The sequence below is a fragment of the Lewinella sp. JB7 genome (assembly GCF_024297185.1).
Taxonomy (GTDB): Bacteria; Bacteroidota; Bacteroidia; order Chitinophagales; family Saprospiraceae; genus Neolewinella.
Window position 1 is genome coordinate 172,088 of the sequence record NZ_JANCTD010000003.1, and the last position, 115,343, is coordinate 287,430.

The 115,343-nt window shown below is 60.7% G+C and carries 100 protein-coding genes (2 of these 100 running past the window's edge); 61 read left to right on the plus strand and 39 right to left on the minus strand.

Annotated elements, in window-relative coordinates; all coding sequences use genetic code 11:
* The 3 genes from NMA52_RS06890 to NMA52_RS06900 form a co-directional block, all read left to right on the plus strand.
* On the plus strand, positions 1-1,031 hold the 3' portion of the coding sequence (locus tag NMA52_RS06890) for an acetyl-CoA C-acyltransferase (RefSeq protein ID WP_254826920.1). 181 nt of this gene lie to the left of the window's left edge; the window shows 1,031 of its 1,212 coding nt (coding positions 182-1,212); its start codon lies off the left edge, out of view; its stop codon occupies positions 1,029-1,031.
* The gene (locus tag NMA52_RS06895; RefSeq protein ID WP_254826921.1) at positions 1,028-3,166 is read left to right on the plus strand and encodes a 3-hydroxyacyl-CoA dehydrogenase NAD-binding domain-containing protein; all 2,139 of its coding nucleotides are present in this window, start codon (positions 1,028-1,030) and stop codon (positions 3,164-3,166) included. Before NMA52_RS06890 ends, NMA52_RS06895 begins: the two co-directional genes overlap by 4 nt.
* Before the next feature lie 133 nt (positions 3,167-3,299).
* On the plus strand, positions 3,300-5,102 hold the full coding sequence (locus tag NMA52_RS06900) for a sigma 54-interacting transcriptional regulator (RefSeq protein ID WP_254826922.1): 1,803 nt from the start codon (positions 3,300-3,302) through the stop codon (positions 5,100-5,102).
* Here NMA52_RS06900 and NMA52_RS06905 read toward each other — a convergent pair.
* From NMA52_RS06905 to NMA52_RS06915, 3 genes are all read right to left on the minus strand, one after another.
* Complete coding sequence (locus NMA52_RS06905; RefSeq protein WP_254826923.1) at positions 5,099-8,383, minus strand: chemotaxis protein CheB; 3,285 nt, start codon at positions 8,381-8,383, stop codon at positions 5,099-5,101. The genes NMA52_RS06900 and NMA52_RS06905 overlap by 4 nt on opposite strands.
* A 105-nt stretch (positions 8,384-8,488) precedes the next feature.
* Entirely contained in the window at positions 8,489-8,854 is a 366-nt protein-coding gene (locus NMA52_RS06910; RefSeq protein WP_254826924.1) for a hypothetical protein, read from the minus strand.
* Positions 8,855-9,034: 180 nt separating this feature from the next.
* Positions 9,035-10,096 carry a chemotaxis protein CheB gene (locus NMA52_RS06915; RefSeq protein ID WP_254826925.1) on the minus strand — a complete coding sequence of 354 codons (1,062 nt, stop codon included), beginning with the start codon at positions 10,094-10,096 and terminating at the stop codon, positions 9,035-9,037.
* A gap of 96 nt (positions 10,097-10,192) precedes the next feature.
* Here NMA52_RS06915 and NMA52_RS06920 point away from each other — a divergent pair, with 96 nt between their 5' ends.
* The 7 genes from NMA52_RS06920 to NMA52_RS06950 all read left to right on the plus strand — a co-directional run bounded on the left by NMA52_RS06920 (position 10,193) and on the right by NMA52_RS06950 (position 18,006).
* Positions 10,193-11,293: a dipeptide epimerase gene (locus tag NMA52_RS06920; RefSeq protein ID WP_254826926.1), complete on the plus strand. Its 1,101-nt coding sequence runs from the start codon at positions 10,193-10,195 to the stop codon at positions 11,291-11,293.
* Positions 11,290-12,672: a class II fumarate hydratase gene (gene fumC, locus NMA52_RS06925; RefSeq protein WP_254826927.1), complete on the plus strand. Its 1,383-nt coding sequence runs from the start codon at positions 11,290-11,292 to the stop codon at positions 12,670-12,672. The genes NMA52_RS06920 and fumC overlap by 4 nt, the downstream gene beginning before the upstream one ends.
* Before the next feature lie 28 nt (positions 12,673-12,700).
* Entirely contained in the window at positions 12,701-14,719 is a 2,019-nt protein-coding gene (locus NMA52_RS06930) for a BatA and WFA domain-containing protein (protein ID WP_254826928.1), read from the plus strand.
* A gap of 22 nt (positions 14,720-14,741) precedes the next feature.
* Positions 14,742-16,013 carry a dihydroorotase gene (locus tag NMA52_RS06935; protein ID WP_254826929.1) on the plus strand — a complete coding sequence of 424 codons (1,272 nt, stop codon included), beginning with the start codon at positions 14,742-14,744 and terminating at the stop codon, positions 16,011-16,013.
* Entirely contained in the window at positions 15,998-16,951 is a 954-nt protein-coding gene (locus NMA52_RS06940) for a glycosyltransferase family 2 protein (RefSeq protein ID WP_254826930.1), read from the plus strand. The genes NMA52_RS06935 and NMA52_RS06940 overlap by 16 nt, the downstream gene beginning before the upstream one ends.
* Positions 16,944-17,387, plus strand: a complete 444-nt coding sequence (locus NMA52_RS06945) for a nucleoside deaminase (RefSeq protein WP_254826931.1) — start codon at positions 16,944-16,946, stop codon at positions 17,385-17,387. The genes NMA52_RS06940 and NMA52_RS06945 overlap by 8 nt, the downstream gene beginning before the upstream one ends.
* Positions 17,388-17,466: 79 nt before the next feature.
* Positions 17,467-18,006, plus strand: coding sequence for a hypothetical protein (locus NMA52_RS06950; RefSeq protein WP_254826932.1), 540 nt, complete (start codon positions 17,467-17,469; stop codon positions 18,004-18,006).
* On the opposite strand, the gene gmk is transcribed toward NMA52_RS06950, so the two are convergent.
* Both gmk and NMA52_RS06960 read right to left on the minus strand, forming a co-directional pair.
* Positions 17,999-18,580: a guanylate kinase gene (gene gmk / locus NMA52_RS06955; protein ID WP_254826933.1), complete on the minus strand. Its 582-nt coding sequence runs from the start codon at positions 18,578-18,580 to the stop codon at positions 17,999-18,001. The genes NMA52_RS06950 and gmk overlap by 8 nt on opposite strands.
* Positions 18,570-19,451 carry a YicC family protein gene (locus NMA52_RS06960; RefSeq protein ID WP_254826934.1) on the minus strand — a complete coding sequence of 294 codons (882 nt, stop codon included), beginning with the start codon at positions 19,449-19,451 and terminating at the stop codon, positions 18,570-18,572. Before NMA52_RS06960 ends, gmk begins: the two co-directional genes overlap by 11 nt.
* A 214-nt stretch (positions 19,452-19,665) precedes the next feature.
* Here NMA52_RS06960 and NMA52_RS06965 point away from each other — a divergent pair, with 214 nt between their 5' ends.
* The 3 genes from NMA52_RS06965 to NMA52_RS06975 all read left to right on the plus strand — a co-directional run bounded on the left by NMA52_RS06965 (position 19,666) and on the right by NMA52_RS06975 (position 22,969).
* The gene (locus tag NMA52_RS06965) at positions 19,666-19,980 is read left to right on the plus strand and encodes an HU family DNA-binding protein (protein WP_254826935.1); all 315 of its coding nucleotides are present in this window, start codon (positions 19,666-19,668) and stop codon (positions 19,978-19,980) included.
* Complete coding sequence (locus NMA52_RS06970) at positions 19,980-20,765, plus strand: tetratricopeptide repeat protein (RefSeq protein WP_254826936.1); 786 nt, start codon at positions 19,980-19,982, stop codon at positions 20,763-20,765. Before NMA52_RS06965 ends, NMA52_RS06970 begins: the two co-directional genes overlap by 1 nt.
* Before the next feature lie 650 nt (positions 20,766-21,415).
* Positions 21,416-22,969, plus strand: coding sequence for an Rne/Rng family ribonuclease (locus NMA52_RS06975; protein ID WP_254826937.1), 1,554 nt, complete (start codon positions 21,416-21,418; stop codon positions 22,967-22,969).
* Between the two features lie 6 nt (positions 22,970-22,975).
* Here the strand turns inward: NMA52_RS06975 and NMA52_RS06980 are convergent, their stop codons facing one another.
* A complete protein-coding gene (locus NMA52_RS06980; RefSeq protein ID WP_254826938.1) occupies positions 22,976-23,407 on the minus strand; it encodes a DUF4293 domain-containing protein in 432 nt (143 codons plus the stop codon).
* Positions 23,408-23,452: 45 nt separating this feature from the next.
* Here NMA52_RS06980 and NMA52_RS06985 point away from each other — a divergent pair, with 45 nt between their 5' ends.
* From NMA52_RS06985 to NMA52_RS06995, 3 genes are read left to right on the plus strand one after another with little or no spacing between them, the layout of a single operon-like run.
* Entirely contained in the window at positions 23,453-25,453 is a 2,001-nt protein-coding gene (locus tag NMA52_RS06985; protein WP_254826939.1) for a peptidylprolyl isomerase, read from the plus strand.
* A gap of 1 nt (position 25,454) precedes the next feature.
* Positions 25,455-26,156, plus strand: a complete 702-nt coding sequence (gene nfi, locus NMA52_RS06990; protein WP_254826940.1) for a deoxyribonuclease V — start codon at positions 25,455-25,457, stop codon at positions 26,154-26,156.
* Positions 26,157-26,194: 38 nt separating this feature from the next.
* Positions 26,195-27,376, plus strand: a complete 1,182-nt coding sequence (locus NMA52_RS06995; protein ID WP_254826941.1) for a M20 family metallopeptidase — start codon at positions 26,195-26,197, stop codon at positions 27,374-27,376.
* A 67-nt stretch (positions 27,377-27,443) separates the two neighbouring features.
* Here the strand turns inward: NMA52_RS06995 and NMA52_RS07000 are convergent, their stop codons facing one another.
* The gene (locus NMA52_RS07000) at positions 27,444-31,046 is read right to left on the minus strand and encodes a M4 family metallopeptidase (RefSeq protein WP_254826942.1); all 3,603 of its coding nucleotides are present in this window, start codon (positions 31,044-31,046) and stop codon (positions 27,444-27,446) included.
* Between the two features lie 407 nt (positions 31,047-31,453).
* Between NMA52_RS07000 and rsmA the strand changes: the two genes are divergently transcribed.
* The 8 genes from rsmA (at position 31,454) to NMA52_RS07040 (ending at position 38,771) form a co-directional block, all read left to right on the plus strand.
* Positions 31,454-32,233 (plus strand): 16S rRNA (adenine(1518)-N(6)/adenine(1519)-N(6))-dimethyltransferase RsmA, encoded by a 780-nt coding sequence (rsmA, locus tag NMA52_RS07005; RefSeq protein ID WP_254826943.1) that lies wholly within the window; start codon positions 31,454-31,456, stop codon positions 32,231-32,233.
* A 287-nt stretch (positions 32,234-32,520) separates the two neighbouring features.
* A complete protein-coding gene (locus NMA52_RS07010) occupies positions 32,521-32,967 on the plus strand; it encodes a hypothetical protein (protein WP_254826944.1) in 447 nt (148 codons plus the stop codon).
* Positions 32,968-33,007: 40 nt separating this feature from the next.
* Positions 33,008-34,168: an HlyD family secretion protein gene (locus tag NMA52_RS07015; protein ID WP_254826945.1), complete on the plus strand. Its 1,161-nt coding sequence runs from the start codon at positions 33,008-33,010 to the stop codon at positions 34,166-34,168.
* A 6-nt stretch (positions 34,169-34,174) separates the two neighbouring features.
* Positions 34,175-36,352 carry a peptidase domain-containing ABC transporter gene (locus NMA52_RS07020; RefSeq protein ID WP_254826946.1) on the plus strand — a complete coding sequence of 726 codons (2,178 nt, stop codon included), beginning with the start codon at positions 34,175-34,177 and terminating at the stop codon, positions 36,350-36,352.
* Positions 36,353-36,452: 100 nt separating this feature from the next.
* The gene (locus NMA52_RS07025; protein WP_254826947.1) at positions 36,453-36,773 is read left to right on the plus strand and encodes a hypothetical protein; all 321 of its coding nucleotides are present in this window, start codon (positions 36,453-36,455) and stop codon (positions 36,771-36,773) included.
* Between the two features lie 282 nt (positions 36,774-37,055).
* Complete coding sequence (locus NMA52_RS07030; RefSeq protein WP_254826948.1) at positions 37,056-37,754, plus strand: CPBP family intramembrane glutamic endopeptidase; 699 nt, start codon at positions 37,056-37,058, stop codon at positions 37,752-37,754.
* 569 nt (positions 37,755-38,323) lie between these two features.
* On the plus strand, positions 38,324-38,497 hold the full coding sequence (locus tag NMA52_RS07035; RefSeq protein WP_254826949.1) for a hypothetical protein: 174 nt from the start codon (positions 38,324-38,326) through the stop codon (positions 38,495-38,497).
* A 94-nt stretch (positions 38,498-38,591) separates the two neighbouring features.
* Positions 38,592-38,771: a class IIb bacteriocin, lactobin A/cerein 7B family gene (locus NMA52_RS07040; protein ID WP_254826950.1), complete on the plus strand. Its 180-nt coding sequence runs from the start codon at positions 38,592-38,594 to the stop codon at positions 38,769-38,771.
* Positions 38,772-39,400: 629 nt separating this feature from the next.
* Here the strand turns inward: NMA52_RS07040 and NMA52_RS07045 are convergent.
* Entirely contained in the window at positions 39,401-41,179 is a 1,779-nt protein-coding gene (locus NMA52_RS07045; RefSeq protein WP_254826951.1) for a cellulase family glycosylhydrolase, read from the minus strand.
* Positions 41,180-41,771: 592 nt separating this feature from the next.
* Here NMA52_RS07045 and NMA52_RS07050 point away from each other — a divergent pair.
* Positions 41,772-42,596: a hypothetical protein gene (locus NMA52_RS07050; RefSeq protein ID WP_254826952.1), complete on the plus strand. Its 825-nt coding sequence runs from the start codon at positions 41,772-41,774 to the stop codon at positions 42,594-42,596.
* 276 nt (positions 42,597-42,872) lie between these two features.
* Positions 42,873-45,608 (plus strand): TonB-dependent receptor, encoded by a 2,736-nt coding sequence (locus NMA52_RS07055; RefSeq protein WP_254826953.1) that lies wholly within the window; start codon positions 42,873-42,875, stop codon positions 45,606-45,608.
* Here the strand turns inward: NMA52_RS07055 and NMA52_RS07060 are convergent.
* From NMA52_RS07060 to NMA52_RS07075, 4 genes are all read right to left on the minus strand, one after another.
* On the minus strand, positions 45,580-46,659 hold the full coding sequence (locus NMA52_RS07060; RefSeq protein ID WP_254826954.1) for an FAD-dependent oxidoreductase: 1,080 nt from the start codon (positions 46,657-46,659) through the stop codon (positions 45,580-45,582). The genes NMA52_RS07055 and NMA52_RS07060 overlap by 29 nt on opposite strands.
* Positions 46,660-46,699: 40 nt before the next feature.
* Positions 46,700-47,533, minus strand: coding sequence for a hypothetical protein (locus NMA52_RS07065; RefSeq protein ID WP_254826955.1), 834 nt, complete (start codon positions 47,531-47,533; stop codon positions 46,700-46,702).
* 90 nt (positions 47,534-47,623) lie between these two features.
* A complete protein-coding gene (locus NMA52_RS07070) occupies positions 47,624-48,298 on the minus strand; it encodes a chloramphenicol acetyltransferase (protein WP_254826956.1) in 675 nt (224 codons plus the stop codon).
* Positions 48,295-48,984 (minus strand): HAD family hydrolase, encoded by a 690-nt coding sequence (locus NMA52_RS07075; protein ID WP_254826957.1) that lies wholly within the window; start codon positions 48,982-48,984, stop codon positions 48,295-48,297. Before NMA52_RS07075 ends, NMA52_RS07070 begins: the two co-directional genes overlap by 4 nt.
* Before the next feature lie 112 nt (positions 48,985-49,096).
* Here NMA52_RS07075 and NMA52_RS07080 point away from each other — a divergent pair, with 112 nt between their 5' ends.
* On the plus strand, positions 49,097-51,208 hold the full coding sequence (locus tag NMA52_RS07080; RefSeq protein ID WP_254826958.1) for a serine hydrolase: 2,112 nt from the start codon (positions 49,097-49,099) through the stop codon (positions 51,206-51,208).
* Positions 51,209-51,285: 77 nt separating this feature from the next.
* On the plus strand, positions 51,286-52,395 hold the full coding sequence (gene cfa / locus NMA52_RS07085) for a cyclopropane fatty acyl phospholipid synthase (protein WP_254826959.1): 1,110 nt from the start codon (positions 51,286-51,288) through the stop codon (positions 52,393-52,395).
* Between the two features lie 10 nt (positions 52,396-52,405).
* On the opposite strand, the gene NMA52_RS07090 is transcribed toward cfa, so the two are convergent.
* A complete protein-coding gene (locus NMA52_RS07090) occupies positions 52,406-53,389 on the minus strand; it encodes a pyruvate dehydrogenase complex E1 component subunit beta (protein ID WP_254826960.1) in 984 nt (327 codons plus the stop codon).
* A gap of 55 nt (positions 53,390-53,444) precedes the next feature.
* Here NMA52_RS07090 and NMA52_RS07095 point away from each other — a divergent pair, with 55 nt between their 5' ends.
* The 3 genes from NMA52_RS07095 to mnmD are packed head-to-tail and all read left to right on the plus strand — an operon-like array spanning position 53,445 to position 54,641.
* Positions 53,445-53,585 carry a hypothetical protein gene (locus NMA52_RS07095; protein WP_254826961.1) on the plus strand — a complete coding sequence of 47 codons (141 nt, stop codon included), beginning with the start codon at positions 53,445-53,447 and terminating at the stop codon, positions 53,583-53,585.
* Between the two features lie 44 nt (positions 53,586-53,629).
* A complete protein-coding gene (gene ytxJ / locus NMA52_RS07100; RefSeq protein ID WP_254826962.1) occupies positions 53,630-53,962 on the plus strand; it encodes a bacillithiol system redox-active protein YtxJ in 333 nt (110 codons plus the stop codon).
* Between the two features lies 1 nt (position 53,963).
* Positions 53,964-54,641, plus strand: a complete 678-nt coding sequence (gene mnmD, locus NMA52_RS07105; RefSeq protein ID WP_254826963.1) for a tRNA (5-methylaminomethyl-2-thiouridine)(34)-methyltransferase MnmD — start codon at positions 53,964-53,966, stop codon at positions 54,639-54,641.
* Here mnmD and NMA52_RS07110 read toward each other — a convergent pair.
* Complete coding sequence (locus NMA52_RS07110; RefSeq protein WP_254826964.1) at positions 54,591-55,184, minus strand: hypothetical protein; 594 nt, start codon at positions 55,182-55,184, stop codon at positions 54,591-54,593. The two genes, mnmD and NMA52_RS07110, sit on opposite strands and share 51 nt — an antisense overlap.
* A gap of 175 nt (positions 55,185-55,359) precedes the next feature.
* On the opposite strand from NMA52_RS07110, the gene ribD reads away from it, so the two are divergent.
* Entirely contained in the window at positions 55,360-56,406 is a 1,047-nt protein-coding gene (gene ribD / locus NMA52_RS07115) for a bifunctional diaminohydroxyphosphoribosylaminopyrimidine deaminase/5-amino-6-(5-phosphoribosylamino)uracil reductase RibD (RefSeq protein WP_254826965.1), read from the plus strand.
* On the opposite strand, the gene rocD is transcribed toward ribD, so the two are convergent.
* Entirely contained in the window at positions 56,396-57,679 is a 1,284-nt protein-coding gene (rocD, locus tag NMA52_RS07120) for an ornithine--oxo-acid transaminase (RefSeq protein ID WP_254826966.1), read from the minus strand. The genes ribD and rocD overlap by 11 nt on opposite strands.
* 127 nt (positions 57,680-57,806) lie before the next feature.
* On the minus strand, positions 57,807-59,507 hold the full coding sequence (locus tag NMA52_RS07125; protein WP_254826967.1) for a DUF2207 domain-containing protein: 1,701 nt from the start codon (positions 59,505-59,507) through the stop codon (positions 57,807-57,809).
* A 112-nt stretch (positions 59,508-59,619) separates the two neighbouring features.
* Here NMA52_RS07125 and NMA52_RS07130 point away from each other — a divergent pair, with 112 nt between their 5' ends.
* Genes NMA52_RS07130 through NMA52_RS07140 form a run of 3 tightly spaced genes read left to right on the plus strand, consistent with a single transcriptional unit; the run spans position 59,620 to position 62,855 of the window.
* Positions 59,620-60,486 carry an alpha/beta hydrolase gene (locus NMA52_RS07130; protein ID WP_254826968.1) on the plus strand — a complete coding sequence of 289 codons (867 nt, stop codon included), beginning with the start codon at positions 59,620-59,622 and terminating at the stop codon, positions 60,484-60,486.
* Positions 60,487-60,517: 31 nt separating this feature from the next.
* On the plus strand, positions 60,518-62,371 hold the full coding sequence (locus NMA52_RS07135) for a DUF2157 domain-containing protein (protein WP_254826969.1): 1,854 nt from the start codon (positions 60,518-60,520) through the stop codon (positions 62,369-62,371).
* Positions 62,358-62,855 (plus strand): GDYXXLXY domain-containing protein, encoded by a 498-nt coding sequence (locus NMA52_RS07140; protein ID WP_254826970.1) that lies wholly within the window; start codon positions 62,358-62,360, stop codon positions 62,853-62,855. Before NMA52_RS07135 ends, NMA52_RS07140 begins: the two co-directional genes overlap by 14 nt.
* On the opposite strand, the gene NMA52_RS07145 is transcribed toward NMA52_RS07140, so the two are convergent.
* Positions 62,848-63,645: a queuosine precursor transporter gene (locus tag NMA52_RS07145; protein WP_254826971.1), complete on the minus strand. Its 798-nt coding sequence runs from the start codon at positions 63,643-63,645 to the stop codon at positions 62,848-62,850. The genes NMA52_RS07140 and NMA52_RS07145 overlap by 8 nt on opposite strands.
* Before the next feature lie 129 nt (positions 63,646-63,774).
* On the opposite strand from NMA52_RS07145, the gene NMA52_RS07150 reads away from it, so the two are divergent.
* Both NMA52_RS07150 and NMA52_RS07155 read left to right on the plus strand, forming a co-directional pair.
* A complete protein-coding gene (locus tag NMA52_RS07150; RefSeq protein WP_254826972.1) occupies positions 63,775-64,722 on the plus strand; it encodes an L-threonylcarbamoyladenylate synthase in 948 nt (315 codons plus the stop codon).
* 59 nt (positions 64,723-64,781) lie between these two features.
* A complete protein-coding gene (locus NMA52_RS07155) occupies positions 64,782-65,183 on the plus strand; it encodes a hypothetical protein (protein ID WP_254826973.1) in 402 nt (133 codons plus the stop codon).
* Here the strand turns inward: NMA52_RS07155 and NMA52_RS07160 are convergent.
* Complete coding sequence (locus tag NMA52_RS07160; RefSeq protein WP_254826974.1) at positions 65,180-65,431, minus strand: hypothetical protein; 252 nt, start codon at positions 65,429-65,431, stop codon at positions 65,180-65,182. The genes NMA52_RS07155 and NMA52_RS07160 overlap by 4 nt on opposite strands.
* 185 nt (positions 65,432-65,616) lie before the next feature.
* Here NMA52_RS07160 and NMA52_RS07165 point away from each other — a divergent pair, with 185 nt between their 5' ends.
* Positions 65,617-66,336, plus strand: a complete 720-nt coding sequence (locus NMA52_RS07165) for a TIGR00730 family Rossman fold protein (RefSeq protein WP_254826975.1) — start codon at positions 65,617-65,619, stop codon at positions 66,334-66,336.
* On the opposite strand, the gene NMA52_RS07170 is transcribed toward NMA52_RS07165, so the two are convergent.
* From NMA52_RS07170 to thyA, 3 genes are read right to left on the minus strand one after another with little or no spacing between them, the layout of a single operon-like run.
* On the minus strand, positions 66,320-67,693 hold the full coding sequence (locus NMA52_RS07170) for a DUF2254 domain-containing protein (protein WP_254826976.1): 1,374 nt from the start codon (positions 67,691-67,693) through the stop codon (positions 66,320-66,322). The two genes, NMA52_RS07165 and NMA52_RS07170, sit on opposite strands and share 17 nt — an antisense overlap.
* A gap of 5 nt (positions 67,694-67,698) precedes the next feature.
* On the minus strand, positions 67,699-68,178 hold the full coding sequence (locus NMA52_RS07175; protein ID WP_254826977.1) for a YkgJ family cysteine cluster protein: 480 nt from the start codon (positions 68,176-68,178) through the stop codon (positions 67,699-67,701).
* A 2-nt stretch (positions 68,179-68,180) separates the two neighbouring features.
* The gene (thyA, locus tag NMA52_RS07180) at positions 68,181-69,086 is read right to left on the minus strand and encodes a thymidylate synthase (RefSeq protein WP_254826978.1); all 906 of its coding nucleotides are present in this window, start codon (positions 69,084-69,086) and stop codon (positions 68,181-68,183) included.
* A 139-nt stretch (positions 69,087-69,225) separates the two neighbouring features.
* On the opposite strand from thyA, the gene NMA52_RS07185 reads away from it, so the two are divergent.
* Together NMA52_RS07185 and NMA52_RS07190 are read left to right on the plus strand one after the other, a co-directional pair.
* Positions 69,226-70,065, plus strand: a complete 840-nt coding sequence (locus NMA52_RS07185) for an SDR family NAD(P)-dependent oxidoreductase (RefSeq protein WP_254826979.1) — start codon at positions 69,226-69,228, stop codon at positions 70,063-70,065.
* Positions 70,066-70,138: 73 nt separating this feature from the next.
* Positions 70,139-70,783, plus strand: a complete 645-nt coding sequence (locus NMA52_RS07190; RefSeq protein ID WP_254826980.1) for a DUF2911 domain-containing protein — start codon at positions 70,139-70,141, stop codon at positions 70,781-70,783.
* 9 nt (positions 70,784-70,792) lie between these two features.
* Here NMA52_RS07190 and NMA52_RS07195 read toward each other — a convergent pair whose 3' ends face one another.
* Positions 70,793-71,746, minus strand: coding sequence for a hypothetical protein (locus NMA52_RS07195; protein ID WP_254826981.1), 954 nt, complete (start codon positions 71,744-71,746; stop codon positions 70,793-70,795).
* 73 nt (positions 71,747-71,819) lie between these two features.
* Here NMA52_RS07195 and NMA52_RS07200 point away from each other — a divergent pair, with 73 nt between their 5' ends.
* Complete coding sequence (locus tag NMA52_RS07200; protein WP_254826982.1) at positions 71,820-72,587, plus strand: SDR family NAD(P)-dependent oxidoreductase; 768 nt, start codon at positions 71,820-71,822, stop codon at positions 72,585-72,587.
* Positions 72,588-72,589: 2 nt separating this feature from the next.
* Complete coding sequence (locus NMA52_RS07205) at positions 72,590-73,012, plus strand: DUF1622 domain-containing protein (RefSeq protein ID WP_254826983.1); 423 nt, start codon at positions 72,590-72,592, stop codon at positions 73,010-73,012.
* Positions 73,013-73,021: 9 nt separating this feature from the next.
* Here the strand turns inward: NMA52_RS07205 and NMA52_RS07210 are convergent, their stop codons facing one another.
* Positions 73,022-74,143, minus strand: a complete 1,122-nt coding sequence (locus NMA52_RS07210) for a hypothetical protein (RefSeq protein WP_254826984.1) — start codon at positions 74,141-74,143, stop codon at positions 73,022-73,024.
* 74 nt (positions 74,144-74,217) lie between these two features.
* Between NMA52_RS07210 and NMA52_RS07215 the strand changes: the two genes are divergently transcribed.
* Both NMA52_RS07215 and NMA52_RS07220 read left to right on the plus strand, forming a co-directional pair.
* Positions 74,218-74,547, plus strand: coding sequence for a DUF3140 domain-containing protein (locus NMA52_RS07215; protein ID WP_254826985.1), 330 nt, complete (start codon positions 74,218-74,220; stop codon positions 74,545-74,547).
* A gap of 54 nt (positions 74,548-74,601) precedes the next feature.
* Entirely contained in the window at positions 74,602-76,032 is a 1,431-nt protein-coding gene (locus NMA52_RS07220; RefSeq protein ID WP_254826986.1) for an adenylate/guanylate cyclase domain-containing protein, read from the plus strand.
* Here NMA52_RS07220 and NMA52_RS07225 read toward each other — a convergent pair.
* The 3 genes from NMA52_RS07225 to NMA52_RS07235 form a co-directional block, all read right to left on the minus strand.
* Positions 75,990-77,195 carry an RsmB/NOP family class I SAM-dependent RNA methyltransferase gene (locus NMA52_RS07225; protein ID WP_254826987.1) on the minus strand — a complete coding sequence of 402 codons (1,206 nt, stop codon included), beginning with the start codon at positions 77,193-77,195 and terminating at the stop codon, positions 75,990-75,992. The genes NMA52_RS07220 and NMA52_RS07225 overlap by 43 nt on opposite strands.
* 124 nt (positions 77,196-77,319) lie before the next feature.
* Complete coding sequence (locus NMA52_RS07230) at positions 77,320-77,964, minus strand: hypothetical protein (RefSeq protein ID WP_254826988.1); 645 nt, start codon at positions 77,962-77,964, stop codon at positions 77,320-77,322.
* 56 nt (positions 77,965-78,020) lie between these two features.
* On the minus strand, positions 78,021-80,567 hold the full coding sequence (locus tag NMA52_RS07235; RefSeq protein ID WP_254826989.1) for a M14 metallopeptidase family protein: 2,547 nt from the start codon (positions 80,565-80,567) through the stop codon (positions 78,021-78,023).
* A gap of 126 nt (positions 80,568-80,693) precedes the next feature.
* On the opposite strand from NMA52_RS07235, the gene NMA52_RS07240 reads away from it, so the two are divergent.
* A complete protein-coding gene (locus NMA52_RS07240; RefSeq protein WP_254826990.1) occupies positions 80,694-82,364 on the plus strand; it encodes an AMP-binding protein in 1,671 nt (556 codons plus the stop codon).
* A 63-nt stretch (positions 82,365-82,427) separates the two neighbouring features.
* On the opposite strand, the gene NMA52_RS07245 is transcribed toward NMA52_RS07240, so the two are convergent.
* The 3 genes from NMA52_RS07245 to NMA52_RS07255 all read right to left on the minus strand — a co-directional run bounded on the left by NMA52_RS07245 (position 82,428) and on the right by NMA52_RS07255 (position 86,246).
* A complete protein-coding gene (locus tag NMA52_RS07245; RefSeq protein WP_254826991.1) occupies positions 82,428-83,639 on the minus strand; it encodes an acyl-CoA dehydrogenase family protein in 1,212 nt (403 codons plus the stop codon).
* An 18-nt stretch (positions 83,640-83,657) separates the two neighbouring features.
* Positions 83,658-84,572, minus strand: coding sequence for a sugar phosphate isomerase/epimerase (locus NMA52_RS07250; RefSeq protein WP_254826992.1), 915 nt, complete (start codon positions 84,570-84,572; stop codon positions 83,658-83,660).
* Between the two features lie 102 nt (positions 84,573-84,674).
* The gene (locus NMA52_RS07255; protein ID WP_254826993.1) at positions 84,675-86,246 is read right to left on the minus strand and encodes a carboxylesterase/lipase family protein; all 1,572 of its coding nucleotides are present in this window, start codon (positions 86,244-86,246) and stop codon (positions 84,675-84,677) included.
* A 228-nt stretch (positions 86,247-86,474) separates the two neighbouring features.
* On the opposite strand from NMA52_RS07255, the gene NMA52_RS07260 reads away from it, so the two are divergent.
* Genes NMA52_RS07260 through NMA52_RS07270 form a run of 3 tightly spaced genes read left to right on the plus strand, consistent with a single transcriptional unit; the run spans position 86,475 to position 91,330 of the window.
* Positions 86,475-87,191, plus strand: a complete 717-nt coding sequence (locus NMA52_RS07260) for an NUDIX domain-containing protein (RefSeq protein WP_254826994.1) — start codon at positions 86,475-86,477, stop codon at positions 87,189-87,191.
* Positions 87,192-87,225: 34 nt separating this feature from the next.
* Positions 87,226-89,850 carry a PSD1 and planctomycete cytochrome C domain-containing protein gene (locus tag NMA52_RS07265; protein WP_254826995.1) on the plus strand — a complete coding sequence of 875 codons (2,625 nt, stop codon included), beginning with the start codon at positions 87,226-87,228 and terminating at the stop codon, positions 89,848-89,850.
* Between the two features lie 4 nt (positions 89,851-89,854).
* Complete coding sequence (locus NMA52_RS07270; RefSeq protein ID WP_254826996.1) at positions 89,855-91,330, plus strand: DUF1501 domain-containing protein; 1,476 nt, start codon at positions 89,855-89,857, stop codon at positions 91,328-91,330.
* A 19-nt stretch (positions 91,331-91,349) separates the two neighbouring features.
* Here NMA52_RS07270 and NMA52_RS07275 read toward each other — a convergent pair whose 3' ends face one another.
* The gene (locus tag NMA52_RS07275) at positions 91,350-92,381 is read right to left on the minus strand and encodes a phosphotransferase family protein (protein ID WP_254826997.1); all 1,032 of its coding nucleotides are present in this window, start codon (positions 92,379-92,381) and stop codon (positions 91,350-91,352) included.
* Between the two features lie 122 nt (positions 92,382-92,503).
* Here NMA52_RS07275 and NMA52_RS07280 point away from each other — a divergent pair, with 122 nt between their 5' ends.
* From NMA52_RS07280 to NMA52_RS07295, 4 genes are all read left to right on the plus strand, one after another.
* Positions 92,504-93,001 carry a CIA30 family protein gene (locus NMA52_RS07280; protein WP_254826998.1) on the plus strand — a complete coding sequence of 166 codons (498 nt, stop codon included), beginning with the start codon at positions 92,504-92,506 and terminating at the stop codon, positions 92,999-93,001.
* Between the two features lie 89 nt (positions 93,002-93,090).
* Complete coding sequence (locus tag NMA52_RS07285; protein ID WP_254826999.1) at positions 93,091-95,241, plus strand: cation:proton antiporter; 2,151 nt, start codon at positions 93,091-93,093, stop codon at positions 95,239-95,241.
* Positions 95,242-95,300: 59 nt separating this feature from the next.
* Positions 95,301-96,791, plus strand: a complete 1,491-nt coding sequence (locus NMA52_RS07290) for an arylsulfatase (protein WP_254827000.1) — start codon at positions 95,301-95,303, stop codon at positions 96,789-96,791.
* 32 nt (positions 96,792-96,823) lie between these two features.
* The gene (locus NMA52_RS07295) at positions 96,824-97,555 is read left to right on the plus strand and encodes an SDR family NAD(P)-dependent oxidoreductase (RefSeq protein WP_254827001.1); all 732 of its coding nucleotides are present in this window, start codon (positions 96,824-96,826) and stop codon (positions 97,553-97,555) included.
* Positions 97,556-97,558: 3 nt separating this feature from the next.
* Here NMA52_RS07295 and NMA52_RS07300 read toward each other — a convergent pair whose 3' ends face one another.
* The 5 genes from NMA52_RS07300 to NMA52_RS07320 are packed head-to-tail and all read right to left on the minus strand — an operon-like array spanning position 97,559 to position 102,392.
* Positions 97,559-98,626 (minus strand): hypothetical protein, encoded by a 1,068-nt coding sequence (locus NMA52_RS07300; RefSeq protein WP_254827002.1) that lies wholly within the window; start codon positions 98,624-98,626, stop codon positions 97,559-97,561.
* A 58-nt stretch (positions 98,627-98,684) separates the two neighbouring features.
* Entirely contained in the window at positions 98,685-99,104 is a 420-nt protein-coding gene (locus tag NMA52_RS07305; RefSeq protein WP_254827003.1) for a thioesterase family protein, read from the minus strand.
* A 54-nt stretch (positions 99,105-99,158) separates the two neighbouring features.
* The gene (locus NMA52_RS07310; protein WP_254827004.1) at positions 99,159-100,019 is read right to left on the minus strand and encodes a flavin reductase family protein; all 861 of its coding nucleotides are present in this window, start codon (positions 100,017-100,019) and stop codon (positions 99,159-99,161) included.
* Between the two features lie 26 nt (positions 100,020-100,045).
* On the minus strand, positions 100,046-101,236 hold the full coding sequence (fahA, locus tag NMA52_RS07315; protein WP_254827005.1) for a fumarylacetoacetase: 1,191 nt from the start codon (positions 101,234-101,236) through the stop codon (positions 100,046-100,048).
* Complete coding sequence (locus NMA52_RS07320) at positions 101,229-102,392, minus strand: homogentisate 1,2-dioxygenase (RefSeq protein WP_254827006.1); 1,164 nt, start codon at positions 102,390-102,392, stop codon at positions 101,229-101,231. The genes fahA and NMA52_RS07320 overlap by 8 nt, the downstream gene beginning before the upstream one ends.
* Before the next feature lie 132 nt (positions 102,393-102,524).
* Between NMA52_RS07320 and NMA52_RS07325 the strand changes: the two genes are divergently transcribed.
* Positions 102,525-103,292 carry an enoyl-CoA hydratase/isomerase family protein gene (locus tag NMA52_RS07325; RefSeq protein ID WP_254827007.1) on the plus strand — a complete coding sequence of 256 codons (768 nt, stop codon included), beginning with the start codon at positions 102,525-102,527 and terminating at the stop codon, positions 103,290-103,292.
* Positions 103,293-103,300: 8 nt separating this feature from the next.
* On the opposite strand, the gene NMA52_RS07330 is transcribed toward NMA52_RS07325, so the two are convergent.
* Positions 103,301-103,717 (minus strand): DoxX family protein, encoded by a 417-nt coding sequence (locus NMA52_RS07330; RefSeq protein WP_254827008.1) that lies wholly within the window; start codon positions 103,715-103,717, stop codon positions 103,301-103,303.
* Positions 103,718-103,859: 142 nt separating this feature from the next.
* Here NMA52_RS07330 and NMA52_RS07335 point away from each other — a divergent pair, with 142 nt between their 5' ends.
* Positions 103,860-104,822: a TraB/GumN family protein gene (locus NMA52_RS07335; protein WP_254827009.1), complete on the plus strand. Its 963-nt coding sequence runs from the start codon at positions 103,860-103,862 to the stop codon at positions 104,820-104,822.
* An 11-nt stretch (positions 104,823-104,833) separates the two neighbouring features.
* Positions 104,834-105,601 carry an acetylglutamate kinase gene (argB, locus tag NMA52_RS07340; RefSeq protein WP_254827010.1) on the plus strand — a complete coding sequence of 256 codons (768 nt, stop codon included), beginning with the start codon at positions 104,834-104,836 and terminating at the stop codon, positions 105,599-105,601.
* Here the strand turns inward: argB and rfbD are convergent, their stop codons facing one another.
* Entirely contained in the window at positions 105,602-106,453 is an 852-nt protein-coding gene (rfbD, locus tag NMA52_RS07345) for a dTDP-4-dehydrorhamnose reductase (protein ID WP_254827011.1), read from the minus strand.
* Positions 106,454-106,538: 85 nt separating this feature from the next.
* Between rfbD and NMA52_RS07350 the strand changes: the two genes are divergently transcribed.
* From NMA52_RS07350 to NMA52_RS07370, 5 genes are all read left to right on the plus strand, one after another.
* The gene (locus NMA52_RS07350) at positions 106,539-106,823 is read left to right on the plus strand and encodes a hypothetical protein (protein ID WP_254827012.1); all 285 of its coding nucleotides are present in this window, start codon (positions 106,539-106,541) and stop codon (positions 106,821-106,823) included.
* A 15-nt stretch (positions 106,824-106,838) separates the two neighbouring features.
* Entirely contained in the window at positions 106,839-107,870 is a 1,032-nt protein-coding gene (gene lpxD / locus NMA52_RS07355) for a UDP-3-O-(3-hydroxymyristoyl)glucosamine N-acyltransferase (protein WP_254827013.1), read from the plus strand.
* Positions 107,867-108,406, plus strand: coding sequence for a cob(I)yrinic acid a,c-diamide adenosyltransferase (locus tag NMA52_RS07360; protein ID WP_254827014.1), 540 nt, complete (start codon positions 107,867-107,869; stop codon positions 108,404-108,406). The genes lpxD and NMA52_RS07360 overlap by 4 nt, the downstream gene beginning before the upstream one ends.
* 334 nt (positions 108,407-108,740) lie before the next feature.
* Positions 108,741-110,222 (plus strand): sigma 54-interacting transcriptional regulator, encoded by a 1,482-nt coding sequence (locus NMA52_RS07365; protein ID WP_254827015.1) that lies wholly within the window; start codon positions 108,741-108,743, stop codon positions 110,220-110,222.
* A 29-nt stretch (positions 110,223-110,251) separates the two neighbouring features.
* Positions 110,252-111,310, plus strand: a complete 1,059-nt coding sequence (locus NMA52_RS07370; RefSeq protein WP_254827016.1) for a beta-propeller fold lactonase family protein — start codon at positions 110,252-110,254, stop codon at positions 111,308-111,310.
* Here the strand turns inward: NMA52_RS07370 and NMA52_RS19105 are convergent, their stop codons facing one another.
* On the minus strand, positions 111,311-114,412 hold the full coding sequence (locus NMA52_RS19105; protein WP_254827017.1) for a triple tyrosine motif-containing protein: 3,102 nt from the start codon (positions 114,410-114,412) through the stop codon (positions 111,311-111,313). It abuts the gene before it with no gap.
* Positions 114,413-114,643: 231 nt separating this feature from the next.
* Complete coding sequence (locus NMA52_RS07380) at positions 114,644-115,225, minus strand: hypothetical protein (protein WP_254827018.1); 582 nt, start codon at positions 115,223-115,225, stop codon at positions 114,644-114,646.
* A 69-nt stretch (positions 115,226-115,294) separates the two neighbouring features.
* Here NMA52_RS07380 and NMA52_RS07385 point away from each other — a divergent pair, with 69 nt between their 5' ends.
* On the plus strand, positions 115,295-115,343 hold the 5' portion of the coding sequence (locus NMA52_RS07385) for a YheT family hydrolase (RefSeq protein WP_254827019.1). The gene runs 905 nt beyond the window's last position; only the first 49 of its 954 coding nucleotides appear in the window; it begins with the start codon at positions 115,295-115,297; its stop codon lies beyond the right edge, outside the window.

The following is a 115,343-nucleotide window of genomic DNA, read 5'->3' on the forward strand; positions in this document are numbered from 1 at the left end:
ATACCCCGGCCGGCGACCAGGGCTACAACATCGCCCGGGCGGCCCTGCTGTACGCGGGATGGGGCAAGGCGCGGGGCGGACTCCAGATCAACCGCTTCAACACCAGCGGACTGGAGGCCATCAACCTGGCCGCGGCGCGCATCACGGCCGGTTACGGGGAGACCATTATCGCCGGAGGGTTGGAGGTAATGTCGCGGGTGCCGACCTACCTCAACAGCGGGCCGATGATGAACGACCCCGCCACGGTGATCAACAGCCACTACATCCCCCAGGGAGTGGCCGCCGACCTGGTGGCCAGCACCCACGGCCTTACCCAGGCCGATCTGGATGCCTACGCCCTGCGCAGCCACGCGAAGGCCTCCGCGGCACGGGAGGCGGGCTACTTCCGCCCGAGTATGGAAGTGATCACCGACCAGAACGGCATCCCCATTCTCGAGGAGGATGCGCTTCCGAATCCGCAGCTGACCGCCGAATCCCTGGCCGCACTCGAGCCTCGTTTCGCCGAAATGGGCCTGGCCGGCTTCGATGAGATGGCCCTCCACCGCTTCCCCCTCGTCGACCACGTCGATCACCTGCACACCAACGGCAATACGAGTCCGGCCGCCGACGGTTGTGCCCTCTGTCTGCTCGGCAACCGGAAGGCCGGCGAGCGACTCGGACTTAAACCCCGGGCGCGCATCCGGGCCGTAGCGATGTCGGCCGTAGACGCTACCCTCCTCACCGGCGGCGTGAACGCCAGCGACCTGGCCCTGCAGCAGGCCGGATTACGGAAGGATGACATCGACCTGTGGGAGTTTAACGAATCCTTCGCCGCCCCCTCCATCCGTTTTCAGCAACGGTTGTCCATCGACGACGACCGGCTCAACGTACTGGGCGGCAGCATCGCCCTCGGCGAGCCCCTCGGCGCCGTCGGGGGCATGATGCTGTGCCAGATCCTGGATGAACTCGAGCGCCGCGATCTGACCCTGGGCAGCCTGACCATCGACGCGGGGGCGGGGCTGGCGGTTTCCACCATCATCGAACGACTATGATCCACTACCGGAAAGACACCGACCACATCGTCACGCTCATCCTCGATATGTCGGGCCGGTCGGGCAACCTGCTGAACCACCAGATCGTAGCCGCCTTCGCGCCGGTCATCGAGCACCTGAAAAAGGAGAAAGCGGCCGGTAAGCTCAACGGGGTGATCATCACCTCGGCCAAACAGGATTTTCTGGAGAGCGGCGACCTTGACTACCTCTACCGACTGGAAGAGCCGCTGCGGGCATTCGACGCCGCCCAGCAACTTAAAAAATTCTTGCGGGACCTGGAAGTACCGGGGGTACCCGTCGCCGCCGCCATCAACGGCGATGCACTCGGCACCGGCTTCGAACTTACGCTGGCCTGTCATTACCGGATCGCCATTGCGGACAACAAATTACGTATGGGGCATCCGGAGGTAAAGATCGGCCTGATCCCCAGTGGTGGAGCCATCATTCGGCTCATGTGGCAACTGGGAATCGAACGGGCGTACCCGCTGCTGCTAGAGGGTCGTAGGTATAGCCCCCAGGAAGCCCTCAAGGTGGGCATCATCGATGAATTAGCCGCCGATCGGGAAGAAATGTTGGCACGGGCCAAACGGTGGCTGCTCGAAAACCACGACGTTCGCCGCCCCTGGGACGACCCCAACGGCAGTATTCCCGGAGGAACGGCCGCCGACCCCAATCTGGGCCACCGCATTCGCCTCCTGACGGCCCGGCTTTCGGCTCACACCAACGACCTCTACCCCGCCAAACGCGCCATCATCGACCTGCTGGCCGAAGGAAGCAAACTGGACTTCGCGACCGCCTACCGGCTCGACAGCCGGTACTACGCCCGGGTAGCCACTAACCCCGTCACCAAGAATATGATCTCCACCTTCTGGTTCGACAAGCAGGCCGTGCGTCGGGGCGTGGGCCGACCCAAAGGGTACGGCAAGTTCCGGGCCCGGAAGGTAGGAATCATCGGGGCGGGCCAGATGGGTTCCGGTATCGCCTTCCTTTGTCTGCGCAACGGTTTGGAAGTGGTCCTGAAGGATGTAAGTCAACCCATTGCCGACCGGGGTAAGGAATTCGTCGGGGACAAAATTGACGAATACATCGAGCGGGGCACCTTCCAGCCGGAGGAGCGCGAACAACTTCTCGCAAGGATCACCACCACCAACCAGAGCACTTTGTTTGCGGATTGCGACATCGTAGTGGAGGCGGTTTTCGAAAATAAGTCGGTAAAAACCAAGGTGACCCGCGAGGCGGAGGAGCACCTGGACGAGTATTCGGTCTTCGCGACGAATACCCTCTCCATCCCGATCACCGAGTTGGGTAAGGAGAGCATGCGACCGGAGAACTACGTGGGCTTACACTTCTTTTCTCCCGCCGAAAAAACATCCGTCGTCGAAGTGGTGGTAGGTGACGCGACCAGCGACGAAACGGTGGCCCGCGCCTTTGATTTTGCCATCGGGATCCGCAAGCTTCCCGTCGTGGTCAAGGATAGCTGGGGCTTCTTTGCCGCACGGGTCCTGAATACCTACATCCTGGAGGGCATCACCATGCTGCGGGAGGGTTACCCCGCCGCCCTGATCGAAAACATGGGCCGTCAGGCCGGCATGAAGTCCGGCCCCCTGGCGCTGGCCGACGATCTCGGGCTCAAGCTGGTCCTGCGCTACGAGCAGCAGGCGGCCGAGCACTACGGACAGCGCTACCTGCAGCACCCGGCCGTTCCGGCACTCGAGCTGATGCGGGACGAACTGGAGCGCAGCGGAAAAAGCAAGCGGGTGGGCTTTTACGATTACGACCTCGGCGACAAGCCCCGCTTGTGGATGGGCCTGGCCCAGCACTTTCCCGTGACGAAAGAGGACTACGACCGCCCCCGGATGAAGGATCGTTTCCTCTTCGCCCAGGTGATCGAAGCGGGTTGGTGCCTGCAGGAGAACGTGATCGGGCACATCGAGGCCGCGAACCTGGCGAGCGTATACGGCTGGGGCTTTCCCGGGTATACCGGGGGCGTCATGCGCTATATTTATAGTTACGGGCACCAGGCGTTCATCGATCGCTGCGGGGAACTGAAGGAACGCTACGGCCAACGATTTACCGTACCCAAGTACCTCCGGAAGCTGGATGTTTCTACGTTGGCACCGGCCCAGCCCGAGTGATTTATTCCATATAAGAAATTTTCGGACCTCATTTCTGCTCCGCAACAAATGTTGTTAAATTTCAGTTGACACGTATTAGGTGCCCGCCAGAACCCTATTACACTAGAGCGGTTGCTTATTACCCTGTCGATGTATGCCGGAACTTGCTGAAGCCCTGGTAAAAATTCTGGAGACGGTTCCTTTTCCTGCTTTCGTCGCCCTCAGCGACGGCAGCATCGTCGTTGCCAACTCCTCGCTCACCGGCATCTCCGGGCAGCCCGACCTGGCCACTATGGACCGGACCCTTTACGGGCTAGGCATCTTCCACAATCCGGCGGAGTACCGGGGTTTCCTGCAGAGTTTCAAGCACGGTGGTGGGCCCCGGCGGCTCGTGCTGCCCGTCGGTCGGTTCGGCAGCGACCACCGCCCCCTCGTCCTTTTCGCCTCGCGGATCGAGTACGCGGGTGAGTCGGCCCTCTGTGGCATCATTACCCGGAACGCAAACGGTGGCGGCGCGGAAACCATTCGCGAGTACACCCCCTCCGGCAACGACGATCTCCTTGACAAACTTGGCTGCTTCACGATGCGCGTGGACGCGGAAGGCAAATTGCTTTACGTCAATTTTCCCATGCAACTCGAGCTGGGCATTCAGCGCAAAAAACAGTTGCCCCACCTGACCCGGATCGATGCGGAGAACGATTCGGCGGCGATCAAAAGATTGCTTGAGCTGGCCCGCAATCACGGTTCTACTACGTACGAGACCACTTACCAGCGCGAAAACGGCACCTTGATCCCGGTGGAGGCGCTGGTGAAGGCCATGCGTAAGCCCGAGTACGACGGTCAGTTTCTTATCACCGCCTTCGACATTACGGAGAAGCGACGTGCCCAGCGGGAACTCCAAACCCTGGAGATCGAAAATGAGAAATTACTCCTGCAACTGGAAAGCAGGGCGGCACAGGTGGATACCAAGCCCGCGTCCCAGGACAGCCAGCGCATCATCAGTGAAAGCCCGGCTTACGTTCGGGTACTCCGGCAGATCGAACAGGTAGCCTCCACCAACAGTACCGTACTGATCACCGGGGAGACGGGCACGGGTAAGGAACTCATCGCAAGGGCCATTCACGCGGCCAGCCGGCGGGCTGCCCGACCGCTCGTGATCCTGAACTGCGGCGCGCTGCCGGCCGAATTGATCGAGAGCGAATTATTCGGATACCGAAAGGGTGCCTTCACGGGCGCGCGTGGCGATCACCTGGGTCGGTTTGAACTGGCGGACGAGGGTACCCTTTTCCTCGACGAAATCGGAGAAATGCCGATGCTGTTGCAGACCCGACTGCTGCGCGTGCTCCAGGACGGTGAGTTTACCCCACTCGGCGCCCGGGAGAGCGTACACACGAACGTACGCATCATTGCGGCGACGAACCGTGATCTCCGGAAGCGGGTAGCCGAAGGAACGTTTCGGTCGGACCTGTACTTTCGACTCAACGTTTTTCCCATCCACAGCGTACCGTTGCGGGACCGGCCGGAAGATATTCCGGTACTGGTGGACCACTTTATCCGGAAGTATGCCCCACCCCACCGGGCGCGCCCCGTATTACGACCCCACGACCTGGCCCGGCTGGCCGACTATCCCTTCGACGGAAATGTCCGGGAGTTGGAGAACATCATTCAGCGTGCCCTGATCGTAAGCAGCGGAAAATACCTGGAGATCAACCTGGAGAGCTACATCACTGCTTCATCTTCTGCCACCGCCCCGGCAGCCGCGGTTCAGGTTCCCCTGCCCGGTCAGGTCCTCGACTTTACCGAAATGCAACGACAGCACATTCAATCCGTGCTCAACCTGACGGACGGCAAGGTGAGTGGCAAGGGAGGCGCGGCCGAGATACTGGGGCTTAATCCTCAGACGCTCTTCAGCAAGATGCGGAAGTTAGGGATCGACCGTCGGGGGGCTAAATCTTAGTCAGTCACCTCGAAACTTACGAGTTCCAGCTTATCCTTGAGGAATACCGGGCGGTACACCAGATTCAAATCCGTATCGTCCTGCAGCAGCTCCTGCACCGGATAGGTCACCTCGACCTGCAGCTCACCCTCCCGAATCCTCCGTACCGCTTCCCGGAAGCGGTTCATACCCGCCTCGGACAAAAACTCCGACATGGGCTGTTGCACGAAGCGGTCCCGGTTGCGATCAAAACGTTCGCTGTTGTTGACCATCACGAGGCGTTCTTCCTCTACGTTTATCAGGCCCGCGTTGACTTGCAGGTTCGACAGCATGCGTTCGTAGCGCTCAATCGTCTGGATCGACTCCTTGCGTTCTTTTTCGGCCGTTGTGATGTCGTGCAGAATCAGCATGGCTTCTTCCACCACGTCCGGGGTCCGGGTAATCTCCATGGACTTTACAATCGGGATGATCTCAACTTCAATACTTAGCGTCGTATCCGCCCGGGTCTTAATCGCCAGATTCACGATGTTTACCCGGCTTTTGTCGAAAGTATTGCGCAGACTTTCGCTGAAGCGGACCTTGTCCTGGGCCGTAGCCACCAGATCGATGAAGTAACACTTCAAAAGGTCCTCCCGGGTGTATCCGGGCAGCGGCCGGTTAATGTCCGCGATCCGGCTGTTTTCACTCACCACCGTAATCACCTCCTGGGTGTTGTGAAAGATGGCTTCATAGTGGGTAGCCATGCTGGTCAGCCGGTTGCGGGTCTGTACCAGATCGTTGATGTCTACGAAGGTGATGACCACGCCCTCCATTTCGTTGCGATCGGTGACGTAGGGATGCATACGTAACAAATAGAAATCGCCGCTGCGGTGTTGGATTTCTTCGTCCAGCCGCGTATTCCCCTCGAGTACCTGCCGGCAGAGATTATCAATGGACAGATTGATGAAGGGACTCGCGAAGGCCGTAATGGGGCGGCCCAGGTCGGAAGTATGCAGGTCGAACAGCCGGCCCACCCCCGGAGTGAATCTCCGGATCTTCAGTTCGTTATCCACGAATATGGTGCTGATCTGCGTACTCTTCAGCAGGTTGTTGATGTCATTATTGATGTCATTCAGTTCCTCGTTCTTGCGCTGGAACTCGCTGTTAACGGTGTACAACTCCTCGTTGACGGATTGCAGCTCTTCATTGGTGCTCTGCATTTCCTCGTTGGAGGCCAACAATTCGCGGTTGCTGGACTGGAGTTCCTCGTTCGTAGCCTCCAGTTCGTTGTACAGCTTGTGGGCCCGCTGCTCCGACCGGAGCAACTCCGTTTGCAGCTCCCGTATCTTCTCCTTCAGCCGGGTAGTTACGGAATAAACTTCCGCCCCGTCCCCGGGTCCGTTCTCCTCGGAAACTTCAGCGGGCAGAAACTCAAGAGCGGCCACGGACTGTCCGGCGCCGGGAAAGTCCTGCACCGAGAAGCGGACGCGCATCCAGCGCTCCGCCTGTCCTTCGCCGGCAACGTTAATGCGTTCGAAGACACCACTGCCGCGCGAGGTCAGAACCCGGTCGACGCCAAGCGTGAGGATAATCTGTACGTCGTCATTCACGACGGTGGTCAGCGAAAGGTGGGCGTCAAAACGGGGCATCTGCAGGATGCCGGTAAAATCTCCATTGAGGTACAGGATGTTATAGTCCTTATCGACGAAGAGGGTCGCGGGGGCATACCGTTCGGCTAGGTAGCGGGCGAAAATATCCATAGTAGGCTCGCCGGCACCGGCCGGCTGTTGTTTAGGACGATCCACGATCGGAATAGTGGCGGGTGTAGGGTGTGCAGTGGTTGTTCCCCGCGGCCTGATCCCCGGTCCGATGGGTTGAAAGACCGGTGCCACCGCCTTCCCCGTTACGGTCTTTGCCCCCAGACGCTTCCGGTAAATCTTCCACCGGTGATCGATGGGTTCGAAGGCTGATTTCAGGGAGGCCAGGTTTTCACTGGGACCCAGAAAGAGGTATCCGGAAGGATTCAGGCCGAAGTGAAAATTAGCCAGTACCCGTTGCTGGGTGTCGGAGTTGATGTAGATCAGAAAATTACGGCAGGAGAGTAGATCGATCCGGATGAACGGCGGATCATCCAGGAGATTCTGGATGGCAAAGAGAATGTTTTCCTTCAGCTCCGGCCGTATCCGGTATCCCTGGGTCCGGGGAATAAAGTACCGCTGCAAATAGGTTTCGGGCAAGTCGGCCGCGATGGTATTGTCGTACTCCCCCCGGGAGGCAAAAACGATGGAATTGCGGTCGACGTCGGAGCCGAAGATCTTGTAGGAACACGCTACCTGATGATTCTCCACGTATTCTTGCATCAGAATGGCGATGGAATAGGCCTCCTCGCCCGTAGAGCAGGACGGTACCCACACCCGCACCTCCTCATTTTCGGAACGGCCCGCAAACAATTGAGGAATGATGGTATCGCGTAGGATGTCGAAGGCCTCCCGGTCGCGGAAGAACCGGGTCACGCCGATCAGGAAACTTTGCCGGAGCTTCTGCAGTTCCTCCTCGTCGTCGAGGGTGGCTTTAATGTAGTCCGAGAGATTCTCGGACGGAGAGAGCAGCAAGCGTTTTTCGATCCGGCGCAGGATAGTCGCCTGACGGTAGTGACCAAAATCGATGCGGGAGGTCACGCGAATGCGGTCCAGCAACTTGCGCAACAATTCCGCCTCGTTCAGTTCGGCCAGTTGTTTCGTTTCCTGCTGTACGATCGGTGCCTTGCGCAACATCATGGCCAGGCGGCTGGCGAGCATGGCGGGGGGCAGCGTGACGTCGGCAATGTGCTGGCGCACCACGGCGTTCGGCATTCCGTTAAACTGGGCCGAGTCCGGATGCTGCACCAGGACCAGGCCACCGCGAGCCTTGATCTCCTTCATTCCGCGACTGCCGTCGGTTCCCATTCCGGACAGGACGATTCCGATTGCGTCTTCGCCGCGGGATTCGGCCAGGCTAAAGAAAAAGTCGTCGATGGGCAGGTAAAGACTGTCTCGCTGGGTCTCCCGGGGCCTCAGCCACAGCATGTCGCCCACACGAATATCTGAGTCGGGCTGCTTTACGTAGACGTGATCGGGCTCCGGAAGCGTATCCTCCGTAAGTGCGATGACGGGCATGCGCGACGATCGTTGCAGAATGTCGGCCATGGAACTTTTGTGATCCATCGACAGGTGTTGCACCACGACGAAAGCGACACCTACCCGGTCCGGCAGCTCGGCGAAGAACGACTCCAGTGCCTGCAGCCCGCCCGCCGAAGCCCCGATTCCCACAATTCTAACGGCCATACCTACTTTCTGTATACGGAGAAGCCTACTCCCGATTGGGTAGCCTGGCACATAGCAAAACACACCAACGCCGGACCTAACCGGACCAACAAATCCGTTACTCGGCTAATCCAGGTCAAAGTTACTCCAAATAGACTTCCACTCGTTAAGGTACTGTTGATCGGGACAAGTATCGGCAATCATCATCGCTCCCAATTTTACCTGATAGGAAATCACCTCCGGAAGTAGCGTGGCGTGCAGCACTTCCAGATCCTGCTGCAATTCCCCGTCGGAACGAGCCAACTCCCTACGGAAATAGGCCAGCTTCTGCCGGGTAATGCGCCAGGTCTGTTGGAGATGACTCTGCAGGGCGGGCGGAATGGGTAAGGTATCGATCATCGCAACCACACGCACGGACTGCCCATTAAGGCGGTCGATGTACGCGATTGTGCTGTTGCCAAAGCTCGAATTGGCGTCCTGAACGTTAGACATGAGAGTAGGGTGTAGGTGTAAGAGATGCCCCCTACCGTAGCAAACACTGTGCCACTATATACAACACGCTGACTATCAGTGTAAAGGTAAATTTTATCGCGTCTACAATATGAGAAAATTGGGGATTAGACACTATTTCATAATTGAGCTTATTAAACTTAATAAATTATTATATAAAGCTTAAGCTTCCGGCAGTATACTGTTGTGTTTAATCCCCATCGCGTGGTCCGATTGGTCACTCGACCTAATAAATCGCTGAACCTGCAGGGCCTGCTGTTCGTACTGCCGGGCACTTTTCCGGTATTCCGCGGCCGTGTTGTCGTTGCCCCCGTCGGGTAGTCGGTCGGCCATTCGTTCGAGCAACAGCCTGCTTTCTTCCAATCCACGCATCAGCTCCCACATAGTCTTTTCCACCTCATCCCGTAGACTGGTGATCAGCGACTCCGCGGTATGCGCGTGACCGGTGTGACAGCGGAACCGAATGAGCTTCCCCTCTACAAACTGGGTTAGTGCTCCATGGCATTCCGGGCAAGTAAGCGGAGAAGCACCCCCGTGGTCGAGAATGCCCATATTAAGTCCATTACGCCCCTTGGCGATCTCAATCTCGATCTGCAACAGTTCCCGGTCGCTCAGCGCGGCACTCTCCTTTGCCGGCACGATCTCCTGCCGGCAGAGTGTTCCCAGCAGTTCACCGATTCGGGCGGCGGGAAGGCAGTAGTCCACCTCACAGTACCGCATCACCCCCTCCGGCATATCGGCGAAGGCCGCCTCCGCGGGATCCTGTACGATAGCCACCCCACCCTGCCGCTTAATCGTCCACATGCCGGAGGTACCGTCGTTCAGCGCACCGCTGAGCACGATGCCCACGACGCGTTCGAAGTACGCATAAGCGGCCGCCCGGAAGAGGGTATCGACGGCGGGGCGGAACCGGTTTTCCCGGGGGCCCTTCGATATCACCAGGCGGTCGTTTTCCACTAACAGGTGACGGTCGGCCTGGGGTAAATAGATGGTCCCGGGCCGGATCTCTTCCCCATTCTCGCCCGTCTCGACCCGCAGGGCGGTGTGATCGCGCAGAATCGCGTCCAGCCTACTCACCCGGTACGGCGGCATATGCTGCACGATAAATATGGCGGCCGGCAGATCCGCCGGGAGGGGCCTTACCAGTTCAAGAATAGCCTCCAATCCACCGGCCGATGCTCCGACGACGACAATATTCCGGTAATTGGGGTGAAGTGTTTGCATACGGCAAAGGTACGGGGCGGCGGAGCGCAGGACCAGCGAATTTACGCAAAGGTGCGGAGAGCGGGTTATACCTTGGTCCCACCCTTCGACCTTAGCATGCACGTTCAAGATATAACGCTCTTCCCCCTACGCGTAGCGTTGACGAAGCCCTTCGTCATTTCCCTCGGACCGCTCACCCACGCCGAGAACCTCTTTGTACGCGTACGTACGCGTGGTGGGCTGGAGGGTTGGGGGGAGGCCAGTCCGTTCCCGACCATTCACGGCGAAACGCTGAACGGCGCGGTAGCCATCGGGCGTGAGCTGGCACCGCAGTTGATCGGACTTCGGGCGGACGATGCTCCTGCGTACACCGCCCGCCTGCAGCGTTTCATCCACGGCAACCACGCCCTGAAGTCGGCCTTCGACATAGCGCTGCACGACATTGCCGCCCAGGCCGCCGGACTGCCGCTCTACCAGTATCTCGGCGGCCGCTCGCTGCGCCCTCTGTTCACCGACTACACCGTAAGCCTCGGCACGCCCGCCCGCATGGCGGAGGATGCGCTGGACATCCGCCGTGCCGGGTTTCCGGTCATCAAGGTCAAACTGGGGGGAGACCCGGCGGAGGACATCGAACGTATTGCCGCCATTACCCAAGCCGTGGGCCGCGAAATCCCCCTGCGGCTGGATGCCAATCAGGGCTGGAGCTTCGACGGTGCCGTAACCGCCCTGCGTGGACTGGCGGCCTACCACGTGGAGCACTGTGAAGCTCCCATTAACCGCTACGAATGGACGCGGCTGCCCGAACTGCGCCGCCTGAGCCCCATACCGCTGATGGCCGACGAAAGTTGCTGGAACGAAGCGGATCTGCGCCGACTGACCACCATCGGTGCCGTAGACCGGATCAACATTAAACTGAGTAAGTCCGGCGGACTGTACGAAGCCCGGCGCATCGTCGAAGCCAGCGGGCTTCCCCTGCAGGTCGGCGGTTTCCTGGAATCCCGGCTCGGGTTCACGGCCGCGGCCCACCTGGCCATGAGCAGCGAGAAGGTGGTGTTTTGCGATTTTGACACGCCCCTCATGCAAATCGAGGACCCCGTGGCGGGCGGCATCACCTACGGGCCCGGGGGAAGCGTCCTGCTTCCGGACGCCAACGGCCTCGGGGCCCGCTTACGCCCGGAATATCAATTACCTTCGTCTCCCCAAATCACGATATCATGAATACCCGCCAGGAGAAAGACAGCATCGGAACCATTGACGTACCCGCCGACCGCTACTGGGGCGCCCAGACCCAACGCAGCTTCACTAATTTCGACATCGGTGGCCAGCGCATGCCCCCGGAAATCATCCGGGCATTCGCCGTGCTGAAGAAAGCCGCCGCCCGTACGAACGCTGAATTGGGAGTACTCGACCGGGATAAATCCGACCTCATCGGGCGCGTAGCGGACGAAATTCTGGCCGGCAAGCTGGACGACGAGTTCCCCCTGGTGGTCTGGCAGACCGGCTCCGGTACCCAGTCTAATATGAACGTCAACGAAGTGATCGCCAACCGCGGACACGTCCTCGACGGAGGTTCGCTCTCCGATGCCGCCAAGGTGCTGCACCCCAACGACGACGTAAACAAGAGCCAGTCGAGCAACGACACCTTTCCCACCGCCATGCACATCGCGGCTTACGGGATCCTGCTCGAGAACACGATCCCCGGCGTAGAACAGCTGCGGGAAACCCTCCACGCCAAGGCCACCGCCATGGCCGACGTCGTCAAGATCGGCCGGACGCACTTCATGGACGCCACCCCCCTCACGCTGGGGCAGGAATTCAGCGGTTACGTGAGCCAACTCGACCACGGACTGCGGGCGCTGCGCAATACCCTGGACCACCTCTCCGAACTCGCCCTCGGCGGTACGGCGGTCGGCACCGGCCTGAACGCCCCGGAGGGCTATGCGGACCGCGTGGCCCAAGAGATCGCCGAACTGAGCGGTCACCCCTTCCGGAGCGCGGACAATAAATTCGAAGCCTTGGCCGCCCACGACGCCATCGTGGAGGCCCACGGTGCCCTGAAGACCCTCGCGGTCAGCCTTACGAAGATCGGCAATGACGTCCGGATGCTCAGCAGCGGTCCGCGCTCGGGTATCGGGGAGATCACTATCCCCGCCAACGAGCCCGGTAGCAGCATTATGCCCGGAAAGGTGAACCCCACCCAGAGCGAAGCGCTCACCATGGCCATGGCACAGGTACTGGGCAACGACGTCGCCATCAACATCGGCGGCATGACGGGTCACTTCGAGCTGAACGTCTTCAAGCCGATGATGATCTACAACTTCCTCATCAGCGCGCGGCTGATCGGCGACGCCAGCCGGAGCTTCGAGGAAAACTGCGCCCGGGGCATCGAACCCAACCGCAAGCGCATCACCGAGCATCTTAACAACAGTCTAATGTTGGTGACGGCACTGAATACCAAGATCGGCTACGACAAGGCCGCCAGCATCGCGAAGAAAGCCTACGCGGACGATTCTACGCTAAAGGCCGCGGCGCTCGAACTCGGATACCTCACGGCGGAGGAATTCGATGCGTGGGTCAAACCGGAAGATATGATCTAGTCGCCCCCTCCCCCACTACCCCACCGCCATGTCGTTTCTCTTTCCTTCCTTTCTCTGGGCCCTCGGGCTGATCGCCATTCCGGTGATCATTCACCTGTTCTACTTCCGGCGGTTCCGCCGGGTGTATTTCAGCAACGTACGCTTTCTGCGGGAGGTGAAGGAAGAAACCAGTATGCGCAGCCGCCTACGGAATTTACTGGTGCTCCTGCTCCGCTGCCTGGCCGTAGCCGCCCTGGTTGTCGCATTTGCCCAACCCTTTCTTCCCTCCACGGAAGGCATGTTGGCCGGACGCAAGGCCGTAAGCGTATACGTCGACAACAGCTTCAGCATGGGTGCCGAAAGCGACCGGGCACCACTCCTGCAACTGGCGCGTGACCACGCCCGGGACATCATCGATGCCTACGGTCCGGAAGACCGCTTCCAGGTGCTCACCAACGCCTTCCGCGGCGGAAGTCAGCGGCTCGTCGGTCAGGCGGAAGCACTGCAGGCCGTCGAGGAGATCACGGTAGCCCCCGAGAGCCGACCGCTTTCGCAGGTACTGGCGCGGCAGGCTTCCGCACTCGAGCTCGAAAACCACCCGAACCGACTGGCCTACCTGATCTCCGACTTCCAGCGCAACATTACCGATCTGGCGGACGTGGACACGGCGGTGTCCGTCAACCTCGTCCCCCTGGCCGCGGTGCAGGAACGCAATGTCGCCATTGATTCCGTCTGGTTCGACGCTCCCGTACCGCAGCTGAACCAGAACAACCTGGTGCTGGTACGGGTCCGCAATTACGGCACCGAGGACGTGGACAACGTGCGGCTCAGTCAGGGATTCGAAGGGCAGTCTAAGCCCGAGGGCACGCTGAGCGTACCGGCCGGCGCTTACGTCATCGACAGCGTCTACCTCAACATCACCCGTCCGGGATCGGGGAATGCCGAACTGAGCATTACGGATTTCCCGGTCACCTTCGACGACAAGTATTACGTGGCGTTCCGCACCACGGGCCGGGTGCGCGTCCTGCACATCGACGGTGATGGCGTGACGGACCGAAATCTGGCCGCCGCCCTGCGCCTGGAGGTGTTCGAGCCGACCTTCGTCAGTGACCGGAACATCGACTACGGAAGCATCGGCACCCACCAGTTGGTGATCGTAACCGACCTGGCGGAGATCGCCAGCGGACTTGGAGAACAACTCCGGCAGTACGTCAGGGACGGAGGCAACCTGCTGATCTTTCCCCCCGCCGCGGCTAATCTCGCGAACTACAACAGTTTCCTGGCCGCCTTCCCCGCCGACGAGTTGCAGCCCTTCCAGCCCCAGGCCCGGGAAGTCAGCACCCTCAACGAGGACGACTTCGTATTCGAAGGCGTGTTCGAAAACGACCGCGGGGCCATGGACCTGCCCTCCAGCCAGGGCAACTTTCCCCTTACCCGCTACGGGAGCCGCCGTCAGCAGGCCCTGCTCAGCTACCGCGACGGCAGCACCGCGCTGGCCAAATACACCAGTGGAGACGGCAATCTCTACCTGGCCGCCTTCCCCCTGGCCCCGGAGGTGAGTGACCTGGCCGCCGACGCGGAAGTATTCATCCCCATGCTGTACAAGATGGGCATCAGTTCCGGTCGTCGTCGCCCCGCCGCCTACACCATCGGCCGGGACGAGGTGATCGAGACCAGCCGCCGCCAGGCCAGCGCGGAGATCGTCTATAAATTACGGGGCCCGGGGGGTGAGTTCATCCCCGAGCAGCGGACCATCGGTAACCGTGTTGCCCTCGGCCTGGGCGGGCAGGTGCCGGACGCCGGCATTTACGAGCTGCTGATCGGAGAAGAAGTCGTCGAAACCTTCGCTTTCAATTACGACCGCACGGAATCCGATCTGCGCTACACTACCCCCGACGAACTTGCGGCGATTCCCCATACCACGATCGTGAACGCGGAAAACCAGGCTACCCTGGCCGCCGCTATTCGCGAGCGCAGCGAGGGCCGGCCGCTGTGGCGATATTTTATCTGGGCCACCCTCCTCTTTCTCCTCGCCGAAGCACTCGTACTCCGATTCTGGAAGGTCTAGAATTGATACCTTTGACCCCACTATGCTGCTCCGTTCCGTTACCATCACCGATCTCCGTAGCCCGCACCACGGCCAGACCCTTGACGTAAGGATCGAGGACGGCATCATCACCGCACTGGCGAATGAAGTGGCCGCAGGGGACGGGGAGGAAATCTTCCACCACGCCGGCGCGCGACTGGCCCCCGGCTTCGTGGACATCGGCGCGTACCTCGGGGATCCGGGCCACGAGGAGCGCGAGGACATCGCCAGTCTGACGGCGGCGGCGGCGGCCGGTGGTTACGTAGCCGTAGCCGTGCTGCCCAATACCGACCCCGTGCGTCAGTCGATCGCCGACATGACCTACCTGGCCAGTCACAACGGCCGGGGACCGGTAGATCTGCTTCCGCTCGCCGCGCTGAGCCGCGACACCGCCGGCAGGGACCTCACCGAAATGATGGAACTGGCCGGCGCGGGCGCCCTGGCCTTCACCGACGGGCCGGGTCGCTCGGCACCCGGAAGCCTCCTCAAGCGGGGACTCGAGTACGCCAAATCCTTCGGGGGCACGGTCATGGACACGCCGTACGACGACGGCCTGGCCGAGGACGGGCAGATCCACGAGGGTACCGTAAGCGTTTCGCTCGGCCTGCGGGGCATCCCGGAAATGGCCGAAACCATTCCCCTGTCCCGCGACCTGACCATCCTTTCCTACACCGGAGGTCGACTGCTGCTTCACCTCCTCTCCTCGGCAGCCGGACTGCAACTCATCGACGAGTACCGCTCCGGCGGTGGGGACCGGCTCGTAGGCACCACGGTCAGTGCGCATCACCTGACCTTTACCGACGAATCCCTCAGCAGCTTCGACCCGAATTACAAGGTGCTCCCCCCCCTACGGGCCGCCGAAGACCGCGAAGCCCTGCGGCGCGGAGTCCTGGACGGTCGCATCGATGCCGTGGTGTCCCACCACCGGGCACGGCACGGGGAGGAAAAAGACCTTGAATTTAGCTATGCCTCCTTCGGCGCGCGGGGCCTCGAAACGGCCTTCCGGCAACTCCTGCCGTGGGTGGACGGACCGGCGCAACTGGACCGCGTCGTGGAGGCCTTCTCCGCCGGGCCGCGCCGTCTGCTCGGCCTTCCGCCACTCACCATCGACGAGGGAAGCGCGGCCCAACTGACGCTCTTCACTACGGAGGGAGGCCGCCGCTTCACCAGCGAGCAGCTCCGCGGCAAGACAGCTAACAGCCCCCTCCTGGGACAAGAATTGCCCGGCCGCATTCTGGCTACCGTCAACAACGACCGCCTATGGACATCAGCGTAGTCGTTCCCTTGTTCAACGAAGAAGAATCCCTGCCCGAACTCACGGCCTGGATCGACCGGGTCATGCGGGCCAACCGGTACAGCTACGAGGTCTGGCTCGTCGATGACGGCAGCACCGACGGAAGTTGGGAAGTAATTCAGCGGCTGATCGAAGAGAACGACTGCCTGCGGGCCATCAAATTTCAGCGCAATTACGGTAAGAGCCCGGCGCTGAATGTAGGTTTCCAGCACGCCTCCGGGGATGTCATCATCACCATGGATGCCGACCTACAGGATAGTCCCGACGAAATTCCCGCCCTGTACCGCATGATCACCGATGACGGTTACGACGTCGTATCGGGCTGGAAGAAGAACCGGAAGGACCCCATCGGCAAGACCCTACCCTCCAAATTTTTCAACTTCGTAACGCGCAAGGTCAGCGGCATCGAACTGCACGATTTCAACTGCGGGCTGAAAAGTTACCGGCGCAATGTCATCAAATCCATCGAGGTGTACGGCGACATGCACCGTCACATGCCGCTGCTCGCCAAGTGGGCCGGCTTTCGCAACATCGGCGAGAAGGTGGTCAAGCACCGGGAACGCAAGTACGGGTATTCCAAATTCGGCATCTCCCGCCTGATCACCGGGTTTCTGGACTTGCTTTCCCTCATGTTCGTCGGCAAGTTCGGCAAACGACCCATGCACCTCTTCGGCACCCTGGGCACCCTGATGTTCGTGATCGGCTTCGTGACGGCGGTCTATATCGGCGGAGCCAAGATTCATGCCCTTACCAATCACATGCCGAAGACCCTGGTGACGGACAACCCCTGGTTCTTCATCAGCCTCACCACCATGATCATGGGCACCCTGCTCTTCGTAACCGGCTTTCTGGCCGAGTTGGTGGCCCGCTCCAATCCCGACCGCAATCACTACCTCGTCGAAACCGTCCTGAATGCTTGAGGTATATGACGATGCCTACTTCATGCGGCAGGCCTTGCTGCAGGCCCGCAAAGCCGCGGCCATGGGCGAGATCCCGGTCGGTGCGGTGGTCGTCTCCCACGGCCGCATCATCGCGCGGGGGCACAACGAAACGGAACGCCTCAACGACGTGACGGCCCACGCGGAGATCATCGCGCTTACCGCCGCCGCCAATCATCTGGGGGATAAATACCTTCTGGACTGCACGCTGTACGTCACCCTCGAACCGTGCCCGATGTGTGCCGGAGCCCTGCACTGGGCCCAGACGGCCCGGATCGTCTACGGGGCCAGCGACGACAAACGGGGCTTTATGCGCTTCGGGCGCGAACTTCTCCACCCCCGCACCAAACTGGAATTTGGCGTGCTCCACGATGAATGCGCCGAACTGATGACCGGTTTCTTCCAGCGCCGGCGTTAAACTTGGCTTAAATCGTGGTAGCCGGCCCACCGCTGCCGCCCCCGTACCTTTCTTTGGTAGTGACCAAGATCATCGTTTCATGTACCGCTTCCTCCTTCCGACCCTGTTGCTCTGTACCGGCTTGCTCAGCTCCTGCGGCCCCCGCCTCAGCCCCTTCACCCAGCGGATGTACGAGGAGCAGAACTGGCAGGAAGACGAGCTACGCCGCATTCAGTTCTACCTGAGCGAGGACGTCATCCTGCAACGGGAGTTGCGCAACGACCGGTCGCAGATTCGTAACGGCAGCGTGAGCGTGATCAACGGTCGCGAAGTCGAACAGATCGTCTTCAAGCGCAACACGCCGGGGGTCTTCGTCTTCAGTCCGAAATCGCAGCGCGTGGCCATATCCTTCGAATCCGACAACGACAACTTCCTGGTCTTCGGGCCTAACCCAAAGAACGGCGACCGCTATACACTGCTCGCCGGTGACTGGACCCGGAACTACGGCACCGTTACGTATGCGGGACGGGAATGGCGTGTTTCGAGCGCCGACGCCTTCGCCAGCCTGCTGATCCCCCTTAAACGCTTACGTGAGGGCAATACCCGCGGACGGGTGGTCGGTGGCCGCCGCATCAAATAGCGAGAAACTCCCGGGCGATCAGTTCCGCCTCGGCCAGGGCCGCCGGCAGTTCGTCGTTGACCAGTACCCGGTCGAAGCGGTGGCAGTATTCCAGCTCCTCCGCCGCCCGCGCGATGCGTACCCGCAGGCTTTCCGCGTCTTCGGTACTGCGATCACGTAGCCGCTGGAAGAGGACCTCCCGCGAGGGCGGGGCTACGAAGACGGCCAGGCTATCCTCGGGGTAATGCTTCTTGATGTTGGTGGCCCCCTTGACTTCGATGTCGAAGACTACTGTGCGCCCCGCCGCCCGGATGCGCTCGATTTCCGAATGCAGGGTTCCGTAAAACCGCCCGGGATACACTTCCTCGTACTCCACGAACGCCCCCTCCGCCACCCGGCGGCGGAATTCCTCCAGACTCAGAAAGTGGTAATCTACCCCATCCTCCTCCCCCGGCCGCGGGGGGCGGGTGGTGGCGGAAACGGAGAAGGCCAGTTGCCCGAATTTCTGCAGGAGGTGCCGCACGAGGGTCGTCTTACCGGCCCCGGAGGGCGCGGTAAAGATCAGCAGTTTACCGGGGGTCTGCTCAGGCGACATTGGCGAGTTGTTCTTTGATCATCTCGAGGTGTTCCTTCATGTTCACCACCAGTTTTTGTAGGTCGGCGGAGTAGGCCTTGGCCCCGAGCGTATTGATTTCGCGCCCCATTTCCTGGCTGATGAAGTTCAGTTTACGCCCCTTCACGTCGTCCTCGTTATCGAGGATTTCCAGAAAGTATTCACAGTTCTGGAGCAGACGTACCTCCTCTTCGTGAATGTCCATTTTTTCCAGGTAGAAGATCACTTCCTGTTCGTAGCGGTTCTTATCCACGTTGGCGCGGCCCATGAAGTCATCCAGGTGGCGTTGCATACGCTCCCGCACCGCCGCGATGCGTTGCTCGGCGTAGTCGCCCACCTCGTTCAGCATGTCCATAATGGCGCGGACGCGGGTGCGGAGATCATCGGCCAGAGCGGTGCCCTCCTGGTGGCGATAATGCTGCAATCGGGACACGCACTGCCGGGTAACCTCCTGAATGCTGTTCCAGTCGGCGGGGTCCAGGTCGGCCATACCCGACTCCACGATGCCGGGCGTGCGTAGGAGGGCGGGCACGAGGCCGTCGAGCGTACTCTCCGGCAACTGAGTATTGAGGTTGAAGTAGATGTTCTTGCTCAGCGAGGCCAGCAAGGGCAGATCGACCCTGATCTTACCGGTGCTGCCGTCGTCGGCGATCTCGAGGTTCATCTCCAGTTTGCCGCGTTTGACTTCGGCCAGCACCAGCTTTCGCAGTTCCAGCTCGTGCACGTGGAGGTTGTGGGAGGTGCGGATACGGATGTCGCTCTGCTTGCTGTTGAGGCTGCGTAATTCGGCGGTATACGTTTTGCCCCCGTCGGTGAGGGTGGCCCGGCCGTAACCGGTCATGGATAGGAGCATGCGGGGGTCTGTTTTGGAAAAGCTGCGAATATAGGGAATGGGCGACGGCAACGGCCGGCGGGCCGCGATCGGGGTAACCTATTATAATTAGGACGCACGACACCTAAACGGTTGATTGTAAAAGAAATAGTTCGGTGTATGGGGAGATATCCGGGTAAAAAGCGGATATTTGCGACTCTTTTGAGAACCCGTAAGCGAAGACAAAATTTAGATAATGAGAAAAGCCGATTTAGTTGCAAATATTGCCGATAAGACAGGCATAGCGAAAGTCGACGTCCTGGTGAGCCTGGAAAGTTTCTTCAAAGAAGTCAAGGGTAGTCTCGCCGATGGCGAGAACGTATACATCCGCGGATTCGGATCCTTCATCGTAAAGAAGCGCGCCAAAAAGATCGGTCGCCACATCCAGAAGAATAAGGCCATCGAGATCCCCGAGCACTACATTCCGGCCTTTAAGCCCGCCAAAATCTTCGTGGAGCAGGTGAAGGACAAGGTGTCTAACCTGCCCGACGACGAAAGCGACCTGGACTGATGCGCAAGCCCCAGTGGATCGCGGCCGGGATTGCCCTCGTACTCGTACTGATTACCTACTGGGGATGCCCCGTTCGTCCTCCCGAAATGGAAGATGGGTTCAACCGCGGCCCGGTGGCAACGACCGGCGTACAATCCCTGATCCGGGACGCCCACGCCGAACTCACCCCCGCCCAGAAAGCCACCTTCGCCACCCTGGAAGAACGCCTCGAGTCCCAGCAGGACGATTCGGCCCGGGTAGCCGTGCTGCAGCAACTGGCCAGCGAATGGTACCAGGCCGGTAAGCCTTCGATCTCCGGGGCCTACGCCGCCCGCATCGCCGAAATTGAGAATACGGAAGACGCCTGGAGCATTACTGCCACGACCTTCAGTCTGTGCCTGCGTCAGGAGGGCGTCGACGACAAGACCCGGCAGTACTGCGCCGCCCAGGCCGAACAAGCCTACCAGGCCGCCATCAGCCTCAATCCCGAGAACCCCGAGAATCGCATTAATCTGGCGGTCACCTATACGGATAACCCGCCCCCCGACAATCCGATGAAGGGCATCCTGATGCTGCGCGAACTCGAACAGCAGTACCCCGACTATCCCCAGGTGTACATCACCCTGGCTCAGTTGGCCATCAAGACTAATCAGCTCGACCGCGCCGCGGAACGGCTGGCGACGGCCGATCGGCTCGCCCCCGATAACCCGGATGTCGTATGCCCCCTGGCCAGGGTGTACGAAAATCTCGGACGCGCGGGCGAGGCGGATATTTACGCCCGAAAGTGCGCCGCCCTGCTGGAGTAGCCGCCCGGTATTGGATTTCTGCGTATCTTTGTCCCCGCGTTCGCGCCGACAGCGGTGCGCCGACAGAACCAATCCCGCTCACGATTTGTATTTAATCGTGAGTTCTCTATATTATCACCCTTTTTCAATAACTTAAACGACAGAATATGCCGTGTGGAAAAAAGCGGAAGCGTCATAAGATTGCTACCCACAAACGGAAGAAGCGCCTGCGCAAGAACCGTCACAAGAAGAAGAACCGCTAGTCCGTACTAGCACCATACCATAGGCGACCGGGGCACTCATGAGTTCCCCGGTCGTGACCGGTGTGAGGCGACCATAGGCGTTGCCGTCGCGCTACCCTTTATCGAGAACCTTGGGTCGATCCCATTTCTTACTTCTACGGCCCCTTTCCGTGCCGCGTCGACCGAATACCGTTTCGCCGCAGCCGCCAAGATATTTTCCGCCACCTGCCGTGACCCTCACGTGCGGCGGTCTACCCCCAGCCGAACCCTAGACGTAGTTTCACTCTCGTCGTTTCTAGCTCGACCGCTATTGCTGGTCCCGTCCCACCGGTTTTTGGGTATGTATTTTCATACCGGATGCACCATGCATCCCCCCGCCAGATATTCGCTGCGGGGGGAATTTGTGTATCTACCCAACCCTGTACGACAGTGGAAAAAGAAATGATCGTCTCCAGCACGGGCAAAGAAGTAGAAGTTGCCCTGCTCGAAGACGGAAAACTGGTGGAGATCCACCGACAGCGGTCCACCGATCAATTTACCGTCGGCGACGTATTCATCGGACGGGTCAAACGCGTGACCGCCCCCCTGAATGCCGCCTTCGTGGACATCGGGCACAAGAAAGACGCCTTCCTGCACTACACCGATCTGGGCCCGAAGGTCCGTACCCTCCAGACCTTCGCCGAAAGCGCGATCAAGGGCAAACTGCCCAGCCACCTGCTGGAAAAAGTGAAGTACGAGCCGGAGATCGTCAAGACCGGCAAGATCGACGAGGTCATCTCCAAGAAACAAGTCGTCCTGACCCAGGTACTGAAGGAACCGATCAGCACGAAGGGGCCCCGGCTCAGTTGCGAAATCACCATTCCAGGTCGCTACCTCGTCATTACCCCGTTTAGCGAGACGGTAGCCGTGTCCAAAAAGATCAGCACGAGCGAGGAACGTAAGCGCCTGCAACTGCTCGTGGAAAGCATCCGCCCCACCAATTTCGGAGTGATCGTGAGAACGGCCGCCGAGGGCAAGGGCGTAGGCGAGCTGCTGGAGGAGGTCAACAGCCTGATGGCCAAGTGGAAAACCATCATCGACAGCGCCAAGGGCGCCACGCCACCCGCTAAGCTGCTCAGTGAGGTCGACAAGACCACCGGCCTACTGCGGGACCTGCTCACGCCTGATTTCACCAAGATCGTGGTCGACGACAAGGACCTTTACGAAACCATTAAGGAGTACGTGAAGGACATCGCGAAGGACCGACCGAATCTGGTATCCCTGCACAAGGCCAGCCGTCCCATCTTCGACGCCCACGGAGTGACCAAGCAGATCAAGAGTAGCTTCGGCAAGACCGCCACGATGGCCAGCGGCGCCTACATCGTGATCGAGCATACGGAAGCGATGCACACCATCGACGTTAACAGCGGCAACAAGATGCCGAGCCAGAATCAGGCGGAGGCCGTACTGAAGATCAATCTGGAAGCCGCCGAGGAGATCGCCCGTCAGTTGCGGCTCCGCGACATCGGAGGCATCATCGTGATCGACTTCATCGATATGCGCGACGCCGAGCACCGCAAGAAACTGGCCTCGACCATGCGCAACGCCATGAAGAACGACCGGGCCCAGCACACCGTCCTGCCCCTCAGCAAGTTCGGCCTAATGCAGATCACCCGGCAGCGGGTACGCCCGGAAGTGAAGATCACGACCGCCGAAAAGTGCCCTACCTGCAACGGAACGGGAAAGGTGAACGCCACCATCTTACTGACCGATGAGATCGAGCGCGACCTCAATTTCATCATGGAAGCCCGTCCCAAAGCGAAGCTCAAGCTCAAGGTGCATCCCTACATATCCGCCTACCTGAAGCGCGGGCTACCGAGCGCCCAGATGAAGTGGTACATGAAGCACTACCGCTGGCTGGACATTCAGTCCGACAACGATTTTCCGATCACGACCTTCAAGTTCTTCGACAGCAAGGACGACGAGATCAAACTGCAGAACTGATCTCGCCTACCGCAGGCGATCCGCGCTCCGCACCAGCTTTTCGTCCTTGGTGATGTAGCGTGCGGCCAGCGCGGCGAATACGATCGTAAGGAGGGGCAGTGCCACTCCCGGCTCCGCCTCCGCTTCCGTGGAGGCGGAGTCGTTATACCACAACATCGCCCCGTACGCCGCATAGGCCAGGGTAAGAATCACCGCCACGGTGCAAAGCGTCCGCTGTAACCGCCGGTTACCGAAGAGGAAGATCGCGACGACCGTCAGCAAACCTACGGCGGCCACTCCCCCGATCAACAGCGGACTGTCGAACACGGTAAGGTGGGCATCGGCGAAGACCTGGCTGGAGGGCACGGGGCCGGTGGTCTCGGCCACGTCGGTCGCAAACAGCCCGAAAGTACAGAGCGCCGCGAGCGCCAGGAAGATGGATTGGATACGTTGGATCATCTTGATTTTATTTGGGCCGCAAAGGTAGGATATTACCTTTACCTTATGCCGCTCCGCCCGCTCGCCGCTCTCCTCTTGCTCCTGATGCTCACCACTTGCATCCCCCCCACGGAAGATGGTGTAGAGAGTCCCGTAGGCATAGATCTGACCGACGACCTCACGCGCCGGGTACTCACGCTGCAGAATGACCGGCAGACCGATAGTCTGCTGACCTACCTCTCCGGAGCCGACCCCACGGCCCGTTACCTGGCCGCCCGGGCCTTCGGAAGTTTCCCTACCCTCCCCGACCGGGCCGCCGAAGCGCTCATCACAACCCTGAATGACTCCTCCCCCGCGGTCCGTATCCAGGCCGCCTACGCCCTCGGACAGTCCGGGCGGAAGGACGTAGCCGAACCCCTCGTACGTGCCTTCGACCCGGCCGTGGAGCAACCGCTCTTCGACGCCGCGGTTCTCCAGGCGGTCGGCAAGGTCGGTGGTAGTGAGGTGGCGGAGCAACTCGCCGGCATTTCAACTTACCTCCCTTCCGACACCGTACTGCTGGCGGGGCGGGCCTGGGGAATGTATTACGCCGCACTTGCCGGTCACCGGAGCGAAGCATCGGATGCAAGCATGATCGATCAGGTCATCGACGCTACCCTCGCCCCGGAAATCAGGCATCCGGCCGCTCATTACCTCTACCGGACGGACTTCCCCGTAGACACTATACAGGAAAGGGCATTGCGCCAGACCCTGCGGACGGAACGGGACCCCGTGGTGGCCATGAGCATCGTACGAACTTTGGGTCGTAGCGGACTGCCCGCGGCCAGGATCGCCCTGCTGCGACGGCTCGAGCAGAGTGCCGACTGGCGGGAACGTACGGAAGTGATCCGGGCTTTCGCCGGATTTGAGTATGCCGCCGTACGGGAATCGGTGGTCGAGGCCCTCCGTGACCGCCATCCCCTGGTAGCCCTGACGGCGGCGGACTTCCTGGTCGACCACGGTACCGAAGCGGATGCGCCCCTGTACCTCGAACTGGCGGAGCAGGATCTTCATCCGCTCGTCGCGGTGCGGCTCTACGGCGCGGCGAATCGCCACCTCTCCCCCTTCCTCACCGACTATCGCGACCGGATTGGAGTGGCCTTGCAGGATCGATCTACACGCACCGACGATCCTTACGTCCGCGCCGCCGCCCTGCGTGCACTGGGGGAATATCCGTGGATGTACCGCTCCGTCTACCAAACGTACGGGGCCACGGACTTACCCGTGGTGCGGACGGCCGCCGCCGAAACCCTGGAGTCCATCAGTAACCGGGAGGACTTTGACGCATTCTTTCGGGGAAGCAGCGGGCGGGTCCGCGGGGAGCTGGCGCAATCCTTCAAAGCAATGATCACCAGTCGCGAGGAGGGACCGGCCTTCCACGCGGCCCGCGCTCTCGCTACCGCCGCGGAGGACTATCGCTCCCGCTACCCCGATCTGAGTTGGCTGGACACGACGATAGCGAGTTTCGAACTGCCGCGGCAACTGGAAACCCACGCGGAGGTCGTGCGCGCGTACGCGGCCCTCACCGGTACGGACCGGGCGGCGGAACCGGCGGCCACCGGCACGGTTCGGTCCATCGACTGGACACTGCTGGCGCAGGCGGGCGAACGGGAGGTCGTCATCACGACCGAGGCCGGCCGGATCGTTCTGGAGCTCTACCCGGAGATCGCTCCCGCTACCGTGAGCAGCTTTCTGGAACTCGCGGGCCGAGGGTACTACGACGGACGGGTCTTTCACCGGGTCGTTCCCAACTTCGTCGCCCAGGGCGGCGGACCGCGGGGAGACGGGTACGGATCGGAGAACTTCACGGTGCCTACAGAGACCCCGATGGTGCACTGGGATCGCGCGGGACTGGTGGGCATGGCCAGTGCCGGCAAGGATACCGAAGGGGTGCAGTTTTTCATCACCCACCGGCCCACCCCCCACCTCGACGGGAAGTACACCATCTTCGCCGGCGTCGTGGAGGGACAGGAAATTGTCGATCAACTCGTCCCCGGCAGCAAGATCGTTAGCGTAAAAATTAGGTAACATGTCCCCAAAAGATTCGGCAAGTACCCCCGCTCTTCACGACTGGAACCTCGATCCCCAGGCGGCCGTGCAACTGCAAAAAGAACTCCGGGAGCGCATCCGGCTGGAGCCTCTACCGGGCCCGGTAAAACTTATTGGCGGGGCGGACATTTCGTTCAACCTATACTCCGACATCTTTCACGCCGCCATCGTAGTGCTGGACTACGAAAGCCTGGAAGTAGTGGAAAGTACCTACTTCACCCAAACCGTAGACTTCCCCTACATACCGGGTCTGCTTTCGTTCCGGGAGATCCCTACCCTGCTGCGGGCGTACGAGCAGCTGCAACAACGGCCCGATGTCGTAATGGTCGACGGGCACGGCATCGCCCACCCGCGCAGAATGGGAATTGCCACTCACTTCGGACTGGTGACCGGTACACCTACCCTGGGGTGCGCCAAGAAGATCCTCACCGGTAAATTCACCGCTCCCGGTCCCGACCGGGGGGATGCTTCTCCGATTCAGGCCGGGTCGGATACGCTGGGTTATGCCCTCCGCTCCAAGCCGAAGGTGAAACCCGTCTTCGTCTCTCCCGGTCACCTGCTCGATCTGGCGGGAGCCCTGGAGATCGCCCGGCACTGCCTTCGCAAACACAAGCTTCCGGAGCCGACCCGTATGGCCCACCTGCTGGTGAACGAGCACCGCAGGCGGGCTCATGACCAATAAGTCGCCGGCCCCCTGTCGTCGAAGTATCTTTGCTCCTTATGAACGAACGCAGCACCCGCGTCCGCGCCCTGGCCCAGGAAGGAGCGGAAGCAACCCTCGCCGACCGCCGTCACCTGCACGCGAACCCCGAACTTAGCTTCGAGGAGCACGAAACCGTAGCCTACGTAGAGCGCCGGCTCACCGAGTCGGGTATTCCCCACCGCCGGGTCGCCGGCACCGGACTGATCGCCGAAATCAGCGGAGCCGCGGGACCGACCATCGCCCTGCGCGCCGATATGGATGCCCTGCCTATTCAGGAAGCCAACGAGGTTGCCTACCGCTCCCGTACGGACGGGGTCATGCACGCCTGCGGACACGACGTGCATACGGCCTCCCTACTCGGCGCCGCCCGGATACTGCAGCAATCGCGGAAGCAGTTGCGGGGTACGGTACGGCTGCTCTTCCAGCCGGGGGAGGAAAAACTTCCCGGTGGTGCCACCCTGATGATCCGGGACGGTGCACTGGTCTCCCCCACCCCGGCGGCGATCTTCGGTCAGCACGTCCACCCACCGCTGGCGGCCGGCAGCGTCGGTTTCCGGTCAGGTATTTATATGGCCAGCACCGATGAGCTCTACCTCACCGTCCGCGGTCGGGGTGGTCACGGCGCGATGCCCCACCAATCGGTCGACCCGATCGTCATTACCGCTCAGGTGATCACGGCCCTGCAACAGTTGGTCAGCCGGGAAACCGACCCTACCCTGCCCGTAGTGCTGACCTTCGGCCGGGTGGAGAGCGAAGGCGGGGCTACCAACGTCATTCCCAACGCCGTGCACCTGGAGGGCACCCTGCGCACGCTGGACGAGGACTGGCGTAAGGAATTGCACCTACGACTGCGCCGAACGGCCGAAGGCATCGCCGCCGCGTTGGGAGGGACCGCGGAACTGCGCATCGAACACGGCTACCCCTTTCTGAAGAACGACGAAGCCCTCACTCTCTGGGCACGGGACCGGGCGCGTGAACTCCTGGGTGAGGAACGAGTGGTGGACCTTCCCATCCGCATGACCGGTGAGGACTTCGCTTTTTACTCCCATCACCTGCCGGCCTGTTTTTACCGCCTGGGGGTGAACGGACCACCCCACGGGGGCAGTCCGGTGCACACGGATACCTTCGACATCGATGAAGCTTGCCTCGAGACGGGGTCGGGCCTGCTGGCCTGGTTGGCGCTGCAGCGTTTGGGTTAAACGACAAGCCCGCTTTCCCGGTATCGGGAAAGCGGGCTGCCGGTGATTCAAGGAGTAGGAAGCCGGTTTACTGCTTCACCACCCGTTGTTCGATCCGGGTGCCGTCGCTCAGTTCCAAGCGAAGGAGGTAAGCCCCCGCGGGAAGAGTGGCGGTCTGCACGGTGGTCCGTTCGCCGGTAAGGACTTCGGTGGTCATAAGCTGACCGGTCAGGGCGTAGATCCGCGCGGTACCGCCTTCGTTGCCGGGTACGGCAATCTCCAACTGATTGGTGAAGGGGTTGGGGTAGGTTCCCGCCCGGTCGGTCCCGGCAGTTTGGTTACCGCCGCGCAGGAAGGGTAGGCTCTCGTCCGGAGCGCCGATGGAAAAGTAGTCACCGGCGGACTGTAGGTAAGCGATGACCTCAATTCCGCCATTCAACTCCTCGATGAAAGTCAGTCGGGCTTGTTCGGGCTTACTGTTCGGGGAACACACGTAGGACTTCGAAGTGTACACCCGCAGATCGTTGCGACTCTTGCCGCTGGCGTTTTCGAAACCTTCGACTTCCGCGTCCGAGAGGTAGAAGCGAACCGTGATCGGGCTGTTGGGGCGGAAGTACCGCGAGGTAATGCGGTACGTCTTGTCCATGAACACCCCGGCGGAGCAGCGATTCTTACCGGTACCCTCCGTCAGTATTTCCACGGTGGTACAGCCGAAGTTGTGCGTGCTCCGGCTCTCGTATGCCGCCAGGACTTCGGTACCGTCCGGAGTAGTGAAGTAGGACGTCGTGTTACCGTATACGGTACTCTGATCTGATCCGATCCGGGTGGCAATACGGGGTTGCTCGGCGGTCACGCGTACGTTCTCGAAACTGAAGCTGTAAGCCGTACTGACCAACCCGTCGTTGCGCCACCGCCATCCGAGGTAGAAGCGGGTGCCCTGGAGGAAGGTCGGCAGCCGGTCGGCGAAATTACCCGTGGTAGGCAGACCGGCGGGTCCGACGAAGGGCGCGAATTCGGTGAAGTCGGTCCAGGTCTCTCCGTCGAAGGAATAGGCCAGGTTGCCGTAGTCGAAGGGTTGGGCGATGACGTCGGTGCCGGAGACATCGGTAGGTACGTCGGTTTCTCCACCCGCTTTCCAGTCGAAGCTCACCTGGATGCCGTGCAGACCCCGAGCGTCCAGAAGGGGGGAGGAGAGCAGGATGTCACTGCCTACCTGGTCGTTTCCGTCGTAGGTAGGTGTGGGAGCGATGCCTCCCAGGAGCGAGGGACTGACTACCGCGCCGTGAATGACGGAGGTAAACCAGTTGTTCGGGCTATTATCGGAGAACGAGGTGGCCGACCAACCGCTGGGCAGGGTGGCGGAGCGCATGGTGTTTTCCAGCAGAACTTCGGTTCCGTTGCCGACGGTCAGGGGGACGTCGTCGTCCAGGATGGTCAGCTTGTGGGTAGTCCCCTGCCCGAGGCTGATGATGATGGTCTCGTCGGCTTCGGCGATCCCGTCGGAGTAGATTTTGAACTTGAAGTTGTGTACGCCGAAGCCACCGGGTCCGGTCTTGTAGCTCGGATTGTAGAGGTAGTAGTCGACGCCTTCGGTAGCGGTTCCGGCCAGACTAACCTTACCGTTGCCCGTCACGGAGGCTTCCACGTAGACGAATTTGGCGCTGGTGCAACCGTTGTCGTTCTCCACCCGCTCACTGACGAAGGTCGTAGGCGTCGTGAACGCGGCGACCTGGGCACAGTCAAAGGCATCACCGACGCCGACGCCGTACCAGGCATTGGTCACCTGCTGTTCGTAGTTGCCGCACTTGCCGCCGCCCTGCTCGCTCATACTGCGGGCAAAGGCGATGGAAGCCGCCCGCGCCTCGGCGAAGGTGGCATTCGGGGTCAGGAGCAATTCGGTGCCGTAGGCGATCCGCTCCGACACTTCAAAGCCTAGGCCACCGACGGTGTAGCTGTTTCCCAGGTCGTTGGTACCGTTCTCTCCGGCGGTGAGGAGGAAGAACCACTTGTTCAGGACGCCGGAGTTCGTGTGCACGCCACACTGATCGTTCGCCAGGTTCGGATTACAGTCGGGGTTCACCCAGTGAGCACCGCCGTAGGTATCGGGATCACCGGCCCGGTTGGGCTCGTCCATATAGCGGAGGGCACGCCAGCCGGCGGCGGGGTACTGTACTCCTCCGTCGCGCTCGTCGATCTGTTCGCCGATGCCGAAGGGGGCCATAATGTCGGCCAGGGTCGGATCCACCGCGCGGATGGCGTAGGCTTCGATGGCCGCGCCCCAGATGTCGCTGAAACCCTCATTCATGGCGCCGGATTCCTTGGCGTAGACGAGGTCGGCCGTATTGCTGCAGATGGCGTGACCGATTTCGTGGCCACACACGTCCAGACTCATCAGCGGGGCGAAGGTTCCGTCGGGGTTCAGGCCGCCCTGGTAGCTCCCGTCTCCGTAGGTCATGGCGGTGCCGTTCCAGAAGGCGTTGTCGTAGGCCACCCCGTAGTGCAGGAAGCTCTTGATGGCGATGTCGTTGTCGTCGTAGCTGCGGCGTCCGTGGACGTTGAGCCAGTAGTCGTACACCATTTGGGTTCCCCAGTGGGCGTCCCAGGCGATGTCATCGTTTTCGGCTTCGTTCTGCGCACCGCGTTTGTGTTCGGCGAGGCTCCAGTCGAGGTTATCGTCGGTGAATGCCTTACCCTGGGCGTAAATGGCCGGCAGGGACAGGGGGATGCCGCCCTGCCCGTTGAGGTCGTAGGTTTCCAGGCCACTTCCGCGGGTATCGTCGCGCAGGACGTAGAGGGGCGCGGTCGCGGGAGCGTTGGTTCTACTGTCGAGCAGCGGCAATTGGTTGTGGGGGTCGGTGAGAGCAGTTTGCCGGTCCACCATGATCTGCCGCTCGCCGGCGTAGCGGGTCCGTACGGTGATGGGCTGGGAAGCGTGCTTAATGATGGCATCACGCAGCATCACCTTGCCGGTGTGGGCGTTGACGTAGATCCACGCCCGACTCAGGGGGTCGTTGGCGTAAATGTTGAACTTCCACGCCAGGTCGGGGTCGGTTTCCTCGGTGTCGTAGTCGTCCACGATCACCAGTTCGCCACCGGGGCGTACGGCTTCCAGTTCGCGCTCGACGTGCGCCAGGAATTCGGCCGACCAGGCCAGGCGAACGTAGTGCTCGCGGATGAATTCCCAGGCGTACTGCCGGGCACCGACGAAATCCAGGGCCCGCTGCAGGGCCTGCTCGCGGGTCAGGGAGGGCGTTACGGCTACGGAAGGGGCAATGTCGTAATGCTCACTGCTGACGAGTTGGAGGCCGTCGGCGTTGTACACGGCGTTGTAACGGCCGTGCTCCACCTTGACGCCCCGGTAGTACTGCCGGTACCGTTCGACCCGGAGGCCGGACTTATCGCGGGTGGTGTGCTCGAGTCGGGGGGTCACCTGTTGGTCGCTGAGCCGGAACAGTTCGTCCAGGACGTCCGTAGCCGGCTGGTTGCGGGCCTGCTGGCGAAAAACGGGCGTGAGTTCGATGAGGGAGGGGGTGCCCCGTTCGGGGCTGAGGGTGTGTTCGGCCACGTCCGGTCGTTGACTGAGCGTGGTGTAGCGGGCGGAGGCGGAGGGGGTTTGGGCGGTTAGGGAAACGGAGAGGACGCTGCAGAGCAACATAAGTAAGTTGCCCCGGAAGGGTAAAAATCTTTGCATTGTTGGTGATGGGTTAGGTAAAGCAATCGTTGACGGGTCACCCGCTGTCCCATGGGGGGGACATGGGGTGGCCGCACACATTGTTGATACGACAAGTATATAAATACGGGTTTTCGTGTAGCTACACAGATTGGGCGCTTGACCCCAAAACCCGACTTTAGATTGGCGGATTCCCCACAATGCAGAAGTAATGATGCCGGGATCCGCACTTACTAAAATGTGGTCCGTAAGCGGTCCGATTGGGTGGCCAGCGACCATTATCGGGCAATTTTGGAGGGAAGTGAGTGCAGAGTTCCCAGCGCGATGGACCACGGGTAAATTTTTTACAATTTTTTCCATCCTCCGGGTCATTCGATCCCCTGGTCAGTCAAACCGGCGCCTCTCCCGGACCTACGTACCTTCACCCCATGCGCGCCAAGAAATCTTACGGACAACACTTCCTGACGAACGAACACTACGCCCGGCAGATCGCCGAAGCCCTGCAACTCACCGAACAGTACGACGAAGTACTCGAGGTCGGGCCGGGGCAGGGCATGCTCACCAAGCATCTGCTGGATCGCCGCGCCGACTTTCACCTGAAGGTTGCCGAAGCGGACCGCGATATGGTGCAGTACCTGCGTACCCACTACCCGGAGCTTAACGACGACATTCTGGAGGGGGACTTTCTTAAACTCGACCTGCCGGAACTATACGGCGAGCGGTCTTTCGGCTTGGTGGGTAATTTCCCCTACAATATTTCCAGCCAGATCCTCATCAAGCTGCTCGACAACTACACCCTGATCCCCGAAATGGTCGGCATGTTCCAGAAGGAGGTCGCCGACCGCGTAATCACCGGTGCCGGCAGCAAGGTGTACGGCGTGATCGGAGTGCTGGTACAGGTCCGCTACGAACCGATGCTGTGCTTCAACGTAAGTCGGGGCAACTTCTCCCCTCCCCCGAAAGTAGAGAGCGCGGTCATCCGCCTGGTGCGCCGCCCGACGCCCCTGATCCCCGACGAGCTCTACGGCCCCTTCAAGCACGTTGTCAAATCGGCCTTCGGGCAGCGGCGCAAGATGCTGCGCAACAGTCTCAAGTCCGTCTTCCCGCCGGAGGTCCTGGCTAATGAGGAGATCTTCCGCCGTCGCCCGGAGCAGGTATCGGTGGAGGAGTTCGTAGCGCTGACGAAGCGGGCCGACGCTCTCGGCTAGGTGTGCCGTAGATTTTAGGGAACTACCAGACCACCCCCGTTCCTGAGGCGTGAGTCCGACGTGACGTCCGGCGCAGCAATAGGCGACCGTGAAGCGGGTAAGCCCGCCAGTTTTGTCAATGCATATTTTTCTGACAATCAATCGTTAACGAGAAATAGTGCACGCGGACTCGCCCGTATGTGCCGGAACACGGGACCGTAAAGTGTCCTAGGCAGGCCCGATCGTTGCCCTGATCTTTGGCATATCGAAGGGAAGAAAGCACTTCCCGCTCACCTAAACGACCCGCCATGTTTGCCGTCAGCGATACCTTATCCCGATACCATGCCCAGTGCCGCAGCGGACTTTTCGTAACCGTCCGCCTGGGGTCTTCCCGACAGGCCGACTGCCGGGGTACCGGAATCTGCAAAATGGCGCTGGCCTCCGTCGATCAAGCCGCTGCCGTAGTCACCGCCTACCTCCGCAGGGACGCCCTCACCGGCCGCTTACTGGTCCACTTCCGGCGGCTTACGGTGACCGAAGCGGTTCGCCGTCACCACTTCCGCCACGGTGTGTTGACCCTCACCGACCCCTACCGACTGCCGCAAGACATCGTGGAAGGCCTGCGCTTACCCCCCGGCGACTACTATCTGGGGGCGGGTGACTACCCGACACTGGACGACGACTTCTTCCATACGGTATCGCTCCGGATAACGACCACGGCCTACTGCCAGAACCGTCTGCTCTCCGCCGCCTGATTTCTCCGCTCCCGCGTACCCGCCCAAAATAATTGCTACCATGTCACACGAAGCGCCCCGGCTCTTCCCCTTCCCGCTCGTGGAAGGAAACATCGAAGGCCTGCACGCCCGCTACTCCCGAACGGGACGCACCATCTACCTTACCGTCGTCCTGCTCCTGTTGCTGGTGGTCGCCGCCCTACCCCTGATCGAAGTGGAGGTCAACAGCCGGAGCCGGGGTATCCTACGCCCGGCCCGGAAACTGACACCCGTCGTGACTCCGGTCAGCGGAAAGGTGACCCTGGCCCGACTCCGCGAGAACGCGGCCGTATGCGCCGGAGATACCCTGCTGACCATCAGCACCGCGGCGCTCGGCACCGAATCCGATCACCTGACCCGCCAACTTTCCGAAGGCCGGGACGCGCTCGCGGACCTCCGGCGGCTCACGCGTTCGCAAGCGAGCGACTACCCTGATCTGCGTACCGCCGGTTACCAGCGCGACTACCGCGAATACCGGCGGCGCCACGACGAAGCCACGCTGAAGCTAACGCACGCCCGCCGCCACCTGGCCCGCCAGGAGCAACTGATGGAAACCGGCTCGGTGGCCCGCATGGACCTGGAACAGGCTGCCTACGAAGTGACCCTGCTGGAAGGACAACTCGAACAAGTCGTCAGCCGGCAGCAGCACGGCTGGATCCAGGAGCTCCTCCGCATCCGTCGGGAGTGCGCCGGCCTCGAACAGCAACTGGCCCAGTTGGCCGAACGACAGCGGCAGTACGTCGTCACCGCTCCGGTCGACGGCCACCTCACCCAGACCGGCGGCTTACCGGCCGGCTCATTCGCCAACGCCGGGCAAACGGTTGCCCACGTTTCGCCCGACGGCCCCCTGCGGGTGGAAGCTTACGTAAGTCCCGCCGACATCGGGCTGCTCCGGGTGGGGCTTCCGGTACGCCTGCAACTCGACGCCTTTAACTACCACCAGTGGGGACTGGCCTCGGCCACGCTCGCCGAAATCGGGACGGACGTGACGGAGGTGGACGGCGGCGCGGCATTTCTGGTAACCTGCGAACTCCACGACCGGGCGCTGCGCCTGCGCAACGGCTACGTCGGCACCCTTCGCAAGGGCATGACCCTTACGGCCCACTTTACCCTCACGCGGCGGTCGCTCTTCCAGCTGCTGCACGACAAACTCGACGACTGGTTCAACCCCACCTACAACTAACCCGCGATGAACACGAAAATTAAGCAGCACGACATTACGGATTGCGGCGCGGCCTGTCTGGCCAGCATCGCAGCCCACTACCGACTGGGCCTGCCCATCGCCCGGATCCGGCAGCTGGCGAGCACCGACCAGAAGGGTACGAACCTGCTCGGCATGATGCAGGCGGCCGAAAAACTGGGCTTCACCTGTAAGGGCGTGCGGGCCGAGGAGGAGGCGCTGCGGACGGAGGCGGAATTCCCGGCCGTGGCCCACGTGATCGTCAACAAGCGCCTGCACCACTTCGTGGTCGTGTACCGGGTCACCGATGCCTACGTGCAAGTGATGGACCCCGCCACCGGCCGCCTGGAGAAGCGGTCCTGGGAGGAGTGGCGGGAAACGTGGACGGGCGTACTGCTGCTGCTCGCGCCGGGCGAGGATTTCCGTACCGGCGACCGGACCGTCTCGACGGCCGCCCGCTTCCGGGCCCTGTTGCACCCCCACCGGGCTACGCTACTGCAGGCGCTGTTCGGGGCGATCGTCTATACGGTCCTCGGGCTCAGCACCTCGATCTACCTGCAAAAGATTACGGACTTCGTCCTGATCAACCAGAATACAAGACTACTTAATCTGCTCAGCCTGACGATGGTGGGTCTGCTGCTGGTATCCATCCTGATCGGCGTGATGAAATCGGTGATGGTGATGCGGTCCGGCCAGCTCATTGACGCCCGACTGATCCTGGGCTACTACAAGCACCTGCTGCGGCTCCCACAACGCTTCTTCGATACTATGCGCACGGGGGAGATCATTTCGCGCATCGGCGATGCCGTTAAGATCCGCGCCTTTCTGAACGACGTGGCGATCAACCTGCTGGTCAACGTCTTCATCGTGCTGTTCAGCTTCGGGCTGATGTTCACCTACTACTGGAAGCTGGCCCTCGTGCTTCTGATCGTCGTTCCCTGCTACGTGTCCATCTACTGGATCACCAACCGGCTGAACCGCAGTAGGGAACGGGAACTCATGGAACGGTCGGCGGAACTGGAAAGTCAGCTCGTCGAGAGCGTCAGTGCCATCCGCACCATCAAGCAACTCGGTCTGGAGGAGCACGCGAACCTGAAGACGGAAAGCCGCTTCGTAAAACTGCTGCAAACGACCTACCGTTCGGGTATGAACTCCATTTTTTCGGGGAATGCATCGGAACTGGTGAGCCGGCTGTTCACCATCATTCTGCTCTGGGTCGGTAGTTACTACGTGATCGAGGGGGCCATTTCCCCGGGGGAGCTGCTCGGCTTTTACGCCCTGATCGGCTACTTCACCGGACCGGCGAAGGGCCTGATCGGCATGAACAAGACCATCCAGAACGCCCTGATCGCCGCGGACCGCCTCTTCGAGATCATCGATCTCGAGCAGGAGGAGGAATCCACCGAGCGGATGGATCTACTTCCGGACATGATCGGCGACATTCGCTTTCGGGGCCTGAACTTCGAATACGGATCCCGTAAAACGGTATTCGACGGTCTTGACCTGACCATTCCCGTCGGCAGCATCACCGGACTGGTGGGGGAAAGCGGCTCGGGAAAATCGACCCTCGCCGCGCTTCTGCAGAAACTGTATCCGCTCAAGGGCGGAAAGATTGTCGTCGGGGACGTGGACCTGGCCTACGTGAGTAACCGGAGTCTACGGGCCCGCATCGGGGTGGTCCCCCAGGAACTGAGCCTCTTTGCCGGCAACCTCATCGAGAACATCGCGGTGGGTGACTATACTCCCGATATGCAACAGATTCTCCAAATCTGTAAGGAACTCGGATTGCTCACCTTCATCGAGTCGCTGCCGAACGGATTTGCCACCTACGTAGGCGAGCACGGCACGAACCTGAGCGGGGGGCAAAAACAGCGGCTGGCCATCGCGCGGGCCCTGTACCGCGATCCGGAGATACTCATCCTGGACGAAGCCACTTCCGCCCTCGACAGCGCCAGCGAACAGTTCGTCCAGGAAACGATGCACCGACTGCGGGCGGCGGGGAAGACCATCATCGTCATCGCCCATCGCCTGAGTACGGTCATGGATGCCGACAAGATCGTGGTGCTCCAGGAAGGCCGACTCATCGAGGAAGGCACCCACGAGGCGCTTCTGGGACAGCCCGGCAAGTACCGGGAACTCTGGAATAAGCAGTTTCCGAGCAGAGTCGTTCGCCGGCTGGCGGCCTAAACCAGGGGGGCGGGGACGCGGGAGCGAGCGAACAAACGCGAAGCAAACGCTTGCGGCATTCAATACACGCATTTATCGACACGAATAAACACTAATCACTATGTCTTTACCCAAACAACTCGACCGTCTGCGGCGGATGCACCGCCTCATCAAATTTAAGCGGACCGGCACGCCGGAACAGTTTGCCCGTAAGCTGGGTATATCGCGGAGTCTGCTGTACCGCCTCATCGGAGAGCTGAAGGCCATGGACGCACCGGTGTACTTCTGTATTGACCGGCAGAGTTACGCCTACTACGAAAGCGTGGAGCTGCAGCTGGGGTTTTTACGCGTAGCGTCCTCCCCTACCCGCCCGCAGGATTCGGAACACGAGGTTTCCCGGATTCCCATCGCGGCCACGGTCATGGCCCGTCACCGGTCCTAGGGCCCCTCCTCCGACCCGAGCGCTGACCCCTTTCCCACGGGGCAATCATTTCGCCTACGGGCGGCTATCCGGAGCGCGCATACCCTTACTGCCACAACAACTTCTCCGTATAAATCAGCAACATATGTCTACCTCATTCATTAGCCGCTCCGCCCTCCGATCGGGCCTATACCTTCTTGCGGTGGCATTCCTAATCGGTGTAGTGTACCATCACGCGCACCGCTTGGGTCACCACTTCGGCCACTGGTACTACGGCACGACACACGTAGAACAGCGGGTAGAATGCAACTGAAATCCTTCCTCACTCTGCGGCAGGCAGTCGGCGGAAAGCTGGGTACACTCAATCCCCGATCCGGCCTGTTTTACCATCTGGCCTGGGTAGCTGCAGTTTGTCTGCTAGTGGAAGGGGCGAGTTCAGCGTATGCGTACACCGCCGGCATACTACTGCCCGCTCCTTCGCACGTCTTCTTCCGGGCGATTGGCTTCCAGCTAATTTGCATTGGCGGCGTAAGTATGGCCTGGCTGCTGCATGACCGTTCGGTTAGACTCCGGTGGTCATGGCAACGCTTCCTGATGAAGAAAGTAGTGAAGTACTACGCGGTCATGACCGTTACGACTATCACGATCGTCGCGGTCTTTCCCGTACTGCTACGTGGCACGAACGCGGTAGATAACGAGCTACTGCAGGCATCACCCGGGGCGGCGTTCATCTCCATCTGCGTCCTGGCTCCCCTGCTGGAAGAGACCCTGTTTCGGGGATTGATCCAGGAAAGACTGGGGCGTGGCAGCCCCTGGTACGTAAGCATTTTGCTTTCCGCTACCCTCTTCGCGCTGATGCACGGGACCGGGGCGTGTCTATTCCCTCTATTCATGGGAGGCATCACCCTGGGATACCTCTACTACCGGTGGAATAGCCTGTATGCCTGCATGCTCCTGCACTTTGTCGTCAATGGATCCGGGTACCTGATCAATGTACTGTAGTCCGTTCTCCCGAATCCGGGACCGTAAACTGTTGCGGAAAAATGGTGCCCAATTGTTTTTTCGAGAATTAACACCACTCCACCCCTGGTGGAGTGGTGGGGCGCACCTTTGGATTATTAACAATGGGGAAACGTCCCCGGCGACTCCCGGATAAATTTGACAATCAACACAAAAGTTAACCTCACTCCACCCTGAGTGGACTGGCGAGCCGCAATTTTGGGATATAAAAAAGTCGGTGGAATGCCACCGGTGCTACCTTAAAACGGCAACATCACCAGCCACTGGAGTAGCCCTCTTACGTGCTTTGGATGCGGATATCATTTTCATCCATCGGTACAAAACTTAACCCCACTCCACCCCCGGTGGAGTGGCCAATGGCAACTTTGCCACATCCCCTTCCGGGTAAACCGGTAACCTCCCTCTAAATCCCTAAGTGGTATACGTGGAGGGGATCCGAGCGGCGGTAAGCTCCCCTGCGGTGGGTTCGATCCGTCGGATGACGGTCTCCAGGGCTCGCTAATAGCCCCTAAATCAACACTATTTATTCAATCCTATAAATCAATTCTATTATGCGATCTATCAACGACACCTCGACCCTCCGCGATCTGCGTGGCGGCAGCGTTAGGGGCTTTATGGTCAGCTGTCACTATCCGGTCCTGGAGGTGCTTCCCCGGCGAATGTTCCTACCGAAGAAAAGGCTGAGCAGTAAAGTGACGGAGCTGGAGATTGAATTCCCGGATTAAAAGCAGGCGACTAATACCATCTGTTCGCGGATGCGGTATGCCACCGACTGATTATTTATTAACCTTTTTTATTAACTCATTAATCTTTTTATTTATGAAAAATCTTTCATTTCAAGAGCTGCAAGTCGTCGAAGGTGGCGGATTGCCATTACTCGTTGGAGTAGTTCTAGGAGGTATTGCACTGGTTAGCTTTATAAACGGATGCAATGATTCTCAAGACGATCCGGAGTGTTATTACACCGATGAATACGGTAACGAATGTCCTTGCAACTAACCTGAAAAGTGAAACATAATGAAAAATTTGGCAGAAAAGTCATTGCAGAATATTTTTGGGGGAGCCGATGATGGTGGTAGTTGGATGCCGTGGGTTCTGATCTCAGACCTAATGAGAGAACTTGGATCCGACTTTGGCCACTGGTGGCACGGCACGTACAGCGGTAGCAAATACCGTTAAATCACCTAGAGGAGTCGTAGTGATACGACTCCTCTAAAAAAAATCATTATGCAGAAAAGCACTAGGAACAATATCATAGCTATAATTGCACTCTTCCTGTTGGCATATCCTATTTCACTTCTTTTTAGATATTTAGGACAACTATTTAAAGTCATGATTTCTTGAAGGGATTCTAGATTTGTTGTACAATAGATACTCTGAAGATTAAAGGTGGTAGTTATAAGTCACACTCCATCATATTAACTATGGAGCAGTCAACTTCATCGACTATGTCGCTTTTGTATTCAGGTCTACTCCAACAGAGTATGAGTATGCTTAGCTCGGCTACCGGTAAAAGAGTTGTTTTTCAACTCCGAGAGTTAGCCGGTCAGCATCACACTTAATTCATACCGAAAATAACACCCCCCCCTATTCTAGTCAAAACCGCCACTCGCACTAGGCAATACTGGCTACTCCCCCCCATCCTCCTGCGGGCCAGAGAACGCCAGGTAGCTTAGGTTGAATCCACCGGCGACGATATTCAGACGAATCACGTTGGTTCCGGCACTCAGGGGTACGTCCTCGATGATGGTGGCTTCCCACTGTTGCTTACCGCCGGTATCGGGCAGACTTACGACCGGACTGACGGGGGTGCCGTTGGCCATGATTTGCAATTTACCCTGGGTATCCACCGAGGCGGTACGCACGGTAAGATCGTAACGACCGGCTTCCTCGACCCGTACCGTGTACTGGAGCCATTCTCCGGCTTCGGTCCACCCTACATGGTAGCCGTTGCTCATGTCGTCTTCGCTGGCCTCGATATCCACGCCATCGTTGCGGTAGGCGGATCCGAGATTCCAGCGCTGGCCACCGGGCTTTCCGGTCGTATTCTCTACCTCCATATCGCTATAGGCCATACCGTGAGGGCCCATATCGAAGTCGGTAGGATAAATAATCGTAGTAGTACCGGCGGTGATCACGTGCGCCTTAAAGGGGATAGCATCTTCCGAATGGGGTTGTCGGATCATGGCATCCACCACGCTCGGATGAAATTGGTTGTTTTCTAGCTTCAGGTCTTCCGCGAGTTGCATGAGTCCGGCAAAGGCGGTATCCGGGCTCGGTTGGGGACCTTCGCTCTTCCAGTAATCCAGGATCGCTCGGTAAGCGGGATTACGGTTAACCTGTAGGGGGTTGTTGTAGCCCAGCTTCTTGAGCGGCCACCACGACCAGCCGAAGCCGTTGCGCTCGAAAAGAGCGATCGCGTTCGTGAACCAGGTATTGGAATTTTCTCCCGTTTCACCCAGCCAGATGGGCACCTGACGGTCTTCCCGCATCTGTAGCATGTGCTGGATGGCATCCTGGTCGTTGGGGTTCCAGTATTTGTGGTAGCTCACGACCAGGTTATCATCCCAGAGATCGGGCAGGCCACGGTAATTATTCCCCCAGCAATTTCCTTCGATGACGATCAAATGCTTTTGGTCCACTTCACGGATGGCCGCGGTTACCTCCTGCTGGAGTTGCCAGAGCACGGAATTTTGGGATTCGGCACAGCCGTTGGGGTCCGCATCATGGTTCTCGAACCCCCAGTTCGGTTCGTTAATGATGTCGTAAGCGGCAATCATGGGTTCATCCGCATAGCGTTCCGCCAACTTTCGCCAGAGGGCGATCATCTTAGTGCGGTTGGCCTGACTTTCCCAGAGGGAGGGTTTGGTCGGATCGTAATCGCTGATGTCGGCGTTCTCCCCCTGCCCTCCCGGTGCGGCGTGAAGATCGAGGATGAGGTAGATATCGTTGTCCTTGCACCACTCCAACAATTGATCCGTAATCTCAAACCCCTCGTCGAGCCAGGTGATCTCGCCGGGCACGGGTTCTTCCTCGATAGGTGGGGTAAACAATTTATAGTGCATGGGTAGGCGGACCAGGTTAAATCCCCAGGTGGCCATCGAGTCGATGTCTATTTTGCGCGTATGGTTGGCGAGCCAGGCAGCGTAAAACTCTTCCTTGCGTGCCTTTCCTACCAGTTCCTCGATCCGTGCTTCCAGTTCGTATTGTGGTCCACGGGTACCCAGCATATAGCCTTCCTGCAGCATCCAGCCGCCCAGACCGATACCGCGGAAGATGATTTCCTCCCCGTCCCCGTTCACGATGCGGGTTCCGTCGGCGTGCAGAAAACCTTGTGTGTGGGCGGTCGTGCTGAACGTTAGCAGTAGCAACAGAGTGAAAACAAAGTGTGAAACGGACTTTTCCATCGGGAAGAATGTAGGTAGATTATTATGCTTTTGCTTGCCCCGGCGCGGATAAAAAAGACACCGTGAGTGCCAAAAAATGTCCGCGCGTAGTAAGTCCATCAATGATAGCTAATAATAAGTTCTTACCGTAACCCGACTAACCTGATCTCCTCAACGAAGTCGCCTCCAAAGCCTACAAAACCCAATCCGACTGCCGGGTATATACCGGCTCCTGCCCGGTGAACCGGACCGTCAGAATTTATCACTCCGTGATCGTAGCGGCCTCCATCCGTGGGTATCGCCGCATGTAACTATGTGACGATCCGTGACTCTACTTCTACCCGTATAGTCCGGCAGGTAGCCACTGTTTTATCTAATTACTTTTGAAACCGCGACCCCACCAGTCTGACGTCTTCTCAGCTATCGGTCTGTTACTTCCGCTATACCGCGTAATCCGTTCCTTAATTTTCAGGTCACATATAGCAAAGTAGCCGCGCTTAACATTATTTAACTATTAATGCCGGCAAATTCACTACGTTGTGCATACTCGCGATATAGTTAAATCCTATACCATTCGGGCCTTTCAGCTCACACCACCAAACCCCAAACACCCATGCAAACCCCTCGCCTCCAAACGCTGATCGGTCTGTTGCTGATCACTATGTTTACCGCGGGCTGTAGCAAGGACGACTGCACCGACGTCACCAATCCGGACTGCCCGAACTACGACTACTGCGTGGCGCTCGGGAAGTTGTCCGCCGACTTCGAGACCTACATCCACTCGTCCACCGCACCATTCAGCGACGGAAAATTCTACTACCTCTCCACGAAAGTGCGCGACACCACCTTCGGCGGCTCCCTTCAGTTCCGGGGCCTCGACGATACGGGTAACACCTACGCCTGGAACTTCGGCGACGATCAGCGTACCCGGTACGGGAAGGAGACCTCTTACGATTTCTACCGCCACGAGCAGAGCGGGCCCACGATGGTCGAACTCAGCGTCTACCGCGAAGACGATCAGTGCCCGGAGCGCGGCGCGGAACTGGCTATCCGTACCGAATCGCTGTACATCATCGGGGAGGACGCCGACTTCGATACCCGTCCGATCCTCGGTACGTTCGTGGGCAATAACGAGGATGAGTCCGTCCAGTCCGATTTCCCGATTACCTTTTTCTACACGTCCGAAATAGACGAGGTCCGCCTGAAGGGCTTCCCCCGGGGGGCCGTCAACGGCGAGGTGCTCAATAACCTTGGCATCAACCTGAATTACAAAGAGTTTCTCATCATGCCGACGGCCAATGCCTGTTGCAGTCGCGTTCACGGCGTTGGAGAATTGTCGGACGACAAGCAGCGCCTCCGCATCGAGTATAAGATCTACGACTTCGACCGCGAGCGGTGGATCGAGAAGGTCTGGACGGGGAAGCGCAAACGGGGGTAGTCCGCCCGGTCGCTACCCGGTGGACAGCTATTCCGCAGCCAGGGATCCGGGGCTACGCGACACTTGGGTAAAACACCGGCCACAATGTGCTACCCGATAAGGTCCGATAGTGCATATGCCAATATCCTTTCCGGACCGAACAGCAGTTAGCGAATTTTCGCTGATTTTAAATTTTATGTTCTAACTTAGAGCATCATCGGCTTGCGACGTAAGGAATTCAACCTCTCATTCCCATACGTCCACGGGCCAGTTTCGTCGCTTTCTAACCCAGCTTTCATGAATCCAAGAAACCTTCTGCCCGTGGTGGGCCTGGTCCTGTCCATCGCAACCCTCCACGCCCAAACCGTAACCGGCACGGTCACCGACGCCGGAGAACCCATCATCGGTGCGACCATCTCCGCCGGCACCACCGGCACGGTGTCTGATGTCGACGGGTCGTATTCATTGGACCTGCGCGCCGCCGGCACCTATACCCTGACGGCGAGTTACATCGGCTACGCGACGCAGGAGCGAGAATTTACCCTGGTCGACGGACAGACCGTCGAATGGAACGTCAGCCTGGAAAGCGGCGCCACCAACCTGGAAGAGCTGATCGTCGTGGGGTCCCGTACGGCACCCCGCTCGTCCACGACCTCTCCCCTACCGATTGACGTCTTTAAATCCGAAGAACTCAACAGCACCGGACAGGCCACCTTCGATAAGGCCCTGCAGTACCGCGTTCCCTCCTTCAATACCGTGCAGACGCCGGTCAACGACGCGACCTCCCTGCTCGACCCCTACGAAATCCGCAATATGGGCCCCAGCCGTACGCTTATCCTGATCAACGGCAAACGGAAAAACATGAGTTCCCTGCTCTACACCCAGACCTCTCCGGGGCGCGGGGAGACGGGGGCCGACATCTCGGCCATTCCCACCGACGCCATTAAGCGGGTGGAGATCCTGCGCGATGGTGCCTCGGCCCAGTACGGATCCGACGCCATCGCGGGCGTCATGAACATCGTGCTGAAGGACGACGCCGAAGACGGCAGCGTGACCCTGCGCACGGGCATCACCACCGAGGGCGACGGCGAGCAACTGGGCATCGCGCTGAACAACGGCACCGCGATCGGGGAAAGCGGCTTCATTAACTACACGATCGATCTGTCCAAGATCGGCCAGGCCAACCGGCCCGGCACCGTCGACGCCGCGGGGGAAGCGGGCGACTTCGGCGCCAGCATCGAGGACGTACAGTCCTTCCTCAACCGCTACCCGGACGCCGGTAACATCAACGGCTCGCCGGAAACCACCGCCTCGAAGTTCGTGGTCAACTTCGGCAGCGACGTCTCCGCCAACACCAACTTCTACGGCAACGCCGCCTACGTGTACAAGAAGGTCAACAGCTTCGCCAATTACCGCACGCCCTACTGGCGCACCCTGGCTGATTTCCCCTACCTGGCCGACTTCTTTCCCAACGGCCCCAACGGCGAGTACATCGGCTACGTGCCCACCTTCGAGGGCAACCTCAACGACTACAACGGCACCATCGGCTTCCTGACCCAGAAGGACGGCTGGATCGCCGACGTGAGCTTCACCACGGGCGGGAACGAGCAGACCTACACCGTCTCCAACTCCCACAACCGCAACATGACGCTGAACCCCGACGGCACTTTCAAGTACCGCGAGAACAGCCCCATCACCTTCGATCCGGGCGGAACCCGCTTCAGCCACAACGTCGGTAACATCGACGTGACCCGCCGGCTTTCGGATAAGGTCGGCATTGCCTTCGGCTCGGAATTCCGCAACGAGAACTTCACCGTGATCGAGGGCGAACTGGCCTCCTACGAGGACGGCGGCGCCGACTCCTTCGCCGGCAACGACCCCCGCAACTCCGGCAAGTTTAACCGCTTCAACTTCGGAGGGTACGCCGACGCGGCCATCGATTTCACCGACGACTTTCTGGTCAATGCCACCGTCCGCCTGGAAAACTACAGCGATTTCGGGAACGCCTTCGTGTACAAGGTGAGCTCCCGCTACAAATTCAGCGAGGACCGGGTGACCATCCGGGGCTCTTTTTCCACGGGCTTTAAGGCCCCCACCCTCCACCAGATTTACACCCAGAAGGCCCAGTACAGCTTCGTACCCGGGCAGGGTATCCAAGTAGGCGGACTGGTCAGCAACGTAAGTCGGGAAGCCCGTCTGCTCGGTCTGCCGGCCCTCGATCCCGAACGCTCGACCAACTTTACCGTGGGCGTCGGTCTACGGCCCAACTCCGACCTGAGCGTTACGCTGGACTACTACAACATCAAAGTCGAGGACCGCATCATCCTGTCTACGGAGATCGGAGCGACGGACGCCGGCAACACCCCGCTGGACGCCCTGCTGGCCGACAACAACCTCTCCGATCTGAGCTTTTTCGTGAACGGTCTCGATACCCGTACCTCCGGCGTAGACTTCGTAGCTAACTACCGTGGCCTGCGGTTCAACGAGCGCAGTCTGGTGGTCAATCTCTCCGGCAACTACACCATTCAGAACGAGCGTATCGGCGCGATCAAGAACCCCGAGATCGTGGCCGGCGCCGGGCAGTCGGTGGCCAATCCGACGCAGGAAGCGCTTTTCTTCACCTCCCGCCCGAAGTATAAGGCCATCCTCGGACTGGACTACGACTGGGAGCAGTTCGGCGTAAGCGTCAATAACACGCTCTTCGGCCCCACTGAGTTCCGCCAGCAGGGACTGTCCTCCGGCCTCTACACTGAGTTCGAGACGAAGGTGGTGACCGATCTCAGCCTCTTCTACCGGGTCACCGACAAGTTTACCCTCCAGGCCAATGCCAACAACATCTTCAACGTACTGCCGGAGTGGAACTTCAAGTCCGAAAGCGCGGCCGGTGACGCCCTGCTCAACGATGCCGCGGCCCTGAGAAACCAGTCGAACCTGATCACCTTCAACCAGCGCTACTCCCAGATGACCTACGACGGCTTCCACTTCAGCCAGTTGGGCACGATCCTTACGTTCTCGGCGAGCTTGCGCTTCTGATGTAGCGGGCCACGCGCTCCGCACCCCGGACGGCCCCCTCCATGTAGCCCGCGAATTCAGCGGCGGTCTCCGTCCCCGCCATGAGCAGCCGCCCATTCCAGTACGGGAGGCGGTAGGCCGGATGCCCCTGATTTTGGTGGGGAACCAACCGATCCGCGAGGGGGGAAGAAGTATTCTTCTCCCCTCGCCACGTTCGGTCAACGTAGGAGGTGAAGTTCCTGACGGAAGCACCGTAGGCTTTTTCCAACTGCTTCAGCACGGCTTCCTGGCGCGCGGACCCGGAAAGTGCGTACAATTCCGGATCCACGAATCCCTTCAGGGCGTAATGCTCGTCGGACGCGTCGGCGTGATCATACATCTCTACCACCGGCCCCGCGTTGCTGAAGAACGTTCCGCTGCTTCCTTCCTCCCGCCAGAACGGCCGCGGGTAGGTCAGGGCGAACTTGATGGACTGCCCCATCCAGGTGTCGGTACGCACCGCAAGTTGGCCAACATCCTCCGGCAGGGGTGGGTCGATATCCAGCGTGCGCACCAGCAGCTCCGGCGGCAGGGTCAGAACGGCCGTTTCGGCGAGGTAGCTTCGGGCATCCGTCGTGATTGCTACCCCCTCCGACGTATTCGTCAGCCTACGCACGGCTTGGTTTAATCTTATGCGATCGTGGCCCACTGCTTCGGCGAGGGACTCGATCAGCACGCTGCTCCCCCCGCGGATGCGGTAACTCGGCTCCGGGTTGGGCGGCAACCGCACGAATTGGGCCGGTCGCCGGGCATCCGCTTCGTAGACCGCGTACTCCCCCTGCCGCTGGGGGAAAACCTCCAGGCCGTTCTCTTTCAGCAACTTCCAGAGGGCCGTATGCTTTCGACCCAGCCAGGTGGCTCCCATTTCGAGTGGTGCGGTGCCGGGGGTATACAGTGTTTCTATCCTTCCGCCGAGCCGTTCGCGGGCTTCGAGGATCAGCACCGATTTCCCGCTATTCCGCAGTCGGTAAGCCAGGGTCAGGCCGGATAGGCCAGCGCCCACAATGATTACATCGATTCGGGAAGGGAGCATGTTAAGTTGTTGGGCGGCGGGGCACGGGAGCGAAGGTAAGCTACCAGGGTGGCGGTGGGCGTACGAAGGGCAGATCCACCCAGGGTCGTGGGTGGCGCAGCAGGTAGTTCCACAGGCGTTCCGTTTCGCAGACGGTCAGGTGAAGTTGGCTGCCGTAGCCCATCATCAGGTCGCGGGTCGAGCCGCCGTAGCAGTTAGTGCCCGCGGCGCTGCCGTTATTCGTGGTCGCGCAGTGGCCGAAGCATTCGTCCTCGGGTTCCAGGTCGATGCCGGCGCAGGGATTATTGCAGTTGAAGGTATGGTCGAGGCCCAGTGCGTGACCGAATTCGTGTCCGATGACGCGGGCGATGGTCCAGGTATCGTGACTGCCCCGCAGGAAGCCCGGCAGCCGGTTGTAGATGTAAATGCGATTGCTGCCCACTCCCGGCACGGAACCGTCGGGTGCCCTCCCCCGCCCCGCATACCGGGTGAAGATGACGTTCATCGCGCTGTCCAGGGGCACCACTCGCTCCCCGTGTCGGTAAAGGAAAGCGCTGTGGAGAGGATGCTCCGGCCCGTGCAGGAGCGCGAAACGGATCCGTGTGTCACTGGTAGGTTCGTAGTCGAGCACGGCGGTACGGAAGCGGAAATTCATCTCGTTGAGGAGATACCGCATGAGGACGTCCGCCCGCAATTTTTCGTTGTTGCCGTGGGCCGCCAGAACGGGGTCGGCGGGGTCGCCGGTGAAGTTCCGTCCGTCCTCCAGCCCCACGAAGTGAAAGGCCAGACGGATGGTTGCGACGGACGTTTCCGGCAGTTGGCCAATACGGAATTCTCCCTGGGCCGGCAACGACCACAACCAACACACGGCTACGACGATTGTAAGGACGCGCATACGCCACCAAACTAAGACAACCCGCTCAATCCCTCCCCATGCCGGCCGGAAAAGACATCGCCTCCGTCATCCTCTTTTTGATCCCGGTGATCACCTTTCTGGCCCTGTGCTACTTTCTGTTCCGGTTCCTGGTGCGTCAGGGCCGGAAGTGAGCAGTCGCTCCCGGTAGCAGTCTACGAATTGTCCTACCTCCCGGCCATCCATGAGGGCATGATGGACATGGATGGACACCGGCATTTCCAGTCGACCCGCGCGTTCGCTGACCTTACCGACGCTGATCTTCGGGCAGCTGTCGGGCCGGTCGAAACTTCGCGCGTGGCTCAGGGAGGTAAAATCCAGCCAGGGAAGTGCGCTGAAGTGTATCACGTCGGCTCCCGCGACCCCGACCTCCAGTCCGCTCCGGCCACGTACCCGGGCGATCTCCGCGCGTGCTCCGACGGTGAAGGCCGTAAAGTCCTCCGTAAAGGGGATGTACGAAAAGCCGAAGCTCCCATCCTCCCGCCCGATCGTCGCCGAAGCGTGGATCGTATCGTGCACGACCACCGCGTCCTCCTCGACCCGGTAACGAAAGGCTTCCACGGCATTGACCGCGGCGAGACAGTCGTGGAGGTAACGCAGGAAGAAAGAATCGCCCGACGCCCGGCAATCCCTGATCGCCTCGGTACAGTCCACCCGCACCGTCAGCCCGAAAAAGGGTTCCGCAAAGCCGCGAAAGAAGTGAAAATGCTCACGCCGCGGCCAGGTATCGAGGTTTAACCGTTTCATGCGAGGTAGTCGAGTAGATCGGTGATGGTTTCGGCACGCCGGAAACGGGGATGGTCCGCCTCGAAGGTCGCCTCTTCGTGTACCCAGGTGGTGTGAAAGGGTACGTGGACCGCGTGGCCCCCCAGTTCCAGCACGGGGATCACGTCAGACTTCACGGAATTGCCCACCATCATGAAGTGTGCGGGCGCGCAGTCGAGGTGAGCGATAAGCTTGCGGTAGTTCGCGGTGCCCTTATCGCTCATCACTTCGATGTGGTGGAAGTAGTCCGCCAGTCCCGACTTTTCCAGTTTTCGCTCCTGGTCCAGCAGGTCGCCCTTGGTAGCGAGCACGAGGCGGTGGGAACGTGCTGCGTGCTCCAGGGTTTGCGCTACGCCCTCCAGTACGACAACCGGTTTCTCGAGCATCTCCCGACCGATGGCCAGCGTCCGTTCCACCAGTCGGTACGGAGCCCGGCCTTCTGTAATACGTCCCAGGGTTTCGACCATACTGAGCGTGAAGGCCTTGATCCCGTATCCGTACAGCGGCAGGTTTTTCATTTCCACGGCAAACAGCTCGCGGTTGGTGGTATGGGCCGGCAGGTATTCCTCCAGCAACCCGCAGAAGGCATCCTCCGCTTCCCGGAAGAAGGGTTCGTTCACCCAGAGGGTGTCGTCGGCGTCGAAGGCAATAACCTGCAAGTCTTTCATGGGGCGGGCGGGGTCGCGGGTGCAAGGTATAGCGGAAGGAGCAGCGCGCCAAGGTAAACGCCGTAATACCGCGGGATCAACCCGCAGCCTATCTTCCCCTAAAATTACACCAATGCTTCGCTTACTCGTATTCCTGCTGTTATGTACCGGTTGTGCCGCCACCGAACCCTCCGGGGCGCCGTCCGCCACCGAAGCGGGCGGTCCGCGCTACGCCCTCGGGCAGTGGTCGTTTCACGAAGCGTTGTTCGGCGGAGAAATGGACAACTCCGACTTCATCCGGACGGCCGGCGAAATGGGCTTCGCCGGGGTGGAACTCGTCAATCAGTTCTTCGCCGACCGGGCGGAAGACGAAGCCTTCCTGGACAGCCTCTCGGCCACCGCCGACGCCGCCGGCGTAAAACTCACGATGTTACTCGTCGACGGCGCCGGTAATCTCGGGGCTTCCGACCCCGCCGAGCGCGACGCGGCGCTGGAACAACACCTCCGGTGGGTAAAGGCCGCCGACCGGCTGGATATTCCCGCGGTCCGCATCAACGCCCACGGTGACGGCAGCCCGGAGGAGATTATGGCGGCCAGCGCGGACGGAATCGGCCGGCTCGCCGCGGCGGCCCGGGATTACGGCATCCGGATCCTGATCGAGAATCACGGAGGCATCAGCAACGACGGGGAGTGGCTGGCCGCCCTGCTGCGCCGACTAAAGTCGCAGAACGTTGGCGCGGTCGCCGATTTCGATAACTGGTGCGTGGAACGCGACAACGGCCAGCTCTGGGGCGGGGAATGCACCCGGCGGTACGACCGCTACCAGGGCATGTCGGACCTCATGCCGTTCGCCGGAGGCATCAGCGTCAAGGCCTTCGACTTCAACGAAAACGGAGAAGAAGCCGGCATGAACTACGCGGCGCTGTTTGACATCATCCGGGCCTGGGACTACGACGGTTATCTCGGCATCGAGTACGAAGGCAGCAGTCTGCCCCCGCGCGAAGGCATCGAACGCACGCGTGCCCTGGCCGAAAGATCCTGGCCGCGTCGGCCAATCGTTAGTGAAGCCGCGGCGAACCGCATCGACAGCACCCTACGCGGATTCGTGGAACGGGGAGACCTTGCGGGCGCCTCCGCCCTGGTTTACGAAAAGGGGGAGGAAGTGTACTTCGGGGCCTTCGGCGATGCCGACCGGGAGGCAGGTACCCCCATGGCCCGCAACACGATCGCCCAGATCTACTCCATGACCAAGCCCATCACCGGGGTGGCCCTGATGCAACTGTACGAGCAGGGTAAGTTCGGGCTCGACGATCCCCTGGGCGATCACCTGCCCGAGTTCGCGAATATGCGGGTATACCAGTCGGTGGACTCCGACGGCCGGATGATCACCACCGCTCCGGACCGACCGGTCACCGTTCGGGACATCACGCGCCACACGGCAGGATTCTACAACGGCGGTACGACTCCGGGCCTGCAGGAAGCGTACGCCGCGGCCGATCTGCGCAACTACGACCACACGATCGCGGACATGGGTCGGCGACTCGGAAGCCTACCCCTGCTCTTCCAGCCGGGTACCCGGTGGCATTACGGGCTTTCGGTCGACGTGCAGGCGCTACTGGTGGAGCGTCTATCCGGTCAGCCCTTCGATACTTACCTGCGGCAACACATCCTCGGTCCTCTCGGCATGGACGAGACGCGCTACTTCGTTCCGCCCGCGGACCGCGATCGTATGTCGTCCGCCTACAACCGCTCGGCGGAGGGCTCGCTCACCCAACTGCCGGACGCGGAGGCTCACGCCTTCAACGTACAGGAGTGGCCCCTCACCCCGGGCGGTTTCGGGCTGACCTCCACCCTCGACGACTACATGACCTTCGTCCGCATGCTGGTCAACGGAGGCAGCCTCGACGGTGTCACCATTCTACGGCCCGCCACCATCGATCTGATGCGGACCAATCACCTGGAAAACAAGGTCACCGAGCGATCGTGGTTGCCCGGGAAGGGACAAGTGGGATTCGGGATCGACTTTGCCGTACGTCAGCGCCCACCCATCACGGCGGAAGAAAACCCGGGGGCGGTGGGGGAATTTTTCTGGGACGGAGCGGCCAGTACCCTCTTCTGGGTCGATCCGGCCAATGATCTGACGGCCGTTCTGTTCGTGCAGCTATTCCCCTACGATCAGATCGGGCTCCACCACGACTTCCGGCAAGCGGTATACGGGCCGGCGAAATTGGCGAAAAATGAGTAAGTTTCAAGGACGGAAATCCTCGTAACCCGCGGGGCTCGCCGTCCGTTCGCCTTCCCCTCACCAGCCGGCACACACTCATGACATCCGCGAAGCATACCCTCACCCGTCTGCTCGAACCTTACGACATCACGATCAACGGTGGCCGGGCGATCGACCCTCAGGTCCATCACGACCGCTTCTACGACCGCGTGATGGGAGACGGCGTGCTGGGCGTCGGGGAAAGCTATATGGACGGGGACTGGGACTGTACCGCGCTCGATGAGTTGATCACCCGGTTGCTCCGGGCGGATTTCGGCAAGCAACTCCGGCCGGCAAAAATGATCATACCGGTACTTCGGGCTAAACTCGTCAACCAGCAGCGTAAAGCCAAAGCCCTGCGCGTAGGCAAGCAGCACTACGACATCGGTAACGATCTGTACCACCGCATGCTTGACCGTCGGATGACCTATACCTGCGCCTACTGGAAGGAGGCCCGCACCCTCGACGAAGCCCAGGAGCACAAACTCGACCTGATCTGCCGCAAGATCGGACTGCAACCGGGAGACCGCATCCTCGACATCGGCTGCGGTTGGGGCAGTTTCGCGGGCTACGCCGCCGAACGGTACGGAGCCTCCGTCGTCGGCATTACCATCTCGGAGGAGCAACTCGCCTACGCCCGCGAGCGCTACGGCCACCTGGATGTCGAATTTCGATTCCAGGACTACCGCGACGTCCGGGAAACCTTCGATCACATCGTATCGGTGGGCATGTTCGAGCACGTAGGCCCCAAAAATTACCGGACTTATCTGGAGATGGTCGACCGGTGTCTCCGGGAGGAAGGCTTCTTTCTCCTGCATACCATCGGGACCAACCGTAGTCAGGCCACGGCCGATCCGTGGGTGGAGAAGTACATCTTTCCCGGCGGCGTGCTGCCCAGCGCGGCCCAGGTCACCCGGGCGGCCGAGGGTTTACTCATCATCAAGGACTGGCACAACTTCGGACATGATTACGACCGTACGCTGATGGCGTGGCACGCGAACTTTGACCGGAGCCGACATGACTTATCCGGCTACGACGAACGCTTCTGTCGTATGTGGCGGTACTGGTTGCTCACCGCGGCGGCCGGTTTTCGCAGCCACCGCAATCACCTCTGGCAAATCGTGTTCGCCAAGCGCGGGGGGCGGGTGGCCTACGACTCCGTTCGCTGATTTCGCGGGCCTACTTTACGTAAGATACCTCCTTTACGGCGCGGACGATCTTCTCCGCATTGGGCAAGAATTCCTCCACGAAGCTGGCCGCGTAGCCGAGATTGACGTCGGCGGAGTTGACGCGGATGACCGGTGCATCGAGGTAGTCGAAGGCCGATTTCTGAATTTCGTAAGCTACCTCGGCGGAGATGCCGGCGAAGGGCCAGCTCTCGTCGATCACGACGCAGCGGTTGGTCTTTTTTACCGACTCGATGATGGTCTTGCGGTCGAGCGGACGGATGGTGCGCAGGTCGATCACTTCGGCGCTGATGCCTTCCTTCTGGAGCAATTCGGCGGCTTCCAGGGTAGGCAGCATCATCTTATTGTAGCTCACCAGGGTCACGTCGGTGCCCTCGCGGCGTACGGCGGCCTTGCCGATCTCGACGAGGTACTCTCCTTCGGGTACTTCACCTTCGTAGCCGTACAGCAGTTCCGACTCCATGAAGCAGACCGGATCTGGGTCCCGGATAGCGCTCTTCAGCAGTCCCTTCGCATCGGCGGGGTCGGTACAGGAAATCACTTTGAGTCCGGGGGTATTGGCCATCCAGCTCTCGAACGACTGGCTGTGCTGCTGGGCCAGCTGCCCGGCCGAACCGGAGGGGCCGCGGAATACGATGGGGCAGCTGTACTGACCGGCCGACTGGCTCAGGGTTTTGGCGGCATTGTTGATGATCTGGTCGAAGGCCAGTACGGCAAAGTTCCAGGTCATGAATTCCACGATGGGCTTGAGGCCGTTCATGGCCGCCCCCACGCCGATGCCGGCGAATCCCAGTTCCGCGATCGGGGTGTCGATCACGCGCATGGGACCGAACTCGTCCAACATCCCCTTACTGACCTTATAGGCACCGTTGTACTGGGCGACTTCCTCGCCGAGGAGAAATACGGTGTCGTCGCGCCGCATCTCTTCGGTCATCGCTTCACGAAGGGCGTCACGTAGGGCAATTTTTCTGGGCATGTCGGGTTTATATTTGACCGGCAAAAGTACGAGCCGTTCCCCTCAGATGCAAACGATGAAACTTATAAAACGCGGCCTGCCGCTGATCGCCACCGCCACGCTGCTGCTCCTGACCTCCTGCAACCGCGGCTTCGGTTGTCCCACCAACCTTTCCGTCCGGGAGCTTGTTTCCCCGCTATTGTCCCTGCTGCCCTGACCTTTCGGGGTGGCGATGTACGGGATACCACAATAGCCCCACCCATGAACTGGATTAAGATCGACAGCGTCCACGATATCGAAGCCATCATCGAACGCAGCCACCACGTTTCCTGCCTTATCCTTAAGCACAGCACCGCCTGCCCCATCAGTAGCCTGGCTAAAAACCGCCTGGAGAAGCAATGGGATCTCGAGCATTCCGCCATGGAAACTTACTATCTCGACCTCCTGCGGCACCGCGACGTGAGCAACTACATCGCCGCCGAGTTCGCCGTGGATCACGAATCCCCCCAGGTGCTGCTGATCAAGGACGGTCGCTGCGTATTCAATGCCAGTCACCTGGATATTCGTGTCGACGAGCTGCGGCAAACGGCCTGAGATGGACTCCCCCACCCCGTTTCTGACCGCCGACGGTAGCCACAGCTTACGCAGTCCCGCGGGCATCAGCTACCACAGCACGCACGGGGCCATTCAGGAGAGTCAACACATTTTTATTGAATACGGGCTACTCCCCCTCCTCCGCGACGAACACCCCCGGGATCTGAATATCCTGGAGATGGGTTTCGGGACCGGCCTCAACGCCCTCCTGGTGAGAGCCGTGGCCGCCAATCATCCGGGAACGCGCTTCGCCTATACCACCTTCGAACGTTATCCCGTCGGCGGCGAACAGGTACGTCAGTTGAATTATCCGGCCCGGCTCGGTCTGCCCGCCGAGCGCTTTTTTCAACTGCACGACGCACCCTGGGGCGAACCCACGCAACTGGACGCCAATTTCGTCCTGCACAAGCGGCGGGAAGACTTTCTGGGTACCGGGCCGCACCCCGCGCGCCCGGTCGAGCTGATCATTTACGACGCCTTTGCCCCGGAAAATCAACCGGAACTCTGGACGCCGGAAGCCATGCGGCAGTGTTATGCCTGGCTGAAGCCCGGAGGCAGACTACTCACCTACTGCGCGAAGGGGCAGTTCAAACGGAACCTGCGGGTGGCCGGATTTCGGGTGGAGAGATTACCGGGCCCGGTCGGCAAACGTGAGATCACGCGGGCCTTCCGTGACTGATGGTTTGCGGGAGGCGACCTTATTGATCTTACCCATTTTACCGTACAGTTCTACCGATTTGCGGTTGTAGGCCAGGGCGGCTTCCTCCGCCGTGGCGAACATTCCGATGTGCAGGCTGCGGCGGTTCACGGAGATCACGGCACGGTAGCGGTTATTCTCCTTGTACACACCGGTGTACCCGAGCTTACTAGATGTGCGGCGTTTCCGGCTGGCAACCGACCGACTGCGGTATTCGATGTTTTCCAGGCGGCAGTCAAGCTTGTTTCCGTTCACGCTGCCCACCAATTTCCGTTCCCCCTTGCGCGTGTGGGCCAGATAACGTTCGGCGATCAGCTTATGCAGGTAAATGGTTTCCGTCCGGTACCCATCGGATGCATCGCAGCGAAAAGACTTCTGAAATACGACGCAACCCGAAGAATGCAGACGCAGATTGTGGAAGAAGTTGAGGTCGCTCAGGTGATCGTCCTGACTTAACTCCCTGAATACGTGAAGGTCCAATATGGCATACTCCTCCGCGTTTTTTAGTTTGATGTGCTTGTTCATAGCTTTAGGTGTTTATGGGGCCGAACTGCACTATTCGGCGAAATTCAAATGTTGTCCGTATACACAAGTATCCGAACCAAATATACACCCTAATCGGGATAATAACCAGCACCTTGCCCCTCACTTGAGACAATATTGCACAAATGTGCCTCACCTTTTCTGAATCAGCCATTAAGTGAAGAATATTGACATGTTGGCCCGTACGGCACAATTGGCCCGGTTGGCGGATTCCTCCGTCTGCGACAACCCGCGGGTCGGGGCGGTGCTGGTCCACCAGGGTCGCATCATCGGGGAAGGGTACCACCACCGTGCCGGGGAAGCCCACGCGGAGGTGAATTGCCTGGCGGCCGTCAGCGATGCCGACCGGGAACTTATTCCCGACAGCACCCTCTTCGTCAGCCTGGAACCCTGCTGCATCAAGGGGCGCACCCCCGCCTGCACGGGCCTGATCCTGAAGGAACACATCCGCAAGGTGGTATTCTCCCAGCGCGATACGACGGACGAAGTATCCGGCAGGAGCGCGGCCATCCTGCGGGAGGCCAAGGTGCGGGTGAAGGAGTACCCGGACTTCTCCCCCACCGAGGCCACCAACATCAACCGGCTGATCTACACCACCGAACAGCGGCCCTTCGTGCTGTTGAAGTTCGCCCGCTCGGCGGACGGTTACCTGCGCCCCCGCGACCGCAGCCGCAAATACTGGATCACCAACGACATCAGCCGCCGGCTGGTACACCGGTGGCGGACCGACACCAACGCCGTCATTGTCGGTGCCCGGACGGTAATTGAAGACGACCCTAAACTGAACGCGAGATTTTTCCCGGGTCCCGATCCCCGACCGGTCGTCATCGATCTGCGCGACCGGCTCACCGGCAAGGAAAAACTGTTCACCGCCGGCGGGGAACGCCCCCTCGTGTTCACGGGCCGTAAACCCGCCAAATTGCGGGCCGACACCGTCGAAATGAAGGAGAAGGACCTGAACAAAAAAGCCGTCAAGAAAATCCTGCGCAAGCTCCACGACCTTAAATTCGGTCACGTCACCGTGGAGGGGGGTGCCTCCACGCTCACCGCCTTTCTAGAGTACGGTTACTGGGACGAGGCCCGGCGCTTCACCGGTCCCGTCCGCTTTGGTAGTGGGCTGCCCGCTCCCGAATTCCCCGCGTCAGCTCGCCGCACCGGTAGCGAACGGATTGGAACCGACCTGCTGGAAACTTTTAAACGGTAGTCCGCGCCTCACTCAATTCCCTGACGGCTTTGCCGATGATTCCGCAGGCTTCCCGCAGTTCGGCCTCGGAAATGACCAGCGGTGGCGCGAAGCGGATGATGTTACCGTGGGTGGGTTTGGCCAGCAGCCCGCGGTCGGCAAGCTTTAAGCAAAGTTGCCAGGCGGTGTCTCCCGTTTCCGAATCGTTGATGACCAGCGCATTTAGCAGACCCTTTCCCCTCACGAGGCGGAGCGTCTCCGGATGGGCATCGACCAGTTGTTGCATTTCGCTGCGGAACAAATTGCCGAGCTCCCGGGCGTTCTGGGTCAGCCGCTCGTCCACGACCACCTGCAGCGCCTCCCGGGCAACCGCGCAGGCGACCGGGTTGCCCCCGAAGGTACTTCCGTGCTGGCCCGGCCGGATGACGTGCATTACCGCATCGTCGGCCAGTACCGCGGATACGGGATAAGTGCCTCCGCTGAGCGCTTTGCCCAGGATCAGCACGTCGGGGCGGGTGTACGTTTCCCGTCGCTCGCAGTGCCCGGGACAGGTGCAGTCCCCGCAAACCCGCAGTAGGGCCCCGGTGCGTCCGATGCCAGTCTGTATTTCGTCGGCCACGAAGAGGACATTATGCTCCCGGCAGGCGGCGGCCACGGCGGGGATGTAATCGTCTTCCGGGACGAACACCCCGGCTTCCCCCTGAATCGGTTCGACCAGAACGGCGGCGATGGTCGCGGGATCATTGCCGAGCGCGGTGCGTAAGGCGGATATATCCCCGTAGGGCACGCTCTCGAAGCCCGGGGTGTAGGGACCGAAGTTTCCCTTGGCGTTGGGGTCCGAGCTGAAACTGATGATGGTCGTGGTGCGGCCGTGAAAGTTTTGTCCGCACACGATGATGCGTGCCCGGTCGGTAGGAATGCCCTTCACTTCGTAGCCCCACTTCCGGCAGAGTTTGATGGCCGTTTCGACGGCCTCCGCGCCGGTGTTCATGGGCAGTACCTTGTCGAATTGAAAGTACTCGGTCAGGTACTTCTCGTAGGGTCCGAGTTGATCGTTGTGAAAGGCCCGACTGGTGAGGGTGAGGGTGGACGCCTGCCGTTGCATCGCGCCGAGAATGCGCGGGTGACAATGACCCTGATTGACGGCGGAATAGGCACTGAGGAAATCGAAATACTGCTTCCCCGCTACGTCATACACGTATACGCCCCGGCCCTCGCTGAGCACGACGGGCAGTGGGTGGTAGTTATGGGCGCCGTAGCGATCTTCAAGGGCAATGTAATCGGCTGGTTTCATGTGGCGGGCAATTTCCCCCAAAGGTAAATCTTCGCGCGTGCTTGCGTAAGTGAGCCCCCGGGTGATCACTTCCGGGGTACATCGCGAGCTTCCCGGGCCACCACCGTATACGCTTGGATCTGCCAATTTACCATCCTCCCGCGCCCCCGCCGCCCGAACCGCCGCCCACCGAACCGCCGCCCCCACTGGAGGCGGACTGCACCGGGGTGGAAGACGTGTGGACGACCTGGGTGAAGCTTCGGCCGAATTCCGCCGCGATGAAGGGTTGGCCGCCCGCGTAGTACGCCGGGCGATAATGACTGGTGTCCAGCAGGTCACCGAAGTAGGCCGTCCACTTCGTATGAATGCCGAGGGCAATAGCGTAGGGCAGTAAGTCCTCGTAGTGCTCCGGGCTCATCGCGGGAGCATTCGGGAGTCGCTTTCGTTGGTTTTCACCCATGGAGAGATAGTCCCGAAAGGCCGCGATCCGCGCATTCAGCGCCACGTCTTGCGGACTCGGTTTGCGGATCAGATAGCCGTAGGCCGGCAGCGCGAGCAGTCCGGCAATGGCGAAGACAATGAGAGCCGGTACCGCCCAACCGGTTGAATCGGTGCCCGTAAGGAAACCGGCGGCCACGAGTGTCAGGCCGTAAATGCCCGCCAGCGGCAGGATGAGTTTCCAGTTACTTTCCCCGCTTCGCGTACCCCGCAAACGCTCCTGCAGAGCCCGGTGATGGGCGCTCACCACTTTGCGGAGACGGCTGTCGTAAGATTCCTTTAGGATCACCTCACCGGAACGGGAGAACAGCTTGTCCATTAACACGCGCTGTTCCGACGGTAGCATCTCCGGCGACGGCCCATCCGCGTTGCGCCGCAGCCGGTAGTACGATTCGGTGAAGATGAAGCCTTCCTCAACGGGCTCGATGGACAAATAGCCCCGGGTCGCCAGCCGCAGCAGGGACGCCGTAAAGCAGGCGGTATCGGGAGCGCCAAAGGTGGAAGCCAGAACCCCGATGGCCGCCGGCGAGTGCCCCCCGGGCGGTTCGAAAGTGGGTCCTACGTGCGGAGCCGGCGGGTCCACGCCGTGACGTCGCCAGGTGGTATAGAAATAATACCCGAAGCCGATTGCGCCGAGCAGCAACAGGAATAAAGACCCCTCCCGCTCCCACCTGCTCCGGGGAGGCGGCGGAACGGATTGAACCGCCTGGGCGGGGGCCATCGCCGTAAAAAAGCCGGGTTGGAACCCTACCGCGATGCTCATCGACCGTCCCCGCCCGAAGGTTCCGCGACCACTAAATTTCAGCTCACCCGTTGCCCGTCGGTCGAGGCAGTCGCGGTCGGTGGACCCTTCCACTCCGGTATAGCACGCCCACTGCATCGCCTCCGCTCCCGGGGGTACGGCTACTGTGGCCGTTAGCTCGTCGATGCGGAGGCTCACGTCCGGGCCGATCAGGTCGACGTCGAGCTCATCCAGGCTGTCCAGCTGCCCGATGGCGTTCTCAATGCGGTAGGTCAGTCGGTAAGTATAGCGGCCCGGATCGAGCAGCACGTCCTGCTGTCCGGCGAAAATGGTAAGCAAGCCGTCGCGGGTTTGGGTGTGGTGGGGCTCCACCTGCCCGTCCCGTTCCACGGACATCAGGCTTATGGGCTGTTCCGTACGCTGGGGCAGACTACGGGTGATCCCCCGCTTCACCGCGATCCCCTGCGCCTCGACCGTGATCGTCTCGGTAATATCGACCGAACGGTCGGCCCGGGGCACGATTTCGGCGTGCCAGGATGAAAACCGTTCCTGGCCTACGACGGTCAGGCACAGCAGACAGAATAGGAGGGAGATGAGGGAGCGGAACAAGGCGGAGTGGTTTATGCTACAGTATAGCTGCCTACCGCCCAAACGGTCAAATCATATGGACGAAGCAGGTCGCGCACCGGACGGACGCAAGTCTTACCCTATCTTACCGGCGATGTACTGGTTTACCCTGATGATTCCGGTTGTTCTGGTGGTCGCCTTCACGACCTGGCTGCCGGAGCGGATCATTCGTCCCCGACGACGCACGGTCAACCTCGACCCCCGCGATCTGGGTTTCGCCTTCGAATCCTTGGAGCTCACTACGCCGGAGGGGGTAGCCCTGGCGGCTTTCTACGTCCCGGCCACGATCCCGGCCCGGGGCAACCTCGTACTGCTCCACGGCAAGGACAGCGCCAAGGAGCTTTACCTCGAGTATCTTCCCCAATTGGTGCCTTTCGGATATAACCTACTACTGTACGATGCCCGGGGCCACGGCCGGAGCCAGGGCGAGTTCACGACCTTCGGGTACCACGAGTGGCAGGACGCGGTCACGGCCGCAAAGCACCTGCGCCATCTCGGCGGGGATTTACCCACCGGCGTTTTCGGGCACAGCATGGGCGGTGCCGTAGCCCTGCAGACCATGGCACGCAGCGTCGCCATAGAGTTCGGTATTGTTGAGAGCGCCTTTACCCACCTGGGCGACATCACCTACCGCTACGCCCGCCGCCAGTCCGGCCTTCCCCTACCCCGCTGGCTCACCGACCGGATCCTCGACCGGGCCGAGAAGATCGCCCGCTTCCGGCACCGAGAGGTGGAACCGGTACGCGCGGCCCGGTCCGTATCCCAACCGACCCTCATTATTCACGGCGAAGACGACCGCCAGATCGACGTGGACAACGGTCGTCAGCTCTACGCGGCCCTCGGAAGCGTGCACAAGGAACTGTACATCATCCCGCGGGCGGGTCACGACAACATCACCGAGGTGGGAGCCGACGGCTACTGGTGGCGATTGCGGGCATTCCTGGCGTCGGTCACCGGATGAACCACCCGGCACGTTAGCGTACCTTAACCGCATGAGTTCACCCGCCCCCCACGCAACTACCCCGACGGCCGGTCCCGCGGACTGGCTCTGGTTCGGGCGTACCGTGCTGCTCGGTGCGGGCGTGGCTTTTCTTCTCAGCGGGGCCATCTTCTTCTTTGCCTACAACTGGGATTCGCTGCACCGTTTCGTAAAGCTCGGCACCGCCGCCGGCCTACTGGCGGGAACCGGAGCGTCGGCCCTGTGGCTGCCCGTCGGTTACCGCGTGCGGGAGGTACTGTACACCGCTACCGTGGTACTGATCGGAGCCTTGCTGGCCGTGCTCGGACAAGTGTACCAGACCGGAGCGAACAGCTACGATCTTTTCCTGGCGTGGTCGATATTTGCCTTACCCTGGGTTGCATTGGTGTACTTCGTTCCCCTCTGGCTCGTGTACGCCGTATTGCTGAACGTCACGCTTGTCACTTACGCGCAGCAGGTGAGTGTACAGCTGGACCTGATCGCGACGGGACTCCTGCTCTTCGGTTTGAACGTCGGGCTCTGGGCGGTTGTCTACGGCCTCTGGAACGCGCGCCGGCGATCCTTCGATGTTGTGGCTAAATTGCTGGCCCTGTGGGCGGCCACCAACGTGACCGTGACCATCAGTTCGGGCAGTTTCGATGAGGCGCCAACGGAACTGCTGTTGACGATCGGGCTGGGCCTGACCGTCTACGCGGGCTGGGTGGTGCTCGCCCTGCGCCAACGCTCGGCCTTTTACCTGGCGGTCGTGGGGGGCTCCGTATTGCTTACCCTCACCTTTTTACTGCTGCGCCGGTTGGACAACGAACTATCGTACCTCGCGGCCGGCTTACTCGTGCTCGGGGGCGTGACCCTGCTGACCGACCGCTTACAACGACTCCGGACATCGTGGCAACGACCGACCGCGACGAACGCCGGTGCGCTGGCGGATCGTGCGGACGAGGAGGAGGAATCCGGCATAGCCGTCAAGGTACTGTCCGCCTTCGGGGGCTTCTTCGCCAGCTTGCTGTTCCTCCTGTTTTTGTGGATCACCGATCTGATCACCCATCCCGTCGTGGCGACGGTCCTCGGTCTGTTGCTGGTTGTCACCACCATCGTGCTGGGTCGCCACCCCCGGCAGGCCTTTCTGGCGACCCTTACGGTGTGTGGCTATCTCGTGGGGGTGGGACTGACCATCGTAGGCTTACCCCCACAGATCAGCGATCGTCAGTTGGTCATTCCGGTCTTCCTCATCGCCGTCGGTACGCTGGCGTTCACGCGCAACTACTTTCTCGTTTTCCTCGCCGTCGTTTCCCTTCCGGCCTGCTTGCTTTACCTCTACCTGATCGATCCCGCCTTCGTGTTCGTCAACCTGGCCGTGGCGGGTAGCGCGGTGGCGCTGGTAGGGTTTGCGATATTTCGCGGACGTTTGCCGGGCGATCCCCGCTATCCGGCCGCCCGTACGGGTTGGGCGTGCGGACTGTTGATGTCGCTGCTCTTCTACCGCTGGGGCTACTGGTTGGCGGACCTTCCCCCTACCTACTACGACGAGCTGCCGGCCTCCGTTACGCTCTTCGCGCTGGCGGCATTCCTGCTGTGGCGTAGTTTGCCCCGACCGTGGGCCGTCGTGTCGTCCGTGATCCTGCTCCCGTTGACGCTGTTGCCCCTCCTGCTGGGTAGCCTGCTTTTGCTGCTGACGGGCTTTCGGGAACGTCACTTTGCCGCGACCGGGCTCGGGGTGTTCGGGATGTTGTACTTCACGGCACAGTATTACTACGACCTGCGGTGGACGCTGCTGGACAAATCGCTGCTGCTCATGGCTTCCGGTACGCTGCTGCTCCTGGCTTTCCTGCTCGTGCAACGAAAATTTCCCCTCCGTGCAACGACTTAAGCAACTCGTACTTGCCGTATCGCTAGTGCTCGTGTTCGGCTACGCGGCCTACGAAGTGTACACCAAGGAGCGCACCATACGGGAGGGGGAACTCATCCTGTTGCGGTTGGCACCGGTCGACCCCCGTTCGCTCATGCAGGGCGACTATATGGAACTCCGGTATGCAATTAGCACCGAAGCGGAGGCGCCCCCCCGGCGGGGATTCCTGGTGCTGGCGCGCGATGAGCGGGGGGTCGGGCGGTTCGTACGGGTACAGGCCGGGCGGGAACCGCTCCGGACGGGTGAGCACCTTATTCGATTCGTGCGGCGGAGCGCGGGAGCCGGCCAAACCGGAAGGCTATCCATCGGTGCCGAGCAATTCTTCTTTCAGGAGGGGCGGGCCGAACGGTTCGCGGGCGCCCGGTACGGCGGCCTGCGGCTCGACGGGCGCGGGGGCTCGGTGCTGGTCGGGCTCTACGACGAAGACGCCCGGTTGATCAGGTGATCGTGGCCCGGGCCCGCATGGCCGCGGAAACTTCTTCGCCGAGATAGCGGTCGATCAGCGCGTGCAGCCAGTAGATGACCGGCGTAAGGACAATAGCCATGGTAAACTTGAATACGTACTGTACGGTAGCCACCGCCAGGATGCGCGACCACGGCCAGGGGGCGGTGACTCCCCCGAAGAGTTCCGGCCCCAGTTTGAACGCTACGTAGAGCACCACGAAGCTGTCGACCAACTGACTGACGAGCGTGGAGCCGGTAGCGCGGAGCCAGAGCTTCTCCTCCCCGGTCCGGCGCCGGATCCGGTGAAACACGAAAACATCGGTGAGTTGCGCAATGAGGAAGGCCAGCAGGGAGCCGATGATGATAAACAGGCCCTGTCCGAAGGTGACCCGAAACGCGGCTTGGTTGTCGGGTACGCCCTGCACCTGCGCGCCCGCCACCCACCAGTCCGCCGGGCTTAACTGTATCGCCGCGAAGATCATCACGAAGGCGTAGCCGATGAGACCTACCGTGAGATAGCTGAGCAGGCGTACGCCACGCTGGCCGTAGTACTCATTGAGCAGGTCCGTCATGACGAAGACCACCGGCCAGAGCAATACCCCGGCGCTGAACTGCAGGGCGCCGACTTCTCCGAACAGATTGAAGTTCCAGGGAGCGAGTCCGAGCGTGTTTTCCAGGGCAAAAATCTTGACCCCGATCAGTTCGGCGACCAGGGCGTTGGCAACGAAGAAGCCCGCCAGATACACGAAGAGCCGGCTGGGACGGTGATTGATGACTTCGGTAAAGGGCATGGACGCGAAAGGATCGGTGAGGGGTGCAATATCACGAATTTACCGTCCGTGTTTGGCTTGAAACCCGCTAATCCGCGCGCGCTTCGGCTCACCAATGCATCGCTTTGCGCGTAACTGATACTTTTGTGCATGCGCGCAATCATCGGAACGGATCCCGAAGAAGCGGCCCGGCGACTCTCCGCGGGCCAACTCGTAGCCCTACCTACGGAAACGGTGTACGGCCTGGGGGGGAACGCCCTCAACGCAACGGCGGTGGGCAATATATTTTCCGCTAAGAACCGCCCGAGTTTCGATCCCCTCATCCTCCACCAATCCACCCCGGACCGGGTGCTGGCTTACGCCGATTCCGTCCCCGACGAGGCGCAACAACTCGCGGGCGCATGCTGGCCCGGACCACTTACGCTGGTGCTTCCCCGGGCAGCCGCCATTCCCGATCTGGTAACTTCCGGACTGGACACCGTAGCGCTACGGGTGCCCGCGCATCCCCTCATTCGGGAGGTGCTCGACCGGGTCGACTTTCCCGTGGCGGCCCCCAGCGCCAATCCCTTCGGCTACGTAAGCCCGGTCACCGCCGCCCACGTAGCCGACCAGCTGGGGGACCGCATCGACTACATTCTTGACGGAGGTCCCTGTCGGGTAGGACTGGAGAGCACCATCGTGGCTTTTCCCCGGGGAGAGCCTACGGTACTCCGCAAGGGAGGCACTGCCGTGGAGGACATAGAGAGCGTTCTGGGGAGGGCCGTGGCGGTCCGCACCGTCAGCAGCAGCCGGCCGGCGGCACCGGGTATGCTGGTCAGTCATTATTCACCCGGTATCGCCCTCCGGGTGGTGGATCGGGCCGGCGAGCGGGGAACGCCCGACCACGCCGTCGTACGTTTTGGCGGCGGTACGGAAACCAGAGGACCGCACGACTACGACCTTTCGGCCCGGGGGGATCTGGACGAAGCGGCCCGCAATCTCTTTACCGTACTGCGGCAACTGGCCACCGGGGGGTACGGCTCCGCGACCGTGGAGCTGGTCCCCGAACACGGGCTGGGGCGGGCCATCAATGACCGCCTGCGCCGGGCAAGCAAATAAGCGCCGCGGGTTAACTTTCCCGAAATTGCCGCGTTTCGGGAATTGCAATCTTACCAACCATGCGCTTCGTCCCTTCCCTACTGCTCCTGCTTATCCTCGCGACCTCCTGCGGCCGGGACGGGGAAGCTCCCGTCGTGGAAGCGGCCGAGTTGACGGGGCGGTGGGATCTGGTAGAGGCACGGCGCGACAACGTGAAGACCAATCTGCTGGAGGGACTCTACTTCGTCTTCGGGGAGGGCGGACGGTTCGAAACCAATCTACTGACCAACGAAGCGCAGTCGGGCACCTATTCCCGCGATGGCACGGAAATCGTGACGACGGAGGTAGAGGCACCCATGACCTACGAAATCGAATCGCTCGATGAAGACGAGTTGCTCCTGCGATCGCGCTACCAGGGATTTCTGTTCGACTTCCGCATGGAGCGTCACCGGAACCAGGGCGGGGGGTCGGACGCGGACTAGCGCAGGAAGAAGTGTTGCAGGTCGCCGATGGTTTCGACCTGACTGGCTTCCTCCTCGGTGAGGTAGTATTCCAGTTTACTTTCCAGGGTAGCGATCAGCAGTTCGACGTCCATGGTGTCGAGGAAGAGATCTTCCCGCAGTCGGGTGAAGCCGTGCAAGCGGTGGCCGGGTTGGCGCAATTCGGAACTGAGGTTATACATTAGGGAAGCTGCGCGTGCGGCACTGGCTTCGGCGGAAATGCTAGTCATGATGTTCATTTGGCAACCGGCCGGGGGAGGCGGGATTAGAAAGCGAATATTCGCTGAGGAGAACGATGTGATGGGGTTAAGCGTTGCCTAGGTGGTAAAATTTATTCTGAATGAAACCCTGGGACGCCTTTCGGCATTCCCTTCCGGCGACGCCATTGCGTGCGCCCTATTTAACTTGAGGCTTTATGAGTGATTTTTCCGGGCTTGATCGTCAGGCCCCCCGTCGCTGGAACACCGAGCCCTTCGGTGAGAACAGTTGGACCATGTTCAAGGTCATCAGTGAGTTTGTCGAAGGATTCGAAGTGATGAACCGTATTGGCCCCTGTGTTAGTATTTTCGGATCGGCCCGTACTAAGCCCGATCATCCGTACTACAAGACCGCCACCGAGATCGGACGCCTACTCGTGCGCCAGGGCTACGGCATCATCACCGGGGGCGGCCCGGGCATTATGGAAGCCGGGAACAAGGGCGCCCACGACAGCAAGGGCGCCAGTATTGGGCTCAACATCGATCTTCCCTTCGAGCAGAGCAGCAATGCCTACGTAGACCACGACAAGGACATTGACTTCCGGTACTTCTTCGTACGCAAGGTCATGTTCGTCAAATACGCCCAGGCCTTCGTGTGTTGTCCCGGTGGTTTCGGTACCATGGACGAGCTGTTCGAGGTACTCACCCTGATCCAGACCAAGAAAATCACCCCGGTACCCGTCATTCTGGTAGGTAAGGACTACTGGTCGGGTCTGCGCGAGTGGATCTTCGATACGATGTCGACCCGGGAAAAGACCATCAGTGAGGGCGATATTGATTTGCTGCCCGTCGTCGACACCCCCGAGGAGGTCCTGGCCATCATTCAGGAGTTCTACGACGAAAAGGGCGGCCGGCTGGAGCCTAACTATAAGTTGTAACCGCTCGGGTACCGGGCCGGTCGCGGTGGGTATCCCGCAGCAGTTCCAGCTCCCGGACGTCGCGCAGCCGGCGGCGTTGGGCCATCAACTCCCGGGCGATTACGCGGCGGTCGCTTGAGTTCAGGATGTTAGCCCTGGCGTCTTCCAGCAGGGCACGCATTTCCTCGCCGACGATGCGGCCGTAAGTGACCGACTGTCCGGCCAGCAACAAGAGATGAAACAGCATCTGGAATAACCGCCGTACAATCAGGGGGTCCTGCTTACCGTAACAGCGCATCTCCTGCATCAGCGCGGTAAGTACCTCGTCGTAGTCGTGACGGGCGAACCAGACGTCCCCGCCCTGTTTGGCCCGAAAGTAGTTGTGGAGTGGTGCGGCCATCAGCCGGCTGAGGATTTCGGTTTGCCGGTCGATCACCGTCAGGGCGGTTCCCGGGTCGTTGATGCCGGGTGAGAGGGCCTTCAGCGCGATCTCGGTGAGCTGCTTCAAATTGGGCAGGTACCAATCGTCAAAACGATCGTGGATCGGGGAGACCGTAGCCATGATCCGTTCGATCTGCTCCTCGGTGAGCTTTCGCTCGGACTGCAGCATGGGCAGTCCCTTGGGCACGAAGTCCCCCTTGCGTACCCCTATGTAAATACGGGTATCGTACTTTCCCGCGAGTTCGGACAGCGATTTATGGTCTACGGTGCCTACGTAACCGCTGATGGGTGACGGGATCGCGTACCAGTCCTTGACTTCCCGGGGTATCGTACCCTCCGAGAACCCCTCCTGCTGCTGGTCGAATTCCGACTCGATGCCCCGCAGCGATACACGGGCCGAGGCATCAATGATGCTATCCACCTGGATCTTCTTCGTGATGGCCGTTACGAAATAGACGAACAGGCACAGACAGGTGATCCCCAGTATGGTACAGACCAGAATAGAGAAGTTCGGAATTTTGTAGTCATCGTTGCTCCGGATGGACAGTAGGACCGTAATCGTAAGCACGATGGTGGCCAGGTTCAGACCCATGACGAACTGCAGGGAGCGGTCGCCGGTCAGCTTGGGCAGCAGGCGGGGGCTGTAGCTGCTAGCTACCTGGTTGAGCAGGATCATGATCTGGGAAAAGGTGAAGACCGTCAGGGTGATCAACCCCCCGATGAACATGCCCAGAATGGTACGGGCCGTATCCTGGCTCGTAATGGCCAGGGCGGGGAATATGTCCGTGGTACGCTGACTAATGCCGGTTCGGTTCTCTAGCCAGTAGAACAGAAACCCGAAGGTTACGGCCGCCACGATCATGGGCACGGGAAGAAAAGCAACGCTGCGTACAGCCTGCTTACTAAAGGTGCGTACGAGTCGCGTTAGCTTATCCATGACGTTTAATTACGTAGCCTCCTTAAAATACGGGCAACGGCGGGGCATACCAGGGTGTTGCGGAGTGTCAACGGCAGAATCTGCAGCATGTTCTTGCGGTCGGTATGAGGATACTCCCGGCAGGCGCGGGGGCGGGCGGCGTACACCGAGCAATAGTTGTCGGGACCGAGAAAGGGACAGGGAGCGGAATTCAGCACGTAGTCCCCCTCGCCGTCGAGGTGCAGGTAGCGTTCCACCAGGTCCGCCGGACGAATCCCCAAATGACGCGCCAGGCGGTCGATGTCGATATCGCGAAAGATGGGACTGGTGGTCTTACAGCAATTGGCGCAGTCCAGGCAGTCGATCTCCGCGAAGGACTCGTCGTGCAATTCGTGGAACTGCCGGTCGAGGTCCGCGGGGGGGCGACTGCGCAGCTTGCTGACGAATTTACGGTTGGCCTTGTGTTCGCCGGCGGCCCGCTCCAGTTCCTTGTTCGGGTCTACCATCACTATACGGCGATGGGCGCCCGGATGGCGGGCCAGGGATCATAGTCCACCAATTCGATGTCCCCGTATCCGATCGTGAAGATGCCCGGAGCATCCTTGTTGATCCGGAGGCGGGGCAGCGGTCGGGGGCTGCGCGTCAGTTGTTCACGGGCCTGTTCCAGGTGGTTGCTATAGAGGTGGGCGTCGCCGAGGGTATGCACGAATTCGCCAACCTGTAGCCCGCACTCCCGGGCTACGAGGTGCGTCAGTAAGGCGTAAGAAGCAATATTGAAGGGTACTCCGAGAAACACGTCGGCGGAGCGCTGGTAGAGTTGGCAGCTCAGTCGCCCTTCAGCCACGTAGAACTGAAAGAGAGTATGGCAGGGGGGTAATCCGGCCTTTACCATGGCCGGAATATCGTTCGGGTTCCAGGCCGTTACCAGGAGCCGTCGACTATCCGGGCTGGACCGGATGCCCTCGATCACGTCGCGCAGTTGGTCGACCCCGTTGAAGTCGCGCCACTGTCTGCCGTAGACCGGTCCGAGTTCGCCCCAGGTAGCCGCGAAGGCTTCATCTTCAGCGATGCGGGCGGTGAACGTACGCATGGCATCCTTCCAGGCCGGGCTGTGCTTGGGCAGCGCGTCGTCCTGTCCCGTTTCCTGTAGGTAGTGCTGGAAGGGCCATTCGTTCCAGATGCGCACGCCGTTACGGACCAGATACCGAATATTGATATCGCCCCGGATAAACCAGAGCAGCTCGTGGACGACGCTCTTCCAGTGTACGCGCTTCGTGGTCAGGAGAGGGAATCCCTCAGCGAGGGGGTAGCGCGACTGGTGGCCGAATACGGACAGCGTACCCGTGCCCGTGCGGTCCCCTTTCCGGGTGCCGTTGGCAAGAATGTGACGAAGGAGGTCGTGATAGACTTGCATGGGTGGTAAGCAGTCGTTTGTGGCGGTACGTATGCCGAATTCCGGCGGAAAGGTAAAACTATAATGACGGATCGACCCTTTAACACGGGAATTAGCGGGCCTACTCACCTTTTCGCCCTCACCCCACCCCGTCGCAGGGATGAACGATAAACACGAATACATGGATGTGGATGTTTACGCCGGTAAGTCGGCCATTGTCACCGGTGCCGCCAGGGGCATTGGGTTTGGTATTGCCCAGCACCTAGTTGCCGGGGGCGCTACGGTAGTGCTCAACGACGTCGACGCGCCGTCAACCGAACGTGCGGTAGCCGAATTGAACGCCCGGGGGCCGGGAAGGGCCATCGCCTATACCGGTGACGCGAGCGACGTGGACTTCATTTACGCCATGGTGGCCCACGCAGCGGGACTGGAGGGCTGCCGCTTTGAGATCGTGGTGGCCAATGCGGGGCGGACGGAGTTCGGCGACTTTTTCGACTTCACCGAGGAAAGCTTCCAGAAGGTGGTCGATCTTAACCTGAAGGGCACCTTTTTCCTTACGCAGGCCGCCGCCCGGCAGCTGCGCGCGCAGGCTGCGGGTGGCCGCATCATCCTGATTGGCTCCAACGTGGGCAGTCGGGCGTACAACAACCTCACCGCTTACGGAATGTCGAAGGCCGCGATCGCCATGCTGGCCCGTCAGTTGGTCCTCGATCTGGGTCCTTTGGGAATCACGGTGAACTGCGTGGCGCCGGGAGCTACGCTTACGGAGCGGACCGCCCTGGAGGAACCCGATTACGCCGGCATCTGGTCCCAACTGAACCCCGACGGCCGCGTCGGGTTGCCCGAGGACGTTGCGGCGGCCGTGGGGTTCTTTCTGAGTCCGGCCGCCGGTCACGTCACCGGACAGGAACTGTTCGTCGACGGCGGTTGGACGGGCTATGCTCCCTCCCCCTATTTCGCCGAGCAAATCCGGCAGTGGGAGAAAAAAGGGCCGCGGTAAGTCCACCTTTTAGCCGTTGCGACGTTCAACAGGCTGAATTGCTTTCTTCAGAATTTGTTAAACCAACCATATTATGCAACGCATCACCTGCTATTGCCTCGTTTTTTGCGGCCTGCTCTTCGCGGCCAGCTGTAATACGCCACCCACCGGCAATACGGCGGAGGCTAATCAAACGCCCGCCACCGGAGCAAATGCCACGACCGCGGACCAGTCCGCCAACGACATGTCCGGTCGTGACTACACGGTCACTACCCTCGACACCACCATCAAAAGTCCCCGCAAGGAGATGAAGGCTACCGTAGACGGCGTCAGCATTACCGTCAACTACGGCAGCCCCGCCGTCAACGGCCGCACCATCTACGGTGATCTGGTCCCCTACGGAAAAGTATGGCGGACGGGTGCCAACGAAGCTACCCGGATCACCTTCGGCCAGCCCGTGAAGGTCGGCACGGAGGGTACCACCCTAGAAGCCGGCACCTACTCCCTGTTCACCCTCCCCGCTTCCAAGGATGACTGGACGATCATTTTCAACAAGACCGCCGATCAGTGGGGAGCGTATGACTACGCCGAAGGCGACGACGTAGCACGCATCAAGGGCACCGCCAAGTCCAGCGGCGCTGCCGCGGAGCGGATGGATTTCGCCGTTAGCGGCAACGAAATTCAGCTTATGTGGTCGGATCTGACGATCAGTTTTCCCGTAGCTGCCGCGGCTAAGTAACCCGCGCCCTTACCGACGGCCGCCGCCCCTCCGGCTGCGGCCGATCAAGTCGAGCCCCTCGTCAGGTTTAGCCACCTCGCGAGGGGCTTCTTCGTATTTGTGGGTAAAGACCTGTTCTTCTTCCCGCCACAAGCCCGCCGGAGTCATTTTCAGCAAGTGGTAACTTCCGTCGGGCATATTAACCGGTCCCTCCCCGTAGTTCCCCGGTACCATAATGAGGTTTTCGTATACGATGCCCCCCAGGTCCTCATCGTATCGTAGGGCCACGGTCGCTTCGGCTCCGTACTCGAGGATGATCCGCGCCCGGTCGCTCAGCAGGAGGTCCGAATCGGTGTAGGTTTCGAATACCGGCAGACCGAACTTCGGTTTTCCGGTCGCGTCGAAGTGAAGTACGTCCAGCACCTTTCGACGACGGTAAGTACCGTAGCTATCGTAGCCGAGCACGAAGTAGTAAGGTCGATCTTGGTGAATCCCCCCCTCCAGGAGTCGGTAAACGGCGTAGCCCAGCCAGTTATCGGCACCGACAACGGCATTCTCGGGATTCTCTAGCCATTCGTCGCCCCGATCGAGCAGCGGAAACAGCTCCAACTGCACGGCATTTTTTTGAATGGCCCCGTAGTGGCGGTACTGATCCCGATCCACATTGAGCTCCCAGGTGAAGACGCGGAAGGTACTGTCGGGGGGATACTGCACGCTCAAACCCGGCAGCGCGGAGAAGTCGTAGGTAAAGGAGTGCGAGCGATCGAGCGCCGTCACCAGTTCCCGGATTAGGTCGCGGCAGGCGGTGAAGCGGGCCGTCTCCGAACTATCGGTATAGACCGTCGAAAGCAGCGCGGTCATGGAAACCCGGGCCTCGTCCAGCGCACGCCGGTCTTCCGCGGCCAGGGCGGCGGTGGACCGCTGGGCACCGAGCGTCATCGTAATGAACAACAGCGGCAGGTAAAACAATGTACGTGTGTTCATAGAAGCATTAGCTAACCCAACTAATACGCCGCAACGCTCGCGATAGTATTACCGCGGCGCATACATTTACATTATGATAACAGTCGACTTCAGCGGCCGGACGGCCCTCATTACGGGCAGCAGCCGGGGCGTGGGCAGGGCTACGGCGCAACTCTTCGCCCGGGCCGGTGCCCGCGTATGCGTTCACTACCGATCGGGGGTGGAGGAGGCGAAAGCCGTGCTGACCTCCCTACCCGGCGCCGGTCACTGTATGCTGCAGGCCGACCTGAGTGATCCGGCCGCGGCGCGGCGGTTAATCGATAGTGCGATCACCAAACTCGGCCACCTGGATATCCTGGTGAATAATGCCGGCATCTTCCGCTCCCACCCCGTAGACGGTAGCCTATCTTTTGAGAGTTGGTTAAGTACCTTCCGCGAAACCCTGGACACGAATCTCGTAGGTCCGGCCGCGGCGGCGTACCAGGCCATTCAGCACATGCGCGGCCGCGGCGGAGGCACCATCGTCAACATCGGGAGCCGGGGCGCCTACCGCGGTGAGGCCGGGCAAGTGGGCTACGGAGCGGCCAAAGCCGGTCTGCACAGTCTCAGTCAATCGCTCGCGCAGGAAGTCGGGAAGGACAACATCACCGTGCACGCCGTTGCTCCGGGCTTCATCGAAACCGCCATGGTGCGCCCCCACCTCCAGGGGGACGCCGGGGTGGCCGTCAGGGCCCAGAGTCCGCTCAATCGCGTGGCTACCGTAGAGGAGGTTGCCCGCGCGGTACTGTACCTGGCCAGTCCCGAAGCTAAGTTCACTACCGGCAGCGTCCTCGACCTGAACGGGGCCAGTTATCTGCACTGATCATGGAGGAACAGTCGATCTACGAAATTGCCGAATCCAGTATTTACCACTTCGCCGAGTGGTTAAAACTGGTCGTTGAACTCTGTGGCGTCCTGGTAATCGCCTGGGGCGTGGCCATTTCCCTCTGGCTCTACGCCAGCCGCATATTTACGCGACGCGAGCAGGACTTCGTAGCGCTGCGCCTGGCGCTGGCCCGCTACCTGATCGTCGCCCTGGAGTTTCAACTCGCGGCCGACATCATCAGTACGGCCATCGCGCCGGGTTGGGACCAGATCGGTAAGCTGGCCGCCATCGCTACCATCCGTACCGTGCTTAACTATTTTCTGGAGAAGGAGATCGACAGTGAAGTAAAAGCCATCAAGAGCGGCGATAAGGACACCTTCGACAACCGTATGGAAGACGCCGCCGACGAGCCCCGGACGTAGGCTAAGCTATTATTCGTTGCACCTAGTGAAGACGGCGGCATCGACCGGCTCCTGGACGCAGACTTTCCACGCATCGGTACCGATGCGGTATGCCCGGAACCGGACGTAGGATCGGGTAGTGAAATAGGTGTACTGAACTAAAGTCTCGCCCCGCCGCGGTCCGTTCGTGATATCGCCCCGCCGCTGTTCGTCCGGATAGTAGCGGTGGCCGCCATTGACTAGCGCCCCGGGGTGCTCCCCCGCCCCGGAAAATCCGAGCTGAGTCAACTCCTCCCGGTTCAGGGGGCGCTCTTCGTAGTAGGCCCACCTGCCCCGCAGCATTTCGGCATGGAAATAGCGCTTACCCCAGCCGTCACTCAGGACGATCACGCGGGATCGGGGATGGTGGGCATTTTCCCAGTTGATCGACGTGGTATGCAGGACGCGGTGCACGCATGCCGCGAGAAGTAGGCTTTGTCCTTCCTCCACGCGACACAATGCGAACGGTTCGGATTGGCGGGAGAGACGATGCCGTGGGAGTGGCCTCGGTGGCGAAGCGGGTACGGTCTCCTCACGCTGCCGCATTTTGGCGGGGAGGGGATGGCGGACGGGGTTCTCCCCGGGCAACTTCAGGGGATGCTCCGGACCTCCGTCTCCGGATAGTTGAAGAAATACCGCGATTTCCCGTTCCAGGCGCGTTAGCAGGTCGCGATTCAGGTGGGGATATAGAAGGTTGATACGACTACCGTCCACTCGCTCAGCCCGGAGTTGCCAGTACGCTGCGGTTGCCCCCTCCGCGGGACCCTCCACCGCCGCATCCACGTACAGCCGACGGATATCCCGGGCCGGGATGGTGACGTGGCGCATCCAGGTCGGCAGTGGTCCGTGGGTGACCCGCAACTCCCGAGCCGTCGCCGAGACAACCGTCGTATTGACGAAGAGGGCAACGACGGAGTACAGCAATAAAGCGGCGACGAGCAGATGAAACACGATCGGCCACCCGGCGTCAAACAGGAGGAAGATGTAAAGCAGTCCGTCCCAGATCAGGGAAAACACCAAAAGTGCGTAGGTGGCCGGTGTCCGCCACGAATACGTTACGAGCAGTTCGTTGCCCCTTCGTTCGATCCGTATGTTGTGGTCAGTGATCCGCATGGAAGGGGATTAGCGCTTGCTCCGGCCGAACACGGCGCGTCGCCGCGGGCTTCTACAGGAAAATTCAGCGGACAATGGCCGATAAATCGACTCAAGAAATTTACGACGCTTTCCGGGAAGCGGTCAATATGGCCCCCCAGGAACTGGAGAACTGGCTGGCTACCGATGCATCCAAGTCCGTAGGGGATGACCGGGAGGGCGAAAGCACCGGACATAAGAGCGGAAAGAAAATCGTCGCGATCAAGCGCAAGAAGAAGGCTGACCTGACCGACGCGGACTACCAGCACATGAACAAGGTCGTAGGGTACGTGCACCGCCATCTGGCCCAGCGCCCCCAGGGCGACATCGAGGATACGAACTGGACGTACAGCCTGAAGAACTGGGGCCACGACCCCACCAAGTAGCCCTTCGAGTACCGTTCCGGTCCCGGCGACCGCCAGGGACTATCTTGCACCCCGATGCCCCACCCCATGAACCGGTTTTGCCTGCTCTTTATCCTGCTCTGCCTGGCTCCTGCGTTGCCCGCCCAAAACCGGTACGACGGACAAATAACGGCCATCGAGCAGATGATCGGCCAGGGTAAATTCCGGCTGGCCCGGGCGCAGAGTACCGCCCTGGCCGAAGAGGGCCGACAGCAACAACTGTCCAATATCGAAGCCTACGGCCACTACCTCCACGGGCGTGCCCTCCTCGAAGATCCTGCCTCCAGCAGTCAACAGCGGGTGGAGGGCGTGCAGTACCTGCGCATGGCCTCCCGGGGCTTCACCGACGGCGGGATGGTGGCAACGGTAGATTCCATTGCCGCGCGACTCAAGGATATCCGGGGCGGAGACACGATCACCATCCGGGAGCTTCCGGAAGTTCGGGATATGCGACTAGCCAACCGGCTGAGCGAACGGATCACGGAGGAAGAACTGGATCAATCGGCGCTCAGCGCCATTGTCGTTTTGCAAAATCGGGAGATCGAAGCACTGAACGACAGCCAGTTGCGACAACTGGTGCTGCTCCAGAAGAAGGATATGGAGATCGATTCCTTTCAGTTTCAGACGCTCAACGACAGCATGCTTCTGATGCGGCAGCAAATGCTTCTCGACGAGCAGCGGTCCCTAACCCGGGAAGAGGTGCAGCGGCGGAATTTTCTCATCGTCCTGGCGGGGGGAGTACTGGTCGCCCTGGGTCTACTATACCTCCGGTACCGGTCGGTGCGGCGATATCAGTCCTTGCTCAGCGAGAAAAACATCCGAATTCAGGAAGAACAGCAACGCTCTAACGATTTGTTGCTCAACATTTTACCATATACCGTCGCACGGGAACTTAAGGCCACTGGTAAGGCAACCGCGCGTCGCTACGAGAGCGCCACCGTTATGTTCTCCGACTTCGTAGGTTTCAGCAAGATCGCGAGCAACCGGGAACCGGAGGAACTGGTGCGGCTGTTGGATCAGACCTTCCGGGCCTTCGACGAAATCATCGAGCGGCACGGGCTGGAGAAGATCAAGACCATCGGGGATGCTTACATGTGCGTCGGCGGCGTACCGGTAGAGGAAGACGATCACGCCGGCAACACGGTGCGGGCCGCCCTGGAAATACAACGCTACCTGGAGAAGGACAGCATATTCCGGGCCCGCATCGGCATCCATAGCGGCCCCGTGGTGGCCGGCGTAGTGGGCCGCAACAAGTTTGCCTTCGACATCTGGGGCGATACCGTTAACCAGGCCGCCCGCCTCGAAAAGGCCGGAACGCCGGGGGAGGTCACGATAAGCGCTACGACCTGCGATCTGCTGGGAGCTGCCTTCGATTGCCGGCACGTAGGCATCTTCGAAGCCAAAAATATCGGCGAGATGGACCGCTACGTCGTGCGGGAAAGCCGACTGACGAAAAACCCGTCGTAACCGTCCCGCTGCGGTAGAAAGGACTGCCGGTGCTCGAGCGTCCACTGTTGTCCGGCCGCGGACGCCAGAAAGGTCTCCAACTGTCGTTCGTTTTCCTGCGGAAGGATGCTGCAGGTAGCGTAGACCATCTTACCCCCCGGTTTTACCATACGGGCGTAACGCTCCAGGATCTGTTGCTGCTCCGCCACGACGCGGTCGATCGTGTCGGGCGTGAGCTTCCACTTGGCGTCGGGGTTGCGGCGTAGTACACCGAGTCCCGAACAGGGTACGTCGAGCAACAGCCGGTCGGCCTTTTCCGTCAGTCGCTTGATCACCTTGGAGCTGGTGATGGGCCGGGTTTCCAGGTTGGCTACGCCGTTGCGGCGGGCGCGGCGCTTGAGTTCGTCCAGTTTCCAGCCGTGAATGTCGAGGCTGAGGAGCCGTCCCTTATTTTCCATGAGCGCCGCCAGGTGCAGACTTTTCCCGCCCGCTCCGGCACAGGCATCGATCACGGTCTGCCCGGGCGCTACCTCCAGGGCGGGCGCGGCCTGCTGACTGCTGTAATCCTGAAGCTCGAACAGGCCGTTTTTGAAGGCCTTGGTGGCAAACAGGTTCTTGCGCTCCGTGACGAGCAGGGCATCGGCGTCGATCGGCTCTACTACAATGCCCTCCCCGGCCAGCTCGGACCGGACGGTGGCGGGATCCGTCTTCAGTCGGTTGACCCGCAGCACTACCGGAGCTTGTTCGTTCAGGGCGCCGATGGTGGCTGACCACTGGTCCCCCAGTTGTTCCTCGCCGAGCTCGTCTAGCCAGTCGGGGATGCTTTCACGCAGAGCACGATCCGCGCGGGCGGCCGCCAGTTGCTCCCGGACCGCCGCAGCGTCCAGGCCGGCAAATTCCCGCCAGGGCGGCAGCTCCTCGTTACCATTCAGCAACAGATGTATCCCGATGAGTCGCCACCAATCGGCTTTGGTCCGGGGCTCGTCGCCGGCCAGATGACTGTACAGACGGTAGTAGCGAACCACTCCATACGTATGCTCGGCGATGAAGGCCCGGTCCTTACTGCCGCGGCGTTTATCGGCCTTGAGCACGCGGGCGATCTCCCGATCGGCGTAGGCACCGTTCATGAAGATATTGAGCAGTGCCTCGGCAATGGCGTCGATCTGGGCGGCGTAGAATTTCATGTAAAATATTTGGGCGGTACCGCCGGTGCGGCGCACCGGGGAGCGCGCAAAGGTAGCGCGGCAACCCGCTGCGGGTATACCCTGGGGCAGTAATTACCTAATGTCTTCTTGCCGCGACCTGGTGTCAGGCAACTTCCCGTAGAAACTCCTCGATGGACAACTCGACAATAGTTCCATTGTCGACATTGGCCAGCGGACAGTCCTCATCGAAAAACGCGACGGTACGCAGCGGGCTGGGCAGCGGGCGGTATCCTTCCAGGAGGAACGTGTGCGAGGTAACCGTAAGCGGATTTTCTACCTGGATGGTAATTACTACGTGCTCCGGGCAGGACAGGCCCGTTACCGATTCTCCGTAGTGGTAGACCATCGTTCGGCGCTCACCAACAGCAAAAAGTTGGAGGACTCTTTCGCTCTCGTAACCGTACACGAACTGGTGGTCGATGCAGGGATACCGGTGGAGCCGGACCGTCTCGCTAGCCAGAATCCTCCGAAAGTAATCGGCCATCGCGCGGTCTGCCTGATTGTCTACAAAATTCATCATGGCGACGCCCCCCACCAGCATTGCGGCTACTGATCCCGCTACGGACCAGAAGGTCATCGTTCCGCTGGTCCAGATACCGTAGCCCGCGACCACCGCCAGGAAAACGGCAATCTTGCACAGTACGTCGGGTGATAAAGGCCGTCGGCGAGCTCCCCGGTCGTAGTGCTCGTGCACGCGCTGGAGTACGGCACGCTGCTCCCACGTTAGAGGACGATCGAAGGTGGTCATTACTAAATATACGACCAGCCGAGGTAATGGTGTCGGTGAATCGCGATCCGTGTCTCCTACTCCACCGCCGACCCGGAAATGGTGTGGCCGAACATGATCGCGTTCATGAACAGCCGGTTTCCTCCGTACCAGAAGCCCCGGAAATTGGGATTGCTGGCGAAGGAGATGGTACGACCGCCACCCTTACCACTCACGATCACGCCCGCCGAACCGGCCGCCGCCTGGGCAAACTCCCGGGGGCTGTAGCCGCTGAGCAAGGGTTCGTCCGTGTACCGCAGCGGAGTGGCGTAAACGTTTTTCGCCGGCTCGTAAAGCAGGGTTCCGGTGCGGAACAGGGGAATCTCCTCCCGTTGCATTCCGAAAAGCAGGGGGTGGGTAAGGTCCGCCCGGGCTTCGTAAATGGACCCGCCGAGTACTTTGCCGCTGTAATCCCGGTAAGCTTTGGCGTAGGGGCGCTGGGTGATGGAGGAGTCGGGGTTCGCCACCTTGCGGGTCTTGACCTTCGCCAGTCCGTTTTCGGCGGCCCAGGTGCCGGCCCGCTCCATCGTGATCAGCACCCGGTCGCTTCCCATCCAGCGCTGTAGTGCCTCGGTACCCTTGGCACCCAAGCCGCTGTAGTTGCCGTCGACCATCACGATCGTGTTGTAGCGACTCAGGTCGGTACTACCGACTTCGTCCATCGCCAGTTTGGTGATCGGAATTTCGAAGCGCTGATCGAGGAGATGCCAGACTTCCCCGGCGTCCAGGCTGCTGGTGCCTCCCTCGACGATCAGGGCGATCTCCGGCTTGCGGAGGGTCTGGTAGGCCGAGCGGGACCCGAACATGAGTCCACCGGCATCCACCGTGCCGCTGCCGGCCGGAATGAAGTCCAGTCCGGTCTCCCGTTCGACTTCGGTGACGATCCGGTGCAGTTCCTCGGCCGTCATGCTTTGTCCGATGACGGGTACCATAACCGTCCCGCGCCCGAAGGCATTAGCGGAAGACCCGGTAGAGAAGGGCTGGTCGCTCACCTTGACCCGCACGCCCCGGTCCAGTAACTGGTAGATCGCCTTGGTCGCGTAATAGTCGTTGGCCGGGAGCAGGTAGGCGTACTCCGCGGATGCGTGGTCGACCTCCGGGCGGGGTGCCTCCCGATCAAAACGCGTCCAGTTGCGACCACCGGGAGCGCCGCCGCTGACCTTGCGGAAGGGCAGGTTGAAGGCCATGGGCAGGGAGAAGGTGGATACGTCGTAGAACAGGCTGTCCTCGAATTCTAGGATAGGTTCGAAGGCCGCCTCACTGAAGGGCGTTTTGGGCACGTAATACGCTTCGGTGTCGCCACTACCTCCGTGCTGAACGGGAAGGCCGTGCCGCGAGAGAATATTGGCCAGTTCGCGGGCGCGGCCTGGGTCGTTATCGGCCTCGATGAGGTAACCGTCGGGAGATACGCCGCCGATGGTGAAGTTGCGCTGGTAAGTCAGGAGGTCATTGCGCAGGGCGGCAAAGGCCTCCAGGGTGCTAAGCGCCGTAGTTACTTGGTTACGCACGGTGAAGGGAAAGGACAGCTCCCCGTTCTCCGTGTCCTGCAGGTGACCGCGGGAACTCGCCTGCTCGAAGAGGATGCCCACCGCGCCGTGTACGTCGGGATAGGTAGAGCCCTTACCGTAGTAGAAGTCGTCGTAGCCCTCACCGCTGTAGTAGAGGGAGCCGATCTTATCGAGGGCCGCCGCGTGGTAGGTTCCGATCTTGGCGGTCAGGTCCTGGTTGATCTGGGGGGTGGAGGGGTGCACGCGGGTGGGGGCGCCCGGCATGAAGAAGAAGGTGGCATCCTTCCCCATTTCGTGGTGGTCGGTCAGCACGTTGGGCATCCAGCGGTGGAAGGCGGCGATGCGGGCGCGGCTCTCGGGATGCTGCACGGGCAGCCAGTCGCGGTTCAGGTCGAACCAGTAATGGTTGCTGCGGCCCCGGGGGTAGGCTTCGTTGTATTCGCGGTCGGCGGGGTCGGCCGTCAGCGTTTTATTCTTGTGGCTGTTGACCCAGCTGGCGAAGCGGTTCAGGCCGTCCGGGTTGTACGACGGGTCGAACACCACGATGTTGTTCTCGAGCACCTTACCCACCTCGCTCATAGGGGCGGCGGCCAGGTAGTAAGCGACCAGGGGGGCGGCGTTGGCACCGCTGGGTTCGTTGCCGTGGATGCTGAAGCCCTGGTACAGTACGGCCGGTACGCGGTCGATATCATTTTCGGAGAGGCCCCCGTCCTGTTTGTTCCAGTTGAGGTGCAGCGCGCGCATGTCTTCCAGCTTGTTCCGGTTTTCGGGGCTGGTGAAGATCAGGTTAAGCAGGGGGCGTTGCTCGTACGATTTGCCAATCTCTACGAGCGTAATCCGGTCACTGCTGGCGGCCAGCAGGCGCATGTACGCCTGTTGCAGGTCGTGGGAAATATGCCAGTCGCCGATCTGCCAACCAAGGAATTCCTCGGGCGTCGGGATAGCGGGATCGTAGTTGAGGTCGGGCAGGTAGTAGGTCAGTGGCCGGTCGGCCTCGCTGTTGACGGTTTGGGCGGGTACGCGGGTGCCGACTAACAGGCAGAGGAGCAGTAGGAGTTGGTGGGTTGTTCGGGGCAAGCTTGTTCTATTATTGGTTGTCGCGGAAATATAGTGCATTTTGGTGGTGGCCGGCGATACGTACTCCGCTACCGACCCCTACAAACCGATTACCTTGCAGCCCTGGCCAACTGACCGAACCTACTTATGTACAACCTCACCACCCTGGAAGCTTTCTACCGTCGGGAAGCTTCTGATCCCGATAAGCCGTTCTTACACCAACCCTTCGGGAAGCGCTGGGAGACCTACACCTGGGGTGAAGCGGGCCAGATGGCCCGCAAAGTGGCCGCTTATCTTCACGATCAGGACCTCAAACCGGGCAGCCACATCGGTTTGGTATCGAAAAACTGCCGCGAGTGGATCATCGCCGACCTGGCCATCATGATGGCCGGCCACGTCAGCGTCCCCTTCTTCGCCACGCTGACCGGCGAACAGATCGCCCAGGTGCTGGATCTTGGCGACGTGGACCTGCTCTTCGTCGGAAAGACCGAAGTCTGGGAAAGCATGCGTACCGGAATTCCAGACGATCTGCCCCTTGTCCGCTTTCCCCATTATTCTGACAACAGTCTGGTAGACCGCGGTAAAGCCTGGGAAGATATCCTGGATGAGTATCCTCCCATGCCCGGACAGCCCCTGCCCGACCCGGACGGCTTGTGGACCATCATTTTCACCTCCGGTACCACCGGTCCGCCGAAGGGTGTAATGCTGAGCCTGCACAACCAGGTCGCCCTGATGCGCGAACTCTACGACCGCAATCCCCTCGCCAACGACTACCAGGGAAACAATCGTTACTTCTCCTTCCTGCCCCTGAATCACGTGGCCGAGCGCGGCACCGTTGAAACCATGTGCCTGACCCACGGCGGTGAAATCTTCTTTACGGAAAGCATCGAGCGCTTCGCCGCGAACCTGCAGGACGCACGCCCGACCTTCTTCTTCGCCGTACCGCGCATCTGGACGAAACTGCGGCAGGGCGTACTGAAGAAACTCCCCCAGGAAAAACTGGATAAGCTGCTGAAAATTCCGGTGGTTTCGTGGTTTATCAAGCGCAAGATTCGGAGGGGACTCGGTCTCGATCAGTCGCGGCGCAACGTGTCCGGCGCCGCGCCCATCGCCCAGGAACTGAAAGACTGGTTCGGCCGACTCGGCATCCCCATTGCCGAAGCCTACGCCATGACGGAAAACGGGGCCGTCGGACACATGATCTACCCCGAACAGGACCGCCCCGGCTCTGTAGGCCAGACCCTCCCGGGAACCGAATGCAAGCTCGACCCCGCCACCGGAGAAGTGCTCACGCGGGCCCCCTATACCATGGTCGGCTACTACAAGCAACCGGAAAAAACCGCCGAGACCGTTGACGCGGATGGCTGGCTGCATACCGGAGACCAGGGCCGTATCGACGAGGACGGTTTTCTCTACCTCATCGGCCGCGTGAAGGACACCTTCAAGACGGCCAAGGCCAAGTTCATCATCCCCAGCGAGATCGAAGATAAGTTCACCGGCAATCCGGACATCGACCAGCTCTGCCTGCTCGGGTTGGGTATGCCTCAGCCCCTGTTGCTGGTCGCTCTTTCCGAGACCGGAGACCAGAAAGGGAGGGCCGCAATCCGCGCCGGCCTTGCCGCCCAATTGCAGGAAGTCAATCAGCAGCTCGCGAGCTACAAAAAGGTGGCTACCATCGTGGTGGTTGAGCAAGCCTTTAGCATCGAGAACGATATGCTCACCCCCACCCTGAAGGTAAAACGCCCCCAGGTACACGCCGCCTACAAGGACCGGATGCCGGGCTGGATCGAGAGCGGAGAGCAGGTAATTTTCGAGTGACCCCGTTGGACGGTCCCCCACCGTCCAACGGCTATAGCGGTCCAACCGCTAGTCACCACCGCCTCACCCGCCCCCCAACCCGGCAATCGTATTCCGCCCCAACTGGTACAGGTGCACCTCGTCCGGCCCGTCGGCCAGGCGGATGCTGCGGGCGTACACGTAAAATTCAGCCAGCGGAGTATCCCCCGACACCCCCAGCCCCCCGTGCACCTGAATGGCCCGGTCGATGACGGTACACGCCATCGTCGGACACACGATCTTGATCATCGCGATCAGGTCCTTAGCTTCCTTGATGCCCCCTCGATCGATCCGGTCGGCGGCCGATAGCGTCAGCAGACGCGCCTGCTCGATTTCGCAGCGGGAGCGGGCCACCTCCTGCCGGATACTGCTGAACTTCGACAGCTCCCGCCCGAACGCCCGCCGCTCGCCCGCCCGCCGGCTCATCATCTCCAGCGACCGCTGGGCGGCACCGATCAGGCGCATGCAGTGATGGATCCGGCCGGGACCCAGGCGGCCCTGGGCGATCTCGAAGCCCCGACCTTCACCCAGCAGCAGATTGGCCGCGGGCACCCGGACGTCGGTCAGACTGATCTCCGCGTGCCCGTGGGGACTGTCGAACGTCCCGAAGGCGCTCAGCGGTCGCTCCACCCGTACCCCGGGAGTGTCGGCCGGCACCAGGATCATACTCTGTTGCAGATGCCGGGGTGCCCCGGCATCGGTCTTACCCATCACGATGTACAGTCGGCAGTCGGGGTGCATCGCGCCGGTGCTCCACCACTTACGGCCGTTGATGACGTACTCCTCCCCCTCGCGCCGGATACTGGTTTCAATGTTGGTAGCATCGGAGCTAGCGACGGCGGGCTCGGTCATCAAAAAGGCGGAACGAATACGGCCTTCCAGGAGGGGATGCAACCAGTCGCGCTGCTGTTCGGCGGTCCCGTACTTGGCCAGCACCTCCATATTCCCGGTATCGGGCGCATTGCAGTTGAAGACTTCGCTGGCCCACGGCACCCGTCCCATCAGTTCGGCCAGGGGAGCGTATTCGACGTTCGTGAGGCCCGGACTGAATGCCCCGTACTCCTCGGGCAGAAACAGGTTCCACAAGCCCGCGGCACGCGCCCGCTCCTTCAGGGCTTCCATCGCGGGGTATACCCGCCAGGGATTGTCCCGGGTAAAGGTCCGGTAATCCGCTTCCAGGGGGTAGATGTGTTCGTCCAGGAAAGCGGACAGGTGCCGGATGTTATCTTGGGTAGTCTCGCTGTACTCGAAGTGCATGACAGCAAGATAACCGCTTTACTCGAAGCCGATTTCTTCCAGACCGGCGTGACTGATGCGAATGGCCTGTAGCGGCGTTTCGTTAAAGGTCGCGTCCTGTTCGACCAGGTAAAATTCCATGCCGGACACCTCTTTTTCCTTTAGGATGCGTGCGAAATCGATGCTTCCCGTACCCACCGGGGCGAAACGCCCCTCGGCGTCCATATCCTTCACGTGCCAGGCCTTGAAGCGGCCGGGAGCCTTCTTAAAGTAGGCCACGGGATCGGCCCCCGCACGGGTTACCCAGTACAGGTCCATCTGAAAGTTGAGGTGATCCGGATCGGAGTGTTCGATGAAGTAGTCAATCGGCACGATGCCCTCCGCGTTCTCCCGGAACTCGAAATCGTGGTTGTGGTAAAGACACTTGATGCCGGCCGCGGCGCACTTGGCGGCAATTTCGTTGATGATGTCCATGACCTCCGCTACCGAGCCCGACATCCCCAGGGTGCGGGTGGCCGGGTCGAAGGTGAAGTGGCCCATGGGCGGGACGGGAATGACGAAGTACTCAAACCCGGCCTCCTTTGCGGCGGCGATCATCTCGTCGGCGTTATCCAGGGTCACGTCGCCGTGGTGGGTGCTCATCGGTTTCAGACCGACTTCGGCGAGGTAAGCCTTAAACTCCTTAGGGGCCATCCCGTAAAATTTGCCGTCCTGGTAACCGGCCGCCTCCACGTACTCGTACCCGAGATCGGCGACTTCCTTCAGTACGCCCCGTGGATTGCTCGCCATGGTGTCGCGCAGCGTGTAGAGGGCGAGTCCGCCGAAGTGGTCATTCACAGCGGGGACCGGCGTAGCGGTTTGTCCTTCCGGTTTGTCCAGCTGACTTCCGCCGCCACAGGCAAATAGGAGCAGCGTAAGGAGCAGTAGGGGAAAACTTAGTCTGGTAAGTCTCATGTATCTATGGTCGTAGTGACGTCGGACCGTTCGGGCGGGGACGCGGGTGCAAAGATGGTTAATGGTGCAAGCTACGCACGGATTCGGTGAAGATCCGGCAAACTAGCGGCTGCTGCCTTCGTTAAACTCCAGCAGCTGGCGATCGGGGTGGAACCGCAGCTCGCTCTCGTTATCGAGCATCATGGTCGCTCCCTCGGCTTCGTTGTAGGCCTTCCAGTCCGGAAGTCCGGAGTGACTTGGATTCCCGCTGCGGGCAAAGTTGATCCAGGACTGGCTAACCTTAGTGGCCAGTACCCTGGCTTCCTCGCCGCCACCCGTCATGTTCACGCAACGGTCGATGTTATTGAAAACGAAAGGCAGTTCGACGCAGTGGATCGCCTTGTACTTACCGTCCATTACGGGGGACTGCCAGGTAAAGAGGTACATGTACACCGGTGCACCGTCGGGCAGACTAGCCTTGGCGTTGGCCTGACGTACGGCGCCCGGACGGAACATCATATCCACGTCGATCAGATCGGAGGGCAGTGAAGTTTCCGGATAGGCGCTACGCACGGCCTCGACAAACTCACCCGCCCGCTCACCGTGGATATTCTCTACGTAAGCCATTATGTCCGCCTCCAGGGCATGAGACAGTCCGGCGCGCAGGGAGGGCATAAATTCGTTTTTGACCGTTCCGATCAGCAGGGGTACGTCGCGGCTGAGTGCCAGAGCCTCCTCACCGGCCGGTTGGTACGGCAGTTGCACTCCGTCGACGCTCGGACCCCAGCTGAGGCCGAACATACCGAAGTCCTGTCCGTCGGCCTTCAACTCCTCTTCCACCACCTTCAGCGCGCGCCCGGAAGCCTCGGCCAGTTCCGCAAACGGCACTTCCCGAATTCGGTCGACCTCCTCCGGGGTGATCTCCAGCTGCCGGAGGGTTTCGGCGCCAATGCGCTGGGTCACCTCCCGGGTCTGCATGTTGGTCCGGAAAGCCCCACTCTGATTAATGGCCTTGTGGAACTTGCCGTGCGCGGAAGGCATGGCCATCAGGGTATTCACCTTCGCTCCCCCACCCGACTGACCGAAGATGGTCACGTTATCCGGATCACCGCCGAAGTTTTCGATGTTCTCCTGCACCCACTCCAGGGCCATTCGGAGATCGACGATCGAATTGTTGGCGGAGGTAGCGTAATCTTCGCCGTAGGCCGAGAGGTCGAGGTAGCCCAACACGTTGAGCCGGTGATTGACCGATACGACCACGACGTCACCCGAGCGAGCCAGATTCTCCCCGTGGTAGGAAGGCAACTCCTGGGAAGAGCCCGCCGTGAATCCGCCCCCGTGGATCCAGAACATGACCGGCCGCTTCCGCGCGTCCTTCAGTCCCGGACTCCATACGTTCAGGACCAGGCAATCCTCGTCGGTATAACCCCAGTCGTGGTCAAAGACGAATTCACTTTCATCGTCCACGGTGGTCACCGGGCGCAGCAGGGGTGCCACCGGTCCGTAGCTCAGAGAACTCCGTACCCCCTCCCAGGGCTCGGGCTTTGTGGCCGTACCGAATCGCTCGGCCCTACCGTAGGGGATGCCCTTGAAGGTGAAAATTCCGTCTATCTGGTAACCGCGCACCTGACCGGACTCCGTCGCCGTGACGGCCTCGTCCGCTCCGGTGATTAGTTGCCCGTTCATTGATGTCATGATGGTTAACATTGCAAATATCAATAGCTTAAAACGCTTCATATCATTTTCATTGTAGGATCAACCAAAGCCTCAAATTCCCAGTGGACCGCCAGGAATCGCCACGGCGGAGAAAGTCCGGGCGCGAATTCCTATTGTCGCACGTTGCTACAATAGTACGGGTGTTAACAGGAATTACCAAATAGATTGTGTAGAATAGCGGCAGCACTTTCCCGTTTTATTCATAGCATGCAAGTTCCTCGTCCATCGGATTACCTTCCCCACCTCGCCTACGACAGCGTCGTATTCGGTTTTGCGGGGGAACAACTTCGGATCCTCATTCTGGAGTACCGCAACACGGGATACCATGCGCTACCCGGTGGATTCGTGGGCCGCGACGAGAACCTGGACGAGGCGGTGCGTCGGGGACTGCGGGAGCGGACCGGACTGGATAATCTTCACCTTCAGCAATTTCACACTTTCGGCAGCACCCGTCGGCACCAACCGGAAGTGATGCGGACCATACTAAGTGCCAACGGATTTCCCGTCGACCAGGCGGAGTGGATGCTGGACCGCTTCATCACCGTCGGCTACTACAGCCTGATCAACTACCACCTCGTGACCCCCCGGCCGGACGCGCTGTCCGACTCCCTGAAGTGGTACGCGATCGACGAGTTGCCGCCCCTCCTGTGGGACCACCGGGAAATGGTCGATAAGGCACTCTACACCCTCCGCCGCAATCTGGACACGATGCTGATCGGAACGAACATGCTGCCCGAACGCTTTACCATCAAGCAGTTGCAACAGGTTACCGAAGCTATTCTGGGGGAGAAGCTGCACCGTACGAGTTTTCAGCGCCGGATGCTGAGTTCGGGTAACTTGCTTCGCCACGAAAAACTCTATACCGGGGGCTCCCACAAAGCTCCCTATTTGTACAGTTTCGTTACGGCCGGGGAGGGGGATTGAGGGGAAATAAGGTCGTATATTCAGACCCGTCATTATGCGCACCCTCTTCGCCCTTACCCTCCTTTGTCTCCTTGGCTGCCGGGATCCCGAACCGCGGGTCAGTTTTAGTGCGGACGTACGCCCGATCTTCAACGCCAAGTGCGTCGGATGCCACGGCGGAGTGAAGCAGGCCGGCGATCTGGGCCTGATCTACCGCGCGGAGGCGCTGCGCGCCGTAGTGCCGGGATCCCCCGGTCGGAGCGAACTCATCCAGCGCATTCGCCACGCCGACCCCGACCAACGGATGCCCCTGGAAGGCCCTCCGCTTACCGAGCCGGAAATCGCCACCCTCGAGCGGTGGATCGAACAGGGTGCGGAATGGGAGGAGCACTGGGCCTACGTGGCCCCCGACCCCGCACCGCCCCGGAGCGCCGTCCCCGCCGACGGTAACGAGATCGATGCCTACGTAGCCGATGGATTGCTCGCTGCGGGATTTTCCCCGGCTCCCGCGTCCCCGCCCGCTACTCTGCTGCGCCGCTTGTCGTTTGATCTCACGGGACTGCCCCCCACCCCCGCGGAAATGGAAGAATTCCTGCGAAACCCCGATGACGAAGCCTACGTCTGGGCGGTCGATCGCTACCTGGCCTCCCCCCGCTACGGCGAACACCGCGCCGCCGCCTGGCTGGATCTTGCCCGCTACGCCGACTCCCGGGGCTACGAACGTGACCGCCCCCGCACCATATGGCCCTACCGCGACTGGGTGATCCGGGCCTTCAACGACGACATGCCCTTCGACCAATTTACGGTGGAACAGCTGGCCGGAGATTTACTTCCAAATCCCACGCGTGATCAGTTGATCGCCACCGCTTTCCACCGCAACACCCCTAGCAATGGGGAGGGCGGCACCAGCAACGAAGAATACCGAACCGTGAGCGTCCTGGACCGGGTAAATACGACCTGGGAGGTCTGGCAGGGCACCACCATGGCCTGCGTTCAGTGCCACGGACATCCGTACGACCCGATTCCCCAGGAAGCGTATTATGCTTCTTACGCCTTCTTCAACAATACCGCCGACCACGATCACGTGTGGGAACGACCGACGGTGAGTATTCCATCCGCCCGCCTGCGGGGGAAGATTGACAGCCTGCAGTCGTGGATCATGCACTACGGCACCTCGGTGGAGCAGGACTACTGGCACCGTGCCCTTCAGACCCGGGAACCCATCATCAGGCCCTACGCCTTCACGGACGTGGTCGGTGGAGTCTTTACGGATCGCGCCGACGAGGACTTTATGGTCATGCGCCACGGGAGCTCTTTCGCCCTGCCGCCCCTCCAGTTGGATAGCCTCGCGGCCCTGCATTTTCACGCCGGCGACCGGAGCCCCTACACGATGGAGATTCGCCTCGACGACACCAGCGGGCAGATCGTGGCTACCTACGACAGCGAGCAGAACCGCGGCGGCGGCATCCGCATTGTTCCTCTGACCCCGACCGCGGGTAGCCACCGCTTGTCGGTCACGGTCAGAAGTACGGAAGATCAGCCAGGACCACTGACCAACATCTACGGATTTCATCCACAGCCCCGCTTACCGGGAGAGGAGCAAGCCGGGTACGAACAGATCCGGTCCTTCATCGATGAGTTGGCGGCCGCCCCGGACTCCCTTCGGGTCCCGGTGATGAGTGAGAACCCGCCCCTCACCCGCCGGACGACCCAACTGTTCGAACGCGGCAACTGGCTGGTACCCGGCCGGGTCGTGACGGCTGACGTACCGGACATCCTGCCCCCCCTGCCGGCGGACGGTGCGCGGGATCGACTGGCCTTCGCCCGCTGGCTCACCTCACCCGACCACCCACTGACCGCGCGCGTGGCCGTCAACCGCATCTGGGCCGAGCTCTTCGGTACGGGAATCGTAGCTACTCCGGAAGACTTCGGCAGCCAGGGTGCCGCGCCGAGTCATCCGGACTTACTCGACTGGTTAGCCGTCCACTACGCCACTGAACTACAGTGGAGCACGAAGCGCCTGATCCGCTTCATCGTGCTCTCGAAAACCTACCGACAGTCGTCAGCCATCCGGCCGGAACCGGCCGACGACCCCGACAATCGCCTGCTCGCCCGCGGTCCCCGCGGCCGCCTGACCGCCGAACAGATCCGTGACCAGATGCTGGCCGTCTCCGGGCTGCTGAGCGACAAGATGTACGGCCCGGGCGTCATGCCACCCCAGCCGGACGGCCTGTGGGACCATATTCCGTACAGCGACAGTAAGTGGGAGACCAGCAGCGGCCCGGATCGGTACCGGCGTGCCGTTTACACCTACCTGCGTCGTTCGGTCGTTCACCCGTCGCTGACCACTTTCGACGGATCGAGTCGCGAGATCTGCCTGTCCCGACGAACCGAAACCAATACGCCGCTACAGGCCCTGGCCACCCTGAACGACCCGGCCTTCACCGAGGCCATGTACTTTCTGACCGACGCCATCCTGCGGGAGACGGACGACCCCACCGGAGCCATCGACCGGCTTTTCCGGCGGGTACTGTACCGCCCGATCCGGGAAGCGGAACGGCAGGAATTGCGGCTGCTCTACGAGGAGGCCCTGCGCCAGTCGGATCACCAGGCGCGCGAGGCCTTGTTCGTAGTCACCAATGTCCTCTTTAATCTCGACGAATTCCTCACCAAGTCCTGAACCCATGCTCCACGTCGATCAGGAAGCCGTCCGCCGGCGGGCTGCATTCAACAGCCGAAGATTTTTCCTCCGCCAGTGTACGCTGGGGCTCGGTGGCATGGCCCTCGGAAGCTTACTGGGCTGCGACGGGCCCTCGGTGCCTTTACGTCCGGACGTAGCCCCGGAATCCTTGCCCGGCCCCCTCGACCTGGCACCCCACGCCCGCCGGATCATCTACCTGCACATGGCCGGCGCGCCAAGCCAACTCGAAACCTTCGATTACAAACCCGATCTGCAGCGGCTGCACGGACTGGATTGTCCGCCCTCCCTACTGGACGGTAAGCGTTTTGCCTTCATTCAGGGTACCCCGCGCATGCTCGGTCCCCAGGCGACCTTCGCCCAGTACGGAGAAAGCCGGGCGTGGGTGAGCGATCTACTCCCCCACTTCAGTTCGGTCGTCGACGACGTAGCTTTTCTCCGGGCGGTACACACGGAGGAGTTTAATCACGCCCCCGCCCAGTTGCTCATGCATACGGGTAGTCCGCGACTGGGGCGTCCCTCCCTGGGATCCTGGGTCACCTACGGCCTGGGTTCCGAGAACGAAAACCTGCCGGGCTTCATCGTGCTCACCTCCGGCGGGCGTGAACCCAGCGCGGGGAAAAAGCTCTGGAGCAGCGGCTTTCTGCCCAGCATCGAACAGGGCGTTCAGTGCCGCACCCAGGGCGACCCCATTCTGTACCTGAGCGATCCGGAGGGGATGTCGCGTGACCTGCGACAGCGCAGTATCGCCGCTATCAATCACCTCAACCGCCGGCAGTACGAAGAGGTCGGCGATCCGGAAACCCTCACGCGCATCCGGCAGTACGAGATGGCCTTCAAGATGCAGGTTTCCGTCCCCGAAGTGATGGACATCAGCCGGGAGCCGGACTACATCCACGCTATGTACGGCACCGAACCGGGGCGTTCGTCCTTTGCCAACAACTGCCTGATGGCCCGCCGTTTGGCGGAAGCCGACGTACGCTTTATACAACTGTATGACTGGGGCTGGGATATGCACGGGACCAGTCACGACACCAGCCTCGGGGCGGGATTACGCGAGAAGTGCCGCCAGATCGACCGTCCCATGACGGCGCTGCTCCGGGACCTGAAGCAACGGGGCTTGCTCGAGGACACCCTGGTCGTGTGGGGTGGAGAGTTCGGCCGCACGCCCATGCAGGAGAATCGGGGCGGCACCACCAATCCCTTCCTGGGGCGCGACCACCACGGGGAGGCCTTCACCATGTGGATGGCGGGCGGAGGCATCCGGGGCGGGGCCTCCTACGGTCAGACGGACGCCATCGGCTACGCCGGCGTGACCGAGCGGGCGCACGTGCACGACGTGCAGGCCACCATCCTCAATCGCCTGGGGCTCGACCACGAGCGGCTTACCTACCCCTTTCAGGGACGTAACTTCCGACTGACCGACGTGGCGGGCGAAGTCATATCTCCCCTACTCGTTTAATCGACTACCGTTCCAGTAATCATTGTCCGAGTTTCGTACGGCCCAGGGCGGCGAATGCCCGTGCCGCCCGCCCGAACTTTTCCATGCGTGCGTCGCGCGTACTGCCCCGCACGTAGCGGCGGTACAGCTGCTGGGCGATCACGGCCGTCTTAAAGCAGGCGAAGGCCTCATACCACGGCATACGATCCAGCGATAGGCGGGTGTGGGTCGCGTAACGCTCCTTCAGGTAATCCTTGTCCGGCCAGTCTCCGTCGAGGAGCCGTACGGGCATATCGGCGGCGTCCAAAGCAGGGTCGGGCCAGAAACTCAGCGTACCGGCCAGATCGATAAGCGGGTCACCCAGGGTGGCCATATCCCAGTCAAACACCGCCGTAACCGTATCGGGGTCCCCGGCGCTAAACTGGCAGTTGTCGAACTTCAGGTCGCCGTGGACGATCGACACCCGCTGGGGTGCCGGAATGTCCCGCGCAAGCCGATCAGCCAACCGATCCATGTCGGCATTCTCCTCCGTCTTCGCCAGTTGCCATCGCTTCGACCAACCCGTCAACTGACGCAAGGCAAATCCCTCGGGATTACCGAGTTCAAGCAATCCGGCGACTTCAACGTCGACCCTATGCAAATTGGCGGTTACGCGCATCAGGGCGTCGGTGAGCCTTTCTTCCACCCGGGGCATCGTCCGGAACGTGTCCGGCAGTGCGTAGCGGACCACCGTACCGTGTCGACGTTCCATGACCACGAAGTCCGCCCCGATGACCTCGTGGTCCGTACAGAGCAGGTGGGCGCGGGGCGCGGGAGCAAAGTAGGTAGGTAAACGCGATAGGATGCGGTATTCCCGCCGCATATCGTGGGCACCCGGAGCAATGGTCCCGAAGGGTGGACGGCGCAGGACGAGTTCCCGGTCTCCGAAGGTCAGTTTGTAGGTCAGGTTCGCGTGACCGCCGTGAAACTGGCGCACGGAGAAGGTTCCGGACAGCTCCGGCAGTTGCCGGCGCAAATAGTTTTCCAGACGATCGAGGGGTAATTCTTCGCCGGGGCGAATGGGACCGGGCATGGGCGGGGTGCTTTCCGGCCGAAGCTAGGCAAAAGCAGGCACACGGGCACCGGGCGAGCGTCCGAGTTTGGTAGATATAGAACCGCGTAATTACGGCGCCGGTTATATGACAAACGCCCGTCATGCCATCCGAAAAAACGCTCTATGCATTCAACGAGTTCTCCGTCGGGGTCCGGTGGCGCGTCGTGGACGATATCGTCATGGGCGGAAGGTCGGAGGGTCATTTCGCCATAACGGAACGTAAGCACGGCCGCTTCTACGGCCACCTGTCGACCGAGAATAACGGGGGGTTCTCCTCGGTTCACCGAAAGTTCGACCCACCCGTCGATATCGCGGGATACGACCGCATTCGCATCCGCCTACGCGGTGACGGTAGTCAGTACCAGTTTCGGGTCCGGGCAACCCCTGAGCAGCGCTACCAGTATACCTACGAATTCGACACGACGGGCGATTGGGAAGTGATCGACATTCCCCTGGCTCAACTCTACCCCGTGTACCGGGGCAACCGGCTCGAAGAACCGAATTTTCGGGGTGACCGACTCGCGGAGATCGCATTTCTCATCAGTAATGACCGGCCGCAGCCCTTTCAGTTGCTGCTCGACCGGCTGGAACTGGCATAATGCCGGGCGGCTCAATAAAATACAGTCCTCCGGGTCGGGCAATTTAGCCGTACGCGTGGTTGTAGTTCCAAACGTCAATCTTCCGAACCATGCCGCCACTGCTCCTGCTGGAGATTGATGTTTCCCTGCCCCTGACCGACCCGGTAGTGAAGTTTCTACTGATCCTGGTGATCATCCTGTTCACTCCGCTGATCCTCAATAAATTTCGCATACCTCATCTACTGGGCCTAATCATCGCCGGAGCGGTAGTCGGTCCCTACGGCCTGCACCTCATGGAGCGCGATAGCGGGATCATCCTGTCCGGCACGGCGGGCCTGTTGTACATCATGTTTCTGGCGGGCCTGGAGATCGACCTGGCCGAGTTTCGGAAGAACAGTCGCAAGAGCGCCGTCTTCGGTCTGTACACCTTCCTGATTCCACTGACGCTGGGCATTGTAACCGGCCTGTACGTCCTGGGGTACCCAACGCTTACCTCGATTTTGCTGGCCAGTATGTTCGCCTCCCATACCCTGATCGCCTACCCCATGGTCAGCCGCATGGGGGTAGCGAAGAACCGGGCGGTGAACATCACCGTGGGGGGAACGGTGATCACCGACGTCCTGGCACTCCTAGTGCTTGCCGTAATCGTAGGCATGACCCGGGGGGAGGTGAACGCGGCGTTCTGGCTCCGACTGGGGGTGTCCGTGCCCGCGTTCGGAGCATTCGTGCTCCTGGGCTTTCCGGTGGTCGGGCGGTGGTTCTTCAAGCGCTTCGACGACAGCGTATCACAGTACGTGTTTGTGTTAGCGATGGTCTTTCTCGGTGCGGTGCTGGCCCAACTCGCCGGCGTGGAGGGTATTATCGGGGCGTTTCTGGCCGGGCTTGCGCTCAACCGGCTTATCCCCCTCACTTCTCCGTTGATGAACCGAATCGAGTTTGTCGGAAACGCCATCTTCATACCCTTCTTCCTCATCGGCGTGGGTATGCTCATCGATTTCCGGGCGTTCATCACCGATCTGGACACCATCCGGGTGGCGGTGGTGATGACGGTAGTAGCTACCGTCGCGAAGTTCACGGCTGCCTGGCTGACGCAGCGAACCTTCGGCTTCAGCGTAGACGAGCGCCGCCTCATCTTCGGCCTCAGCAACGCCCAGGCGGCGGCGACCCTGGCGGCGGTGCTCGTGGGCTACAACACCATCGTCGGGACCACCCCCACCGGCCTCCCGCTGCGACTGCTCGACGAGAACGTGCTGAACGGTACGATCCTGATGATCCTGGTCACCTGCACCACTGCCTCCCTGGTGGCTCAGCGCGGGGCACGTAACGTAGCCCGACGGGAAGAAGCTGAGGCTCCTTCCGCCGAACTTCCCCGACGGGAACGCATCCTTATTCCCGTCAGCAATCAGGACACGACGGACGAGCTGATCAACCTGGGCGTTACCGTCAGGGGTGACCGGCGGGGCAGTCAGCTGTACGCGCTCAGCGTCGTCGACCACGACACCGAGGATGCCAGCGGCGAGATGCGGGCCCGCAAGCTCCTGCAACGGGCGGCCGTGACGGCCGCCGCCACCGACAACGTCCTGCTGGAACTCCTGCGCTACGATCTCAGCGTCGTCAATGGAATCACGAGCGTCGTAAAGGAACACCGCATTACCGATCTCATCATGGGGGTACACGTCAGCAAGGGTATCACGGATACCTTTCTCGGGCACCTGACGGAGGGCATTCTGACGCGCTGCAACATCACCACGCTGCTCTACAAACCGGTGCAACCCTTTGCTACCCTCCGGCGCCACCGCATCGTGCTGCCGCATCATGCGGAGATGGAGCCCGGGTTCCCGGCCTGGCTGGCTAAAGTGTGGAACATCGGAAAGAACTCAGGTGCCCGCATGGTCTTCCACGGCCCCCCCGAAGCTCTGGAAGCCTGCCGGGAACGGCAGCGGACCGCGCCGATCGATGCGGTCTTCAGTGAGTTCAACGACTGGGACGACTTCCTCATCCTGGCCCGAGAGTTTCAGCCCAACGACAACCTTATTCTCATCATGAGTCGTCCGGGTCAGCCCTCCTTTCAGCGCGGCATGCGTAAGATCCCGGCCCACCTCAATCGCTACTTCCAACCTTACAGCTTCATCATCATCTATCCCATGCAGGAAGGGGTGGAGGACTCACCCGCCGTGGCGTTCCGGGATCCGAGCCTGACCGCTCCCCTGCGCCAGATTAATCAACTGGGCGAATCCATCGCCGAGCTCCTCAAACGCTGATCCGACGGACCTTTCCCCGGGCTGTCGCGTAATTTGCCCGGCAGCGCTACCTTCCCCCTATGCTATTCCACTCCCTCCGAGCCGGACTACACGTCCTCTGCTTCCATCGCCTTCAGTCCGCTGCCATAACGGCCCTGCTCCTGCTGTTGCTCGGCTCCTGCGGCCCCGCCCCAACCCTGGACGATCTGGAGGATACGTCCGTGCCCGTGAACATCGTCTACATTCTGGCCGACGACCTGGGCTACGGCGACCTGAGCTGCTACGGACAGCAGCATTTTTCCACCCCGAATATCGACCGGCTGGCCCGGCGCGGCATGCTGTTCACCCAACACTATAGCGGTAGTACGGTATGCGCGCCCTCCCGGTCCTCCCTGATGACCGGACTCCACACGGGCCATACTTTCATTCGCGGCAACAAGGCCATGGACCCGGAGGGGCAGTATCCCATCCCCGACAGCATCTATACCCTCGCCGAACTCCTGCAGGATAACGGATACGCCACCGGGGCCTTCGGTAAGTGGGGGCTGGGACCGCCGGCCTCCACGGGTGACCCCAACAATCAGGGATTCACGGACTTCTTTGGCTACAACTGCCAGCGCCTGGCCCACAACTACTACCCCCGCCACCTGTGGGACAATCAACAAAAGATGGAACTGCCCGGCAATGCGGGTCGGGCCAAGGAAATCTACGCGCCGGACCTCATCCACGAACAAGCCCTGGCCTTCATCACCGAAAATCGCGACCGGCCCTTCTTCCTCTTCTACCCGAGTCAGCTGCCCCACGCCGAACTGGCCGCGGCGGACAGTCTGGTGACGATGTTCGCCGAACAGTTCGGTAACGAAACCCCCTACCGGGGTACCGACGACGGGCCACGGTACCGGGAGGGGCCCTACGAGTCGGCCGCCCGTCCCCACGCCGCCTTCGCCGCCATGGTCACCACCCTCGACCAGCAGGTCGGGCAAATTCTCGACACCCTCGAGGCGCTCGGACTGACGGACCATACGCTGGTCGTGTTTACCAGCGATAACGGACCTCACCTGGAAGGGGGCGCGGACCCCGACTTCTTCGACAGTAACGGCCCGCTGCGCGGCTACAAACGCGATCTGTACGAGGGCGGCATACGGGTCCCGATGATTGCCTCTCTGCCCGGCAGGATTGCCCCGGGACGCACCGACCACGTTTCCGCCTTCTGGGACGTATTCCCCACCCTGGCCGAACTGATCGGCGTAGCGCCACCGGATAGCCTCGACGGCTTATCCTTCCTACCCACCCTGGAGGGACGAACCGCCGACCAGCGCCAGCACGGTTACCTGTACTGGGAATTTCACGAACGGGGCGGGCGGCAGGCGGTGCGCGCGGGACGCTGGAAGGGGGTGCGCTACGACGTGTTCGCGGATCCGGACGGTCCGCTCGAGCTGTACGATCTGAATCAGGATATCGGGGAAACGACCGACGTAGCCGACGCCCATCCCGACGTCGTCGAAGAACTGAAAGCCATACTCCGCAACGCGCGTACCCCCTCGGCGGTCTTTCCCTTCGGCGCACGGTAACCCCCACCGTTCACATTAACTCCACACTACCCTTGCGCTACTCTCTCGACAACAAAATCGCCATCGTCACCGGCGGCAACTCCGGCATCGGCCGCGCCATCGCCGAAGCCCTGACCGAACAGGGAGCTACGGTACACACCCTGGACCTGGAAGGTGATGGTCCGCGTCACCACTCCTGCGACGTGACCCAGCAACGGGAGGTAGCGGCAACGGTGGACCGCATTGCGAGCGCGGGCCCGATCGACCTCCTGATCAACAATGCCGGAATCGGCTTCGTCGGTGATCTCGAACAAACGACCGAGGCGGATTTGGACCGCCTGTACGCCGTCAACGTAAAGGGGGTATATAACTGCGCCCTGGCCTGCGTAAAACACATGAAGGAGCGCGGCGGGGTGATCCTGAACATGGCCTCCATCGCCGGCACGGTCGGCCTCGCCGATCGCTTCGCCTACTCGATGACCAAGGGGGCCGTCCTCAGCATGACCTACTCCATCGCGAAAGACTACCTGGCCTACGGCATTCGGTGCAATAGTATTTCACCGGCCCGGGTGCATACCGACTTCGTGGACAACTTCATCGCCAAGAATTATCCCGGTCGGGAGCAGGAAATGTTCGCCCAATTATCGGCCACCCAACCCATCGGTCGGATGGGGCAGCCCCGCGAGATCGCCGACCTGGCGGTTTACCTGTGCTCGGATGAAGCGTCCTTCATCACGGGGACGGATTTCCCCATTGACGGTGGGTTCATCCGGCTCAACAGCTAAGGCCTATTCCACGACTTCGATCCGCAGGTAGTTGTCTTCTCCCCGCAACCGGCTTCCCTCCAGTTCCACCACCGACACCGGTAGGGTAAAGGTGATGCCCTGGCGGGTATCGACGAACACCCGGTAGGAAGCGTCGGTATCGTCGGAGACGGTAAGCAGACCCTTGTCGAGGTCCAGTACGTAGCCTCCCTGTAGAACGATGTGGTCGTTGGAGAGAAAAAGCACGGTGCCGTCGTCGAGAAAACTGGCGCTGATGTTGCCCAGATCACCGGCGTCGATGAGGCTGCGGCGCGGCAGGCGCTTGGCGTCGACCACCCCGGCGCCCTCCCGGGTTCTGGACGGGGGGATGAGCAGAAAGCTGCGGGAATAGCCCTGATTCACGTAATCGACGAAGGACTGGGGCGTGTAGCTACTTTCCCGCAGTCCCAACTTGCGCAAAGTGATGGGCACGACCTGTCCGTCGCGAACGACACGTCCGCGGTACTCGCCGGCGGTCAGCGTGTCGAGGACCACGATCAGGTTATCGAGGTACTGACTGCGGTTGCGCTCGGCCAGCACTACCACGGGCTGGGGCTCGGTGACCGGGACGGTATACTCCGAATACTGTAGACCGGGGGTCGTAGCGCTCCAGTCGCTCAGATGATTGACGAAATCCTTCGATTCCGGGCGGGCGTACTCCGGAAATCCGGTGAAGGCGGGTTCGAAGCTGGCCCAGTACTCACGTTCCCCGATCCGGTATTGGAAGGGTTGACGGGTAAGGTCGGATAAGTCTCCCCCACCGGCGACGGTCCGCAGTTTGAGGAAGGAAGCGCCCTGCGCGAGGCTGTCCGGCCAGGGAGTGCCCTCTAACGGAATGACCGTATCCCGGGAAGAAAAGACGCTGCGGACGCGGGCTTCCGGTCCCGCTACCGTCACGAGATCGCCGTACCGAAAGGGGTGTTCCCCGCCGTCGGGGCCCAAGTACAGCCACTTCCCGGCCTCACCGGTGGGTACTGCTTCCGCAGAATCGCAGCCGTATCCGAGTAACAAAAGGCCGAAAGAGATCAATAAGTAGCGCAAAACTCTATTCATGCCCCCTCTAACACGCCATGCGGCAAGATGGCCCACCCCGCACGCACGCTCCCCGTTTTTACCGCAGTTTTTCCAGTCCGGGCAGCCACGATTCCGGCAGTGGGGCCTTGCGTAGCCGGGCGTAATCGTAGGGAACGATCACTTGTTGGGTCAGGGCGGCGAGGCGCTGGTGCAATGCGCTGAAGATAGCCGTCTGCATGGTGAAGCGATCGGCGTCGATGGTGAGTGTACGTGCACCGACGATAGCCGTGTCCGGGTAGGTCATCGGATAGGTGTACTTACAATCCTGCCAGGCCAGGATGGCGCCGGTATCCCCGGGGGCGAAGGCCGTATTGATTCCCACCTCCTGAAAGTAGGTAACGCGCACGGTTTCCGCCCAGCGCAGGTACACCAGGTTATTCACGTGCTGGGCGGAATCCATATCCCCCCACAGCACGGGAAATCGGTGGAGCGTCTGAAAATCTTCGGTAGTAATCATCAATCAATCGGTGAAGTTGCAAAGGGGTGTGGGCGTACGGGGCGGGCCGCCACGTCAGAGCAGCATGGCCAGTGCCTCGGCTACCCTACCCTCTAGCAGGAAGGATTGGGCCAGTTGGTGAAGATGCTGCGTCCCGCGCCGGCGGGCGCGTTGCACTTCCGGTCGGGAGCGCACCTGTTCGATAAGTTGCTCCTCCGGCATGCCCTCCAGGTTGCCGAGACGGCCGAGATTGTTACCCGTGAGCACGGAACTGTTGCGAACGTGGGAAGGTAACCGATCGATGCCCATGCCCAGGGTCCGCAGGGGTTTGGGGATCTCGAACAGACTGTCCGGCCCGGCGTAGCAATAATCGTTGCCCCCCATCCGGGCCACCAGATCGAGCTTACGGGTGTCGAGGGCCCCGTCGGCGTCGGTCACCCGATCGGAAATATGGATGCGTACTACCCGGGCGACGACCAGGTTACCGGCACCGCCACCGTCGCCGAGGGGGATTACGCGATCCACCGTACACTCGAAGGAAACCGGGGATTCCCGCACTCGCGGAGGGCGTACCACTTCGCTGGCCAGGGGGGTAAAGCCTCCCTTCTCGAACTCGTTTACGCCCGCGGGATATTCCGTACTGGTCAGGGACATCTGCTCTACCATGGGGTAACTGACGATGTTGATCACTACCTCCGGCACGGCCAGTACGTTGTTAAGGGTATCCTTGCTGCTGCCGTCCCTTCCCCGGCGAATGGGGGAAAAGACGAGGATCGGCGGCACCGTGCTGAACACGTTGAAGTAGCTGAAGGGGCTGAGATTGACCCTGCCCTCCGCATCGATGGTGGAAGCGAAGGCGATGGGTCGCGGAGCTACCGCGGTGGACAGGTATCCGTACAGTTCGGGAATGGAAAGATCGTTGGGGTCGAGGGTCATGGAAGAATAAGGGGTGATGCGGCCGGTTAGTGGCTACTGGGATGAGCGGGAAGGATACGGCCACCGCACCGCCCGAAGCCGACACGTTCGGCGCCCGACCCCGCGTGGCCGGTGAGGGTGACGGTGTCGTGATCGGCCAGAAAGGAACCGGAACGTCCGTTATCGGTAATCTCGAGCAGGGAACCGTAGGCCGACGGATCCCGGCCGGAAATGGTCCCCGACGCCATGAGATCGCCTACGCGAACGTTACAGCCGTTGCTGCTGTGGTGCGCCAGTTGCTGGGCCATACTCCAGTACATGTACCGAAAATTGGAGCGGGAAACGGTGCGGTCGTTCACGGTCACCTCCAACTGAATGTCGTAGTTGCCCGGCACGTCAGTTTGCAAATAGGGAAGCACCCGCGGAGACTGCTCGGGACCGGCGACCCGGAAGGGCTCCAGTGCCTCGAGGGGAACGATCCAGGGCGACATGGTAGAGGCAAAGTTTTTGCCGAGAAACGGGCCCAGGGGCACGTACTCCCACCGCTGGACATCGCGGGCCGACCAGTCGTTGAAGAGCGCCAGACCGAAGATATAGTCCTCGGCCTGGTCTACCCGTACCGTTTCGCCGAGCGTGGAGTCCTTGCCTACAACGAAGGCCATTTCCAGTTCGAAATCGAGGCGATCGGTGGCCTGAAACACGGGGACATCCGCCCCCGGTGGCAGGACCTGTCCGCGGGGACGGCGGACGGGCGTTCCGTCAACTACGATGGAGGAAGCCCGGCCGTGGTACCCCACCGGCAGGTGTCGCCAGTTGGGGAGTAGTGCTTTATCCGGGTCCCGGAACATTCGCCCCACGTTGGTGGCGTGCTCGATGCTGGAATAAAAGTCGGTGTAGTCCCCTATGCGTACCGGGAGATGGAGGGTCGCCTCCTCGCGTCGAACGAGGTGTCGGGGGGCTACGGGAGAATCGGCTTCCCTTAACCAGGTTTGCACCTGCGTCCGCGCCCTGCCGGTTACCTCCTTACCGAGCGCGATAAAATCGTTGAGGTAGGGACGGTGGAGTACCGCAGAATCGAAATCGAAGCCCCCCTCCGTTGCCAGGGCGGCGAGGTCGAGGATGCGGTCGCCGATCGCGATGCCTACCCGTGGAGCGGACCCTGCCGTGGAAAAAATTCCGAAGGGAAGGTTGGCGAGGGTAAAGTCGGAATCCGGGGCAACGGTAAAGAGCTTACTCATGCGGCAGCCAGCTCTGGTAGTACTTGCCGTCGTCGATACGTGCGGCTTCCTCGGTCACCTGCAGCGGACGGAAGGTGTCGACCATCACGGCCAGTTCCTCGGTGGACGTCTTGCCGATGCTGCCTTCATAAGTGCCCGGGTGCGGGCCGTGGGGAATACCTCCCGGATGGAGGGTGAGGTAACCCGGCCCGATGCCCGTACGACTCATGAAATCGCCGTCCACGTAGTAGAGTACCTCGTCGGAATCGATGTTGCTGTGGTTGTAGGGCGCCGGAATCGCCAGGGGGTGATAATCGTACAGGCGCGGGCAGAAGGAACAAACGACAAATGATTTCGTCTCGAAGGTCTGGTGGACCGGCGGCGGCTGGTGCACACGGCCGGTTATGGGTTCGAAATTGTGGATGCTGAAGCCGTAGGGAAAGTTATAGCCGTCCCAGCCGACCACGTCGAAGGGGTGGCTGGCGTACACGAGCTCGTGCAGCATCTCCTGCTTTTTAATCTTAATGGTGAAATCGCCCTCCTCGTCGTGAGTTTCCAGATCGCGGGGTAGGATATAGTCGCGTTCCGTAAACGGGGCGTGCTCGAGCAACTGACCGAAGTGATTGCGGTAACGCTTCGGGGTATAGATCGGATCCGTGGACTCGGTGAAGAACAGGCGGTTGTCCTCCGTGTCAAAGTCGATCTGGTAGATCATGCCGCGGGGGATGAGCAGATAGTCTCCGTACTCGAAGGGGATGTTGCCCAGCATCGTACGGAGGGTACCGCTGCCCCGGTGGACGAACAGGAGTTCGTCGGCGTCAGCATTTTTGTAGAAGTAGTCGCGCAGGGATTTGCGGGGAGCGGCTACCCCAATCTGGACGCTGTCGTTGACCAAAAGCGGTTTGCGGGCGTCCAGAAAATCATCTTCCGGGGCGACGTCGAAGCCCAGCATTTTTCGGGCCGTGATGGTCTTGGCTTCGGCAATCTTTGGACTGACATCTTGCTTCCCCACGATCTTCTTTACCTGAGTGGGGCGCCCCACGTGGTACATGAGGGAAGCCATGCCGTCGAAGCCAACGGTGCCGAAGAGCTGCTCGTAGTACAGGGTACCGTCCGGCTTCCGGAACTGGGTATGCCGTTTGGGCGGCAACTGGCCGAGGTGGTGATAGATGGGCATGATCGAAAACTTTGTTGCTATGACAATAGTACGGCGCCGGAAGTTTATCCCGCCGCCAATCACGGAAGGGAAATGGCCACGTCACGCCGCGACCAGCGAATTTTCGCTAAATTAGCCCAAACAATTCCCGTGATGCCCGAATATAGCACCCTTCGAATCAGTAAAACCGATCGGCTGGCTACCGTGACGCTCGACAACGGTCGGGTCAACGCCATCGATACTCCCCTGTCCCGCGATCTTCACTCCACCTTTCTCGAGTTGGACGGTGACGACGGCATCGACGGCGTAGTACTTGCCGGTAAGCCCCACTGCTTCTGCGCGGGGCTGGACGTAAAGATGCTGGCTACTTCCGACCGGGCGGCCCTGCGCGATTTTTTCGTGGCATATCTCTCGGCACTGCAGACGATGGTGCGGTTCCGAAAGCCCTTAGTGGCCGCCGTGACGGGTTACGCTCCCGCCGGCGGCACGATCATCGCCCTGACGGCGGATTACCGCGTCATGGGCCGTGGGAGTAAGCATACCGTGGGGATGAACGAGTTCAATATGAGTCTGCAAATTCCGCGGATGATGGCCGACATCTTCGCCTACTACGCCGGGGAATCCACGGCATGGACGGCCGTGCAGCAGGCGCGTATGTACGACAGCGACGCCGCCCTGGCCGCGGGATTGGTCAACGAATCGGTGGAAGTGGATCAGGTCATCGACCGGGCGGAGGCGCACTGCCGCCGTCTGATGCAGGTGCATGCCCCCGTGTATCAGCGCACCAAACGCTACCTGCGCCGGGGGCTCCTAGCGGTCGTGGACCACGACATCGAGGACATGGTCGACGTGATCGAGGAAGATTTCGACGATCCGGTGTTCCAGCAAATGACGCAGATGTTCCTGGCAAGCCTGAAGTAAGCTTCCTTCTATACCCGCGTAGTGGCGAAGAGTCTCCGCAAGCGATAGCGGCCGCTTACGTGAGTCGCCGCCAGCAGGAGTCCACCCAAAATGGCCAAATTCTTCATGAAGAAAAGGCTCTGCAGGCGGAAGGCTTCGGAACCGTCGGGCTCCGTCCAGAAGTCGTGGACAATGAAAGTCAGTGGCACCCAGTAGATCAGGAGCAACAACGCCCCCAGGCGCATGCGGTACCCGAGCAGGATCATAAGCCCGCCCAGAACCAGTAAAAGGATGGCCCCGTACAGAAAGAAATCCTGGTTCCACGTCAGTCCGTAGATCGTCATGGCCTCGCGGTTGAGCCGTTCGAAGGCGAAGTAGTCGTAGGCTTCGAAGAAGAAGATAAAGGAGAGTAGGATACGCCCCAGCAGATCGAAGATATCTTTCATCGACGCAAAGGTAAGCGTGCGCCTTCTTCCTCCGGGATTCCGGTCGCGGAGCCGGCTACGGCAGGGGATTTAGCACAACTTTAGCAACGCCCGTTCATCCTTTGGTAGCTCCCGGCGTTACTGCGTGCATACCCCTTCGACTATGCATATCCACCGTCTTGTCCTCGTCTTTATTGCCGTACTGGTCTCCGCCGCCGCCGCGCGCGTTACCGCCCAGCGAGCCGCGCCCGCGGCGACTTCCGCTTCCACCGCTCCCACGCTCAACGATACCAGTTTACTGTGGCGCATCAGCGACCCGCAGGCCGAACGCCCGAGCTACCTCTTCGGTACCATTCACATGATTCCGAGCGACGATTACTTTCTGGAGCCTACGGTGGTCCGGGCGATCAACGAAACGGATGAGATCCTCTTCGAGATCGACCCGCGCGAGATGCAGAATCCCGCGGTGATGATGAGCCTGATGGGTAAGATCAACATGCGCGGCGATACCAGTCTGGAAGATTTGTTGCCCGCCGCCCGCTACGACAGCATCGCGAGCTACTTCTCCGCTACGGGCCTGCCGATGTTTATGCTCAACCGCATGAAACCCATGTTCCTGTCCGCGATGGTCGGTCAGGATATGAGCGGAGGTGGTCCCTTCGGCGGCGGCGGGAGCAACGGCATGCAGAGCTACGAATTCGAACTCACTAAAATTGCCGAGGCGGCCGATCGCCCCATCAGCGGCCTGGAGACCATGGACTTTCAGCTGAGCCTGTTCGATAGCATTCCCTACACGGTGCAGGCGGATATGCTCTACAAGGCCGTGGCCGCCGACATGGGTGAAGATCTGGGGACGGGCGAGACCGACCTGGAAAAGATGGTCGCCATGTACAAACGTCGCGCGGTGGCGGAGATGTCGCAGTTGATCACGGATGAAAGTGCCGGTTACGGGAACTTCGAGGAGTTGCTGGTCGTGCGGCGCAACGCGCAGTGGGTACCCACCATTATGGAACGGTTGTCCGCGACTCCCTCCGTTTACGCCGTCGGGGCCGGCCACCTGGGGGGATCTTCCGGGGTGATTGCCCTCCTGCGCGCGAACGGCATTACCGTAGAGCCGGTTTATTAGATATTTGCGGCATGATCGTACTGAAGGTTGGCGGCAACGTCATCAACAACCCGGCCACGCTGCACGAAGGCCTTGACTATTTTTCCGGACTGTTGGAACCGGCCGTACTGGTTCACGGCGGCGGCCGGCGGGCCAGCCAGGTGATCACGGAAATGGGTCGGGAGCCCGTAATGGTGGATGGCCGCAGAGTTACCGACCGGGCTACCCTCGAAATCGTTACGATGGTCTACGCCGGTCTCCTGAACAAGGACCTCGTGGCCCAGTTGCAGTCCCGCGGTACCAACGCGATCGGACTCAGCGGGGCCGACGGCAATGCCGTGCTGGCCGAAAAGCGCCCGGTCGGAGCAATTGACTACGGCTTTGCCGGCGACGTAACGGCCGTGAACGCTTCCCTCCTGGATGCTCTGCTGCGCCTGGGCCTGCGTCCGGTGATCTGTCCCATTACGCACGACCGCCGCGGTCAGCTCCTGAACACGAACGCGGACACCATCGCGAACGAGACGGCCACGGCTCTGGCCCGACTGGAGCATCCGGTGAATTTGCAGTACTGCTTCGAACTACCGGGCGTTCTGACGGACGTGAACGATCCGGGCTCCGTCATTCCCGTACTGACGCCGGAAACTTATGCGGAGTACCGAAGCTCGGGGAAGATCGCCGGCGGTATGGTGCCGAAACTCGATAACGCCTTCGCGGCCCTGCGGGCCGGCGTGCGGGAAGTGGCCATCGGTAATATCGCGGCGCTCCGGGCCGGTGGGGGGACTCGGATCCGGCTCGCTTAGCTACCCAATTTTCCCCATGCACTCTACGAGTGCCTCCCGCCAGTGCCGGGGGGTACCCACCACGGCGGCGATCTTGGCGGTATTCAGGACGCTGTAGGCGGGTCGCTTGGCGGGCGTCGGGTACTGCGCGGTGCAGATGGGCCGTACGTTACAGCGAATGCCGGCCAGCTCGTGAACGGCCTTCGCCAGGTCGTACCAGGAGCACACCCCACTATTGCTGTAGTTGTAAATGCCCGGGGTGGCGCCGGAAGTTCCCAGCTGAATGGCGGCGGCGGCGAGATCGGCGGCGTAAGTGGGCGATCCGACCTGATCGGCCACGATGGCCAGTTCATCCCTTTCCCGTCCCAGACGCAACATGGTGCGGACGAAATTATGCCCGTACTCCGCGTAGACCCAGCTGGTACGAATCACGTGAGCGCCGGGGTGGTGACGCAAAACTTCGTTCTCTCCCTGCAGTTTTGTGCGGGCGTAAACGCTGGTGCCGTGGGTAGGATCCGTTTCCTTGAGGGGCAGGTTGCCGGTACCGGCGTACACGTAATCGGTACTGAAGTGTACGAACTGTACGCCGTTTTCGTAGCAGGCGGCGGCGAGGCGGCGGGAGCCGTCAACATTGATCCGGTGAGCGATCTCGGGTTCCGACTCCGCACGGTCGACGGCCGTGTAGGCTGCGGCATTGAAGCAGATATCCGGTTGTGCCTCGGCGAGGGCGACCCGCAAGTCTTCGGGGCGGGTGATGTCCAGGCTGGACCGGTTGTAGGCAAAAATACGCCAGTCCCGCGGCGCATGCTTGGCGGCGCTGATGAGTTTTTGTCCGAGCTGACCACCGGAACCGCAGATCATAATTCTCTTCATGGGCGGCAAAAGTAAGTAATCCCCGGGGGGTGGTCCGGGCGGGCAGGTCGCGCCTTTGCAGTACATTTACCGCAAATCCTTACCCATGCGCATTGTTGGCCGGTTGCCGGATGCCCGGATGCAAATCACGGTTTTCGAGAACGACGGGCGCTTTCCCGTACAGTTCGAATTGGCGGGGATCACCCAGATCTACCGCTTCCGCAAGGGTGAGCGGCTGAGTAATTTCGGTCACTTACGCGAATACGTCGACGAGCCCTTCCGGGCGGCGGTCCTGCGACAATTCCGCGAAATGCAGCGTGTGCAGGCCGAAGTGCTCCAGCGTATCCTACCATCCACCGACGAGGGCGACGCTCTGCCCGACATCGTCTAAGCCAACCCGAACTCCATGCACATATCCGCCGCCGCCCTGGCCGAAATGATTGACGCCACCGTCGATGGCGACCCCGACGTGATCATAACCGGTCCGGCCCGGATTGAGGAGGCCGGAGTCGGCCAAATAACGTTTCTGGCCAACCCCGCCTACGAGCATCACCTGTATACCACCGACGCTACGGCGGTCCTGGTCAGCCGGGAATTCCAACCGAAGTCCGCCGTATCCCCTACCCTGCTTCGCGTGGACAATGTGTACGAAACCGTCAGCGGACTGCTACAGGTGTACCAACAGACCGAGGCGGCCAAAACCCTCCGGCAGATCAGTCAGCACGCCGTCGTCGAGGAGGATGCGCAGCTCGGGGAAAACGTCCGGATCGGCAAATTCACGGTCGTGAGCGCGGGAGCCCGGATCGGCGACGGTACGGTGATCCTGGATCAGGTGTTCATCGGCCCCAACGTCCGGATCGGTAAGAACAGCCTCGTGTACCCGGGTGCCCGCGTTCTGCGTGATTGTGTCGTGGGCGACGACTGCATCCTCCACGCTAACGTGGTCATCGGGTCGGACGGCTTTGGGTTCCTACCCGACGGGGATGGCAACTACCGCAAGGTGCCGCAAGTAGGGAACGTGGTGATCGAAGATGAGGTGGAAATCGGCTCGAACACGACCATTGACCGCGCCACCATGGGATCGACCCACATCCGGCGCGGCGTGAAACTGGATAACCTTATCCAGATCGGCCACAACGTCGAGATCGGTATGAACACCGTGATCGCGGCACAGGCCGGCGTGGCCGGCTCCACCAAGATCGGGGCGAATTGCCGGATCGGGGGGCAGGTCGGATTCGCGGGTCACCTGACGATCGCCGACGGCACCAATATTCAGGCCCAGTCGGGCATCGCCCGCCACGTACGCGAACCCCAACAGGCACTCGGCGGATCCCCGGCCTTCGGATACCGCGACTGGATTAAGAGCTCCCTGCTCTTTCACCGGTTGCCGGAACTCTACAAGCGCATCGCCAAACTCGAAAAAGACGCCGCGAAATGAAAATATACACCCGAACGGGCGACCGCGGAGAAACCGGACTTTTTAGTGGACGCCGGGTGAGCAAGGCCGATCCCCGGGTAGAGGCCTACGGAACCGTTGACGAACTGAATGCCTGCGTGGGATTGCTACGGGACCATCTCGGGGATACCGATCCCGTTGGCTCCCGCGTCCGCGCCCACTTGCTCGAGCAGCAAAAACTACTCTTCGCCCTCGGCGCTGCCCTGGCGGACGATCGGGCGGAAAACAACTATCGCCTACCCGCTGGGGCAAGCGAAACGCTGGAGGGCTACATGGACGAAATGGATGAAAGCTTACCAAAAATGACGCACTTCATCCTGCCCGGGGGCAGCCCGGCGATCAGTTTCGCTCACCTGGCGCGCACCGTGTGCCGGCGGGCCGAACGGCGAACCGTAGAGCTGGTAGAAGTCGATCCGGTCATCATCGGCTACCTGAACCGCCTGAGCGATTACCTCTTCGTTCTCGCACGTTACCTGGGCCACGCGGGTCAGGTACCGGAGATCAAATGGGAAGGGTGATCCGGCGTGGTTAGCGCCGGTGCGGGTCAGGCAAACGGTTACGGGCAGTTACCGAAGATCTAGTGCGCGGGCGTACGCGGACCGGCGATAAATTGGTAAACGACGTAACCTGCCATTGCCAGAATCGAAAGAATCAGCAGGACAATGAGGAGAAGGGCGAAGAAGTCCATGGCTTGAGGGTTATTCCGTGAAATAATGTTATGAAGTTACGAAATTTTTCGGTCTTGCACAATAATATTTTCGTTTCTGCGTAGCCCAGTGCCCGTTGAATGCCGAGCACAACCAATCGTACGTCCAGCCGTTACACTTTTTTCCCCATCTAACTACTCTATCTATGGCTCAGGCCAAGACCCTCGGTGAACTGAAGTCCACCGGATATACCCCCCGCAGCGTGAAGCAGGAGCTGCGCGAAAACCTGATCGAACGACTACGCAATAAGGAGGAAGTATTTCCCGGCATCATCGGCTTCGACGATACCGTGCTACCCGATATTCAACGCGCCATCCTCAGTCGCCACAGCGTGCTCTTGCTCGGACTGCGGGGACAGGCGAAGACCCGCATCGCCCGCCTCCTGGTCAATCTACTGGATGAATACGTCCCCGTCGTTGCCGGAAGTGAACTGAACGACGACCCCCTGGCACCGATCAGTCGGTCTTCGGTGGATCTGATCCGTGAGCAGGGCGACAATACCCCGATCGAATGGTGGCACCGCAGCGACCGCTACGTGGAAAAACTGGCGACTCCGGACGTGTCGGTGGCCGACCTGATCGGCGACGTCGACCCCATTAAGGCGGCCACGCTAAAGCTGACCTACGCCGACGAGCGCGTGATTCACTACGGACTCGTGCCGCGGGCCCACCGCGGCATTTTCGTGATCAACGAACTTCCCGACCTCCAGGCCCGCATTCAGGTCTCCCTCTTTAACATTCTGCAGGAAGGAGACATCCAGATCCGGGGCTTCAAGTTGCGGCTGCCGCTGGACATTCAGTTTCTCTTTACGGCCAACCCGGAGGACTACACCAACCGGGGCAGCATTATAACCCCGCTGAAGGACCGGATCGAAAGCCAGATCCTGACCCACTATCCCCGTACGGTCGACATCGCCCGGAGTATAACCGCTCAGGAAGCCACGCTGACGGAAGATCAGACCGAGCTGGTGGAGGTGCCGGAGCTGCTCTACATCATGCTCGAGCAACTCTCCTTCGCCGCCCGGGAAAGCGAGTACATCGACGAGAAGTCCGGCGTTTCGGCCCGACTCAGCATCACCGCACTGGAGAACCTGGTGTCTACCGCCGAACGGCGCGCGCTGATCAACGGCGACGCGCATACGGTCGCCCGCATCACCGACTTCTGGGGCGTCGTGCCGGCCATCACGGGTAAGGTGGAATTGGTGTACGAAGGAGAACAGGAGGGCGCGTACGGCGTAGCCATGAAGCTGCTCGGACAATCCATCAAGACCAGCTTTCTCGAACACTTTCCCGACCCTACTGACGTGAAGGCCGACGGACGGGGCGGCAGCGATCCCTACGGAGTCATCCGGGCCTACTTCAGCGGCGGCCACGTGGTCGAACTCCTCACCGACGGCAGCAATGAGGCCTACCGAAAGGCGCTGGATGGAGTCGCCGGACTCCGGAAGTTCGTGCGTGCCCACCTCGAGGGGGAAGTGTCCGAAACCGAGCTGTACCTCTACATGGAACTGGTCCTGCAGGGACTGGCGGAGATGGAAGTCCTGAATAAGGAAGCCCTACACAACAGCCTTAACTTCCGGGACATTCTGGCCGACATGTTCGGCAGCGAGGACCTGGATTTTAATTGATGTAACTTGCCCGCCGCAAAATCTTTTCGATGCTGTTACTGGTGGGCGCTTACACGATGGACATGCCGAACGACGTGCCGGGTAAGGCGCGCGGTATCTCCGCGTACGATTTCTATCCGGGAGAGGGCAGGCTGGAATTCCGAGCCTACACCCCTACCGTTAATCCAAGCTACCTATGGGTCGACAACACCCGCAAGGTCGTATACGCCATTCGGGAGTGCCCCCAGGAGGGGGGCCCCGGCGTCGTGGCGTACCACGTGAGCCGCGACAAGAAACGTGGTGTCCGCTTCGAACAACTCAGTGACGTCCTTACGCCGGGCGATCACCCCTGTCACCTGACGGGAATAGGCGACACCCTGATCGTCAGCAGCTACACCAGCGGAACGGTCGACGTTTTCGCCCGCAAGGAGGATGGCGCGATCGGTGAACACCGTCAGCACTTTCAGCTACCCGTAGCGGGCGCCGGGCGCCCGCCCCACGCCCACTGTGCCGTCTTCGACGCGCGCCGGTCACGGGTGTACATCTGCGATCTCGGCGGCGATCGCCTCCGCGTGTTCGACCGGCAGGAGAAAGACGGCACTCTGCATCTTCTACCCGACCACGGACTCAACCTGCCGGAAGGTGCCGGCCCCCGGCACATCGCGCTGCATCCGAGCGGGGACTACGCCATGATCGTCTGCGAATACCGCGGAATTTCGGTACTCGTGGACTTGCGTGGGGATAAACCGCGCCTTCTGGACACCACGCTTTACCTACCCGAGCGGGTAGCCGACGAGGCCAGTGGAGCGGCGATCCGGGTGGATGCTACCGGCAGGAACGTGTACGTCAGCGACCGCAAGTACAGCGTAGTAACCGCCCTTCGTTTCGACCCGGCTAGTCACCGCTACCAACCCCGCGACACTTACCCCAGCGGCGGTGAAGCCCCCCGCGAGGTCTCCCTTTCTCCCGACGGAAAGTGGTTACTGACGGGTAACGTAAAGGACCACAGCGTAGGGGTATTTCGGATTCAGGCGGGCGGCGGTCTGCAGGCCTATCAGGTAGTCAAGAAAGTTCCCAGCCCGACCTGCCTGAAGTGGATGAAGCTCTGATCAGGCGAGCCGGCGCATCCGCAACGTGAGCGTATATCCGGAACGATCGTCGATCGTCAGCTCGGCGCGCAGGCGCTGGGCCCGCATGCGCATATTATCCTTTCCCTGCCCGGTCTTGGGGGTGAAGCGACTGGTGGAGTACTTCGGTATCTCCTTGCTCTTCGTGCCGACGCCGTTGTCGCGGATGAACATCTCGAAGGTCTGCGCATACTGCTCCAGTTCAATCTCCACGAAGGTCGCCTGACTGTGGCGAGCAATGTTATTGATGGCTTCCTTGTAGATGAAGTAGAGATCCTGACGGACGTTCCCCGCCAGTTCCCGTTCCTGGTTGAAGCCCGACGCCCGGAATTCGTAGCGGATGTCGAGTGGTAGCAGTACCTCGTCGGCGTGTTCCTGCATGCGCTGCAACAGGTTACCGATGTTATCCCGGCGGCTGTCGATGCTCCAGATCACGTCGCTCATCTTCGACATGGCGTTGCGTCCGGCCTCCCCTACGGTCTGCAGACGCGTACGCAGCTTTTCGTCCTCCGTCTTACCCTGCAGCAATTCGGCCTGGAGGGTGATGCCCGCCAGCAGTCCGCTCACCTCGTCGTGAATATCACTGCTCAGCTGGGTCCGCAACTGCTCGTTGCGCAGCCGTTCCCGCAACTTCGCCTGGAGAATGAAGAAGAAAAGTCCTACGATCACGAGGGCGATGACGAACTGGAACCAGGTCTTCTCAATGAGGTATTGCCGCACCCGGATATTGAGCGAGAGCATCTGTTCGCCGTAGTTGCCGTTAGCGCCGGCGCCCTGCACCAGCAGACGGTACTTGCCGGCGGGAAGGTTGTTGTAGCGCACCGTCCGCTCGTTACGCAGTTCCCGCCACTCGTCGTTGAACCCCTCCAGTTTGACCCGGAACTGGGTCAGGCTCGGGCGCTGGCCGACCGGGAGGGCAAAGGACACCGCGATACTCTTTTCGTTGGCGCGCACCAGCAGATCCTCCAGCTCGTCGAGATTCCGCGTGATGGTACGGTTCTCTCCGCGCCCGTACACGACCACTTCGGTGAGCATGACGTCCGATCCGGCACTTTCGCTGCTGAAGTCCTCGTCGCGGAATACGGACAGGCCATTATCTCCACCAAAGAAATAGCGTCCACTCATGTCGCGGTGGAACGAAAACTGATTGAATTCGTTATTGACCAGGCCGTCCTCCAGGTAGTAGCGACGGAAGGGGCCGCTCTGTATGTTGTCCGGCAGGTGCACCAGTCCGTTGTGGGTAGACAGCCAGTAGCCGCCCACCGAATCCGGAACGATTCCGACCACGGTATTGCTGCTAAGTCCGTCCTGGCGACCGTACCGTTCGACCGTTCCCGTGGCGGGATCCATAATGCGTAGTCCCGCGTCGGTGCCGAGCCACCACTTACCACCCACGTCCTCGTAGATGCAGTTGATGGTAAAGGCGTTCATGGCGAGACGCTGGTCCTCCCCGTCGATGTTGCTGTAGAAGGTGGTGTGACCGGTATTGAGGTCGTAACCCACCAAGCCGCGATTGCGGGTGCCGAGCAGTAATAGGCCACTGCGGGAGGGGTAGAGATAGTTGATGCGCAGCCCGCGGATGCCCTCGTCGTTTCCCTGACCGTCCTTAAGCTCTATGAAGGTCGACGAGGACGGGAAGAATTCGAGCAGCAACCCAACCTTGCGGGGGTCGGAAGCCCCGAGGTAGATCGTCCCCTCGGGACTGATGGCCAGACAGTTGAGGGGATATACGGAGTCGAAGGTCTTCGTGGTACCCGAAGCGATGTCGTAGCGAAAAAGCAGTCCCCCCTTGCTAAAGCCCGGGGGTTGGGCCACGCCCCAGATCGCGTTCCGGATTCGGTCGTAGGTAAGCTGCGTCGCTTCCCGCAAACTGACCGTCTGTCCCGCTTCATCTACCAGCGGCCGGCTTTCCAACTCGCTGCTGCCCCGTTGCAGGGCGTGCATCAGCCCGTCGGCTTCCATCACGTAGACCGTACCGTCGGCATCCTCCGCGATGCCGGTGACGATGTGGCGGTACAGATCGCTCCCGTTCTTGTTGGTCAGGTAGGTTTGAATGGATTTTACGTAACGTTCCATCACGCCGAGTCCCTCGCGCAGACCGAGATAGGTCGTTTCGTTGAAGTTGATGGCGGCCGCGCTGGTGACGAGCCGGTCTATGGGCAGCTCCCGTTCGAACAGCTGAAAAGTACCGGAGGTATCCACGAGATAGTACTCGTCGGGGTACCGCCGACCGAGAATGTCTTCGGTAGCGACGAAGAGCAACTGCCCCAGTTTATCCTTGAACACCTGAGTGTAGCGCAGGCCCGCGTCCAGATCGGGGACCGGGACGGGACTTCGCTCGCGTTCGGGACGCCACCGGAACAGGGGGTAACCGTCGCGAAAGCTCAGGTATACGTAGCCCTCCGGCCCCTCGGCCATGGTGTAGAAGCGGCGCTGACTGGAGGTGCGGGGAAAAAACTTCGTCAGCACCTTCCCCGTGGCCGATAGGTGGCGAAAACCGTGCTCCTCGTCGTACAGCAAAAACTGGCCGTTGCTGAGTGGCAACAACTCAATCCGCGGCGCGAAGGTCAGCCAGCCGTCGTCCGGCTGATTGAAAATGGTTTTAAAACCCCGGTTGGTGTACTCGTACAGGGTCGTCCCCTCCTGCCCGATGGTCACGACGAAGGTGCGGCCGTACTGATCCGTTTCGATCGCCCGGGGATACCCCACCACCCCGGTGCTGGGCACCATCCTCACCTGCTCGACGGAGAAGTCGCGTGGGTCGAAGCGATCGAAGTAGCCGTAAAATTCGTTGAAGGTGATGATGAGGCGCCGTTCGTTGTCGGCCCGAATCGACTCGATGGCGCCCCGACTCAGACGGGCTTCGCTCATGCTTCCCTGCCCGAAACTCATAAAGGCATGTCCGTCGAAGCGGTTGAGCCCGTCCATCGTCGCGATCCAGAGGTAACCGTCGTCGCCGATGTGCAGATCGTTGATTTCCCGGGTCGACAGCCCGTCCGTAACCGTGAAGTACTCAATACGGCCGCTCTGGGCGTGTAGCCCCGTTCCGGTAAGTAGCAGTATGAATAGCGGGATGAATTTCACGGAAGGAAATAATGACGCAAGATACGGGACACCGGAGCTCGGGCCGGTCGGTCACTCGCGAATAGTTATTTTTTGTAATGATTGCTCGAACAAGTTAGATAGTGTCCGAGTTACACTAATACAGGCTATTTGATTAGACACTATAACACACACGTATTCAGTAAGCTTCTAACTCCAAAATATTCATTGATATTCCCCGATACCGTATTTACGGTTCGGGGAATTCTTATTTTAGAAGGTTACCCGGAGACCCACGCCCTCTCCTACCGCTCCCAATAACAGGCGAAAGTCTTCGTCCCGCCCCCGCGCAATGAAGTAATTAGCGAGGTCGAAGAGCAACAGAAAGCCTCCCTGCACCATAATACTGTTGCCATACCCGCGCAGCCGTTCCCCGTCGGCACCTACCCGCCCGGACCGTCCCCGGAGGTAGAGTCCCCCCATCAGGTAGCCGACATCGAGCCCCGCGTTCAGTAACAGGATCTTCTGGAAACCGTGGTGCTTCTGCAAACTGGTATAGAGATCCGTCGCCACAGGATCGCGCGTGGCAGCCAGGTAGCCCAGCCCCGCGATGCCCAGGTTGACCGTATTCCACAGGGCGTTCATTTCGTGAAAGCGACGACTTTCACCCGTGGTCGTGGAGCGAAGCGCGAGCCCCAGTCCGATGTTCACGACGGCCCAACCGTCCAGTACGCACATGGCGTTCCGCTGGTGATCGATGCGTGCAAGATTCAGGTCGCTCACGCCGTCCATTCCCTGGGCGGGGGCGCAGGAGCAAAGCAAGACCACCAGAAGCCAGGCCAACGTTAATCGCATACCGGTCAATTTTATGACCAAACTACACCGCTCGTTTTTGGTTCTCCTTGGACCCGCGACCCCGCCCCTATGCTACACCGCCTTTCCGGACACTACCAGACCATCGTTCCGAATCTTT

Bases quoted from the DNA above. Each gene is read 5' to 3' on its own strand.
- NMA52_RS07280 (WP_254826998.1), top strand. From the start codon at position 92,504: ATGCCATCCGAAAAAACGCTCTATGCATTCAACGAGTTCTCCGTCGGG.
- NMA52_RS07320 (WP_254827006.1), bottom strand. From the start codon at position 102,392: ATGCCCATCTATCACCACCTCGGCCAGTTGCCGCCCAAACGGCATACC.
- NMA52_RS07300 (WP_254827002.1), bottom strand. From the start codon at position 98,626: ATGAATAGAGTTTTGCGCTACTTATTGATCTCTTTCGGCCTTTTGTTA.
- NMA52_RS06900 (WP_254826922.1), top strand. From the start codon at position 3,300: ATGCCGGAACTTGCTGAAGCCCTGGTAAAAATTCTGGAGACGGTTCCT.
- NMA52_RS07275 (WP_254826997.1), bottom strand. From the start codon at position 92,381: ATGCCCGGTCCCATTCGCCCCGGCGAAGAATTACCCCTCGATCGTCTG.
- NMA52_RS07200 (WP_254826982.1), top strand. From the start codon at position 71,820: ATGATAACAGTCGACTTCAGCGGCCGGACGGCCCTCATTACGGGCAGC.
- NMA52_RS07000 (WP_254826942.1), bottom strand. From the start codon at position 31,046: ATGCAAAGATTTTTACCCTTCCGGGGCAACTTACTTATGTTGCTCTGC.
- NMA52_RS07155 (WP_254826973.1), top strand. From the start codon at position 64,782: ATGCGCTTCGTCCCTTCCCTACTGCTCCTGCTTATCCTCGCGACCTCC.
- NMA52_RS06945 (WP_254826931.1), top strand. From the start codon at position 16,944: ATGCTTGAGGTATATGACGATGCCTACTTCATGCGGCAGGCCTTGCTG.
- NMA52_RS07015 (WP_254826945.1), top strand. From the start codon at position 33,008: ATGTCACACGAAGCGCCCCGGCTCTTCCCCTTCCCGCTCGTGGAAGGA.
- NMA52_RS07130 (WP_254826968.1), top strand. From the start codon at position 59,620: ATGTACTGGTTTACCCTGATGATTCCGGTTGTTCTGGTGGTCGCCTTC.
- thyA (WP_254826978.1), bottom strand. From the start codon at position 69,086: ATGCAAGTCTATCACGACCTCCTTCGTCACATTCTTGCCAACGGCACC.
- NMA52_RS06950 (WP_254826932.1), top strand. From the start codon at position 17,467: ATGTACCGCTTCCTCCTTCCGACCCTGTTGCTCTGTACCGGCTTGCTC.
- NMA52_RS07350 (WP_254827012.1), top strand. From the start codon at position 106,539: ATGCGCATTGTTGGCCGGTTGCCGGATGCCCGGATGCAAATCACGGTT.
- NMA52_RS07010 (WP_254826944.1), top strand. From the start codon at position 32,521: ATGTTTGCCGTCAGCGATACCTTATCCCGATACCATGCCCAGTGCCGC.
- NMA52_RS07090 (WP_254826960.1), bottom strand. From the start codon at position 53,389: ATGCCCAGAAAAATTGCCCTACGTGACGCCCTTCGTGAAGCGATGACC.
- NMA52_RS07215 (WP_254826985.1), top strand. From the start codon at position 74,218: ATGGCCGATAAATCGACTCAAGAAATTTACGACGCTTTCCGGGAAGCG.
- NMA52_RS07160 (WP_254826974.1), bottom strand. From the start codon at position 65,431: ATGACTAGCATTTCCGCCGAAGCCAGTGCCGCACGCGCAGCTTCCCTA.
- NMA52_RS07065 (WP_254826955.1), bottom strand. From the start codon at position 47,533: ATGCGCGTCCTTACAATCGTCGTAGCCGTGTGTTGGTTGTGGTCGTTG.
- NMA52_RS07290 (WP_254827000.1), top strand. From the start codon at position 95,301: ATGCTATTCCACTCCCTCCGAGCCGGACTACACGTCCTCTGCTTCCAT.
- NMA52_RS06985 (WP_254826939.1), top strand. From the start codon at position 23,453: ATGCCGCTCCGCCCGCTCGCCGCTCTCCTCTTGCTCCTGATGCTCACC.
- NMA52_RS07195 (WP_254826981.1), bottom strand. From the start codon at position 71,746: ATGAACACACGTACATTGTTTTACCTGCCGCTGTTGTTCATTACGATG.
- NMA52_RS07250 (WP_254826992.1), bottom strand. From the start codon at position 84,572: ATGAGACTTACCAGACTAAGTTTTCCCCTACTGCTCCTTACGCTGCTC.
- NMA52_RS07150 (WP_254826972.1), top strand. From the start codon at position 63,775: ATGCGCGCAATCATCGGAACGGATCCCGAAGAAGCGGCCCGGCGACTC.
- lpxD (WP_254827013.1), top strand. From the start codon at position 106,839: ATGCACATATCCGCCGCCGCCCTGGCCGAAATGATTGACGCCACCGTC.
- NMA52_RS07145 (WP_254826971.1), bottom strand. From the start codon at position 63,645: ATGCCCTTTACCGAAGTCATCAATCACCGTCCCAGCCGGCTCTTCGTG.
- NMA52_RS07205 (WP_254826983.1), top strand. From the start codon at position 72,590: ATGGAGGAACAGTCGATCTACGAAATTGCCGAATCCAGTATTTACCAC.
- NMA52_RS07270 (WP_254826996.1), top strand. From the start codon at position 89,855: ATGCTCCACGTCGATCAGGAAGCCGTCCGCCGGCGGGCTGCATTCAAC.
- NMA52_RS07285 (WP_254826999.1), top strand. From the start codon at position 93,091: ATGCCGCCACTGCTCCTGCTGGAGATTGATGTTTCCCTGCCCCTGACC.
- fahA (WP_254827005.1), bottom strand. From the start codon at position 101,236: ATGAGTAAGCTCTTTACCGTTGCCCCGGATTCCGACTTTACCCTCGCC.
- NMA52_RS06930 (WP_254826928.1), top strand. From the start codon at position 12,701: ATGTCGTTTCTCTTTCCTTCCTTTCTCTGGGCCCTCGGGCTGATCGCC.
- NMA52_RS07025 (WP_254826947.1), top strand. From the start codon at position 36,453: ATGTCTTTACCCAAACAACTCGACCGTCTGCGGCGGATGCACCGCCTC.
- NMA52_RS07380 (WP_254827018.1), bottom strand. From the start codon at position 115,225: ATGCGATTAACGTTGGCCTGGCTTCTGGTGGTCTTGCTTTGCTCCTGC.
- NMA52_RS06915 (WP_254826925.1), bottom strand. From the start codon at position 10,096: ATGCAAACACTTCACCCCAATTACCGGAATATTGTCGTCGTCGGAGCA.
- NMA52_RS07190 (WP_254826980.1), top strand. From the start codon at position 70,139: ATGCAACGCATCACCTGCTATTGCCTCGTTTTTTGCGGCCTGCTCTTC.
- NMA52_RS07305 (WP_254827003.1), bottom strand. From the start codon at position 99,104: ATGATTACTACCGAAGATTTTCAGACGCTCCACCGATTTCCCGTGCTG.
- NMA52_RS07080 (WP_254826958.1), top strand. From the start codon at position 49,097: ATGCTTCGCTTACTCGTATTCCTGCTGTTATGTACCGGTTGTGCCGCC.
- NMA52_RS06895 (WP_254826921.1), top strand. From the start codon at position 1,028: ATGATCCACTACCGGAAAGACACCGACCACATCGTCACGCTCATCCTC.
- NMA52_RS07260 (WP_254826994.1), top strand. From the start codon at position 86,475: ATGCAAGTTCCTCGTCCATCGGATTACCTTCCCCACCTCGCCTACGAC.
- NMA52_RS07245 (WP_254826991.1), bottom strand. From the start codon at position 83,639: ATGCACTTCGAGTACAGCGAGACTACCCAAGATAACATCCGGCACCTG.
- NMA52_RS07325 (WP_254827007.1), top strand. From the start codon at position 102,525: ATGCCCGAATATAGCACCCTTCGAATCAGTAAAACCGATCGGCTGGCT.
- NMA52_RS07135 (WP_254826969.1), top strand. From the start codon at position 60,518: ATGAGTTCACCCGCCCCCCACGCAACTACCCCGACGGCCGGTCCCGCG.
- rfbD (WP_254827011.1), bottom strand. From the start codon at position 106,453: ATGAAGAGAATTATGATCTGCGGTTCCGGTGGTCAGCTCGGACAAAAA.
- NMA52_RS07370 (WP_254827016.1), top strand. From the start codon at position 110,252: ATGCTGTTACTGGTGGGCGCTTACACGATGGACATGCCGAACGACGTG.
- NMA52_RS07060 (WP_254826954.1), bottom strand. From the start codon at position 46,659: ATGCTCCCTTCCCGAATCGATGTAATCATTGTGGGCGCTGGCCTATCC.
- NMA52_RS07255 (WP_254826993.1), bottom strand. From the start codon at position 86,246: ATGACATCAATGAACGGGCAACTAATCACCGGAGCGGACGAGGCCGTC.
- NMA52_RS07330 (WP_254827008.1), bottom strand. From the start codon at position 103,717: ATGAAAGATATCTTCGATCTGCTGGGGCGTATCCTACTCTCCTTTATC.
- NMA52_RS06970 (WP_254826936.1), top strand. From the start codon at position 19,980: ATGCGCAAGCCCCAGTGGATCGCGGCCGGGATTGCCCTCGTACTCGTA.
- NMA52_RS07095 (WP_254826961.1), top strand. From the start codon at position 53,445: ATGAAACTTATAAAACGCGGCCTGCCGCTGATCGCCACCGCCACGCTG.
- NMA52_RS07185 (WP_254826979.1), top strand. From the start codon at position 69,226: ATGAACGATAAACACGAATACATGGATGTGGATGTTTACGCCGGTAAG.
- NMA52_RS07310 (WP_254827004.1), bottom strand. From the start codon at position 100,019: ATGACCCTCGACCCCAACGATCTTTCCATTCCCGAACTGTACGGATAC.
- NMA52_RS07175 (WP_254826977.1), bottom strand. From the start codon at position 68,178: ATGGTAGACCCGAACAAGGAACTGGAGCGGGCCGCCGGCGAACACAAG.
- argB (WP_254827010.1), top strand. From the start codon at position 104,834: ATGATCGTACTGAAGGTTGGCGGCAACGTCATCAACAACCCGGCCACG.
- NMA52_RS07110 (WP_254826964.1), bottom strand. From the start codon at position 55,184: ATGAACAAGCACATCAAACTAAAAAACGCGGAGGAGTATGCCATATTG.
- ytxJ (WP_254826962.1), top strand. From the start codon at position 53,630: ATGAACTGGATTAAGATCGACAGCGTCCACGATATCGAAGCCATCATC.
- NMA52_RS07265 (WP_254826995.1), top strand. From the start codon at position 87,226: ATGCGCACCCTCTTCGCCCTTACCCTCCTTTGTCTCCTTGGCTGCCGG.
- NMA52_RS06940 (WP_254826930.1), top strand. From the start codon at position 15,998: ATGGACATCAGCGTAGTCGTTCCCTTGTTCAACGAAGAAGAATCCCTG.
- NMA52_RS07225 (WP_254826987.1), bottom strand. From the start codon at position 77,195: ATGAAATTCTACGCCGCCCAGATCGACGCCATTGCCGAGGCACTGCTC.
- NMA52_RS07360 (WP_254827014.1), top strand. From the start codon at position 107,867: ATGAAAATATACACCCGAACGGGCGACCGCGGAGAAACCGGACTTTTT.
- NMA52_RS07240 (WP_254826990.1), top strand. From the start codon at position 80,694: ATGTACAACCTCACCACCCTGGAAGCTTTCTACCGTCGGGAAGCTTCT.
- gmk (WP_254826933.1), bottom strand. From the start codon at position 18,580: ATGTCGCCTGAGCAGACCCCCGGTAAACTGCTGATCTTTACCGCGCCC.
- NMA52_RS06965 (WP_254826935.1), top strand. From the start codon at position 19,666: ATGAGAAAAGCCGATTTAGTTGCAAATATTGCCGATAAGACAGGCATA.
- NMA52_RS07050 (WP_254826952.1), top strand. From the start codon at position 41,772: ATGCAAACCCCTCGCCTCCAAACGCTGATCGGTCTGTTGCTGATCACT.
- NMA52_RS07055 (WP_254826953.1), top strand. From the start codon at position 42,873: ATGAATCCAAGAAACCTTCTGCCCGTGGTGGGCCTGGTCCTGTCCATC.
- NMA52_RS07020 (WP_254826946.1), top strand. From the start codon at position 34,175: ATGAACACGAAAATTAAGCAGCACGACATTACGGATTGCGGCGCGGCC.
- NMA52_RS06905 (WP_254826923.1), bottom strand. From the start codon at position 8,383: ATGGCCGTTAGAATTGTGGGAATCGGGGCTTCGGCGGGCGGGCTGCAG.
- NMA52_RS06910 (WP_254826924.1), bottom strand. From the start codon at position 8,854: ATGTCTAACGTTCAGGACGCCAATTCGAGCTTTGGCAACAGCACAATC.
- cfa (WP_254826959.1), top strand. From the start codon at position 51,286: ATGACATCCGCGAAGCATACCCTCACCCGTCTGCTCGAACCTTACGAC.
- NMA52_RS06920 (WP_254826926.1), top strand. From the start codon at position 10,193: ATGCACGTTCAAGATATAACGCTCTTCCCCCTACGCGTAGCGTTGACG.
- NMA52_RS06960 (WP_254826934.1), bottom strand. From the start codon at position 19,451: ATGCTCCTATCCATGACCGGTTACGGCCGGGCCACCCTCACCGACGGG.
- NMA52_RS07075 (WP_254826957.1), bottom strand. From the start codon at position 48,984: ATGAAAGACTTGCAGGTTATTGCCTTCGACGCCGACGACACCCTCTGG.
- mnmD (WP_254826963.1), top strand. From the start codon at position 53,964: ATGGACTCCCCCACCCCGTTTCTGACCGCCGACGGTAGCCACAGCTTA.
- rsmA (WP_254826943.1), top strand. From the start codon at position 31,454: ATGCGCGCCAAGAAATCTTACGGACAACACTTCCTGACGAACGAACAC.
- NMA52_RS07030 (WP_254826948.1), top strand. From the start codon at position 37,056: ATGCAACTGAAATCCTTCCTCACTCTGCGGCAGGCAGTCGGCGGAAAG.
- NMA52_RS07165 (WP_254826975.1), top strand. From the start codon at position 65,617: ATGAGTGATTTTTCCGGGCTTGATCGTCAGGCCCCCCGTCGCTGGAAC.
- NMA52_RS07335 (WP_254827009.1), top strand. From the start codon at position 103,860: ATGCATATCCACCGTCTTGTCCTCGTCTTTATTGCCGTACTGGTCTCC.
- NMA52_RS07170 (WP_254826976.1), bottom strand. From the start codon at position 67,693: ATGGATAAGCTAACGCGACTCGTACGCACCTTTAGTAAGCAGGCTGTA.
- NMA52_RS07070 (WP_254826956.1), bottom strand. From the start codon at position 48,298: ATGAAACGGTTAAACCTCGATACCTGGCCGCGGCGTGAGCATTTTCAC.
- NMA52_RS06935 (WP_254826929.1), top strand. From the start codon at position 14,742: ATGCTGCTCCGTTCCGTTACCATCACCGATCTCCGTAGCCCGCACCAC.
- NMA52_RS07230 (WP_254826988.1), bottom strand. From the start codon at position 77,964: ATGACCACCTTCGATCGTCCTCTAACGTGGGAGCAGCGTGCCGTACTC.
- fumC (WP_254826927.1), top strand. From the start codon at position 11,290: ATGAATACCCGCCAGGAGAAAGACAGCATCGGAACCATTGACGTACCC.
- NMA52_RS07210 (WP_254826984.1), bottom strand. From the start codon at position 74,143: ATGCGGATCACTGACCACAACATACGGATCGAACGAAGGGGCAACGAA.
- NMA52_RS07045 (WP_254826951.1), bottom strand. From the start codon at position 41,179: ATGGAAAAGTCCGTTTCACACTTTGTTTTCACTCTGTTGCTACTGCTA.
- NMA52_RS06995 (WP_254826941.1), top strand. From the start codon at position 26,195: ATGAACGAACGCAGCACCCGCGTCCGCGCCCTGGCCCAGGAAGGAGCG.
- rocD (WP_254826966.1), bottom strand. From the start codon at position 57,679: ATGAAACCAGCCGATTACATTGCCCTTGAAGATCGCTACGGCGCCCAT.
- NMA52_RS06980 (WP_254826938.1), bottom strand. From the start codon at position 23,407: ATGATCCAACGTATCCAATCCATCTTCCTGGCGCTCGCGGCGCTCTGT.
- NMA52_RS07365 (WP_254827015.1), top strand. From the start codon at position 108,741: ATGGCTCAGGCCAAGACCCTCGGTGAACTGAAGTCCACCGGATATACC.
- nfi (WP_254826940.1), top strand. From the start codon at position 25,455: ATGTCCCCAAAAGATTCGGCAAGTACCCCCGCTCTTCACGACTGGAAC.
- NMA52_RS07040 (WP_254826950.1), top strand. From the start codon at position 38,592: ATGAAAAATCTTTCATTTCAAGAGCTGCAAGTCGTCGAAGGTGGCGGA.
- NMA52_RS07220 (WP_254826986.1), top strand. From the start codon at position 74,602: ATGCCCCACCCCATGAACCGGTTTTGCCTGCTCTTTATCCTGCTCTGC.
- NMA52_RS07035 (WP_254826949.1), top strand. From the start codon at position 38,324: ATGCGATCTATCAACGACACCTCGACCCTCCGCGATCTGCGTGGCGGC.